Origin of the sequence: Nostoc sp. JL31 (assembly GCF_017114965.1) — a bacterium.
GTDB classification, from domain to species: domain Bacteria; phylum Cyanobacteriota; class Cyanobacteriia; order Cyanobacteriales; family Nostocaceae; genus Nostoc; species Nostoc punctiforme_A.
In genome coordinates this window covers 59,357-174,699 of the sequence record NZ_JABXKO010000106.1, presented here as the reverse complement: position 1 = coordinate 174,699, position 115,343 = coordinate 59,357, and the positions used below count along the sequence as shown (strand labels likewise).

82 protein-coding genes and 4 pseudogenes are annotated in these 115,343 nt (G+C 39.9%); 47 read left to right on the top strand and 39 right to left on the bottom strand.

Translation table 11 applies throughout. The features are described from left to right. Positions 1-69: 69 nt before the first annotated feature. The 3 genes and pseudogenes from HWQ43_RS26590 to nrdJ (HWQ43_RS26580) form a co-directional block, all read right to left on the bottom strand. Entirely contained in the window at positions 70-288 is a 219-nt protein-coding gene (locus HWQ43_RS26590) for a hypothetical protein (RefSeq protein ID WP_292739235.1), read from the bottom strand. 195 nt (positions 289-483) lie between these two features. Then, positions 484-1,557, bottom strand: a pseudogene (gene nrdJ / locus HWQ43_RS26585) (ribonucleoside-triphosphate reductase, adenosylcobalamin-dependent); the annotation flags it as partial. Positions 1,558-1,842: 285 nt separating this feature from the next. Continuing rightward, positions 1,843-3,072: pseudogene (gene nrdJ, locus HWQ43_RS26580) on the bottom strand (ribonucleoside-triphosphate reductase, adenosylcobalamin-dependent); the annotation flags it as partial. Between the two features lie 409 nt (positions 3,073-3,481). On the opposite strand from nrdJ (HWQ43_RS26580), the gene HWQ43_RS26575 reads away from it, so the two are divergent. The 4 genes from HWQ43_RS26575 to HWQ43_RS26560 all read left to right on the top strand — a co-directional run bounded on the left by HWQ43_RS26575 (position 3,482) and on the right by HWQ43_RS26560 (position 5,352). After that, positions 3,482-3,823 (top strand): KGK domain-containing protein, encoded by a 342-nt coding sequence (locus HWQ43_RS26575; protein WP_292739233.1) that lies wholly within the window; start codon positions 3,482-3,484, stop codon positions 3,821-3,823. A gap of 67 nt (positions 3,824-3,890) precedes the next feature. Further along, entirely contained in the window at positions 3,891-4,907 is a 1,017-nt protein-coding gene (gene tilS / locus HWQ43_RS26570) for a tRNA lysidine(34) synthetase TilS (RefSeq protein WP_292739231.1), read from the top strand. A gap of 43 nt (positions 4,908-4,950) precedes the next feature. After that, complete coding sequence (locus tag HWQ43_RS26565; protein ID WP_292739228.1) at positions 4,951-5,088, top strand: hypothetical protein; 138 nt, start codon at positions 4,951-4,953, stop codon at positions 5,086-5,088. Positions 5,089-5,178: 90 nt separating this feature from the next. After that, positions 5,179-5,352, top strand: coding sequence for a hypothetical protein (locus HWQ43_RS26560; RefSeq protein ID WP_292739226.1), 174 nt, complete (start codon positions 5,179-5,181; stop codon positions 5,350-5,352). 56 nt (positions 5,353-5,408) lie between these two features. Here the strand turns inward: HWQ43_RS26560 and hmpF are convergent, their stop codons facing one another. Next, on the bottom strand, positions 5,409-7,169 hold the full coding sequence (hmpF, locus tag HWQ43_RS26555) for a pilus motility taxis protein HmpF (protein ID WP_292739224.1): 1,761 nt from the start codon (positions 7,167-7,169) through the stop codon (positions 5,409-5,411). 384 nt (positions 7,170-7,553) lie between these two features. Here hmpF and HWQ43_RS26550 point away from each other — a divergent pair, with 384 nt between their 5' ends. The 6 genes from HWQ43_RS26550 to HWQ43_RS26525 all read left to right on the top strand — a co-directional run bounded on the left by HWQ43_RS26550 (position 7,554) and on the right by HWQ43_RS26525 (position 20,918). Beyond that, a complete protein-coding gene (locus HWQ43_RS26550) occupies positions 7,554-8,732 on the top strand; it encodes a response regulator (protein ID WP_292739222.1) in 1,179 nt (392 codons plus the stop codon). Positions 8,733-9,107: 375 nt separating this feature from the next. Next, the gene (locus HWQ43_RS26545) at positions 9,108-9,473 is read left to right on the top strand and encodes a response regulator (RefSeq protein WP_069073698.1); all 366 of its coding nucleotides are present in this window, start codon (positions 9,108-9,110) and stop codon (positions 9,471-9,473) included. A 13-nt stretch (positions 9,474-9,486) separates the two neighbouring features. After that, entirely contained in the window at positions 9,487-10,017 is a 531-nt protein-coding gene (locus HWQ43_RS26540) for a chemotaxis protein CheW (protein ID WP_292739221.1), read from the top strand. Between the two features lie 14 nt (positions 10,018-10,031). Further along, positions 10,032-12,971 carry a methyl-accepting chemotaxis protein gene (locus HWQ43_RS26535; protein WP_292739303.1) on the top strand — a complete coding sequence of 980 codons (2,940 nt, stop codon included), beginning with the start codon at positions 10,032-10,034 and terminating at the stop codon, positions 12,969-12,971. A 98-nt stretch (positions 12,972-13,069) separates the two neighbouring features. Further along, complete coding sequence (locus HWQ43_RS26530; RefSeq protein ID WP_292739219.1) at positions 13,070-18,439, top strand: response regulator; 5,370 nt, start codon at positions 13,070-13,072, stop codon at positions 18,437-18,439. 385 nt (positions 18,440-18,824) lie between these two features. Beyond that, positions 18,825-20,918 carry a prolyl oligopeptidase family serine peptidase gene (locus tag HWQ43_RS26525; RefSeq protein WP_292739217.1) on the top strand — a complete coding sequence of 698 codons (2,094 nt, stop codon included), beginning with the start codon at positions 18,825-18,827 and terminating at the stop codon, positions 20,916-20,918. A 32-nt stretch (positions 20,919-20,950) separates the two neighbouring features. On the opposite strand, the gene HWQ43_RS26520 is transcribed toward HWQ43_RS26525, so the two are convergent. Beyond that, complete coding sequence (locus tag HWQ43_RS26520) at positions 20,951-24,499, bottom strand: YlcI/YnfO family protein (RefSeq protein ID WP_292739215.1); 3,549 nt, start codon at positions 24,497-24,499, stop codon at positions 20,951-20,953. Between the two features lie 166 nt (positions 24,500-24,665). Between HWQ43_RS26520 and HWQ43_RS26515 the strand changes: the two genes are divergently transcribed. After that, positions 24,666-25,142 carry a Uma2 family endonuclease gene (locus HWQ43_RS26515; protein ID WP_292739213.1) on the top strand — a complete coding sequence of 159 codons (477 nt, stop codon included), beginning with the start codon at positions 24,666-24,668 and terminating at the stop codon, positions 25,140-25,142. A 411-nt stretch (positions 25,143-25,553) separates the two neighbouring features. Here HWQ43_RS26515 and HWQ43_RS26510 read toward each other — a convergent pair whose 3' ends face one another. Continuing rightward, positions 25,554-26,021 carry a hypothetical protein gene (locus HWQ43_RS26510; protein ID WP_223265442.1) on the bottom strand — a complete coding sequence of 156 codons (468 nt, stop codon included), beginning with the start codon at positions 26,019-26,021 and terminating at the stop codon, positions 25,554-25,556. Positions 26,022-26,376: 355 nt separating this feature from the next. Here HWQ43_RS26510 and HWQ43_RS26505 point away from each other — a divergent pair, with 355 nt between their 5' ends. Then, positions 26,377-29,193: a pitrilysin family protein gene (locus tag HWQ43_RS26505; protein ID WP_292739209.1), complete on the top strand. Its 2,817-nt coding sequence runs from the start codon at positions 26,377-26,379 to the stop codon at positions 29,191-29,193. 288 nt (positions 29,194-29,481) lie between these two features. Here the strand turns inward: HWQ43_RS26505 and HWQ43_RS26500 are convergent, their stop codons facing one another. Together HWQ43_RS26500 and yidD are read right to left on the bottom strand one after the other, a co-directional pair. Next, positions 29,482-30,498 (bottom strand): sulfate/molybdate ABC transporter ATP-binding protein, encoded by a 1,017-nt coding sequence (locus tag HWQ43_RS26500; RefSeq protein ID WP_292739208.1) that lies wholly within the window; start codon positions 30,496-30,498, stop codon positions 29,482-29,484. A gap of 94 nt (positions 30,499-30,592) precedes the next feature. After that, on the bottom strand, positions 30,593-31,099 hold the full coding sequence (gene yidD, locus HWQ43_RS26495; RefSeq protein ID WP_292739206.1) for a membrane protein insertion efficiency factor YidD: 507 nt from the start codon (positions 31,097-31,099) through the stop codon (positions 30,593-30,595). Between the two features lie 187 nt (positions 31,100-31,286). Between yidD and chlP the strand changes: the two genes are divergently transcribed. Together chlP and HWQ43_RS26485 are read left to right on the top strand one after the other, a co-directional pair. Further along, on the top strand, positions 31,287-32,507 hold the full coding sequence (gene chlP, locus HWQ43_RS26490) for a geranylgeranyl reductase (RefSeq protein ID WP_292739204.1): 1,221 nt from the start codon (positions 31,287-31,289) through the stop codon (positions 32,505-32,507). Between the two features lie 649 nt (positions 32,508-33,156). Next, on the top strand, positions 33,157-34,509 hold the full coding sequence (locus HWQ43_RS26485) for a pentapeptide repeat-containing protein (RefSeq protein WP_292739202.1): 1,353 nt from the start codon (positions 33,157-33,159) through the stop codon (positions 34,507-34,509). A 20-nt stretch (positions 34,510-34,529) separates the two neighbouring features. Here HWQ43_RS26485 and HWQ43_RS26480 read toward each other — a convergent pair whose 3' ends face one another. The 4 genes from HWQ43_RS26480 to HWQ43_RS26465 form a co-directional block, all read right to left on the bottom strand. Further along, the gene (locus HWQ43_RS26480; RefSeq protein WP_292739200.1) at positions 34,530-35,144 is read right to left on the bottom strand and encodes a Uma2 family endonuclease; all 615 of its coding nucleotides are present in this window, start codon (positions 35,142-35,144) and stop codon (positions 34,530-34,532) included. A gap of 346 nt (positions 35,145-35,490) precedes the next feature. Further along, entirely contained in the window at positions 35,491-35,754 is a 264-nt protein-coding gene (locus HWQ43_RS26475; RefSeq protein WP_292739198.1) for a hypothetical protein, read from the bottom strand. A 359-nt stretch (positions 35,755-36,113) separates the two neighbouring features. Continuing rightward, positions 36,114-36,899, bottom strand: coding sequence for a type I methionyl aminopeptidase (gene map / locus HWQ43_RS26470; RefSeq protein WP_292739196.1), 786 nt, complete (start codon positions 36,897-36,899; stop codon positions 36,114-36,116). After that, positions 36,899-37,915, bottom strand: coding sequence for a Gfo/Idh/MocA family oxidoreductase (locus tag HWQ43_RS26465; protein ID WP_292739194.1), 1,017 nt, complete (start codon positions 37,913-37,915; stop codon positions 36,899-36,901). The genes map and HWQ43_RS26465 overlap by 1 nt, the downstream gene beginning before the upstream one ends. 647 nt (positions 37,916-38,562) lie before the next feature. Between HWQ43_RS26465 and HWQ43_RS26460 the strand changes: the two genes are divergently transcribed. Beyond that, the gene (locus HWQ43_RS26460) at positions 38,563-38,862 is read left to right on the top strand and encodes a ferredoxin (RefSeq protein ID WP_094352333.1); all 300 of its coding nucleotides are present in this window, start codon (positions 38,563-38,565) and stop codon (positions 38,860-38,862) included. Between the two features lie 268 nt (positions 38,863-39,130). Here the strand turns inward: HWQ43_RS26460 and HWQ43_RS26455 are convergent, their stop codons facing one another. Continuing rightward, the gene (locus HWQ43_RS26455) at positions 39,131-40,720 is read right to left on the bottom strand and encodes a SpoIID/LytB domain-containing protein (RefSeq protein WP_292739301.1); all 1,590 of its coding nucleotides are present in this window, start codon (positions 40,718-40,720) and stop codon (positions 39,131-39,133) included. A gap of 253 nt (positions 40,721-40,973) precedes the next feature. Between HWQ43_RS26455 and HWQ43_RS26450 the strand changes: the two genes are divergently transcribed. The 4 genes from HWQ43_RS26450 (at position 40,974) to HWQ43_RS26435 (ending at position 43,787) form a co-directional block, all read left to right on the top strand. Further along, a complete protein-coding gene (locus HWQ43_RS26450) occupies positions 40,974-41,237 on the top strand; it encodes a ParB N-terminal domain-containing protein (protein WP_094352334.1) in 264 nt (87 codons plus the stop codon). A gap of 141 nt (positions 41,238-41,378) precedes the next feature. After that, positions 41,379-41,870, top strand: coding sequence for a Dps family protein (locus HWQ43_RS26445; RefSeq protein WP_292739190.1), 492 nt, complete (start codon positions 41,379-41,381; stop codon positions 41,868-41,870). Positions 41,871-41,938: 68 nt separating this feature from the next. Continuing rightward, complete coding sequence (gene grpE, locus HWQ43_RS26440; protein ID WP_292739188.1) at positions 41,939-42,625, top strand: nucleotide exchange factor GrpE; 687 nt, start codon at positions 41,939-41,941, stop codon at positions 42,623-42,625. A gap of 835 nt (positions 42,626-43,460) precedes the next feature. Continuing rightward, positions 43,461-43,787, top strand: a complete 327-nt coding sequence (locus HWQ43_RS26435; RefSeq protein ID WP_289799397.1) for an STAS domain-containing protein — start codon at positions 43,461-43,463, stop codon at positions 43,785-43,787. Here the strand turns inward: HWQ43_RS26435 and HWQ43_RS26430 are convergent, their stop codons facing one another. The 7 genes from HWQ43_RS26430 to psaK all read right to left on the bottom strand — a co-directional run bounded on the left by HWQ43_RS26430 (position 43,788) and on the right by psaK (position 48,749). Beyond that, complete coding sequence (locus tag HWQ43_RS26430) at positions 43,788-44,924, bottom strand: SpoIIE family protein phosphatase (RefSeq protein ID WP_292739186.1); 1,137 nt, start codon at positions 44,922-44,924, stop codon at positions 43,788-43,790. A gap of 296 nt (positions 44,925-45,220) precedes the next feature. Next, a complete protein-coding gene (locus HWQ43_RS26425; protein WP_292739184.1) occupies positions 45,221-45,988 on the bottom strand; it encodes a DUF1350 family protein in 768 nt (255 codons plus the stop codon). After that, entirely contained in the window at positions 45,969-46,106 is a 138-nt protein-coding gene (locus HWQ43_RS26420; RefSeq protein WP_292739182.1) for a hypothetical protein, read from the bottom strand. The genes HWQ43_RS26425 and HWQ43_RS26420 overlap by 20 nt, the downstream gene beginning before the upstream one ends. Positions 46,107-46,306: 200 nt before the next feature. Beyond that, a complete protein-coding gene (locus HWQ43_RS26415; protein WP_292739180.1) occupies positions 46,307-47,026 on the bottom strand; it encodes a hypothetical protein in 720 nt (239 codons plus the stop codon). 530 nt (positions 47,027-47,556) lie between these two features. After that, on the bottom strand, positions 47,557-48,036 hold the full coding sequence (locus tag HWQ43_RS26410) for a hypothetical protein (RefSeq protein ID WP_292739178.1): 480 nt from the start codon (positions 48,034-48,036) through the stop codon (positions 47,557-47,559). A gap of 84 nt (positions 48,037-48,120) precedes the next feature. Continuing rightward, positions 48,121-48,372, bottom strand: a complete 252-nt coding sequence (locus tag HWQ43_RS26405) for a hypothetical protein (protein ID WP_292739176.1) — start codon at positions 48,370-48,372, stop codon at positions 48,121-48,123. 116 nt (positions 48,373-48,488) lie between these two features. Next, a complete protein-coding gene (gene psaK, locus HWQ43_RS26400; protein ID WP_292739174.1) occupies positions 48,489-48,749 on the bottom strand; it encodes a photosystem I reaction center subunit PsaK in 261 nt (86 codons plus the stop codon). 613 nt (positions 48,750-49,362) lie between these two features. Here psaK and HWQ43_RS26395 point away from each other — a divergent pair. Then, positions 49,363-50,670 carry an efflux RND transporter periplasmic adaptor subunit gene (locus HWQ43_RS26395; protein ID WP_292739172.1) on the top strand — a complete coding sequence of 436 codons (1,308 nt, stop codon included), beginning with the start codon at positions 49,363-49,365 and terminating at the stop codon, positions 50,668-50,670. 49 nt (positions 50,671-50,719) lie between these two features. Here HWQ43_RS26395 and HWQ43_RS26390 read toward each other — a convergent pair whose 3' ends face one another. Further along, positions 50,720-50,854 carry a hypothetical protein gene (locus HWQ43_RS26390; protein ID WP_292739170.1) on the bottom strand — a complete coding sequence of 45 codons (135 nt, stop codon included), beginning with the start codon at positions 50,852-50,854 and terminating at the stop codon, positions 50,720-50,722. Positions 50,855-51,171: 317 nt separating this feature from the next. On the opposite strand from HWQ43_RS26390, the gene HWQ43_RS26385 reads away from it, so the two are divergent. The 3 genes and pseudogenes from HWQ43_RS26385 (at position 51,172) to HWQ43_RS26375 (ending at position 54,004) form a co-directional block, all read left to right on the top strand. Next, entirely contained in the window at positions 51,172-51,627 is a 456-nt protein-coding gene (locus HWQ43_RS26385) for a hypothetical protein (RefSeq protein WP_292739168.1), read from the top strand. Positions 51,628-52,080: 453 nt separating this feature from the next. Then, positions 52,081-52,821: an SDR family oxidoreductase gene (locus HWQ43_RS26380; RefSeq protein ID WP_292739166.1), complete on the top strand. Its 741-nt coding sequence runs from the start codon at positions 52,081-52,083 to the stop codon at positions 52,819-52,821. 449 nt (positions 52,822-53,270) lie between these two features. Next, positions 53,271-54,004, top strand: a pseudogene (locus HWQ43_RS26375) (rubrerythrin family protein). A gap of 209 nt (positions 54,005-54,213) precedes the next feature. On the opposite strand, the gene HWQ43_RS26370 reads toward HWQ43_RS26375, so the two are convergent. The 7 genes from HWQ43_RS26370 to HWQ43_RS26340 form a co-directional block, all read right to left on the bottom strand. After that, a complete protein-coding gene (locus HWQ43_RS26370) occupies positions 54,214-54,789 on the bottom strand; it encodes a TMEM175 family protein (protein ID WP_292739164.1) in 576 nt (191 codons plus the stop codon). Positions 54,790-54,957: 168 nt separating this feature from the next. Continuing rightward, positions 54,958-55,596, bottom strand: coding sequence for a Uma2 family endonuclease (locus HWQ43_RS26365; protein WP_292739162.1), 639 nt, complete (start codon positions 55,594-55,596; stop codon positions 54,958-54,960). A gap of 291 nt (positions 55,597-55,887) precedes the next feature. Further along, positions 55,888-57,276, bottom strand: a complete 1,389-nt coding sequence (gene hisS, locus HWQ43_RS26360) for a histidine--tRNA ligase (protein WP_292739160.1) — start codon at positions 57,274-57,276, stop codon at positions 55,888-55,890. 124 nt (positions 57,277-57,400) lie between these two features. Continuing rightward, positions 57,401-57,847 carry a DUF3598 family protein gene (locus HWQ43_RS26355; RefSeq protein ID WP_292739157.1) on the bottom strand — a complete coding sequence of 149 codons (447 nt, stop codon included), beginning with the start codon at positions 57,845-57,847 and terminating at the stop codon, positions 57,401-57,403. A 269-nt stretch (positions 57,848-58,116) separates the two neighbouring features. Next, positions 58,117-59,535 (bottom strand): aldehyde dehydrogenase family protein, encoded by a 1,419-nt coding sequence (locus HWQ43_RS26350; RefSeq protein ID WP_292739156.1) that lies wholly within the window; start codon positions 59,533-59,535, stop codon positions 58,117-58,119. Between the two features lie 76 nt (positions 59,536-59,611). Next, positions 59,612-60,646: a nitrilase-related carbon-nitrogen hydrolase gene (locus HWQ43_RS26345; RefSeq protein WP_292739155.1), complete on the bottom strand. Its 1,035-nt coding sequence runs from the start codon at positions 60,644-60,646 to the stop codon at positions 59,612-59,614. A gap of 32 nt (positions 60,647-60,678) precedes the next feature. Beyond that, entirely contained in the window at positions 60,679-61,452 is a 774-nt protein-coding gene (locus HWQ43_RS26340) for a red chlorophyll catabolite reductase (protein WP_292739154.1), read from the bottom strand. Positions 61,453-61,682: 230 nt separating this feature from the next. On the opposite strand from HWQ43_RS26340, the gene HWQ43_RS26335 reads away from it, so the two are divergent. From HWQ43_RS26335 to HWQ43_RS26325, 3 genes are all read left to right on the top strand, one after another. Further along, on the top strand, positions 61,683-62,612 hold the full coding sequence (locus HWQ43_RS26335; RefSeq protein WP_292739153.1) for an NmrA family NAD(P)-binding protein: 930 nt from the start codon (positions 61,683-61,685) through the stop codon (positions 62,610-62,612). Between the two features lie 665 nt (positions 62,613-63,277). After that, positions 63,278-63,799, top strand: coding sequence for a hypothetical protein (locus HWQ43_RS26330; protein WP_292739152.1), 522 nt, complete (start codon positions 63,278-63,280; stop codon positions 63,797-63,799). Between the two features lie 34 nt (positions 63,800-63,833). Beyond that, positions 63,834-65,438: an ATP-binding protein gene (locus HWQ43_RS26325; RefSeq protein WP_292739151.1), complete on the top strand. Its 1,605-nt coding sequence runs from the start codon at positions 63,834-63,836 to the stop codon at positions 65,436-65,438. A 71-nt stretch (positions 65,439-65,509) separates the two neighbouring features. Here HWQ43_RS26325 and pbpC read toward each other — a convergent pair whose 3' ends face one another. After that, positions 65,510-67,897 carry a penicillin-binding protein 1C gene (gene pbpC, locus HWQ43_RS26320; protein ID WP_292739149.1) on the bottom strand — a complete coding sequence of 796 codons (2,388 nt, stop codon included), beginning with the start codon at positions 67,895-67,897 and terminating at the stop codon, positions 65,510-65,512. Positions 67,898-68,393: 496 nt separating this feature from the next. Between pbpC and HWQ43_RS26315 the strand changes: the two genes are divergently transcribed. From HWQ43_RS26315 to HWQ43_RS26300, 4 genes are all read left to right on the top strand, one after another. Next, on the top strand, positions 68,394-74,063 hold the full coding sequence (locus HWQ43_RS26315) for an alpha-2-macroglobulin (RefSeq protein WP_292739147.1): 5,670 nt from the start codon (positions 68,394-68,396) through the stop codon (positions 74,061-74,063). Positions 74,064-74,585: 522 nt separating this feature from the next. Continuing rightward, positions 74,586-75,299 carry a hypothetical protein gene (locus HWQ43_RS26310; RefSeq protein WP_292739145.1) on the top strand — a complete coding sequence of 238 codons (714 nt, stop codon included), beginning with the start codon at positions 74,586-74,588 and terminating at the stop codon, positions 75,297-75,299. Between the two features lie 71 nt (positions 75,300-75,370). Further along, positions 75,371-77,008 (top strand): tryptophan halogenase family protein, encoded by a 1,638-nt coding sequence (locus HWQ43_RS26305; RefSeq protein ID WP_292739143.1) that lies wholly within the window; start codon positions 75,371-75,373, stop codon positions 77,006-77,008. 16 nt (positions 77,009-77,024) lie between these two features. Further along, positions 77,025-78,578, top strand: a complete 1,554-nt coding sequence (locus HWQ43_RS26300) for an NAD(P)/FAD-dependent oxidoreductase (protein WP_292739142.1) — start codon at positions 77,025-77,027, stop codon at positions 78,576-78,578. A 106-nt stretch (positions 78,579-78,684) separates the two neighbouring features. Here the strand turns inward: HWQ43_RS26300 and HWQ43_RS26295 are convergent, their stop codons facing one another. The 7 genes from HWQ43_RS26295 to HWQ43_RS26265 all read right to left on the bottom strand — a co-directional run bounded on the left by HWQ43_RS26295 (position 78,685) and on the right by HWQ43_RS26265 (position 92,345). Next, positions 78,685-84,303 carry an ATP-binding sensor histidine kinase gene (locus HWQ43_RS26295; protein ID WP_292739140.1) on the bottom strand — a complete coding sequence of 1,873 codons (5,619 nt, stop codon included), beginning with the start codon at positions 84,301-84,303 and terminating at the stop codon, positions 78,685-78,687. A 308-nt stretch (positions 84,304-84,611) separates the two neighbouring features. Then, positions 84,612-85,823 (bottom strand): precorrin-6y C5,15-methyltransferase (decarboxylating) subunit CbiE, encoded by a 1,212-nt coding sequence (cbiE, locus tag HWQ43_RS26290; protein WP_292739138.1) that lies wholly within the window; start codon positions 85,821-85,823, stop codon positions 84,612-84,614. A 50-nt stretch (positions 85,824-85,873) separates the two neighbouring features. Further along, positions 85,874-86,278: a VOC family protein gene (locus HWQ43_RS26285; RefSeq protein WP_292739137.1), complete on the bottom strand. Its 405-nt coding sequence runs from the start codon at positions 86,276-86,278 to the stop codon at positions 85,874-85,876. 18 nt (positions 86,279-86,296) lie between these two features. Beyond that, on the bottom strand, positions 86,297-86,893 hold the full coding sequence (miaE, locus tag HWQ43_RS26280; protein ID WP_292739135.1) for a tRNA isopentenyl-2-thiomethyl-A-37 hydroxylase MiaE: 597 nt from the start codon (positions 86,891-86,893) through the stop codon (positions 86,297-86,299). A 54-nt stretch (positions 86,894-86,947) separates the two neighbouring features. Next, positions 86,948-89,032 (bottom strand): PAS domain-containing sensor histidine kinase, encoded by a 2,085-nt coding sequence (locus HWQ43_RS26275; protein ID WP_292739133.1) that lies wholly within the window; start codon positions 89,030-89,032, stop codon positions 86,948-86,950. Positions 89,033-89,227: 195 nt separating this feature from the next. After that, positions 89,228-91,081 carry a CheR family methyltransferase gene (locus HWQ43_RS26270; protein WP_292739131.1) on the bottom strand — a complete coding sequence of 618 codons (1,854 nt, stop codon included), beginning with the start codon at positions 91,079-91,081 and terminating at the stop codon, positions 89,228-89,230. Between the two features lie 997 nt (positions 91,082-92,078). Beyond that, a complete protein-coding gene (locus HWQ43_RS26265; protein ID WP_292739129.1) occupies positions 92,079-92,345 on the bottom strand; it encodes a hypothetical protein in 267 nt (88 codons plus the stop codon). A 447-nt stretch (positions 92,346-92,792) separates the two neighbouring features. Between HWQ43_RS26265 and gvpA the strand changes: the two genes are divergently transcribed. The 4 genes from gvpA to HWQ43_RS26245 all read left to right on the top strand — a co-directional run bounded on the left by gvpA (position 92,793) and on the right by HWQ43_RS26245 (position 95,657). After that, the gene (gene gvpA / locus HWQ43_RS26260; protein ID WP_015080752.1) at positions 92,793-93,008 is read left to right on the top strand and encodes a gas vesicle structural protein GvpA; all 216 of its coding nucleotides are present in this window, start codon (positions 92,793-92,795) and stop codon (positions 93,006-93,008) included. A 342-nt stretch (positions 93,009-93,350) separates the two neighbouring features. Next, positions 93,351-93,821 carry a gas vesicle protein GvpC gene (gene gvpC, locus HWQ43_RS26255; protein ID WP_292739127.1) on the top strand — a complete coding sequence of 157 codons (471 nt, stop codon included), beginning with the start codon at positions 93,351-93,353 and terminating at the stop codon, positions 93,819-93,821. Positions 93,822-94,385: 564 nt separating this feature from the next. Beyond that, a complete protein-coding gene (locus tag HWQ43_RS26250; protein ID WP_292739125.1) occupies positions 94,386-94,631 on the top strand; it encodes a hypothetical protein in 246 nt (81 codons plus the stop codon). A gap of 201 nt (positions 94,632-94,832) precedes the next feature. Further along, positions 94,833-95,657, top strand: a complete 825-nt coding sequence (locus HWQ43_RS26245) for a glycosyltransferase family 2 protein (protein WP_292739123.1) — start codon at positions 94,833-94,835, stop codon at positions 95,655-95,657. Between the two features lie 158 nt (positions 95,658-95,815). Here the strand turns inward: HWQ43_RS26245 and galE are convergent, their stop codons facing one another. Together galE and HWQ43_RS26235 are read right to left on the bottom strand one after the other, a co-directional pair. Then, positions 95,816-96,826: a UDP-glucose 4-epimerase GalE gene (gene galE, locus HWQ43_RS26240; RefSeq protein ID WP_292739121.1), complete on the bottom strand. Its 1,011-nt coding sequence runs from the start codon at positions 96,824-96,826 to the stop codon at positions 95,816-95,818. Then, positions 96,823-98,232 (bottom strand): sugar transferase, encoded by a 1,410-nt coding sequence (locus tag HWQ43_RS26235; protein WP_292739119.1) that lies wholly within the window; start codon positions 98,230-98,232, stop codon positions 96,823-96,825. The genes galE and HWQ43_RS26235 overlap by 4 nt, the downstream gene beginning before the upstream one ends. A gap of 838 nt (positions 98,233-99,070) precedes the next feature. Between HWQ43_RS26235 and HWQ43_RS26230 the strand changes: the two genes are divergently transcribed. The 13 genes from HWQ43_RS26230 to HWQ43_RS26170 all read left to right on the top strand — a co-directional run bounded on the left by HWQ43_RS26230 (position 99,071) and on the right by HWQ43_RS26170 (position 115,070). Then, positions 99,071-101,320, top strand: coding sequence for a polysaccharide biosynthesis tyrosine autokinase (locus tag HWQ43_RS26230; RefSeq protein ID WP_292739116.1), 2,250 nt, complete (start codon positions 99,071-99,073; stop codon positions 101,318-101,320). A gap of 768 nt (positions 101,321-102,088) precedes the next feature. After that, positions 102,089-103,549: an MOP flippase family protein gene (locus HWQ43_RS26225; protein ID WP_292739113.1), complete on the top strand. Its 1,461-nt coding sequence runs from the start codon at positions 102,089-102,091 to the stop codon at positions 103,547-103,549. Positions 103,550-103,613: 64 nt separating this feature from the next. Then, positions 103,614-104,474, top strand: a complete 861-nt coding sequence (locus HWQ43_RS26220) for a class I SAM-dependent methyltransferase (protein WP_292739111.1) — start codon at positions 103,614-103,616, stop codon at positions 104,472-104,474. Between the two features lie 33 nt (positions 104,475-104,507). After that, positions 104,508-105,233: a class I SAM-dependent methyltransferase gene (locus HWQ43_RS26215; protein WP_292739108.1), complete on the top strand. Its 726-nt coding sequence runs from the start codon at positions 104,508-104,510 to the stop codon at positions 105,231-105,233. A 95-nt stretch (positions 105,234-105,328) separates the two neighbouring features. Further along, on the top strand, positions 105,329-106,453 hold the full coding sequence (locus tag HWQ43_RS26210) for a glycosyltransferase family 4 protein (RefSeq protein ID WP_292739105.1): 1,125 nt from the start codon (positions 105,329-105,331) through the stop codon (positions 106,451-106,453). Further along, entirely contained in the window at positions 106,453-107,823 is a 1,371-nt protein-coding gene (locus HWQ43_RS26205; protein WP_292739103.1) for a hypothetical protein, read from the top strand. The genes HWQ43_RS26210 and HWQ43_RS26205 overlap by 1 nt, the downstream gene beginning before the upstream one ends. 83 nt (positions 107,824-107,906) lie before the next feature. Beyond that, complete coding sequence (locus HWQ43_RS26200) at positions 107,907-109,094, top strand: glycosyltransferase (protein ID WP_292739100.1); 1,188 nt, start codon at positions 107,907-107,909, stop codon at positions 109,092-109,094. A gap of 156 nt (positions 109,095-109,250) precedes the next feature. Beyond that, entirely contained in the window at positions 109,251-110,015 is a 765-nt protein-coding gene (locus HWQ43_RS26195) for a glycosyltransferase family 2 protein (protein WP_292739098.1), read from the top strand. After that, positions 110,012-111,181 carry a glycosyltransferase family 2 protein gene (locus HWQ43_RS26190; RefSeq protein ID WP_292739096.1) on the top strand — a complete coding sequence of 390 codons (1,170 nt, stop codon included), beginning with the start codon at positions 110,012-110,014 and terminating at the stop codon, positions 111,179-111,181. Before HWQ43_RS26195 ends, HWQ43_RS26190 begins: the two co-directional genes overlap by 4 nt. Before the next feature lie 142 nt (positions 111,182-111,323). Continuing rightward, complete coding sequence (locus HWQ43_RS26185) at positions 111,324-112,091, top strand: class I SAM-dependent methyltransferase (RefSeq protein ID WP_292739094.1); 768 nt, start codon at positions 111,324-111,326, stop codon at positions 112,089-112,091. A gap of 159 nt (positions 112,092-112,250) precedes the next feature. Next, the gene (locus HWQ43_RS26180; protein ID WP_292739092.1) at positions 112,251-113,243 is read left to right on the top strand and encodes a glycosyltransferase family 2 protein; all 993 of its coding nucleotides are present in this window, start codon (positions 112,251-112,253) and stop codon (positions 113,241-113,243) included. Positions 113,244-113,277: 34 nt separating this feature from the next. Further along, positions 113,278-114,060: a class I SAM-dependent methyltransferase gene (locus tag HWQ43_RS26175; RefSeq protein WP_292739090.1), complete on the top strand. Its 783-nt coding sequence runs from the start codon at positions 113,278-113,280 to the stop codon at positions 114,058-114,060. A 257-nt stretch (positions 114,061-114,317) separates the two neighbouring features. Continuing rightward, positions 114,318-115,070, top strand: coding sequence for a trans-aconitate 2-methyltransferase (locus tag HWQ43_RS26170; protein ID WP_292739088.1), 753 nt, complete (start codon positions 114,318-114,320; stop codon positions 115,068-115,070). Here the strand turns inward: HWQ43_RS26170 and HWQ43_RS26165 are convergent. Further along, positions 114,988-115,343: pseudogene (locus HWQ43_RS26165) on the bottom strand (hypothetical protein); the annotation flags it as partial. The gene HWQ43_RS26170 and the pseudogene HWQ43_RS26165 overlap by 83 nt on opposite strands.

The following is a 115,343-nucleotide window of genomic DNA, read 5'->3' as shown; positions in this document are numbered from 1 at the left end:
GTCAGTGCTGCCGACGGCGGCACTGACTCCCTATTTTGTAGTAAATTTAACTAGATATCGTTGGTGTTTTTAGTCAATAGAAATCTGCTGAGGACCAGTGGCTTTGCCGTTATGTGCATCCGTTGTGTTACTAATGTAACTATTTGAGCGGATCTGTTTATCCAGCCAGCTTTTAACCGGATCATCAGCAAGATTAAGCCGAAGCACACCAGAGAAAAACCCACCCACAAATGAGACTGGATGCCGAGTAAATTCTCTGAATATAGGTGACAATTCATCAATGAACATAAAAAGACTCCTGGCACTGCCGTAAAAAATTATTACTTCTTAATTGATCGTAACGTGTTACGGCATTGGATATGGGGAAGAGGACAAGGGGACAAGGAGAATTGGGAACAAGGGGAAAGACTTGTTGCAAGTTCTCACCTCTTGTCTCACCTTATCTCCCCTGCTACCCATTCCCTACTCCCCAGCCACTTCACCTTATGAGGTTGGTTGTTGATCGGGAAACATACACTTATCAGAATCACAACCACTAGGGCCAGCCTCTGTCATTTCGCCTAAATCGTAGCGGCTTAGTACTGCACAGAAATCATCTGTTTTGCGTCGTGCTTTCACCTCTTGATTCAAGCGGTTATAGGTTGATTTGTCTATTGGTTCAAACGGCAAACGTGGGAATGATTGCAAATCGTCAAAACGGGCTAAAAGAGCAGCTGAAATATATCCTTCATCATTCTGGATAGTTTCGTAGATCCGTTGTCCTAAAGGTTCGATTTCATCAGAGCGAAGTTCTAAAGTTGCTGATGTGTTGTGAGTAACGTACCAACGTTGAACCTGGAGGACAAAATCAAATTGGGCTAAGACTGAAAACTTAGAAACATCAATTTCATCAGCCCCAGGTAAATCAGCCCAAGTTACAGAAACAGGGATTTCCACTAGCCATTCACTCACCCGTGGATCAAAGGGATCGTTAAGCAAATTGCCTTGCTCGTCTTTGTCTGATTGAGAGGGAATGACGTTGTAACCATAGTCAATACAAGCTAAAGCTACTGGGTCATTTTTACCGAAGGTGATCCGACGAATGAATCTTTGGGCTTTCGGGGGATGCCATCCTGAACTAGCATTAGTTAATAAAGCCTTAGTACCACTGGGTTGGACTGTGGTACAACGATTTGGACGCTTAAGATTGTGGCGATCGCAATAATCCCAAACTACACGATGTACAATATCTCTCCAGGAACTTAGATATTTTTCTTCCTCACGCTTGAAAGCTAATCCTTGTGGAGTTGCTGGTCTTCCTGCTTCCCACCAGCGTAGCCAATTAACACCAAAAGCATGGACAAAGAAATCAAATAAACCTGTAAAAGAAACTCCCACAATTGGGTCTAATTCACGGCTGTATTGATAGCGTGGTTCAAGGAATTTGTGATTTAAAAGTGCTGCTACAGATAACGCCCCAGCAGTGAAAGCTTCCTCCTGTTCTTTGTAATTATGTGGGTCGATTTGATTAAGGTGAACCTCAGACAAATTGCAGTGGAAGTTACTACCGATGATTTCCATATTTGTTACCCTAGAGGCTTTTTATCCCCTAGTTCTACTGCTTGATTATTTGCAGTAGCTCCGCGTACATTTTGCAGATGTGACTTCAGATAATAAAAGAGTTTTTCACATCCGCCCCCGCACTCTTGGAGAGATTATATTCTAGACACAAATTTCTGATGTCATCTAGTTTCACTCTCTACGCTGTACGGTGTCAAAGACTTTTTAATTTCTTTGATTACCACGGGATTAGCATCTCAGCTTTCCCCGTTTTTGCGAGGTTTTTAACGTGAGGCAAAATCACTTACCACACGGATTTAGCCCATAGCGAGCTAAACGATGTTCTAACTCATTAGCATCAAGATTTGAATAACGTTCTTCTAACCACTGTTTTGCTGTTCCTTGTTCATAAGCTTGTAAAAACTCAACTTTCAAAGCCTGTGTTGGCAGCAAATCAATGTTTGATCGCGCTACGGCTTCACCAGCCCATTGAATCGCTCCCTCGCCGCTATAATACTGTTTGCGAACAGCATCAAGACATTCTTCTAAGGTTGGCTTGCGGTGAAAAACTCTCGTATGGTTTGCCATCCTGAGTGCATCACGCTCTGGATCAATTCGCCAGTTGCCATTTTCATCTTGCTGCCATAAATTATCTTTGGCGGTGGCTGCTAGGTTATCGCCAGAATCAAACTGACGCATCCCCGCACTTCTGCGTATATTTCCAGCAACAATTGTTACCGCACCTTGATCGATTAACAGACAGCATTCAACTGAATTTAATTGTCGTCCTACAGCTTTACTCAGGATGAAAGCACAACGCTGATAAAGTCCGGGCAATTTCACAGGATTTGCAACTCCTCCAAAGCCGTTGAGAGTTTCTCCTGCTTTTCGGACATCGCTGATATCAACTAATACTTCAACTTCTGCTGAAAATTGTTCATCAGTAGAGAGTTCTAATAAGGCTTGATATGATTCAACCCAACCTTCACGGCTATCTCCAACGTGAATAGTGACGTTATTGCCTTCTATATGAGTTTCAGTATATTCACGTCGCTGTTGGACAGGAGTGCTGCCAATTTCACCTTGGACAGTGACATTCAGTTGATTACGAATCGGAGGCAACTGGTTAATAAATTGTGGTTCTAGGACAGCTCCAGTACCACAGCCCATCATTGCCAAATCCATCATTAAGCCGAAGGCACTCCAGTCTTCGAGATTGGTAGAGGTGCAATTATATGCCCCGGAAAAGTTCTTTGGCTTGGTTATCCAGTCTGTGCCACCAACCCATAGCCAGCGCCCACTAGGCATAGCTTTCAAGTTACGCTGCATCTTATCCAATGTGGCAGCTTCTTCTTGAGTTAGCTTTCCCAACTCGACTAAGCCGAGTATAGTGCGATCGCATACCTCATCCCATGTTTCCCTAAGTCCCGCCTTTGTACGGCGGCTATAAGTTCTAAAAAATACGGGATTAGCAGCCGGTGCAGTTTCTGGAAACCTTGCACTCTGGCGTGTTCTTTCGAGATTCTGAACCATATATTAAGTATCTTGCGTTCTTCTTGCGTGCGGACAGATTATGACTATACGCCAAGTAGTTTGAGTATTAAAGATTGTCAAATTGTCCACTTTACGCTAGCTCTACTCGGCACTAATTACAACAGAAATTTATGATGTATAATGTCCCCTACCCTTGGGTAAGAGATAGATACTAAGTTTTAATTAGCACTATCTCCTTTAAGTAAATTATTTCTGTTACACCATCTTCATAGTGATGATCGCTACTCAGCAATGGCTCAACGCTCCGCTACCGCTAACTGTACTCAGGACTCTTCATTAGTTTCCCGCAACTAGCAGTGATAGTTAAATAAGTTGCGGCTGTCAGTCAAATCCAAACAATTAACTTCAATCTCTTGGGAACTATAAATTTAGTTACAGGAAATTGATTATGAATGATGAATGGGAACCTTTAAATCCTGATGATGATGTTGTGCATTTTCATCAAGAAGCATTTGAAAATTTACCCCGCACTCAAATAGTGTTTCAGTTATTCAAGGAAATCAAAAAAATTTGGGCAGAACACTGTACATCATCAGGATCAAGAGTATTTGGAGAAGGATTTGAATGTTGTGTTTTAATACCCAGTCAACAATGGCGGACAGGTAAAATTAGAGTACGCCTAGAATTCTGCCCTGACGAAACTGAAATCGAAGATAATCGATTAGACATCAAACACGAAAACTCTCCCCTTGACGACCTTCGGCAGCAACTAAAGGAAGGTAAAAACTAATACCCAAGTTGATATACACAGATATAATATAAAATTATCTGTGTCTGTGTGTGCTGAAAAAAATAAAATGGTATGGACTCCCCTACATGCAAAAATTCATCGCACCATCCGATCGCGCCACTTATTTGAGCGCAACCAGCGGCTATTAATCGCTGTTTCCGGCGGACAAGATTCTCTGTGTTTAATAAAATTACTTTTAGATTTACAATCCAAATGGGAATGGTATTTAGGTATTGCTCACTGCGATCATCGCTGGCGTTCTGACTCCGAAGCTAATGCTAACCACGTCGAAAACTTAGCGAAAACTTGGGATATATCTTTTTATTTAGAGACAGCGAACAAACCGATAAATAGTGAAGCTGCTGCACGCGATTGGCGCTATCAAGCTTTAAGTGCGATCGCACAAGCAAATAATTATCAATATATAGTTACAGGACACACCGCCAGCGATCGCGCCGAAACTCTCCTCTACAATTTAATTCGCGGTACTGGTGCTGATGGTTTACAAGCCTTGACTTGGCAACGGCCTCTAACTACAGGCATTGTGTTAGTGCGTCCACTTTTAGAAATTACTCGAATACAAACAGCGCAATTTTGTCAAGAACTTAAATTACCTATGTGGGAAGATTCCACCAATCAAGATTTGCAATATGCCCGCAATCGTATTCGCCAAGAATTAATACCATATTTGCAAAATAATTTCAACCCCCAAGTAGAATCAGCCTTAGCCCAAACAGCAGAACTTTTACAAGCAGAAGTGGAATATTTAGAAAAAGCTGCCCAGGAGTTGCGGGATGAGGCATTGGGCATGGGGCATTGGGCATGGGGCATTGGGCATGAAGAAGATTCTCTTACTTCTCTTCTTCCTTTACGGTTAAATCGTCGGGTATTGCAGAAAGCACCACTGGCGTTGCAACGTCGCGTGATGCGTCAGGTATTGCAGCAAATACTGACTGATGCCCCTAGTTTTGAACATATTGAAAAATTAACGGCTTTAATTATAGCGCCCAACCGATCGCAAACCGATCCATTTCCTGGTGGTGCGATCGCTCAAGTAGAAGGCGACTGGATCTGTTTGAAATAGTTATTTAAAGGCTTTACAGAATATGATAAAAAGAATTGGAAAAATGACCCTTACTTTTAATCCAGACAAATACAAGGAATTATTAACAGCGTATCTTCCCAAACTTATAAAAAGTCAAGCTGAAAACGAGCAAGCGTTAGGGATAGTAGGAGATTTAATGCACCGGGAACGCACCCCATAGGAAGAGGAATTTTATCAGTTATTAATTACTTTAATTGAAAAGTTTGAACAAGAATATTATCAGCCAAGCCAGCAAAATAATCTTACGTCTATGTTGTTATTTCTTTTAGAAGAATCTGAGAGAAGTAGAGATGATTTAGTATCAGTTTTAGGGACAGAAAATTTGGTTGATAATATTTTAAATGAACAAGAGAAGATAAATACAGAACAAGCTCGGAAACTGGGAGAGTTTTTTCATGTAGAATCTAGTTTATTTATAGAGTAATAACTAAACTAGTAGTTCGTACTTGGGCTTTAGCCTAGCTAAAGCCCCAAAACTTGTTAAGACGTTAGTAATACTGGCTGAGGCATTAAACTCTGGAGAGTATGACGCAACTGAGCGATCGCTTGGACTTGATAATCACCAGTTTCCTCAAATTGATCCAAAGATTCTGCAATTCCTTGCAGCTTTTGCCGTAATCCATCTAGAGAATCTTGAATTGGTTGTAGTGCTTCTTGATAAAGATTCACTTGACCAGATAATTCAGCAGTTGTTCTTCGTAAAGATAGCAAATTTTTCTCGATCGCTTTCAGTTCTTGGCGCTTTTCATCTAGATCGTGAGTTTGATTGTCAATCATTCCCTGATTTAGCTCAACACCAGAACGAATCTGCTCAATTTCACGTTCCAGCTTTTGGATTTCCTGTGAATATTGTTGTCGCTGGGTTTCAATTTGTAACAGAATCGGTTCTAAATTAATTTTGTTGTTACTTTCTTCTTCAGTAACATTATGTCCTTGCCGCCGTAGCAGTACAGCTTGATGTTGTTTGAGAAACTTCTGGTGCTGTAGCATATTGCGGCGTTGTCCCACCAGACTGGAATTTAGCATCTGATAAAGGTCTTTTTCATCAGTTAGTTCTAGTTCCAAATTGATGTGGTCATGGTCAGATGCTTGATTTAATTTAGTTTGGAGTTCTTCTATAGCTTCTTGTTTATATTTCAGTTCTTGTTCTTGATCGTGAACAAAGCTAGCATCAATTTCTAACTTATGCTGCAAGTCTTGGACTATCTTTTGTAGTTCTTCTAAAGGCATTTTATCCAAAGCCTCAACATCAGCTTGCTTGCCGAGAACTACGTCACTAGATGTTGCAGCTAAAGAGTGAATCTGTTGATATAACTCTTCGGCATTTCGTAACTGCTCTTTGACGAGCCGAGAATACTCTTGCTTACTGGTAAGGTCTGCTGTATTTATTTGCAATTGTGCTGTTTGCTGAACTAGAGAATTTTGCGCTTCTTGACACGCATTTTGGCGATCGCTAAAAGTTTGTGATAAACGCTCAACTTCTTCTTGCTGTTGTGCGATCGCACTTTTATGCTCCTCCAGTTTTTGCCAGTGTGGGGTAAGAGTCGCTTGCTGCTTTTCGACTAATTCAAAGGCTAGATGCAGGTGTTCTCTAACTTTTTCCGTAGGAGTAACACGACTAGACAAGCGATCGAGTAACTCACTCATTACTCGACTTTGCTCCTCATCCAAAACCGTCCCTTGTTGAAAATCCGCTTGGCGTTCTTCCAGGCGACGCTGCTCACCCCGTAAATGCTCCCAAGCGCCTTCCAACTCTTGGCGGTTGCGCTCAATTTCTCCTTGTAATCGTTCAATTTCCTGGCGGGAGGTGTCAACTTCCTGTTTTTGCTCCTCTAGATGTTGTACCTCATCCTCCAATTGCTGCAACTGTTCTGCTCGTACCTCCATGTCCATTTCACGGCGATTCAACTCTTGCGCCTGAAATGTGAGTGACTGTTTCCACTGATCGATCTCATCTTCCTTGAGCTTAAATTTCTCCAACTGGCGGGAAAAATTCTGCAAAATGTTGACAAGTGGACGCCCTGCTTCTTGAATCCGCTGCACTTGACGATTGGGATTGAGTTCAACCAATACCAAAGCGCCATCATTTAATTTGCTTGCGTCCTCAGCGGCAATCACCTCTTCCGACACAGTACTCCAATTCTGGTCAGTTCGCTGACAAGCTAGCAGTTTCAGTTCGGTTTTGCCACCGCCACTGAGTAAACCACCTTTCTGTTTTTGTACTTCTGCTAAATACAGCACACCGTTAGTCCTTTATTGATGCACTTAAAGTTCGTGTTTTGAGATATACCTTAAATAATTCTGTTAACTTGTCTCACTAAACCTTGGTTTAGCAGAACAAGACAGACAAAACTATAGACGCAAGATGTTACGTCTTGATACTTATACAAGCGATCTGATCGCGCCTTTATATTCTGTACTGATGACAGTGATGATGACTTCCGTGTTAACACTAGCTTTGTCAAAGTGTATTACGAAAGATGAAGGTTTATAGCTTAATGTATTCCCTAATGACAATCAGAATAGAGTAAAAATCTTTTCAATACTCCATAATCAATACTTAAAGAATAAGTCATAATTCACGATTCACAATTCAGCAATACTTAAGGAGTACTTTTTAGCTAAATGCAGGGAAATTTAAATGAAATTGATATTTGCAGTATCCTGCAATTGATTGAATTGGGACAGCGAACTGGGCAACTATGGGTGGAAGCTTATAGCTCTCACCATAACAACAAACTGGGTGGAGATGGAGTAAACATTTATCGCCCTAAACAACAGTCTTGGTTCGTTTTTTTCCTTAATGGACAAATTATCTATTGCCAAGAAGGCGAGAGTAGTTTATCCAGAATTAGCGATTATTTACGTCATTATCGAGTTGAGATGCGACTCACCGACAAACAAATTGCCTCCCTACCACCAACCGATGCACCAGAATATGCCTATCTTTGGGCACTCTTGGAGCGGAATATTATCAACCCAAAGATAGCTGGTAGTATCATTTACGGTTTGGTGCATGAAACTCTCTTTGATTTGCTGAGTTTACGCCAAGGTAACTTCATTTTCCATCAGGGTGCAGCACTTGCCCCGCAATTAAACACTTATGAGATTGCTCCATTGGTGACAAAAATCACCAAGCAGCTGCAACAGTGGAAGCAATTCTATCCACACATTCAGTCTCCAGAGCAATTGCCAGTGTTATCTGACAAAGTTCAGCTACAATCTTCTTTACCAGAAGCAACCGTGAATAAGCTACAACATTGGGCTGATGGTAAAACATCCTTGCGACAACTAGCTCGCCATCTCAACCGAGACATTTTGACAGTCGCTAAGGCAATATACCCTTATGTGCAACAAAGTTGGCTACAACTAGTATATTCAGAGACTAATCACCCAGATACACACACGGATAGCTGGGAATTGAAAGAAAAACCGATGGGGCGGATAGTATGTATTGACGATGCGATCGCCATCGGTGAGACTATAAATTCCATCTTACAACCACAAGGTTATGAAGCGATCGCTCTCACCAATCCTTTAGAGGCACTGAGTCTGGTTTTTCAACTCAAACCGGATTTAATTTTATGCGACATTGCTATGTCGGAATTGGAAGGATACGAGGTTTGTGCCATGCTGCGACATTCAACAGCATTTCGGCTCACGCCGATTATTATGCTTACTGGGAAAGATGGGTTTATGGATAGAGTCAAAGCTAGGATGGTCGGGGCAACAGATTATTTGACAAAACCGTTTACAGACACTGAATTACTGATGCTCGTAGAAAAATATATCAACAACCAATGAAAATTGGGCATTGGGCATTGGACATTGGGCATGGAGAAGAGGCAGGAGACAGGAGTTCTTTAATTTTGAATTTTGTTAGCGCAGCGTTAGCGAGTCCGCGTTCGCTTTTAGCGTCTCGTAGAGAGCGTCATTTTGAATTTTGAATTGATTTCTCCCTCATCCCTCTCATCATGGGGCATATAAAGAGATCAAAGATTTGTTGATCTACTAAAAGATGAGTTAAAAGATGTTATCACAGAGTCAGTTAACTGAGTGAAACGTCAATCTCCGGGAAAATAGTGAAGACATAAAATTAATTTATACAGTTAATACTTGCGGAGGAATCAGGGAATGTTCCAATTAGGAACGTCTAAATCAGGAGGTAAATAGACACTTATGAGCACAGTTCTAATTGTGGAAGACAGTATAGCGCAAAGGGAGATGATTACAGACCTCCTGAAAGCAACTGGCCTAACAGTTACCCATGCTAGTGATGGATTAGAAGCGTTAGAGGCAATTCAAATAGCACCTCCAGATTTAGTGGTATTAGATATTGTCATGCCCAGAATGAACGGCTACGAAGTTTGTCGGCGGTTAAAATCCGATCCAAAAACCCAAAATGTCCCAGTGGTTATGTGTTCTTCCAAAGGCGAAGAATTTGATCGCTATTGGGGTATGAAGCAGGGTGCAGACGCTTACATAGCCAAACCGTTTCAACCAACCGAGTTGGTAGGAACAGTCAAACAACTGCTGCGAGGATAAGGATAAAAACAACATGGTCAGCAAACCGGACTTTTTAAGTGGCAGCGGTCAAGACCACTTTCGACCAGAATTACAAGTAGAAAGTCCTGAAGGTGAGTTACATTTGAGGTTTTACATTCCCTCGCATCAGGAGTTTGCACTACAAGCAACTGGCATCCGAGAGGTAATTGAACTAAGTCCTGATAGAATCACCCCGATTCCTAATGCTTCTCCTTTACTTTTGGGTACTCTAAATTTACGAGGTCGAGTTATTTGGGTGGCCGACTTGGGTCAATTTCTGGGGGAAGCAGGTGCATTAAACACGGATAGAGCTGAAATTTCGGTGATTGCCATTGAAGAGCAAGACACAATAGTGGGTTTAGCAGTAGAGGAAATCGGTGGTATGGACTGGTTGGATGTCCAAAATCTTATGCCACCAACTAGTGTTCCAGATACTATGGCTCCCTTTTTACGTGGAGAGTGGTCATTAGGTGCTAAAAAGAATCAGTGTCTACGACTGCTCGATCAAATGGCAATTGTACGAAGTGCTAGGTGGGCAGGATGAAATTGGAGGAGGAAATGGCAGCAAGTATTGATAATTACGAGCCAACATATCAACAGGCGATGACCGCCTATGTTCAAAGAAATTATGAGGTTGCGGCCACTTTAGTTGATCAAGTGGTGCAAAATTTACCAGATGACCCCAATACCCATTTATTGCGGGGTCACATCTACTATGTTTTACAGCAGTACGATGTAGCAAAAGAAGAATATCAACAGGTGTTAGGCTTGACTAACGATCAAGAAATTATTGCTTTTGCCAATAATGGAATTGAAAATATCAATCAATATTTACAGTCATTCGGTGGGCAGATTGATACATCAGAAAGTCAAGAACAAATAAATTCCTCAGAGATATCTGACGTACTTGCATATAGCGAACCAGAATTAGAAAATTTGGTTGCTAATGAGGACTTTGACAGCGATAACCTTGATTTAAACTTTTTTGTAGAGCAGCAAGAAAGTATGAATGGCGTTGAAGATACATCTTCAAAAAGTCCATTTGATCTGCCCACAGAAGATAGTATTGGAACAGAAAAAATATCAGATTATTCTATGGCTTTTGGTGATGATCCTTTTGCCATGAATGAAGAATCGCAGGAAGAAGAGTCAAATAAAAGCTGGGAGGAGAACACAGAATTAGAGTTGCCTGCTTTTTGGCAGGAAGGTATCTCAGAAGATATTTCCGAAGAATCATTAGCAAATAGTCAATTCTCAGATAATGGGATAAATTCTCCTCACGGAAATTCAGCTATTGACAATAATAACTCTTCATCTTCTCATTCACAAACTGGTAATAACGAGAATAATTTCCCTGATTCGTTCAGTGAGCCAAAGTCTCCAGAGCAGAGTATGGGAAGTTTAGAATATAAAAAATCTAGTTTTGAAGACGAAACTTTACTGATTGTTGCAGAAGAACTGAGAAATGATTCGCCAACAACAAATAAATTGGAATATGGCAGTAAAGATAACTTTTCTGAAACCGAATCACATAACTGGTTAACACCAGAACAAGTGGAGGCAGAATCAAATTCCCAGACGAGTTTACCTAATAATAGCTCATCTTTTAATAGTAATTTGCCTCGGAAAGAAAAGCAGTTTAAATCAGGTGAATTCATCGGTAAAAATAGCTTCGATGACGATGAAAATTTTGATATGGAAGCATTTGAGTCTGCCTTCGGCTCAGAGGGTTTAAACTCTTATGAAAACTCAAGCACTATACTAAATGGAGAAAATTCTAAGAGTAATATCGAATTTTTAGATGACTTTGAGGAATTTGACGATTTAGGCAATATTCCGGGGTTTGACCTGCTCGAAGGAGATTCTAACTTTGGTAATGCAGCAATGCCTTCTGCTCCATCAGCAACTAGTGACACTGGACGCCCTCAAGTAGCGGAGGCTTTTGCAAGTAATTCAGCCGATCGCGAAGAGGAACTATTCTCAATGACTGGTTCCCATGAAGCCGTTCCAGTCTTTAGCCAAACAGATATCTCGAAACTAGAACCCAACGTCAGCATCGAGCAGGGATGGTTAGCACCATTAGAAAATGCCTCCATCGAACGCAAACAATGGCTAATTGCTGGAAGTGTGGGCATTGTCTCAGCGCTGGTTGTAGCTACAGTTAGCTTTGTCGCCACCACATTTTCGCCACCCCAACAACGAGAATCAGTAAGAAACACAGGTTGGGCAATGTCACTAGCAGCAGGGATTGCAGGTTTTGCTACCGCAGGCTTCATGGGGAATCTGGCGCTTAAACAAATTCGGCGCACAACTGATGACCTCCAAGCCCAGTTTGAGGCTGTACGTCAAGGAAATCTGAATGCTCAAGCCACAGTATATTCCGAAGATGAATTGGGGCATTTATCCACTGGCTTTAATGAAATGGCGCGGGTAATTTTCACAACCACAAGTGAAGCCCAACGCAAAGCCGATGAACAAGAGGAAGCCAAAGAAAACCTACAACGTCAGGTGATTCGTCTCTTGGATGATGTGGAAGGAGCTGCTAGAGGCGATTTAACAGTTCAAGCGGAAGTGACAGCTGACGTACTGGGAGCCGTAGCTGACGCCTTTAACCTGACAATTCAAAACCTGCGGGATATCGTTCAACAGGTAAAAGTCGCCGCGAAAGATGTAACAAAAGGTGCAACCAACTCTGAAACCTTTGCGAGAGCCTTATCTAGTGACGCTTTGCGCCAAGCAGAAGAGTTAGCGGTAACGCTGAATTCTGTACAGGTGATGACCGACTCGATTCATCGGGTAGCAGAGGCGGCGCGAGAAGCCGAAACCGTCGCCCGCGATGCTAGTACGATCGCTATCAAGGGTGGAGAAGCAGTAGAAAATACCGTAGCAGGGATTTTAGAAATTCGAGAAACCGTTGCCGAAACCACTCGCAAAGTGAAGCGGTTGGCGGAATCTTCCCAAGAAATTTCTAAAATTGTGGCGTTGATTTCTCAAATTGCTTCCAGAACAAACTTACTGGCACTCAATGCTAGTATTGAGGCGGCAAGAGCCGGAGAAGCTGGACGCGGGTTTGCGATCGTTGCAGATGAAGTGCGCCAGTTAGCAGATAAATCTGCTAAATCCCTCAAGGAAATTGAACAAATTGTGATGCAAATCCAAAGCGAAACAGGCTCAGTAATGACCGCGATGGAAGAAGGCACACAACAAGTAATTAAAGGGACAAAATTGGCAGAAGAAGCCAAGCGATCGCTCGAAAATATTATTCAAGTGGCGAATCGCATTGATATTCTTGTGCGCTCCATTACCAGCGACACTGTGGAACAAACGGAAACCTCCCGCGCCGTCGCTCATGTAATGCAATCAGTAGAACTGACCGCGCAAGAAACTTCCCAAGAAGCACAGCGAGTCTCAGGAGCTCTACAACACTTAGTAGGTGTATCCCGTGACTTGATCGCCTCCGTTGAACGTTTCCGAGTAGAAACTATGGAAACCAGATAAATTGTCATTTGTCCTTTGTTCTTTGTTATTTGCTAATGACCAATGACCAATGACTAATGACTAATAACTAATGACTAATGACTCTTGACTAAAAAACTATGCTGCCGGAACAACAACAGCGGATTTTGGGTTACTTTATCGAAGAAGCCAGGGATCACCTGAATACCATTGAGCAAGGCTTGCTGAATTTAGAGGGTACTCTGAACGACCCGGAAATGATCAGTGAGGTCTTCCGGGCTGCTCACTCCATCAAAGGAGGAGCGGCGATGCTTGGATTGACTAGCATCCAGCATACCTCCCACCGTCTGGAAGATTGTTTCAAAATTCTCAAAGATAATCCGGTTCAGATTGACCAAAAGCTAGAGTCTTTATTTCTTGGTGTCTCTGATACCCTAAAATCCCTGTTAGAGCATTTGAGTGGGCCTTATGGTCTTTCTGAAGATGCAGCTAATACTTTGATGTCAGAAACTGAGCCAGTCTTTCAATGGCTGTATCAGCATCTGGCACTACTTGTAGAACAAGCAAAGAGTGGAGTAGGCAGCAGTTCTGACGCAACAGAACTTACAACCTCTATAGAGAATGTCTCCACACTTACAGAAATTTTCATGCGGCGAGATATTCCCGATCTGGTAGAAGACACCCATCAGGAATCTCCAAACTCGGTAGCACCCCAAGAGGCACTAGACGCTCGCGGACTCGCTAACGCTGCGCTATCCCCAGTCACCGCTAAAGAAAATAATAACTGGAGCGAGTTTCAAGCCCAAGTGCTGCAAACACTGCGGGAAATGTTGCAATTATTTAAGCAAACTACAACATCTTCAACTCGGCAAAACCTCCAGCAATGCTGTCACCAGTTAGTCAAACTTGGTGAAACTTGGAATTTGTGCAAATGGTGTGGTTTATGTCAAGCAGCAGCCAGTGCGATCGGCAATCCCGAAAATACTTATCTGACTTTAGCTAAAATTGTCATTACCGAAATCAAACAAGCTCAAGAATTAGTCCTGAAAGGTAGAGAAGCCGAAATTACAATTAGTCAGCAACTAGAAGCACTTTTGAGCTTTGCAGAACTTGAGTTATTAGAAGTTACCCCTGGTTTGTTTGATGAACAGTCTGCGGCTTTCACAGAATCAGAGTCAATTCTATCTGGTAACACCGAGCCGTTAGCCCAGACAACTGAAGAACTGAATCTAGACAAAGATAGCAGCGATCGCGCAGCGTTAGCGAGTCCACAAGCGTCTGGCTACGCCAACGTCAAAGGCGATCGCCCCTCCCTTCAGTTACAAGGAACACCACTAAATGAAAGTAGAAATACTAGTCTGACTTTCATCACACATGACGAAGCACATCCAATCAGTAACAATCTTGACTCCAGTGGGCCAGAAGTAGGAATAGCTGAGTTAAATACCCTTGCCGATTTATTTGACGGTGAGACTCCCGAACTAGATGAAAGCTGGCATCAAGAAGAAACCTTAGATATTGTTACTACTGATGATTTTGGAATTGATTTGAGCAGCACTGAGGCTGAAGACATTCATAACGATTTATCTGACTTACTCTCCTTTAATGAAGATATAAGCAACGCGCTACACCCAACAACCACAGCGACAACAGAAGATTTATCCCTGTTATTTGGCGACCATTTCCTAGAAAAAGATAATTCAGAACCGCAAAATCAACAAACATCTGCTACGCCTCTAGAGTTGAGCGAAATTAACGAATTTGATATAAATTTAGACTCATCCTCTTCCGAAATTTTACAAGAATTTATTGATATTCCTAGTGATACAAACCAGACTCCTGGCGAGATTATCGAAAATAGTTTAGTTGAAGATTTATTGACACTGGGGTTAGATGATAAACTATTGCCAACAGGCGAAATCACTCAACCAGAAACTGAGCCGTTCACCAGTGTAGAACTATCTACCAACCAACAAAATAATTTTGATAACTTATTCTTAGAAACTAAAAATGCAAATTGGGTAGAAGAAATTACCCCTAGTGACTACATGGAATTACCCCAGCCAACAGACTTGTCTTTAGACAACCTGTTTGCTGAAATGGAAGAACAGCCACAACTATCGACAAGTGAACTAGAAATCAATGATTTATTTGATACGCCTCCAGTAACAGAACCTGAGTTTTCTGAATCAGAAAATGATCTGAGCAACTTCTGGAACCAGGAAACCACAAAGGAAAAGGACGAATTCGATTCCTTAATTGAGCAGAATGTGGAGAGGGCGTTAGATGAAAGTCTGTTTACTGCGGCGGCTGATGACATTTTTGCTGATAATCAGCAGTCCATATCTTCTCCTATAGCCAGTTTTGATATAGAAGAAGATTTTGATATTAATTTCCAGAATCAAGAACAGCTAGATTTAATATTATCATCAGATTCTGGAGATAATTTATTTGATGAATTAACATCAAGTAGCTCAACTATTTCTCCTGTAATCAACGATACCTCCACAAGTGAAACGCTTTTGTTCGCACAGCATCCTGGGGAAGAAAGTCTCAGACCGCAACAACCAGAATCTTTAGATTTTGTTCCAGAATTTGCTAATCAGACTCCAGAGATATCTGCTGTTGATCTGGAAGTTAATTTATTAGGCTCTTTCGATGAGAATCCGCAACCGCTGTTTGAAGATGTCGCTACAAATGACTTGACCTATATTCAGATGGACACCACAGAGAATAATGTGGATGAACTATCAGAAACCATCAGCTTTGGAGAAAGTTTAGATTCAGCATCATCTGAAGCACAGCCAAGTGATTTATTCGGCTCTTTCGATGAGAATCCGCAACTGCTGTTTGAAGATGTCGCTACAAATGACTTGACCTATATTCAGATGGACACCACAGAGAATAATGTGGATGAACTATCAGAAACCATCAGCTTTGGAGAAAGTTTAGATTCAGCATCATCTGAAGCACAGCCAAGTGATTTATTCGGCTCTTTCGATGAGAATCCGCAACTGCTGTTTGAAGATGTCGCTACAAATGACTTGACCTATATTCAGATGGACACCACAGAGAATAATGTGGATGAACTATCAGAAACCATCAGCTTTGGGGAAACTTCAGATTCAGCCTACACAAGCCCAGAACTTTTAGAGACAGAGGAAAATAATAATTTAGAAACTACCTTTGAGTTAACAGAAAATACAGTTGTTGAAAATAATTTATTGTTTACAGAAACCACTGAAATAGTTGCTCAAGAAGATGAATTTGCAGACTTGGCAGCATTATTAGGAGAGGACGTAGCGCCCATCCCTAAAGTTAAGAAGATACCAGAAGTAGATTTTGCTGCCCTGGAAGACTTGCTAAGTACAGATAACAACAGCGATGTCTACGACGGGCTACGCCAACGCCAGCCCTTCAACACTCAACCAGTCTCAGCTAAAAATGCTATTCCATCACCAGCCATAAAAGATGAATTTGGTGACTTAGAGAAGTTGCTGGCAGAAGCGAATCAAACAATATCCCATTCTACTGTAGTAAAATCGAACACCAACAAAACTAATGGTCCCTCTACTCGTCGGGCTGCGAGATTTGAAGAAACGATGAAGGTTCCAGTGAAGCAACTGGACGATATGAGTAATTTAGTTGGGGAGTTGGTGGTAAATCGTAATACCTTAGAGCAGGATCATGAACGACTGCGACAGTCATTAGATAACTTGCTGATTCAGGTACAACAACTCTCGGATGTAGGGGCAAGGATGCAGGAGTTGTACGAGCGATCGCTACTGGAAGCGTCTCTGTTAGCTGGACGCAAAAAGAAAGACACCGGCGGCTTCCAAGCGCCTGATTCCAATGCCGATCGGGGTTTTAGCGAGCTAGAAATGGATCGTTTTACTCCCTTCCACACACTCTCACAGCAGATGATTGAGCGCATTGTACGAGTGCGTGAGTCGGCTAGTGACATTGATTTTGTTACCGAAGAAACCGAACGAGTCGCCAGGCAGTTCCGCCAAGTAACCACCCAGCTACAAGAGGGATTAACTAGAGCGCGAATGGTGCCTTTTGCTCAAACTATCGATCGCTGGCGGCGAGGAGTACGCGACAACGCCATCAAGTGTGGCAAACAAGTAGAGTTGGTGATCGAAGGTGGCGATACCTTAATTGACAAGATGATTTTGGATCATCTGACCGATCCACTGACTCACATGTTGAATAATGCGATCGCTCACGGTATTGAAACGCCAGAAGAGAGACATGCTACTGGTAAACCACCTGTAGGAATCATTACTATCCGTGCCTTCCACCAAGGCAACCAAACGATCATATCTGTAGGCGATGATGGTGCAGGTATCGATTCCGCCAGGGTTAAGGCTAAGGCGGTGAAGATTGGCATGATTACAGAAGCGCAGGCAAAAGCGATGTCTCGTCTGGAAGTCTACGATCTACTGTTCCAGTCTGGTTTTACGATTAAAGACCAAGCCGATGAAATTTCTGGTCGTGGCGTGGGTATGGACGTAGTGCGCTCCGAGATTAGCGAAATTCGGGGAACAGTTAACACCGATTCTGCGATCGGTAAGGGAACCACCTTCACGATTCGTTTACCACTGACTCTAAGTATTTGTAAAGCTCTCTGCTGCGTCTCCGATCGCGCCAGAATCGCCTTCCCGATGGATGGTGTAGAAGATACGCTGGATATTCCAGTCAAAAATATTCAGCATGATGCCAATGGGCAATCATTTATTTCCTGGCGCGATACGGTGCTACCATTCCGACCTCTGAAGGAACTTTTAACCTTCAATCGCCAAATCAGTCGCGGTAATGTCTATGGCGGTACCAGAGATGATGATATGGTTTCTGTGGTTGTGGTGCGATCGGCAAATACCCTGATTGCTCTACAGATTGACCTGGTGTTAAGCGAACAAGAAATTGTAATTAAGCAATTTGAAGGCCCAGCACCTAAACCCATTGGTGTAGCTGGTGCTACAGTCCTGGGTGATGGTCGGATTATGCCCATTGCTGACGTACTGGAAATAATTGACATCTTCCAGGGACGAATTTCTACACAAACTGGTGGCAATTCTTGGCAACAGAAACTCACTCCTCCAGATACCTCTCCGGCGAAGATTGACCCGACAGTGTTGATTGTCGATGACTCAATCACAGTCCGAGAATTACTATCACTGACATTTAACAAAGCCGGTTATCGCGTAGAACAAGCGCGTGACGGTCAGGAAGCTTGGGATAAACTCCGCTCCGGTCTACCTTGCGATATCGTATTTTGTGATATTGAAATGCCCCGTTGCGATGGTCTGGAATTACTCTCTCGTATCCAGAAGGACTCTAACCTTAACCATTTACCGATCGCAATGCTCACCTCGCGTGGTGCAGACAAGCACAGACAAATTGCCGCTCAACTCGGTGCTAGTGGCTACTTTACCAAGCCCTATCTCGAAGAAGCTCTACTTGAAGCCGCGGCGCGGATGCTGAAAGGAGAGAAACTCGTTAACTAAATCAACCAAAAGATTTAGATTTTAGGGAAAACTCTACACGCTTCTACCTTAGTTAAAGCTGATACTAACTTTCAGTAGTACAATTGTTCTATGAAGAAAAATAGCACGTATTTGCCCCGGCTTCTGACGGGGCTTTCTTTTTGAGAAAATTAGAATGTAGGACTTACGCAAGAGTTAGGGAATAACGAACCACAGAGGCACAGAGAAGCCAGTGCGTTGGGCGGGTTCCCCGACTTGTTCGCGCAGCGTCTCCCCTTGGGAGAAGCAACTGGCGCGACACGGAGAAATAGGAGTTTGAGAGATATTTTGCGTAAGTCCTAGAATGTATACTCCAAGTCTTAGGTCTATCTTTGTAGTATGTAAAGAAGCACTTTGACCTAAGACTATGCCTTCTTCTGAAAAATCTCTCACTTACCCAACCAGCCATAAAAGCAATCAAGCTGATAATTACCACGGTACTTTAGTCGCAGACCCTTACCGTTGGTTAGAAGATCCTGACTCTGAAGAAACAAGAACTTGGATTGAGGCACAAAATCAAGTTACTTTTGGCTACCTGAGTGAAATTCCTGCTAGGGAAAAAATTAAACAGCGCCTCACCAAACTTTGGGATTATGAAAAATACGGTATTCCTTTTAAAGAAGGCGAATCTCTACGAGACGGTTCCATCGAACGCTACTTTTATTTCAAAAATGACGGACTGCAAAATCAAAGTGTCCTTTACACCTTGAAAACCCTCGACGACCAACCCAAAGTTTTACTCGATCCCAATAAATTTTCAAAAGATGGCACTGTTGCTCTTTCGGGATTGTCCATTAGCGAGGATGGTAAACTTTTAGCTTATGGTCTATCCTCCTCCGGTTCTGATTGGCAAGAGTGGAAAGTACGCAATGTTGAAACTGGTGAAGACCTTCAAGACCACCTAAAGTGGATTAAATTCTCTGGTGCATCTTGGACACACGATCATCAAGGTTTTTTCTATAGTCGCTACGATGAACCAAATGAAAAAACTCGATTAGAAGATGTCAACTATTATCAAAAGCTCTACTATCATCAACTAGGGAAACCCCAATCAGAAGACGTACTAATTTATCATCGTCCTGACCAAAAAGAATGGGGTTTTAGTGGCGGCGTTACTGAAAATGGACGCTATCTAATAATTTCAATTTGGCTAGGGACTGACTCTAAAAATTTGGTTTTTTCCAAAGATTTAACTAACCCTAATGCAGAAGTTGTAGAACTAATTAACCAATTTGAGGCAGATTATAGCTTTATCGACAATGATGATAGCGTCTTTTATTTTCGCACAGATTTAAATGCACCACGTGGAAGGGTTATTGCGATTGATACCAAAAACCCCGCACCAGAAAATTGGCAAGAAATCATTCCCCAATCAGCAGAAACTTTGGAAAGTGTCGGTATACTTAATAATCAGTTCGTTGCAGATTACCTCAAAGATGCTCACAGTCAAATCAAAATTTTTGACCTCAAAGGTGCATTTATTCGAGAGGTAGAACTACCCGGACTCGGTTCAGCCGGAGGCTTTGGTGGTAAGCGTTATGATACTGAAACTTTTTATAGTTTTACCAGCTTTACCATACCAGGCACTATTTATCGCTACGACATGGTGACAGGAAAAAGTGAGATTTTCCGTCAACCAGTGGTCGATTTTAATCCTGATGATTATGAGACAAAACAAGTCTTTTATCACAGCAAAGATGGTACTAGAGTACCAATGTTTATTACGCACAAAAAGGGTATTAAATTAGATGGAAATAACCCTACTTATCTCTATGCTTATGGCGGTTTTAATGCTTCAATGACACCTGGTTTTTCTGTGAGTTTGTTGGTGTGGATGGAGATGGGTGGTGTCTATGCGATGCCTAATATCCGCGGCGGTGGAGAATACGGCGAAGAATGGCATCAAGCAGGAATAAAGGATCAAAAGCAGAATGTCTTTGATGACTTTATTGGGGCTGCTGAGTGGTTGATTGCTAACAAGTATACTAAGACTGAGAAGCTAGCGATCGCAGGTGGTAGTAACGGCGGTTTATTAGTGGGTGCTTGTATAACGCAACGTCCCGATTTGTTTGGTGCAGCAATACCCGCCGTCGGCGTTATGGATATGTTGCGATTCCACAAATTTACCATTGGTTGGGCTTGGACTTCTGAATATGGTTCTGCGGATAATCCAGAAGAGTTTCCGGCGCTGTATGCTTATTCGCCATTACATAACATCAAACCAAATACAGCTTACCCAGCAACCTTAATTACCACAGCCGATCATGACGATCGCGTTGTCCCTGCTCATAGTTTCAAATTTGCCGCCGCTTTGCAAGAGGCTCACACAGGTGATGCGCCAACGCTAATTAGAATTGAGACTAAAGCAGGACATGGTGCGGGTAAACCCACGGCTAAAATTATCGAGGAAGCCGCAGACAAATGGGCTTTTTTGGTACGTGTTTTGGATGTGAAATTTTAGCAATCAATTTTGTAGGGTGGGCATTGCCTACCCTACGCGACTAAACTAACTATTGCCCTTACTAACTTTTCTGGCTCTACAGGTTTTGTAATGTGAGTTTGAAATCCTACCTGAAGTGCTCTTTTTTGGTCAATTTCTGCGGCATAAGCAGTCAGTGCGATCGCCCGAATGTTTCCTCCTTGATTCGGTGAGCGAGATCGAATCTGCTGCATCAGCATATAGCCGTCCATCTCAGGCATACCTATGTCACTTACTAACACGTCAGGAGTGAACTGCTCTAGAGCTTGCAAAGCTTCTAAGCCAGAAGCGACGGCTGTCACATTTGCCCCGCTTTGTGACAGCACAAATGCCTGAAACTCGCGGGTATCTGGCTCATCATCCACGAGCAAAATTTGAACACCGTCTAAAGGCACTTCTGCTTCTGTCTGGGTGGGGATTGGCTCAGATGCGATCGCTCTTGCCTGCTGCATGAGGGGCAATTGGATGATGAAAGTTGCGCCTTGATTCTCACCCTGACTTTCTGCTGTCACCCTGCCCCCGTGCATTTCGACAATTTGCCGCACGATCGCTAGCCCCAATCCCAACCCGCCAAATTTGCGTGTCGTTGAGCCGTCTTCTTGCCGAAAATACTCAAAGACATGGGGCAAAAACCGTGGATTGATGCCCTTGCCAGTATCGATTACCTGAATCTGAGCTAGCCCATCGAATTGCCGCAGTTCAATCGTCACTTGTCCGCCGTTGGGTGTGAACTTAACCGCATTGGTAAGCAAATTCCACACCACTTGCTGCAATCGGGCTACATCGCCAGAAATCAGAGCGATCTCAGGGTCAAGATCGAGAGCAATCGCAATATTTTTTGCTTCTGCTGCTAAACGCACCGTTTCAATGGCGGCAGAAATCACAAAAGTCAAACTTACCGGAGCCGCTGTTAAGCTTAGTTTGCCCTGCATGATGCGTGAGATGTCGAGCAAGTCTTCGATTAGTTGCTTCTGTAGATTGGCATTGCGCTCGATCGTTTTCAAGGCTTCGGCTCTACGGGCTTCGCTCAGTTTGCCGTTTTGTAGTAAGCGTGTCCAGCCTAAAATTGGGTTGAGAGGCGATCGCAATTCATGGGACAGCACCGCCAAAAACTCATCTTTGATCCGGTTGGCGCGATCGGCTGCTTCTCTAGCAACCTGCTCTTGTGTCAGCAGTCGTTCCCGTTCAGTTTCAGCTTGCTTACGGTCAGTGATATCTGCCAGTGCCCCAGGAAAAGCCAGCGGTCTGCCATCAGCCGCATATTCAACGCGACCGCGTGCTGCTAGCCAGCGTTCCTCACCTGCCGCTGTATAAACGCGGTACTCAGCGGTATATTCTTCACCAGTTTCGATCGCCTGGTTAATAGCTGCAACCACTCGTGGACAGTCTTCTTCGTGCATTGCTTGTACAAACAGTTCGATCGGCAAGCCAGTCGCCGCCGTCTCTGGGTCAACACCAAACAGAAGGGCAAAGGCTTTATTCACAATCACGCGATCCTCAGGAATCTGCCACCGCCATGTGTAAATGGCTCCTGCTGCTAAAGCAGACTCTAATTGCACTTGCGCTTCCCGCAGGTCTTGTTCTGCCTGTTTGCGATCGCTAATATCTTTAAAGACAATGGCAACTTTTCGCGCTTGCGGCTCATCCGTGCAACAGGCATAGACATCAAACCAACGGTTCAGGGTTTTGGAGCTATTTTCAAACCGAATGGATTCACCCGTCAGAGCGACTTGACCGTAAATTTCAATCCAGTGATCTTCTAAATTTAACTGACGCGCTGTTTTACCAACAGCTTGTTGAATTCCTGTTTGTTGCTCAAAGGTGGGATTGATCTCTAAGAAGCGGTAGTCGATCGGCGTATCATTTTCGTCAAGTAGTACTTCAACAATGCAGAAGCCTTCATCAATCGACTCAAACAGCGTCCGGTAGCGTTCTTCTGATTGACGCAGGGCGGCTTCGGCTTGAATTTGCTCGGTAACATTCCTGAAATAAACGGTGATGCCATTTGGGGCAGGGTAGGTGCGAACTTCGTACCAGCGATCGTGATCTGGGTAAAACGCAGTCATTGACGCAGCCACACGATCGCGCATGGTGCTCAAGTAGACCTGCGCCAACTCATTGCCAATCAGTCCTAGATACTCTGACCACAAATTCTTGCCAACTAAATCGTCTGGAGTGCGATCGAGTAGTGTTTCGGCAGATGGATTCAGATAGGTAAAGTGCCAGTTCTCATCCAGTGCAAAGAAAGCTTCAGCGATGCTCTCCAGAATATTTCGAGTCTGCTCCTCGCTTTGGCGCAAGGCTTGCTCTACTTTTTTGCGATTGGTGATATCTCGCGTTACACCTGCCACTGCTTCTACTGCGCCGTTTATGCCCAAAAGTGGCACGAAAATGTATTCATAGGCGCGCGTGCCGATTGCGCTAGTGTAGGGTGTTTCATCATTTATCGGCTGGCGCGTGGCGATCGCCTGTTGAATCTGTTGCTGAAGTCGGGTCGCTAAATCGGTTGGATAATCCAGCTCAAAAAAGTTCTTTCCCAAAGCTTCATCCGAAGTTTTCTGCCAAAGATTGAGTAACGCCGGGCTGATATACGTGAACCGTCCCGCCAAATCAAAGGTGTAAATAAAATCGGGAATTGCAGCGGCGATCGCGTCGAACTTCCGCAGTTGCCTTTCGAGTTCGGTGCGGTTCTCGCGTAATGCTGCTTCAGCACGGGCACGCTCGACGGCTGCCCACGTTTGCGCTGCTGTTTCCTCGACTAGTCTCACGTCATCTTCCGTCCACTGGCGAGGGTTTGCCTGATGCACCGCCAGCAACGCGACAAATTGATCGTTCTTGATCAACGGCACATCAATATGCGCGGCAATATCAATCGTTTGATATCTTGCCTTCTCGCTAGCTGTGTATTTAGAGTAGTTGGTCACATCGGGAACGATCGCCGTTCGTCCCGCTCGATGGTCATCTGTCAGGTTGCGCCCAAAGTCTTCTAGATGGTACAGTCCGTTCAGTTCGGCAATGCCGTTCGTGTAGTTTTTATGAACGATGACCTCTTTGCCGTCCGGTAACACTTCAATGTAAATAACGCGGCTTGCCCCTAGAGACTCGCCCAGAACAAAGGCAGCGATCGCCTGAATCTCATTAGCGTCAGTCAGCGGGCGTAGCGCATTGGTGAGCTTGACTCGAAACGCATCAGCTTGGGCAGCTTGACGCAAGGCATCTGTTGATGTGCGCTCCGGCAGCAGATCGGATTCTAGCTGCTGGACTCGATCTAATTCTGTTAATAGGATCTGCACAGCCCTTTTTAGGCTGTCCGACCAGGTTTCGACGGTCCCTAGTGGCGTTTGCGACCAATCGTGCGATCTCAACAATGCACCTATCTCGCCGCCACCAACAAAGAGGTTTTCAGCCTTGGTGCGATCGCCAGCCCATCCCTGGCGGTGTCGCATTTCCCGTTCTAAAGCCTTAACTATTAAATCATTAAATGATTCGCTACCTTCCTTGAGTTTCCTGGCTTTTGCAAGCAAGTCAGGCGGAAAACAGATTGTTAAGGCTTCGCGTTCCATAGCAATGAGTGTAACTAGAATATGGATACCATTTATTGTATTGTGCCCATAAAATAGTAAGATTAGGTTTGCTTCCACTCTCCTTATCTGCAATCAGAGAGTGAGTTTTAATATTGATAGATGAGTTAAAATTCAATCAATCCCTCACTCTAGGCAAATATTAATTATGAAATGGGAAGAAGTTTGCGAACACAAACAATTACAAGATTTACCCTTCAAAATTGAATTAAATAAATGGGGTCAAATCGTTATGAGTCCAGTCAAAATTAAACATTCTTTTTATCAAGGAAGAATCCAACGGTTATTGGAATCTTTATTGAATACAGGAGAAGTAATGCCAGAATGTGCTATCAGCACATCAGACGGTGTGAAAGTTGCTGATGTTGTCTGGTGTTCAGAAGAAAGATTTTCTCAAATTGAAGATGAAGTATCAGCTTCTATTGCACCAGAAATTTCTGTAGAAGTCAAATCAACTGGTAACACTTTGGAAGAAATGGAATTTAAAAGAAATTTATATTTAGAAGCTCAAGCTGTGGAGGTGTGGTTATGTAATGAACAAGGTCAAATGACATTCTATAATGAGCAAGGTGAGTTAGAGCAATCTTTGTTAGTTCCTAAGTTTCCTAAGCAAATTAAACGCTAATTGTAGAGAACATCGAAAAGAGCGTAGTTTACCGCCGTAGGCATCGCCTAAATTACTTATTTTTAAAATGCATCTTAAAAGTAGTGATAATCTTTAATTAAAAATTGCATAAAAATAAACATGACTTAATTTAAATTATCATCTATTTTATAAATAACGCGATATTAACCTTCACAAAAAGTTAAGTGATAATGGTGAAGGCAAACAATTATTTACCTTCACCCTGAATACGGTTCGATTAAGGTTTTTTGATGAAAATTCTAGATAGCTAAAGATGCGATAAATCACTGTTTCTACCAAGGAATGATTATTGTAGAGACGGCGATTCATCGCGTCTTGCCTTAACCGAACAGTATTACCGCTTTTCGCGATGCGAGCAAGAAGTTTAATATCTTTATCCTGCTTGTGTAGTTAAAACGCGACAGCTTGGGCTGTACCAGTCAAATGGATTGTCGTATAAGTTTGTCTTTGCCCCTGGTTGAATTTAGGAATCACAGAAAAGAGATTTGTTGTTGTGATTCCCTTAGTTTCTACTGCGGCTGAGTTGCTTTTTCCAAGGTTTACACGGGGTAAGATCAAAGTAAATATGGTATTGCCAGTATCTACTGTCTTACGGATAGTTACAGTTACTAGTGTACCAATCTCTGTTTCTACACTACGGATCTGCTCAGTACCTTGAAAGTTTAATGTCTGTTGCTTATCTTTATAGGTAAAAAGGGGCTTGCCAATAAAGCTTGTCGTTGAGTAACTAATGCTGACATTCTTACCTTGAAACTGGTATAAATTTGGTACTACTTCTGAGGCATTAGCTGATAATACAGGTATTGCTGTTAACAGCATACCTAATGTGAACGATCCAATTAAGTTTCTTGTTTGCATATCTAAAAAAGTTTTTGCTAGTTTGACAAAGATGCTTACCCGAATAGGATGACAATAGGTATCAAACCAATTTTAAAAGTAGATATTACTACAATCGTGTAAAGTGAAACACATTGCAATGCTTGTTAATCTATTTGCAATAATTTCTAATGTAAAAATTTTAGCTACGAACTTGATAACTCTTGGGTAGTTTTAACAAATGCACCCAGGTATGGTATAGGCAAAAAAGTAGTGCCGCAATAAGTTTTTGATTGCATTTTTGTCTTATCCCTCCATAACTAGCAACTTGAGTTAGATTTAGATTTTGAAATACCCTTTGGGGTTTTATTTTAAAATTGGAAATTTTGTATTGCTTATGAAACGGCGACCATACATGATTCTAGGATTTTTCCTCAGCCTTCTTTTAACTATTGTGCCCTTGTCAGGCAATTTCAGTAATGCTGCAACGCCAACAGCCGTTGCACCTGTATCTACTGTCTCATTCACCCAAGGAGTGCAAAAAACTGTATTAGACAACGGCTTAACGGTACTAACCAAAGAAGTTCATACTGCTCCTGTGGTGAGTGTGCAAGTTTGGTATAAAGTTGGCTCACGCAACGAGGTTAAGGGAGAGAATGGTATTTCTCACCAGCTAGAACATTTGATGTTCAAAGGCACCAATGACCGTCCTGTACAGTTTGGACGGTTGTTTAGTGCTTTGGGTAGCCAGTTCAATGCTTTTACTAGTTATGACGAAACAGCTTACTTTGGCACAGTGCAGCGAGACAAATTGGAAGCACTGCTGACACTGGAAGCCGATCGCATGGAAAACTCTTTAATAGGACCTGAACAACTTACAAGTGAAAAGCGGGTGGTGATCTCGGAGTTACAGGGATACGAAAATTCACCAGGCTATCGCCTAGAGCGGGCAGTGATGCGGGCTGCTTTCCCTAATCGACCTTATGGTTTATCGGTGGGAGGCACAAAAGCCGATGTAGAGCAATTCACGGTGGAGCAGGTACGGAATTATTACCAGACCTACTACAGCCCAGAAAATGCCACGTTGGTGATTACCGGAGATTTTGCCACAAAACCCGCACTCAAAGTTGTCCAAAAAACTTTTGGGAAGTTATCGCAACGAGCAAAAAAGAATACGGTAGTCAATAATGCCAGGAGAGCAATTGATAATTCCTCGGCATCTTCTTCCATTGCTGACGCTTCCCCGTCTACGCCTGCTGCGAAAAAAGCACCGATTGTCCTCAAGCAACCTGGAAGTACAGCACTATTGCAAGTGGTATATCCTCTGCCAGATATCAAACATCCTGATGTTCCAGCAATTGATTTGATGGATGCCATTCTTACAGGTGGACGTAGTTCTCGGCTTTATCAGGCTTTGGTGGAATCTGGACTCGCTAGTTCAGTGAGTGGTGGTGCTGCCGAACTCATCGAACCGGGTTGGTATGAAATTGATGCTACGGCGGCTCCCGGTCAAGAGTTGGGGAAAATTGCCCAGGTACTCCAAGAATCTTTAATAAAATTGCAAGAGCAGCCTGTTACCTCAGAAGAGTTGAAGCGGGCGAAAACGCAACTGCAAGCCTCGTATATTTTGGGTAATCAAGATATCACTAGTCAGGCTAATCAACTGGGTTATAACCAAACGATCGCAGGGGATTATCGTTTTATTGAAAGGTATCTGGCTGCGATCGCGAAAGTGACTCCTGCTCAAGTCCAGAAAGCTGCAAAAACTTACCTCAATCCGGCTCAACAAACCATCGGCTTCTTTGAGCCGACTCAACCAGATGGTAAACCAGGAACTTCTAGCGCTGGTTCTGGACGCACGGTGGAAAATTTCAGCCCTGGTAAGCCTGTAGATCCAGCAGAACTGGCGAAATATCTACCACCAGCTACATCAGAAACAGATTCAACTAAACAATCACTACCAGAAGAGTTTACCTTAAAGAATGGTGTGAAGGTTCTGCTGTTGAGCGATCGCAATCTTCCCACTATTAACTTAAGTGGACAAATTGACGCTGGTGCTGAATTTGATGGCAATCAAAAAGCTGGATTAGCGAATCTAACTGCAAGTAACTTAATGAATGGGACGCAGACTAAAAATGCTCTGACTCTAGCAAAAACCTTAGAAGACCTGGGAGCAGGTTTGAGCTTCAGTGCTAGCCGAGAGGGAGTTAACGTCAGCGGTGAGGGACTTTCAGCAAATCTGCCAATATTGATTCAAACTCTGGCAGATGTGTTAGAAAACGCCACTTTCCCCGCCGATCAGTTAGAACTGAGCCGCCAAAGGGCACTGACAAGTCTGAAAGTCCAGCTAGATGACCCTAGAGGTTTGGGAAGGCAAGTCTTTCAGCAGGCAATTTACCCTGAAAATCATCCATTCCACAGCTTTCCCACAGCCGAGAGTTTAAAGACTATTACTCGTGATGATTTGCTTGGTTTCTACCAGACACACTACCGACCGGATACCACGACGATCGCAATAGTTGGAGATTTTGATTCAGTTAAGGTAAAAGCTTTGCTAAATCAGGTATTTGGTAAATGGCAAGCCACAGGTAAGCCACCTGTTCTCAAAATACCAACAGTACCATTTCCGAAAACTTTGACACAACTAAACAAAGTAATTCCCGGTAAAGCTGAGGCTGTTACTTACATCGGCTACAGTGGCATCTCTCGGAAAGACCCACGTTATTATGCGGCACTAGTGCTAAATCAAATTTTGGGTGGTGATACCTTAGCCAGCCGCCTGGGTACAGAAGTGCGCGATCGCCAAGGTCTAACCTACGGTATATATAGTGGTTTTGCTGCTGGGATCAATCCTGGGCCGTTCTTGATTCAAATGCAAACTGCTCCTGGAGATGCCCAAAAAGCGATCGCCAGTACTCTCGCTTTACTAAAACAGTTACGCGAACAAGGAGTAACTGAGGCTGAATTCAATACAGCAAAACGCTCAATTACCAATAGCTACCCCGTGGATTTAGCTAATCCCAGCAGTGTATCAAGTATCATTTTGGATAATGCTGTTTTAGGGCTTTCACGGTCTGAAATCCGAGAGTTTCCTCAGCGGATTCAAGCAGTTACTATGACTGATATGCAACAGGCAATTGAAGATTTAATTAAGCCAGAAAATCTGGTGATTGTCACCGCCGGGTCTGGAGATGCTGTAACGAAGGGCAACTAATCACCTCAAATACATCGCAATGCGATTTGATTTGTAAAAATCGCAATCACAAGATCCTCGATTTCTCTAAGAATTCGGGGATTTCATTGTTCACTAATTATTTAGCTCCTTCCCCCTGACTTGAAAGTGCTGAATGCTGAAGGCTGAGGGTTGAGGGCTGAGTTTTGAGGGCTGAGGGCTGAGTGCTGAGTAAAAATAACAGTCTCCAGTTATTCTTTCATCCAAGGCTTTTGAAACTTGTTTCATAGGGACTGTCTTCTGCCTTCTGCCCCCTGCCTCCTGCCTCCTTCAAATTGAATAAGACACTGGGAAAGACTTTGCATCCTTTGGCTTTACATACACCCGCTGTAGCGGTTCTAACTCTAAGTCATTAAAGCGATCGCGTGTTAAATGCGCCATCACTACTTGCCCGTCATCGAAAGTTAATTCCACCTGAATTTCCCAACCCAAATGTATCAATCGGCTCACTGTTGCAGGTGTAGTAGCACCGTTAGCAACCTTTTCAAAAATCACATCTTGCGGACGCAAAAACACTTGTGGGTGTGGCGTATCAAAGCCGCTACTTTGAAAAATCTTCGAGTTGCTGGGTAACACATTCACCGGGCCGATGAAGCTCATTACAAATGCCGTAGCAGGATTATCGTAAATTTCGGCTGGTGTCCCCACCTGTTCCACACGTCCTTTATTCATCACCACAACCTCATCGGAAACTTCCATTGCTTCCTCTTGGTCGTGGGTGACGAAAACCGTGGTAACATGAACCTCATCATGGAGGCGGCGTAACCATGCTCGTAAATCTTTGCGGACTTTAGCATCAAGTGCGCCAAAGGGTTCATCTAGCAATAAAACTTCCGGTTCTACTGCCAAAGCCCTGGCTAAAGCTACCCGTTGTCTTTGACCACCAGAAAGTTGTGATGGATAGCGATCGCCTAATCCACTCAATTGCACCAATTCGAGTAACTGTTCCACCCGCCCCTTAATCCTCTTTGGCTGTGCCTTACGAATTTCTAAGCCAAAGGCAATATTTTGCTTGACAGTCAAATGCTTGAATAAGGCATAGTGTTGAAACACAAAACCAATATTTCGCTGTTGCACACTTTGGTATGTAGCGTCCTTACCGGTAAGCAGGATTTTGCCGCTATCTGGCATTTCTAAACCTGAAATTAACCGTAGTAGCGTGGATTTACCCGATCCCGATGGCCCTAGCAACGCAACTAGCGAACCACTCTTAATTTCTAGGCTGACTTGATCGACTGCCTTGAAACTCCCGAATTGTTTGGAGACGTTCTCAACTACTATGCCCACTGCTGCTATCCCTCTGCAACTAAATCTACAGATCCTTGCTAGGATTACTGTGTCTTATATATACCATATATCGTTATTGAGAGATGAACAATATTTAGCTACCGCAACTGCCACAGTCAAGGAAGCTACAGTCAGCACCACTACAATCTAGGGAACTGCAATTAGCAGCACCACAATCTAGAGAACCACAATCAGGAGTCATGCTAACGATCTCGGCACAATTGCAGCCCAAATCGGCACAATCAAAACAGTTAGTATTGTCGTTACTAATAAATGAGGATTTTTGAGTAACTTTACCAGATGCTTGTCGTTGCTGCCTGTCTGCTTTCTCCTCTGAGGATTCTTCTGAGTTGTCGCTATGCATTCGCAAAATTTGGTTGGCTTGCTTGCAAGCTTGAAATCGTTCACGGGAATTAACAAAAGCTGCTTTTAACCCTTCCTTGGCAACTACCTGCTTGATGTATTGAGAGCAAGATTCGCCGCCATATAGTATTCTGTGGGCACAAGCAAAACCTTTGTGTGCGGAAATATGCTTTTGATATCCAGTAATTGCGGCAGTACTAACTTGTCTAGTAAAAGAATCGAATAAGGAAATCTGCATATTGAGGACTGGAGACTAGGTAGGCAATATTCTTCATTCTTCCCAATGCCCAATGCCCAACCCTTAATTCGTATCGAAACATTAAGGAATATTGCATTTGTGCAGAAACCTGGAGGAAAAGCGCCAAATCACTAGAAAGACCGTGGTAGTATGCTCTCGGTAAATGTGAAGATTGGGAGAAAGACCTTTGACACTACGGGTTGCTGTTATTGGGTCAGGCCCTGCTGGTTCATCTGCCGCTGAAACACTGGCAGCCTCTGGGATTGAAACCTACCTATTTGAGCGGAAGCTAGACAATGCAAAGCCTTGTGGGGGCGCAATTCCCCTATGTATGGTGAGTGAATTTGACTTACCACCAGAGATTATCGATCGCCGGGTACGGAAGATGAAAATGATTTCACCTTCTAATCGGGAAGTTGATATTAATCTGGTAAATGAAGATGAATATATAGGAATGTGCCGCCGGGAAGTGCTAGATGGTTTTTTGCGCGATCGCGCGGCCAAACTAGGCGCAAATTTAATTAATGCAACTGTTCATAAACTTGATATCCCAGGAAACAATACTGATCCCTATACCATCCATTACATTGACCACACAGATGGTATATCACAGGGTATTGCCAAAACTCTGAAAGTGGATCTAATTATTGGGGCAGATGGGGCTAATTCTCGCGTTGCTAAAGAAATGGACGCTGGGGATTACAATTATGCGATCGCTTTCCAAGAGCGAATTCGCTTACCCGAAGACAAAATGGCCTACTATAACGACCTCGCCGAAATGTATGTCGGTGATGACGTTTCGACCGATTTCTACGCTTGGGTTTTCCCCAAATATGACCACGTAGCTGTCGGTACTGGGACAATGCACATCAATAAAGCCAGCATCAAACAGTTACAAGCTGGTATCCGCGCCCGTGCTTCCGAAAAATTGGCAGGCGGTAAAATCATCAAAGTCGAAGCGCACCCCATTCCTGAACATCCCCGTCCCCGTCGTGTCGTTGGTCGCATCGCCTTGGTGGGAGATGCTGCTGGTTATGTTACCAAGTCCTCTGGTGAAGGTATTTATTTTGCCGCTAAATCTGGGCGGATGTGTGCCGAAACCATTGTAGAAACATCTAACAGTGGTAGCCGTATTCCTACAGAAGGCGACCTCAAGGTTTACCTGAAGCGTTGGGATAAAAGATACGGACTCACTTATAAGGTGTTGGACATTCTGCAAAGTGTGTTCTATCGTTCCGACGCTACCCGCGAAGCGTTTGTGGAAATGTGTGATGACCTCGATGTACAACGGCTAACATTCGATAGCTATCTGTATAAAACGGTTGTCCCAGCTAATCCCATCACCCAATTGAAGATTACTGCCAAAACCATTGGTAGTCTAATTCGGGGTAATGCCCTTGCACCTTAACTGAGGGCAAAGGGCTGGAAATTATAAATTACCAATTTTGTGGGGTGGACATCTTGAACGCTTATTAATCAGGGCGTGCAAGATGCTCACCCCACAATATATATTTTTATCATTTGATAGTAAATAGACCCATGTTATAGGGGCAATTCGTGTAGACGCAAAGCGGCTTCCCACAGAATATTGCCTCTAAGACCAAGTTCTTCAAAGACTGTATATCTAGTATTTTTTTGTCAATGCGTAAGTTTTTGAAGTAGCCCTTTCTTTCAAGGTGGTGAAATTATTGTCCAAAAATTTCTCTTTTCTCTGTGTTCTCTGTGCCTCTGTGGTTAGATAAATCACTTTAAAACCGCAGAGGCACAGAGAAACCAGTGCGTTGGGTGGGTTCCTCGACTTGTTAGCTCTTAGCGTTCCGGAAAGAATTAACGGCAGTGCAAAGAGTCTCAATGTCCAGAGGATATCTCAGACTCGCAACTGAAGGCGATCGCTCCAGGCTGTTAAAGTCAGGTGAGTAAGAGGTCTAGCGATGACTGTTAGGGCAATAGTCGTAGTTGCCAAAAGGACAAGCAAAAATAATCTTCAGCCTGTTTTTTAAGAATTTACTACGCTAGAAACGCTGCATAACGTGGATTGAGGGGGCAAAATAGAAAACATGACAATTGAATCCGATTCCTCTAATCTACCAACCCCAGAACCTATCCCCGAAAACGATTTGCAGCCTGATGACTTTGACGGAAGTGCAACTGAGAAAAACCTAAGCTCAGAAGTACTGGCGACACAACAAGCACTAGCGGCGATCGCGTCTTTAAAATCTCCGCAATATACAAATGCTTTACAACAAGCCCGTTCTGAGGTCAAGCAACCCACTCCCAAACAACTCACAGTTAAGCCGAGGGCATTGCTGATTACTCTAATAGCGATCGCTATCACCTTTATTGGAATTATCCTCAATAACTGGATCGTTGGCATTATCGGAACACTGATAACTTTGCTGTTATCCCTGGCGATATTATTGCCTTGGTTCCAAGAAGTTTTAGACGAGTGGTTTTCACCCCAAGAACGCACCCTGTTTGTAGCCTTTTTGGGACTATTAGTAGCCATCATCGGCACGATCAGATTCACAGGTGTAGGCGATCGTTTACTGCTTTGGGGACGCCAGATTGACTGGGACATTGCTGGAACCCTAGCAGATTGGTTTGGTGCTTTGGGGCAAATTCTGATTGCCGTCATCGCCGTTTACGTGGCGTGGCGACAATATGTTATTTCCAAAGACTTGACAATTCAGCAAAACCTGCTAACGGTTCAGCAAAACATCATCACCCAGCAACAGACAATTGATTCCTATTTCCAAGGCGTTTCAGACTTAGTATTAGATCAAGAAGGATTATTAGAAGATTGGCCCCAAGAGAGAGCGATCGCCGAAGGACGCACTGCGGCAATTTTAAGTAGCGTAGATGGCAGTGGTAAAGCGAAAATTCTCCGCTTTCTCTCACGTTCCAAGTTGCTCTCACCCTTACAACGCGATCGGCTATTAGGTCGAGCCATTCTCGACGGGTGTGGCGGATATGCAGAAGACCGCCTAGAAGGTGTGCGTGTCATCGATTTAGGCGTAACGCTAGCCGCAGCAGACCTTTCTGGTACTGATTTGCGTTGGACTGACCTGAGCGAAGCTAATCTTGTCCGCGCTAACCTGAGTGGTTGTGATTTAGTAAAAGCCAACCTCTCCCGCACAATTTTATATAATGCTAATCTCACTGGTGCTGACATCAACGGCATTCGCCTATTCTACGGTGTAGTAGATAAAGCATCACCCCGCAGTCGGACTGAACCGCCAGATTATGAAACCGGCGAACAAACTGGCGCTGTAGTGGAAAATGCCGATTTCAGTAATGTGCAACGGATGTCTGAGTCTGCACGTTGCTACTGTTGTACTTGGGGTGGCGAAAAAACTAGAGCTACTATTCCTGGTGGTTGTGAAGGTATTCCTAATAAGTTGGGAAGATAATTATAAGACTAGATAAAAAATTAGTTAGCCGCATTAAAAATCTGCTGTGCAGTTAAATTTAATTGGGGAAAGGTAGGTGATGAAATCGCGGTGTTACCTTGAAACACTGTCATTTGATATTCACCATCAACTAATTCGCATACAAAAATAGTTGGTTGTTTGGGATTGCCGATGAACTTTCTTGCACCCAATGCAGCATAATCAGCAATCCAATATTCAGGAATGCCCATTTCTTCATAATCCCTAAATTTATTGTAGTAATCATCTCGCCAGTTGGTTGAAACAACTTCGATGACTATTGGAACCGATGCTGCTTGGCTTACTGTTGACTGTTTTTGAAAAAGCGGTTCATTGTCGAGATTATCAAGATTTAGCAGCAACAGATCAGGCGAATAAGCGGATTCGGCAGAAGGAGTTTTGACTAATGCAGTTTTGGGGATTCCATAGGGTAAATTAAGACGATCAAACTCCACGGTTAATTTCCGCGACAAAAACGCAATAACTTTTTCATGTGTTCCAGTTGGAGGCGGCATTTCAATAATTACTCTTTTGTGCAACTCATAGCGTTTTCCATCGTTGGGATACCATTCGATAAATTCATTGAAGGTTAGTAATTTGGGCAACGCTTGGGTCATAATCTTACCTCCATGTTTTACTTTATCATGCAATAAATGTTGATTAGGATTACAAATATATTAAATGGCTTTATGTAAATTCTTGGGGGTTGCCTAAATTCAATCAACGACTGCCCGAATTCAATCAACGACTGTCCGAATTTAATCAACGACTGTCCAAATTCAATATAGGAACTTAGTACACGTCATCCTAAAAAAGGGTCGAAATTTAATTTTTTGTAGGTTGGGTTGAGGAACAAAACCCAACAAGCGCGGAAACATTGGGTGAGGCTCTGCTTAACCCAACCTACAGTTAGTATTTCTAACGCTGCCTGTAGAGACAGGGGACTTAAACCCCCAAAGTTCGTTAAACGATAATATCGCTTGCCACTAGTAGTGGTGATCCTTCAAGCTTAATCTCGAAATTAGCCGCTAGATTACTATCAGTATTACCTTGGAGAATACCTCCAGAATAACGGATCTCACCTGCTGCGGTGAATGCGCGAGTTCCAATGTAAGTGAAAGCTTGGTCGCCTTTTATGGTGGAGTTAGCATCTATGTTAGATATATCGATTATGTCACCGGGTAAGTTACCGTTTCCAACAAAGTCTTTGATAATATCTCGTGACAAACCAGGTTGACTATCTGAAACTGAATAAAACAGGAAAATATCGTTGCCAGCGCCCCCAATGAGCTGATCAGTGCCAACATCCCCAATGAGTTTATCAGGGCCAGCACCCCCATCGAGATTAGTTCTCCGTCGATTAACTCGTAGCGTACATCATCCAGATAGCCAGCAACGAATGTTTCAGAGCTAAGAGCACCCGTCTTAAGAGTGGCTGACACCATAAAGATTTGTCCTTTCAGGTTCAGAACTAGAGCAGATATTGCTGCTTTTAATTATTCTAGCTAGCTCTACTGATGGGCTATCGCCTCAGACTACTGGCTTTGCTTCATCCCAAGCGAAAGAGATTTTTTCGTTAGGTGTTATTATACAGCCCAGTAATTGTTGCCTTCAGGTAGGGTGAGGATTTCAACACCATCTTCAGTTACAGCTAAGGTATGCTCACATTGAGCAGAAAGCTTGCGATCGCGCGTTACCGCAGTCCACTTGTCGCTGAGAACTTCGACTTCGTAAGTACCTTCATTAATCATTGGCTCAATAGTAAAAACCATCCCCGGTCTCAGGCGCTTGCCTTTACCGCGAGTACCATAATGAGGAACATCCGGTGCAGTGTGAAAAATGTTACTGATGCCGTGTCCAACAAAATCTCGCACTACAGAAAAGCCTTGCCCTTCAGCATACTCTTGAATAGCTGCACCAATATCGCCAATGCGTGCCCCAGGTTTCACTTCAGCAATACCCAGACGCAAACACTCCTCTGTCACCTCTACCAGCTTTCTCGTTTTTGGGGAAGGAGTGCCAACAAAAAATGTCTTGGATGTATCGCCGTGATAACCCTCAACAATGGGCGTTACATCAATATTAATAATGTCACCGTCTTTGAGAATCTGCTTGGCGTTAGGAATACCATGACAGATTACCTCATTGACACTGGTACAAATCGATTTTGGATAACCCTTATAGCCAAGAGGTGCGCTTTTTGCTCCATGCGCTTGCGTCCAACGTTCGGCTTCATCATTTAGTTCAAGAGTGCTAACCCCTGGTTTCACAAACGGTTCCAGATGCTGAAGGAGTTTAGCAGCTAAACGCCCAGCTTGACGCATTTTCTCTATTTCTCGTTGGGATAATATAACAATTAGTTCAGTTTTCATTAACTTTTATCTAAAGTATCTTTCATAAACATAGTTAACCCTGTCTGTGCAGCTCTTTGTGCAGTATCAGCAACCTTTAGGGTATACAAGCTCTCCTCTGGGGTAACGTACAAAGGAGTCCCGTCAAAAAGATGGTCTAACACCATAGCTGTATCTTTGGCGAACAAACCCCGGCGAGGCCCAACCTTTATAGGTGTTGTTTCTCCTGGCTGGACGAATATTCCGGTGTCGCCATCAAAAATTAAACCACCTTTTTCACCGTGAACTTCAAACTTGCGTTCTGATTGCCAAATACTTTCGCCTTTGCCATACACTACTTGGGCTAAAAGTCCACTGTTAAAGGACAGTTCACTAGTGCAAAAACAAGTTCGGTAATATTCCGGTTCTATTTCCCAATATCGCTGATGACAGTTAACAGTAAATACTGTACCAAATAAATCGATGAGGCGATGTAGGCGAGACAGGGCCCCAATTAAGGGAAAACCGAACAACTCATGGTTATAAGTCCATTTGCGGGGTGCAGGATTTTGAGGATTGATGGTGCTGTAGCGAACATAAAACACCTCACCAATTTTGTCTAAGTTTTGCTTCAAAGCTTGATGCAAACCACCCAAAAGTTCCAGATGTTCAACGTGCAGGAGTTTTTGTTGTGCTTTGGCTAAAGCAATTAGTTCCTCAGCTTCAAATACATCCAACGAAAGAGGATACTCTATAATTACATGTTTGCCGTTGGTAAGTGCTGCACGAGCGATCGCACCATGATCTCGATTAATAGTGGAGATCGCTACTAGGTCTATATCTTCACGTTCTACCAGATCTTGCCAAGTATTCAAGACTTCAATCTGGTACTCTCTGGCAAAGTTTTCGGTTTTTTCTCTTGTATGACCAACAACTGCGACTATGTGCGATCGCTCATCATGGAACAACGCCTCAGCCCGAAACTTTGCCGCATACCCAGTACCTACCAAACCTACACGCACTCTTGCTTTTTCCAAAGCTGCTTCTGAATTATACATGATCCTCATTAGTTCTGTTTTTGATCTTCCCACGCTTCTAGTGGTGAGATTCTCTCTTCATGGGGTTTACCAGTCTAGACTCTACAACATTCGTCCTACCCCCTCAAGGACAAATAAGACTTTATTGGAAGCTAGATAGAATTACGTATACTCAAAAAGGCAGACTTCAAAATAAACCCCCCCTTTTTAATCATAATGTCAGAAATTTGTCAATATAATGAACTAAAAAATGGCAAAAGAAAAATTACATCTTTACTGTACTGTTATGTTTCTTTCATTTAGAACGGGCGCGTTTAAATCAGATTAGAAAATGAAACAGCCCTACTTTTTAAAGGAGTTAGGGAATCTCTTCTACGTAAGTCCTACAAAATATCGGTAACATTAATCTTGCTCATGTTTCCTTTTCGGAAATATAACTTTTTCTAATCACAACCTGACTAGGGTAGAAAATAATATAAAGAAAACTTATCGGGATTAAGTAACTAAATTTCATTACTAATCGGGTTCAATTTCCAGTTACATCGTTTAATTTTTCTCGTAGTATCAGAATTGAAGCAAATTTAAACCAGCGGCTAATTCCACAGAACAGCCGTGACCTTTGCCTTAAGATAACTTATACTGCCGTTTTCAAAAGAGAGGATTACTCAATGCCAACTTATAAAGTGACACTACTCAACGAAGCCGAAGGTCTGAACCAAACACTTGACGTTGATGATGATGTCTATATTCTAGATGCTGCCGAAGAAGCTGGTCTTGACTTGCCCTACTCTTGCCGCGCTGGTGCTTGCTCGACCTGTGCAGGTAAAATCACCAAGGGTACTGTCGATCAGGGCGATCAGTCATTCTTAGATGATGAACAAATAGAAAAGGGATATGTACTGACTTGTGTTGCTTACCCAACCTCTGACGTAACAATCGAAACTCACAAAGAAGAAGACCTTTACTAAGAGTTAAGCGACTCAAACATAAACCTCTTGCAAGAGTTACTAATGTCGACGAAATAGAAGCAGAATATCCAGAGTTAACACCTTTGCAATGCAATACCGTGTGTACCTCTGAAAGCGACTTTGACAAAAAGTCTAATTTTATGGTGAGCAGGAACACAAGATTGACTGTGTTCCTGCTTAATTTTTTCAGTATGGAGTTTCCTCTCTATTTTTTGCCTCTTCTTAACTCCCGACTCCTAGCTCAAGATGCAACTTGAATGCCAATAGCTCAAAGCTTAATCTCTTTGTTGAGAATTTGAATCTGAGTACCAGGATAGTAAAATTGGAGAATTTTTGGGCTTGACCAACCTAGTTTCGCTAAATTCTGAGCGCCAGTTTGACTCAAGCCGACTCCATGTCCTAATCCACCACCAATAAAAGCGTATCCCCAGAGTTCCGGTTTGCCTTTGTTTAGGGGTTGGATGTAAAAAAGCGTACTTGTAGGGGCTGCAAAAGCACTGCGAACTTCGTCTTTGTGCAAAATAAAGGTGCTGCGATCGGTTTTAACTGCAAGTTCCAGGATACGTCCACTCTGGCTTCGCTCCACTACTGCCATAGCCTGAATTGTTTTAAATTTGGCATGGGGACTGTTTTTCACCTGTAAAAATTTCTGCAAGTCCTTGATAATATCCTTTAAAGGGGTTTCCTTATGCCAACGAAACATATCCCACTTGCTTTCATTAAATCCTTGTTGCGTATTAATAAATTTCTGGAAATTCTTTTCATCTGCTAAATTCTGCTTAGACAAGTCCCAAAAATTATTTGGAGCATCCAGTACAGGGCGCAGATAGGGACGATCGTCGCCATTCCAGACATCGCTAAAGGAAGCAGTGACGCCACCAGTGGTAGAAGAATACAGGGCGTCTACTAGTTCATTTTTATAAGTTAGTACTTTACCCCTGGTTGAGGCGATCGCTTGGTCTGTTTTGGCAGCTGCTCCCTTCAACCCATAATAAACTTGGCAGTGAGTATCAGCACACAACTGATAGTTATCTGCTGCAAACCTGCGTAAATTTCTCAAGGCATAAGTCCGGGCGAGAATTGCCTGGGCTTCCAGCGCTGCTGTTGGTGCATCCGTGCCTATTTCGTAAGGCACAACCCCACGCAAATAAGTTTCTAAAGGTACTTGATTAACTAGAGTGTATGTGCCGTATGCATTTGGCTGCAAATTCAGTCGCCCGGCATAAAGACGAGCATTTTCTGGTTTTTCGCTTTTATTCACCCGAATCAAGTTTTTCTCAGTGCTAATTTCCAAATCATTCGGGCTGTAGCGATTGCCATCCACCACCCAACTGACTCGCGGCACTTGTTTTAAATTTTTAGTATCAAGATATACTTTTTCTTTGGTAGAAGCTTGGATGTTTTGTAATAACAAGCGTCGCAGTAAAGGAGTGCTGTAAACATCTCGTTTTGCCCAAACTTGCCAGCGTTCTGGCTGGGCTATTTCCACTTCCATTCCCTGAGAACGCCATTTATTCGCACTATCTTCTGCGGTTTCAAAAGTGCGGTATGTGCCCAAAATTACCACTTCTTCGACTGCTGGCTGGGGTAAAGCTTGCATGACTGTTTCCAGCTTTACAGGGTTCTTGGTAACTAGGGTTTGCTGCTTATTGCCCGCTTTAAATTTTAGCTTTAAGCGATCGCCTTTTATGGGTTCTAGTTGCAGCTTGGCTGTGGCTTCGGCGCCAAATCGCTGCACAATCCCAATTTTCAGTTCTATATCCTGGATGTTGCTCTCAGGCCCTGATGCAGCCGTCAGTCCCAATAGACAAAATGTTGTCAGCACAGTGTGGGGAAAACGCCAAAACGAAAATTTCATGGCCACCTGATAGCGTTCGCGTAGCGTCTCCAAGAGTTGCGATCGTGAGTAATCTCTCGTAGAGAGGGTCTTCTGCCCCTTAATGAGTCGTTGGAGCTGATTTTCCAATTGCTTTGTAGCGCGGTTTTTTTGTCGCATGAATGCTCCAATGATACCATTACCAATTTTGCCCTAAATACTAGTTGCAAAACGAAGTCATAATGACTATGATTTATTTAGAGACAAAAAACAGAACTAGTTGGATAAACTCTTTATGGTTAAAGTCCAAGAAATTCCATTAAATCAGATAAAACGGCCATTGCCCCGTACAAACGATCCAAATAAAGTCCAAGCCTTAATGGAATCGATTGCGGCGATTGGGCAGCAAGAACCTATTGATGTTCTAGAAGTAGATGGACAATATTATGGCTTTTCTGGTTGCCATCGGTATGAAGCTTGCCAGCGTTTAGGCAAAGAAACCGTTTTAGCCAGAGTCCGTAAAGCACCCCGTAGTGTTTTGAAGATGCACTTGGCATAGAGAATGAGAGTAGGGAGGCAGGGGGAGCAGGGGAAGAGGAGAGAATAATTGCTATGCTAGCTTCTGACTAATGTCCAATGCCCAATGCCCAATCCCCAATTTCCAATCCCCAATTACATATAACCTAATTAGGAGAAAATTATGTCATCGAAAGTAACAGTCAAAAATGTAAATATCGGTATTGACGAGGCGAGTAGGGCTAAAATTGCCGACGGTTTATCTCACCTGTTGGCTGACACTTATACACTGTATCTGAAAACTCATAACTTCCATTGGAATGTAACGGGGCCGATGTTCCAAACGTTACATTTGATGTTTGAGACTCAGTATACAGAATTAGCCTTAGCAGTTGATTTAATAGCCGAAAGAATTAGAGCGCTTGGCTATCCCGCACCAGGAACCTACAGCGAATATGCCAAACTGAGTTCGATTCCAGAAACTCCCGGAGTTCCTAAAGCTGTGGAGATGATCCGCTTATTAGTGGAAGGACAAGAAGCCGTAGTCAGAACTGCACGGTCTATTTTCCCCGTGATAGAAGAAGTTAACGACGAACCTACCGCCGATTTATTGACTCAACGGATGCAAGTACACGAAAAGACCGCTTGGATGTTGAGAAGTTTACTGGAAGAATAGGAATTAGGGAATAGGGAATGGGGCATAGGGCACAGGGAATAGCGGATAGAGAAAAAACTTAATCGCCAATGCCCAATACCCAATCCCCAATGCCCAATACCCAATCCCCAATGCCCCATACTCAAAAGTTGCAAGATTTAATGCAACAGGTAGGTATTTCTAGTTTTAAAGGGCTGAGTCGCGCTGCTGGTGTCTCAGAGCGTCAACTTTTGCGCTTACGCCAAGGAAAGTTAGAGCAGATGCGGGTAGATGTGCTGCTCAAGCTGTCGTCAGTGCTACAGATGTCATTGAATGAATTAATCGCAACTTTTTCAACCGTAGAGTTGTTACAAGATAAAACAGCGCCTACTCAGGAATTGTTACAAGAAATTACAGATTTAAGAAGAGAGTACGATCGCTCTCAACTTCAATTAGAACAACAGCGAGAAATATTACTACAAGAACTCCAGCAGTCTAGCTTGCAACTGCTGGAGTCTTTATTATTGCAATGGCCAACAGCAGCACAGAAAGCGCAGGAAAATCCCCAGCTAGCAGCAGTCAAAATAGTACCGTTGGTGCAGAAACCCCTGGAAAAGCTTTTACAGGCGTGGGCAGTGGAAGCGATCGCACCTGTGGGAGTAGAATTACCTTACGATCCCCAACTGCACCAATTGCTGGAGGGAACCGCACAACCTGGAGAAACAGTCAAAGTCCGCTACACTGGCTACCTTCAAGGTGAGAAGCTGCTTTACAGAGCCAAAGTAAGTCCTGTTTGAGGCAGTGAGGAGTTAGGAGTAAGAAATTTACAACTCTTTACTCTTTGTATTGTCTGTCGAGAAATGAGAGATATTGGGAATACTTAAGATAGCAGAGGCGATCGCCTTTTTAAAGCCTTGGTTTCGGTTCTAGCTTGCTTGGCGCTCTTGAAACCTAAATTTTTGGCTCTAGGGCGGTAGTCCAGAGATAAATTCTTTCAATTATGTAAGTAATTGGACATAAATAAAGGTAGATCCTAGTTACTATCATAAGCACTCAGGGAGAAAAAGCTACTGCTAGACTCGGTTAAGCTATGCGTAGCCCGCCCCAGGCATCGCTACGACTAGTTGAATTTTGAATTGCTCAATGACAGCTATTATCATGAGATTGATTGGAGAATCTCCGTTTTGCAAAAATTTTTGGTAAATAATCTGAAAAGCAGTAAATTCAGCTTGTATACAAGTAAGTATATATCTAAATCTATGAGATGCAATTAAGCTGGCGCTAAAAAATTAATATACATGATAAAACATCAAATCAAGGAACGGCTTATAAATTGGTCATTTCAATATTTTTGCAAAACTAAATATACCAGCTTTTTATCATGCCAAGTTACTTAGCGTGTTTATTTATAATTGGTCTATTTCTAGTAAGAAAACTATACTTAATTAAGCTAATAATTTTTTAGAATTACAAAAAACTAGAGTCAAAATTTTATAATTAATCTTTATCTTTACTGATTAATTATCAATGATTGCTCAACATTTAATCTTGAAATTTATTTTACAAGCATTTTCAAATGTTCTATAATAGCGAAATCAGAGTATTATTTACATAACGCAGAGTGACATAATTATGAGAGAACAAGTAAAAGTTATTAAGCTCAGTGGTAATTTGAATGCCACAACTTCACAAGACTTTCGACAAAATATCACTGATATTCTAGAAACGGGTGCGAAAATTGTGTTAGTTGATTTTAAAGATGTAACGTTTATGGATAGTTCAGGTTTAGGAGCTTTAGTATTAGCTTTCAAAACCTTGCGAGCAGCCGATACTAAGCTTGTTCTCTGCTCAATTAATGAGCAAGTCAGGATATTATTTGAACTGACTAATATGGATAAAGTATTTGAAATATTTCCCAGTCAAGATGCATTTAATCAGGTTTTAGTCTCTAATACGTAATTAATCAAACTTCATTTGCAAAATAGATAAATCATCATCAAAAGCATCTTTGGAGTTCAGAGCGATTAAATAACTTAGTACGCGATCGAGTTGGTTATCAACAGTATCTTGTAAGCTAACCAGGAGCTGAATAAAAGCATCCAAACTCCAAAGTGTGCCGTCTGATTTAGTTATTTCATAAGCGCCATCACTAAAAATATAAAGGGTACTGAATTTTTCAATATTGCAAAACCCATCAAGATATTTTGCCTCTGGAAACATGCCAACTGGCATACCAGGGGTTTTCAATAGTTGAACTTCAGATTTTCTTGGAGATGGGCCGGTTACTAAAACTGCTGGTGGATGACCTGCACTAGCATAAATTAACTGGCGGTTGATTCGGTTGTAAACTCCGTACCAAATCGTAAAATATTTGTCATTTTGATAATTCATCTGGAAGGTATCATTCAAAGCCCTCAATACATCACTAGGTTGATAATAATTTAAACCTTTGAGGGCACGGGAACGCAGCAGATTTAGCACTGAAACAGAAGGAAGAGTAGCTTTGAGTCCATGTCCGGCAGTATCGAGCAAGTAAATTGCCAAATAGTCATCATCGAGCCAATAGTAATCGAAACAGTCACCGCCGAGTTGTCGCGAGGGAATAAATCGAAAATTTATATTGAAGGGTTCAGTCATAGAAAGAGGTAGCAGCGATCGCACATATTCTGCTGCTTCTGACATTTCTGATTCTAGAAGCAACTTTTGAGCCTGCAAATCTCTACTCAACTGATGCAGGCGTAATCCTGCTCTTACTCGTGCTTGTAATTCATTATGCTCAATAGGTTTAGATATAAAATCATCAGCACCAGCATCTAGACCTTTGACGCAATCAGCAACGGAATCTAAGGATGTTAATAAAATAAAGAATGTGGTGAAAAATTTGGGGTCTGTCTTAATGCGGTGGCAAACTTCCAGACCAGTCAACCCCGGCATAATCCAATCACAAATAATTAATGCTGGACTATAAGCTAGTGCCTTTTCTATTCCTTCCTCGCCGCTACTGGCAGTAACTACTTCATAACCCTGTTTTTCTAACATCCTTTTCAGGAGTGTTTTTATTGAATAGTCGTCATCAATTATTAGTATTTGAAACATAGAAAGTCGTTGAAAACACTCATTAATAATTTTTTGTCAAAATAGGAAATAAAGTAGTATCAATACAGAAATGCTGCTATAGCGCTTATCGTACCCCGGAGGAAGACGTTACGCGTCTATCTATGCAATAGATGACATTACTTCGATTCCTCTCTCCTAAAAATAGAGAGTTCCCTCAGTTGTAGCAACTAGTGCAAGGATTTGAGGGTTTGGTCTCTATTAGACTCAAATGAGAAGCGCTATAACTCATTTCTATTTACCCATCGAATTTACGACTGTTTAACAGTCATAAAATATTATGGTGCTGCCAGAGGATTTAGCCATAAAAGGATATTGCTTTTTAACTGATTCAAGTCACGATATGCTTCTTGCTTAAACCATTGCCCTAAAGCGTCAAAGGGAGTAAAAGATGTTCCCGTTTGCCATTTAATATCTTGACCTAAAGGTGTTGTATGATTTCCTGGTAACGTTTGCGCTGTTACCATCTCATCAAAACGTTCTTGTAAGATTTTGGTTAAAGCTGCGGATTGATCGATGGTGTCATTACTAAATTTTATTAATAAATTGCGTCGGATATTGTAACATTCTTGGACAAGTTTGTTAGTTTCCAACGGCGAGGGGGTAAACTCGATTTTCAAAGTAGAATTGAATTGTTCTACTAGAGGGATAGCTTCTTTCGCGGCGTAGTTGTTGAAGGATATTAAAATATTGCCTGCACGTTCTACTTTAAAAAGGCTACCAATCAGCAAGTGGAGTTTACAGCCCATACTGTGTCCAACGCCGTAGATGGGGAAGTAAAGCTTGCGTAATGCCCCAGAATCATGCAATCGTTCGAGGGTGCGGTCAAAGTTTAACAGCACGGATTTTGCGATCGCAGTATGATCCAATGTATTGACGAAAGGCGTAGCAATTACAACATAGCCTTTACTTGCCAGTTGTTCGAGTAACCAGCGATAAGTGATGTGCGGTGCAGTGGCGACAAATGCACCTCCTAAAAAATGAACGATACCTATGGGATTTCGGGGAATGATTACCCAGTTCCCTCTAATTTCTTTCCAGTCCATGCCGATAAGCGATCGCTTGACGAATATTCTTTATGTTAGACCGGGGATTGCAACCGTGGGAAAGATTATGGAAAAAGCCATCGATAATCTTTGGTGCGTAGGTTGGAAACCAATCCACCCAGCAGCATCTATGGACTAACGAAAAGCAGGCACCTACGCTTCCAACTGCTTACTTCGTGCTGTTGACCGTAGCGGGGCGTTTAGGCGATGCTGAGTGAACTCAGGAGTGCTTTTTAAATTCCTTTTACAAAACTTAATTACGTTAGCGAGTCTGCGATCGCTTTTAGCGTCTCGTAGAAAGCTTCATTACGAATTATCTTAACGCTGAGTCTGTAATCTTTTCATCTCGTATTGTACATCTAATGCAATTTGTAATGCTTCATTGAGTAACCTTCCATGCTCAGTAGCCTCCTCAGTTACTTGCATAGCTGTTAAAGTTGCTAAATTGTTGACAAATAGTTCTGTATTACTCAGGATAAAATTCTTATTCTCTCTCAAAATCCTTTCTGTCTTTAAAGCGCGAACTAAATCATCTTTAGTGAGTTTAAGTGCTTCGATTACATCCTCTCTTTCCTTTATAATCACTTCTGGATTACCAGCTTCTTCTATTTGGTCATTGATATCTATAACTCTAATAACAGTATTATATCTATTAACCTCATTTAACAGGATTTGTAGAGATTTTGTCATATTAGCTTTCACAAGCTTACTTCTACTTTTCCAGATAAAATATAAGATGCTTTGTGTCAGACCACCAATCCAAAGACCTAAGAAAATTAATAATATCCATGATGGAATTGTTATCCACGTAACAAACATTTTAATAATTATATCAAATAAAATATAGACGAAGACAAATGTAGAAAATCCAATAAAAACTACAGTTGCTCCTTCAGAGCTTTTAATTTTTTGTAAATATATATTGGCTAATCTCTTGAGAGGATTTGTAATGATGAAAAGTTCCCCACTGACAGGTAAATTAGTCAGCTTTTGCAGATCATCCTGACTAATTTCCAAGCCCTGTAAATCATCCCGCACAGCTTTTAAACCCTTGCCAGAATAGTTCTTTAATCTAATATAGCAATCAAATTTCTAGAATGCTGGCATTTTGTCTAAACTTTTTCAGGTAAATTAATACTTATAGGCAATGTCAAGATTTTTGTACAATACGATACTACTTTGCCAAGATAATTATTTACAGCAGAATTCTGAATGGGCTACGCCCCGCTGCGCTAACAGGAGTAAAACACGCTTTATACCTGTGTAACAGACTTAGCTTGTGTACCTCAGCAACTTGAAATCTTCTTTAGACTATAGCAATCCTAACTTATTCATGAGAAACAAGATCCCCAACTTATTTAAGAAATCGGGAATTTGCGGGTTACAATTCTCACAAATCAAATAGGATTGCTATGTAATAGTCAGGATAAAAAACAAATTAATTATCTGTAAATAAAATCAAAAGGCAATAGGTTATTGTTCTGGCAAACGGTGATTTAATAATGGAAAAATCCGCAAAAACGGACTTTATTTGTTGAGTTAGAACTAATCATGTCTTATTCGTTACATTAACTTCGCTTTGGATAAGGTTGTTTCTGTTTTGAAACACCAGGCTGAGGGTTTAAAAATGGGGGGATGGGACAGTCTAGTGTCATAGCGATCGCTCTAAGTAAATCTCCTTCTGAAGGGGTAACTTTGTTATCTAATAATACAGTGTGGGCACAAGCATCAACAATAGCCTGTTTGAGTTTAGGAGTGGCAAGACGCAGGCGCTCAATACTTTTCTTGAGTTCAGTAAAATTACAGCTTAATGGTATTTCTGGTTTTTCTTGCTCTCCGGCTTTGGGAAGTCGAAAAACTCCAGAACGAAAAGCATAGGCGATGTCTTCAGTAGACGCATCAGGTTGAGAGTGTCCGACACGGGCAATTACGGACAATACTAATAGACTATCTGGCCAAATCTGTTCGATGGAGGTGAATTCTACCGTTGTAGTAGATGTGGGATTTATACTAGGTTGCAGACGATGCCATAGTATTAACTGCAACACAACAATTCCAAACTATTTCTATCTCTTTTTTCTGTGTACTCTGTGCCTCTGTCTGCGGTTGACTAAAAATTGTAGCCAGATATGTCACCCATGAATCTGCATAAATAGGGAATAACCACTGACAGCAAAAATAAAAAGGATGGCGGCAGGAAAAATTACTACATCCCTGACAATAAATAAAATCCAATCTTTTCTTAGTTCTTGTTTAAACTTGAGTTCTCGCAGTTTTTGCTCAAGTTCTACGTCTTCTTGTGACTGCAAGTTGACAGGTGACAAACTTAGCGGATTATCGCCTTTGCTGGCAATTCTTTTTGATAAATCTGTTATATCTGTCATGCTGTTGAGATACTGATATTACTTAGTATCTCATAAAAAAGAGCCAGAGAGTTAGTTCTCTGGCTCAAAGCTGGAGACAAAAGAATCATCAAATAAAGGCTAACTTGGGTAAGAACCTAGATTCTTCCCAGGTTATGCAACCCTAAGATAGCTCCCACTCCTAAGATATGACCAAAAGCGGTAGTTGCTAAAAGGGCTGGCAAACCAAAATTACCAAAGAAATTGGCTGAGGGTAGTTTTGGTTCTGCGTTGGGATACTTGATGCTAGATTTGCCAAAGGCAATGGCAACGATATTAGCAATAATCATAATCAGTCCAACTGTAGGACTCCATTGCAGAGGTGTAGTTGCAGCAGCGAGTAAGGTTGAAGTCAACACCTAGATTTGCTCCTGAAATTTATTAATGGTTGAAAACATAATCTGAAACTTTCCGAAGCAAATTCAAGAAATTACCCGATTTTGCATCAATATTTAACAGTTATTCTTACTACTTAATACAATATGAGTTCAATGCAGTGAGCTGATTGTGCTAGCTAGTTTGTATTTCAATGTCTGAAACAAGCAACCAGTTAGTCTTGATTTATACTTACAGCAGAATTCTGAATACAGAATGGGCTACGCCCCGCTGCGCTAACAGGAGTAAAATACGCTTGATACCTGGGTAACAGACTTAACTTGCGTACCTCCCGAACTTAAAATCTGCTGTAGATAAAAGTGATTCCGATAAAATTATGTCAATCTATCTATAGAAATCTGTGCAGGAGTTACGAACAAAATGATCCCCGAATTTTTGAAGGATACAGTTGAAGTCAGAAATTTAAGCAGCGGATTCACCTTTCGGTAGATTTAGACAGAATCATCAAAATTGTATATTTGGATGTGTTAACACATAATCTGCCACAAAACCTCATGCTAAATCAGTAATTTCAAGATCAACAGATGAAATTTTGATTGAATTTAGTTAATTTGTTCCTTAAGTTCCTCAAAAGCCATGACATCCCCTGAGCCTCAAACTGATTTTGGAGAAAAAGCTCCACAAACGTCATTTGAGCCACCTTCTGGAAAACGGCGGTGGCTTTGGTTGAGTTTAGCCGCACTTCTATTGTTAGGGGGCGGAGCAACTCTATGGCGTTTACTCACTCCGCAAAATTCAGCACCTTCAACTGCTAACGCTCAACCTCAAGGGGTAAGAGTCAAAATATCAACAGTACAAAGCGGCATAATTGAGGAAAGTTCAGATTTTATTGCTAGTCTAAAATCCCTGCGTTCAGTCACGCTCCAGCCGAGGATTCAGGGTCAAGTTAGCCAGATACTTGTCAAATCAGGAGATCCAATCGTCGAAGGAGCAGCAATTCTCCAAGTAGATCCTACATCACAGGCAGCGATCGCTAGGAATAATCCTGTGCCTCAAGCATTTTTAATGCAACTGGCAAATGCCCGCGCCACACTCAAATCTTTAGAAGCAGAACGACCATCCTACGTTGCGAATCTGCAATTGTACCAGCAGAACTACGATAAGTTTGTCAACCTAGCTGAACAAGGAGCCGTGTCTCGACAGGCTAGCAATCAGTTTGCTAATCGGCTCGTCAATGCTAAGACTAGTCTGGATGCAATTGATTCCAGGATTCAAGCACAACGAGCCACGATCTTAGAGGCTGAAAAATCTTTGCAGCAATCTAATGTAAATACTCAAACACAACAGCCCCAGTCTGACAAAATTACCGCTCCTTTTAGTGGCACAGTTGGCAACATCCCTGTAAAAGTCGGTGATTTAGTTAATACTTCTACACCATTAGTTAATATCACGCAAAATCGACCTTTAGAAGTGAATATCTCTGTACCACTACAGCAAGGGCCCCAATTGCGTAAGGGTATGCCAGTAGAGGTGATGAACACACAAGGTCAAAAGCTTGGTAGAAGTAGGATATTTTTTATTGCACCTAATGCCAGCAATGAAACACAAACAATACTGATCAAAGCACTTTTTGACAACAAAAACGGTCAGCTACGTGCAGATCAATTGGTCAGGACTAGAGTGTTCTGGAATCAGCGCCCCGGAGTTTTAATTCCCACAACAGCAATGACTCGTGTAGGTGGGGACACTTTTGTTTATGTAGTTGAAACAGAGACATCCCCCCAAGGTGTATCTCAACAAGTAGCTCGACAAAGACGAGTGAGGCTAGGCGAGATCAAAGGTAATAATTACCAAGTTATTGAAGGATTACAGCCAAAAGATAAAGTTATTATTTCAGGGTTGCTCAATCTCAGGGATGGTGTTGCGATCGTTCCAGAATTTTAATTAAGGGGAGTAGAGAGGAGGAGCAGGGGAGAAGTCTCAATCTTGTCTCCTACCAATCTTCACCCAAGAGCGTTACTATAGCGATCGCTCTTTGTTGGAGAACTTGTAGAGTAGTCTCTAGGTGTCTATCTATGCAATACACTCTGAACTCACTTCCATTCTTTTCTCCTAATAAAGAAAGCATTGGTGAAATTTTAAGATATAACTCGTTTTGTCAATAGTGATTACGCTGTAAATTATCTATGCTATCGAGTATCTAATTAAGCTTTATAGTAAGTTTTATGGGAAGGATAAACGATGCTTTTAAATATGCGTAGGCGTAGCTAGTCTTGTCTATAAAACGCTATGTGAAGGCATCACAGGCTGGAAATTTACGTTTGTAACCTCGATTTTGATTAAATTTGATCACCACTACTTATCGGCAAATGGTTAATGACCTTAACCTGTCACCAATGAGTAAAAGTAAGCAATTACTTGATTACGTAACAGAGGTAAACAATTATGTCAGTGAAAATCATCCAATCTAAGTGCGGTTTAGTTTTAACTTGTTTACTTGGACAGATAATGTTGTTGGCTGCGCCAGTACAAGCTGGAGTGGAGGGCAAAAGCTACGATGTCAATGTTAATTCGAGTCAGGGAGATAATTTTACTGCTTGTTTTGAATTTAACGCCAATGGTAGCAGCCTTCGTTTTGTTGGACTAGATGCTACTTATAGCCGTACAAATCTAGGTCGGGATCAGAGAAATTGGCAAGCAGTAACAAATCCAAATTCAGAAGAAAGTATCGCACTTAGCGGTCAAGTAAGAGGAGACTTTGTTCCAGATCGGAGGATAAGTGGTAATGCTATCAATTCCAAAGGCACTACTTATACATTTAATGGAACACTCTTATCTGAGCCAACATGTCCGATTGAGATTGAATCCGAGATAGGTCCAGAAAATCCCTTCTTCAAATAATTTAATCCACGCAGATATGATAAACCAGATGAGCTTTTGGTTAACGAAAACAGACAATTTATAAAAGATGTTTGTAGACTATGGTCAAGACAATACCTGTGTCATCAGCACTTAAATTCTGTCAAGTTCGGTAGGGCGTAGTTTACTGCCGTAGGCATTGTGTTTAGCTCAATGAAGACTCAGAAATTCGATTTAGCTCAACATATTCAACAATATTCGCCAAGCCGTAGCAAATCTTAATCTGCTGTGAAAATGCCGCCAAGAGGGTACGTATCCTCACCTTTTGCAAAGTATTTTCATTTCTCCCGCCTGAGAGTTACTTGAATTCGCTGGCGCGATTTTGGCTGGAATGAAGTCGGCAGTTTTAGCAGCGATCGCTAAATTTAACCTTGCTACAGTACCTTTAACAATAGATAATCACTTTAGTTAACCAAAATTAAACTCGATTAATCTATGACATCTTTGACAGGGAAGGTTGCAATTATCACTGGTGCATCGCGGGGAATTGGACGAGCAATCGCACTCAAGTTAGCTGGTAACGGCGCATCTATTGTCGTCAACTATGCGGGGAATGCAGGCAAAGCACAAGAAGTTGTAGCAGAAATTGAAAAGTTGGGAGTAGAAGCGATCGCCATCCAAGCTGATATTAGCAAAGTACCCGACATCAAAAGGTTATTTGAACAAACACTTGAACGTTTTGCTAAAGTCGATATTTTGGTCAACAATGCCGGAATTGCCTTCTATAAACCAATTGCTGAGGTGACAGAAGAAGATTTCGACGCGATTTTTGCCATTAATGTCAAAGGCACTTATTTTACTTGCCAACAAGCCACGCAACACATGTCAGAAGGAGGACGGATTATCAACTTTTCCTCATCTACTACGGCGATGATGCTGCCAACTTATAGTGCTTATGTAGGAACAAAGGGTGCTGTTGAACAAATCACGCGGGTACTAGCTAAAGAACTAGGTGCAAAAGCGATCGCAGTTAATGTTATTTCTCCTGGCCCCACGGATACAGAACTGTTTCGAGAAGGCAAAACACAAGAACAGATAGACCGTTTAGCCCAAATGGCGGCTTTTGGCAAACTGGGAGATGTGCAAGAAATCGCCGATGTAGTAGCGTTTCTCGCCAGCGATGAAGCCAGGTGGATCACTGGGCAAAATATTCGTGTCAACGGTGGAATCGCGTGAGGCGATCAAAGCTCTCCTGATAAAAGCGATATTCCCCGTTTTAAAACCTCAGTCAGTAATGTGCAATGCCGTAATCGAAATTTCAGCTATGAATTTACCAAAACGCTTAGAACTTAACGCACATTTGAACGCTCCAGATCCAAAAACATTTTATGCCCCTGACGCTACAGGATACACCGACTATCCATTTTTAAAACTTCATACAAATTAAAGCAATCACAGTCATCTCTAAATCAAAAATATAATTTGTTAGTTGTACAATTTTTCGGTTTTATAATTGTCCAAGTAGGAGAACACAGCCGTGCTAGCTTCCGATTAAAACGGATTGCTAAATATGGGATGACAAAGTTTGTATAAAGCATTTATAACTTATACAAATAACGGCTGATTATCCAGTTCTAGAGTCTGTGCTTTTGCAATAAATATCACTTATCAGGCATTAAAAAATTATGGATTTGTCCAACTTCACTACACTCCAAAACTTAGAAGCAGCCTTCGGTGGTGAATCGATGGCAAATCGTAAGTATCTGTTTTTTGCAGATGTAGCGCGTCAACTTGGATTTACAGACTTGGCAAAACTTTTTAAAGAAACAGCTGACCAAGAAACTGAACACGCTTTTGCACATTTTAAATTGCTGCATCCAGAACTAGTGGTAGAAGATGCAGCTGCTTTAACTGATGAACAAAAGCGGGAAATTGTATCTCGCTGTTTATCTTTGGCAATTGAAGGCGAGACTTATGAATATACCACAATGTATCCAGAGTTTGCCGCCGATGCCAACGCGATGCCTATGGCGGGCAGAGCCAACGCGACAATCCGGCGGCTGAAGAATTTCTCAAACAAGTTCAAGAATCTACCGATCATGCCAACACATTTCGGGAAGCTGCACACCGTTTTGGCTTGTTAAAATTCATCGAAAATTACCACGCCGATCGCTACACTGAAGCCTTAGAAGTATTAAACGGAGGACAAGCAGCAACCAGAATTGCTGGTGAAGAACCTCAAACTCGTAAATGGATTTGTAGACAATGCAGCATGATTTACGATCCCGTCGCTGGCGATCCTGATTCGGGAATTGCACCTGGTACACCTTTTGAAGAAATTCCTGAAGACTGGGAATGTCCGATTTGCGGTGCTAGCAAAAAAACCTTTAAACCATTTGAGGAGAAAGTTGCAGCTTAAGAAGACAATCAATTAGGCACTTTTTTAGCAACTAAACGCGAAGCGTCTTAAGAGATGCTTCGCGTTCATAATTATTTATACACAGAGTCTTATGATCGATTTACCAGAAGATAACAGCCAATTTGAACGACAGAAACCAGTTTATCTAGAGCTAAATTTTCAGATTTTTTGTGTTTAGGTATTGCACTTGTAGGTAATTTGTAATTCGTTTAGGAAGTGAGAGTCTTCTCAATGCGACGATCGGGGATCAGCCAGATGACTGCAACTAAAGCGTATAATGCACAGGCAAACCATGAGTTCATGAAGGCAAGTGGAATTGCTACAGCATAGACAACTACTGATACTTTCCCTTTGAAATCTTCACCAACTGCGATCGCTAGAGTCGAATCCTTGCCGTGGTAATAAATCAGGGTGCGGGTAAGGATGAAGTAAGCGATCGCAGCCAACAACAATACCGTACCGTAAAGGGCTACTGGCATAGCGGCAAAGTGATTCTCGCCCATCCAACCAGTGACGAAGGGGATTAGCGACAACCAAAACAGCAGATGCAGATTCGCCCAAAGGATACGCCCATTAACATGTCGGACTGCTTGTAGTAGGTGATGGTGATTGTTCCAATAAATGCCGATATAAATAAAACTCAGCACATAGCTCAGAAATACCGGGATTAATGGACGTAGCGCAGCTAAATCGTACCCATGCGGTACTTTGATTTCTAGCACCATGATAGTGATGATGATGGCAATCACCCCATCGCTGAATGCTTCTAATCTCCCTTTTCCCATGTACGCATTCCTTTTATTTGAGAATTAAGTTGTGAGACTCTGTACTTTATCGTACCAAGTAGCCGCCATTGATGAAGATTGTCTGCGTTGGCGTAGCCTGCCGTACTCCTTTGGAGAAGCAAGCTATGCAAAGCGTCTCGTAGAGAGGGCATCGCAAAATCAAAATCTTTAATTCTTATTCACCAATTTCCGCCGTAATTCTCGAATAGCAGCGCTAGTATTGCGCTCGTAGGCAATTTTAAAACACTCTGTAACTACTTCTGACACATTGATGTTAGGGAAATAACGGCTACTGGTTTCAACAGTGTAGACATCGCCTTGCAACCTGTAAATTACAAGCTGGTTCTTCCTGAACAACCAAACTTCTGGTACTTGATAAGGTAGATAGTCATTTACATCGGTGTAGCTGGTGATGTCTATCTCCACGACTAAATCAGGTGATGGATCGACACCCCAATTAATCCGATCTTTACCTGCGATCGCCTCCCAGTTTTCAATATAAAAACAATAGTCTGGTTCTATACCACTTTTCTGTGGTAGTTCCATTGTGATTGGGGTAAATGCCTCGTATTCTCGTCCCAGATAATCGAGCAAAACTTTGACTACATCTGCAATTACACTTACTTTTCGCCCATGTTCTGGTAGTGGTGCCATCAACAGAATTTCTCCATCTCGATACTTGATACGAGGCGAAGAGCGATCGCCTAGTTGTTCATTGAGTGCTTGATAATCTTGCCAACTTCCAGGTAGGCGTACTACTGCGCCTGGGGGCAAATGGATTGTATCGGGTGTGACAACAGCGAACATACAAATGAGCCTCCACCTCAACTGTAATGCTTTACAGTAGAATTCAGAATTTAGGAGTAAAACACGCTTTATATCTGGATAACAGACTTAGCTTGTATACCTCACAACTTGAAATCTGCTGTAAATATTAATTGCTGCGGCTGAAAAATACAGCAGCTATAACAATTAAACCTAAAAGTGCTAAAGGAACCCAGAGATTAGGGACATCCGACAAACTCATAAAAGACTTCCAAATAAGTATGATATATGAGGCAGATTTCAATCGATAGTTGCTACTTGATAAATCAACTTTTAAGTAAGTCTTCTTCTAACTTCTTCAGCCAAATTTTCTAGCAGTACTTCTACTTGTTCGCCTGTTTTCAAATCTTTGAGCGATGACTTTTGCGCTGCTGCTTCTTCAGAACCAATAATTACGCAAAATTGAATTCCTTGTTTGTCTGCTAATTGAAATTGTTTACCCAAGGGACGCTTATCAAAGTTAGTTATCACATTAATTCCCGCCTGACGCAGATTTTGAGAAACTTTTAAATAAGTAGGCATTAAATCTTCTTGCATATTCACTACCATCACTTGGGCTGGTGTAGGAGCTAAGGTACTAAGAATCCCAGCTTTTAACAAGCGACTAATTAAACGAGTTAAGCCGATAGAAATGCCGACACCAGGCATCTTTTCGCCCAAAAACACCCCAACTAATTCTTCATATCTACCGCCAGAACAAATGCTACCTAAAGCTTCATGTCCTAATAAGGTTGTTTCGTAAACTGTGCCGGTATAGTAATCAAGACCACGGGCAATGGATAAATCAATACAGAAACGCTTTTCGGCAACTCCGAGATTACGCACCCCAGCAATTACCGTTTCTAATTCGGTAATACCTAAGCTCAATTGCTCGGTTTCTGGCAGATTTTGAGCGAGATGCTTCAGCTTATCTAATACGTCATCAACGGAACTGTCTATTTTAATAAACTCAATAATTTTTTGCGACTGCTCGGCTGAAATTCCTTCTTTTTCTAAATCTTGTTTTACTTTACTCTCACCAATTTTTTCTAGAGCATCAACAATGCCAATACACGATTTAATTTGATTTTCGGCAATACCTAATGATTTAAAGAAACCAGTAAGAACTTTTCGGTTGTTGATGCGAATCAGAAAATCACCAATATTAATTGCTTCAAATATCTCAGCGATAATTGCAGGCATTTGAGCATCATAGAGCAAGCTGAGTTCACGACGCGCAACTACATCAATATCGCATTGGCGGAACTGACGAAAACGCCCATCTTTCGCCCGCTCTCCCCGAAAAACTACATCTGTTTGGTAGCGGGCAAAGGGAAAAGTTAATTCATTCAGGTGACGGGCAATATACGCCGCTAAAGGAACTGTTTGATCGAACTTTAAAGCTCTTGCTTCCGAACCTGTTTCGCCCGATCTATCTCTCTCGGCTTGTCGATTTGGTGGCAATATGGGGTCAATTCCATAAATGATATTGTCGCCTTGATTACCTTTAGCTTGCAGCACTTCTAAACGTTCTACAGCAGGTGTTTCGATGGGCGTAAATCCATAGCTTTCAAAAACTCTACGGATGATATCTAGCAAGTGCAATTCTAAACGTTTTTCGCTAGGAAGGAATTCTGGAAATCCGCTAGGAGTAGAAAAGTTTATTTTGTCACCTTTGGCCATGCGTGTACCTTACTAAGTTGAGATTGGAGATGAAAGCTTAACGACTGGAAGCCGTGGCTACACAAACAAAGTCCGCCTGCGCGGACTAGAGAATAATGAGATTTATCTTTGAGGGGAGAAATTACTATCTTACCCGTTCTTCTTGAATTAGGGTGCGTTGAAAGATTTGATTGTTTTTAAACCAATGCCAAGTGCGGGCACGATTGTTATTGTCAGGACTAATGTAAATCATTTCATATAAGCTCATTTCTGGGTTTGTCTTATAACTAAACCACAAAATAACAATCGAATCATCGGCTTCCCAGGCTTTTCCGTCTATGCGATCGGTGTCAAACCAAAGTTTATTATCTTTATAGATTCCTGGAAATTCATATTCTTCTCGTTTCCCATCAGACCATTTGTAGCGATTGATTTGGTAGTAGGGATGAGGGCCATTTTCTGGAAATTGACAAGTTAAGTGAGATTCATACTTGTCGATGATTTTTCCTGTTGTATCAATTAATGTATAAGTTCCTACCCAATCTCCTTCATGACGGGCAAGCACGGGCATTCCTTCTCGAATATTTGACATTGTAATTCACCTCTCAACAACCTTAGGTAAAAACAACTGTTTGAGCAGGTAAGCAGTGCTTACTCTACAAAAACTGTTGAATGTTAGCATTAACATTGTAAGTCGAGACAATGGTATTGTGAGCTGAGACAATGGTATTGTAAGTCAAAACAATCGCATTGTGAGCCGAAACAATTGCATTGTGAGCCAATGCATTACACTGCTCTTAAAAGCATTACCTTCTGTTTGTCGAGCGTAGTCGAAACCCTGTCTCCTGCCTCTTGACTCCTTCAAACTTCATTATTAAACCACCAAGGGTCATTAGTAGCGTTAGTTTTGATCAAAATAGCTTTTTTTCGCATGAACCGTTTCAGCGCCGCCGCACCCATACGTGAACCTCCCAAACCAGAGAATTTAAAGGCGTTTTTCTCTCCTTCGTGCATGATGGCGGTGAGTCCAGCATCGTTGATACTAATAGCACCTGCATCTATTTGGTGGGCAACTTCTAAGGCTTCTGTTTCCAAGGCAAATACAGCAGCACTTAATCCATAAATTGAATCATTGGCTAAAGACACCGCTTCCTCAACTGTGGAAAAAGGCATTATTGGCATAATGGGGCCAAAAGTCTCTTCGGTCATCACTTTCATGGAATGATTGACCTGGGTAAGTACTGTGGGACGACACCACCAACCGCCACCTAAGTCTTCAATGACACCACCGCAGTGAATGACTGCTCCCTTTTCCACTGCATCTAGGAGATGATCGCTAATAATTGCTGCTTGTTTTTCGGCGATGATGGGGCCAATTTCTCCACTTTCGACTGTGGGATAGGCTAGTTGAAGGCGATGTGCTTTGGTTACTAGTTGATGGTAAAACTTTTCAAATATCGAGTCTGCAACGTAAATTCGCTCAATTGAGAGGCATGACTGTCCGGTGTTGACGACAGAACCCCACAATATTGCTGAGGTTGCTAATTCTAAGTTGGCTGATTCTAAAACGATCGCAGGATCTTTTCCTCCTAATTCCAAAAAAGCTGGAATAAACTGTTTTGCAGCCGCTTGTGCAACTTTTCTCCCCGTGGCTACACTGCCTGTAAAGCATACTAAATCTACATTTTCAATCAAAACAGATCCAGTTTCGCCTGCTCCTTCCACAAAAGTTAAAACATCGCGCAATTCGGGAACGGCGTTGAGTGCTGTTTTGAGTGGTGCTACGAAGCGGGGAGCGATTTCACTGGGTTTGACAATGACAGCACAACCCGCCAATAATGCCGGGATGGTATCAATGGTAGACAGTAACAGCGGAAAATTCCACGGGCTAATTACCCCGACTAGAGGATAAGGAACGGATGTTTGTTGTAAAGCAATAAACGGAATGGCTGTATTTTTTGCCGATTCTTGCAGCAATTCCGGTGCTAGCCGACACCAGCGATCGATGCTGGAGAGGAAGGAGTCTATTTCTAATACCGAGGTTGACAATCTTCCTGTATCATTTACCAAAGCTTCTGTGAGGCGATCGCGTTCAGATAATATCGCCTGTTTCCATTGCTGTAAAGCTTCAATTCTTCCCTCTAAGCCCAACTGCTGCCAGCGAACTTGTGCCCGGCGCGTCCGCTTACATTGCTGTACCACCAGCCTTGGAGGCGGCGGGATAATTACGTAGTCAAATTTGCCAGTTCGGGGATTGCGGACTTCTATTGTTTTTGTCATTTGTCATTGGTCATTAGTCATTTGTCAAAAGTTATCTATTCCTTATTTCCCCATGCCTAATGCCCCATTTCCAAATTCAAATTATGCCCAATTGGGTTAAACGCTCAATGGTGGCTTGCTGTGTTTGCAGGAAATGTTTGCGGTCTACTTCTCCTTCCAGCATAGTATTAGCGGGGTAAAAGTGTGATTGGCGATAACTTTCGGCGTATAGTTCAAATCGCTGGCGGGAAAGTAAATTATTTAACCCCGGTCGGCGGCGATCGCGGCGTAATGCTGCTAAATCAATCTCTGCAAATGCTGCCATGCTCTCGCCTGCACCTGTTTCTGCTAATACGATTCCGCGATGGTCAATGATTTTAGAGCCACCATCAGCTGAAGCAATGGGGATGGCAATATTAGCGATGCCTGCGGTATTAGCTGAAACTACATAAGCCAGATTTTCCACGGCACGAGTGATTTTTGCCGCGTCTTTGGGCGTGAGGTTTTTGTTGTATACTTCCGAAGTGGAATGGACAAAAATCTCTGCTCCTCGCATCGCCAAGCACCGCGCTACTTCTGGATACAAAATTTCTTCTGATGCTAAAGCAGCCAAATTACCGATCTCCGTTTTGGCAACGGGGAAAACTCCTTCTAAGCCATAGCAGTCAAGATATTTATCCCAAACATCATGGGGGGTGGGAGCAAATAAGGAATTTAGCCGCCGATACCGCAAGATGATTGAGCCAGAGGGGTCAATAATAAAGCAGGTTTGAAAGTACAATCCGGGAAAGTTGGGGTCAACTTCGTAGGCGTTACCTGCTAAAAAGATTTTATGCTTTTGGGCAATTTTACCCAGCGCCTCATACTCAGCACCAGCCATTTCTATACAGGCTTTTTCTGCCCACCCTGATAGAGTATCTCCCATTGGGAAACCAGTCAGGAAATATTCTGGCAGTACAATTAAACGACAATCAAAGCCAATGAAAGCGAGACTGGCAGCAATTTGTTGAGCTAGGCGGTTGATGGAGTTTTGCATGAGCGATCGTGCTTCGTGGCGATCGCTAGTTTGGTTGACTGCATGACAGGTAACTTGCAGTGCTAAAGCGCGGTATGATTCTGGATTAATGGGCATGGGACTAAGGACAAATGACCAATCACAAATAACTAATGACTAATGCGATCACCACCCCAGAGCGATCGCACAAGTTTATCTGTCAATTCCGAGCCAAATATCTGCGCGGCAAATTTATTACCTGGATCGCGTTCCGCACTGATGCGGCGGAGCGCTAAATCACGAGCAGCTAGAGCTTCCCGTGCATCTTCTGGCACAGGTTCAGCTGCATCTACCCAAGTAAGCCAGCGATCGAGTGTTTCGTGTGCAAGTGCGCGAGTTAGTTCGAGGGTTTCAAAAGTTGGTGCGCCTGTGTAGCACAAGCTAACAGGCGATTGAAATAGACGGATATATGTACTTTTGCTGGTAAATACCTTGAGCCGCGAATCTTCCTGTAACTTTAAGAATGTTGGGTTAACTGGCTCATAGTAGCGATCGAGATATGCCAAATCGGTTAAAAGCTCAGTTCGGGCAATGTAATCTACATAAAATAAAATATTTCCATTTGGAAGTGTGCCAAACTCAAAGGCCAAATGAGGAACCTGAATATGCGACTTCAACCAAGTCGTGAGACGCATGGTGCTAAAGTTTGATTTTTCAGAGTTTCCTAGCCGCGAATGTACTAGCCAGTCAATATCTTTCCCGGAAAAAGCAGTCAGCGAACCCTTCATATTGCCATCAAGAGTGCTGTATTGCTGTAAATTTTCTACAGAAGGATCTGGATGTAATTCAAAACGAGCGTCTATTTTCTGACGAAGTTCGTTTGTCAAACCCCATAACTGTTCAGATAAGGTTGTACTGTTTACATTAGGTTGCTGCTCAAGCACTGTTTGTATGTACCCTTGTGAGATAACGAATACAAACAAAGCATAATGTCAAAACAAAACAAAATACAAGTATCTAGCTTCTGTCAGAGTTGTTCTGAGGTTAACTTACATCTTGCACCGTGATTCAGACGGATGTATTCTGAATTCTGAATTTTTCTTCAATTATTGTTTGCTTCTCCTGTCTTTGTATAAACTTAATTTAAATAAAAGAACTCCAGGTAGAAGAGAGAATGTCAAATTTCCCCGATCGCACAGAGTCAAACACCGATAAAATTTTACTCATCGGAGTTACTGGCGGCACAGGTGGAAATGTCGTCAAGGGATTTCTCGAACAGGGAGTAACCAACCTGCGAGTCATCACTAGAGAAATTGACCTTAATCGTCCAACTCTTGCAAAACTCAACGATGCCGGAGTTGAACTGGTAAAAGCCAACCTCGATGATGAAACCTCCCTTATAGCAGCCTTTGCAGGGATTTCGGCTGTTTACTGCCACGCTACTTCTGCGGATTCTACTAAAATTGACCCGCTAGAAGTGGAGAGGGCAAGGCGAGTTGCACAAGCTGCCAAGCAAGCTGACATTAAGCACTTTGTCTACAATTCCGCAGGTGGAGCGGATAGGAATTCAGGAATCCCCCGCATAGAGCAAAAGTACCAGGTAGAAAAAATTCTCAAAGAAGCTGGCTTACCGACTACTATGTTGCGAGCCTGCTTGTTTATGGAGGAGTTTTGGAAGAAGTACACGCGACCTTCCATCCTCAAAGGTAGTTTCCCATTTTCCATTCAGCCAAACAAGCCCCTTCATCTAATTACAACGAAAGACATGGGCCGCGTTGCTGCCTACGTCATTAAACATCCCACCAAGTATATCGGTCAAGAAATTGAGCTAGCTGGCGATATGCTGACTCCTCTTCAAATGACAGAGGCATTTTCTCAAGCGCAAAAGATGAAAGTTGTCTACAAAGAGACACCCGCCTGGATTTTCTTACTCTTGCTGCAAAAGGAACTGTTCGATTTGATTCAGTGGTATCGCAAACAAGGTTATCAAGCCGATGTCCAGCGTTTACGAGAAGAGGAGTTTCCTGGACTTCTGACCACGTTTAGGGAATTTCTGACAGAAACCAACTGGGCAAATGCAGAACTCACCTACGAAAGTCTGTGATTGGACTATAGCAATCTGATTTAATTTCTGAAGTTATTTGCGTAGAAAGGCAACAGCAAAGAAGCCTCTTTGAGCTATATTGAATGTTTTCAAAAATCAAATATGAGTCCTATAGAATCCATTTGACATCTATTCATTCGCTAGCCTTTTGAGGATGAGTCTGATGAAACAGAGATTGAGTTTGGCTGTGGCAGGCTTTTCTATAAACTTTAATGTTTATTTTGACACCTTCTAGTGTCTAGCTCGTTGCCCATATCAAGCAACGCATTCAGCGACTTTAGAACTGTGGAAAACAGCCCATTAACTAAACCATGATAAAGCTATTGCAGCAACATCCTTAAGTACACGGGCATAAGAAAATATCATACTGTCATTTCGAGTAGGATATGGACGTCGAAACTGGCTTTTCATAGGGTAGTGAAAGAAAACATTTGCAGGGTTTTGAAGTTCTTTTGCAACTGTACAAGACGCTCTGTGAGCAATCTATGATTCCTCATTAGATGTCTTTATACTTACTTCAATTTAAGTAATAATACTGAAGCTTTATACAAAATAGTTCTTGCTATAATTAATTGTAAAAATAAAAATAATTTTCTTAGTAAACATAGACAAATCAGAACAAAAACAAATACTAATAAGTTAGTTCTTTTGTTACAAGTATAAATATGGCTTTTGATTTAGATGAAACTTTTCAGCTAGACATAGCTAAAATGAATTTAAACGAAGTATATTCAATAGTATTTAATTTTCATCAACCCAAAATTCCTTTTGTAATTTGGTTACTAGAGAATCCTAATAGTCTATTGGCGTTACCTGGAAAAATTAGTCTGCGCCATCATGATTATATTCATATACTTTTAGGTAGAGGTCTTTCTTCTGAAGATGAAGCTTTCGTAATTGGATTTACAATGGGTAATGACTTAAAAACTAATAAGCTACATTTATTCATCTATAAACTTTTTACTAAATTTATATATCCATATCCTTATAAATTTTCAACATTAGATTTAATAAAATTTTACTTAGGCTTTATTTATGGCAGAAGAATCAAAATGAAAAACATAAATGAGATTAATTTTGAACTTTATCAATATCAAAACATAGGATATTTAAGAAATATTTTCGATATCAATACTGATGAAATAAAATTTATACTCACACATGAATTAAATTTTATTAATATATAAATTAACATATATCTAAAAAATACTATATATAAAAATGCAATTGCCTAACAAACTGAGATTAGTTCCCTCTCAAATAGTAACTTTAACAGTACTGCTGACGTTACTCTTGTTTATTCCTCAAATTTTGCTCAACTGGCAAGTATATGAGAATTTTAATAGTATTACTAAATATGAATTTAAACTCCAATGGCTGAGTGATGAAATTACTTATCTTGATGAAGTATTAACAATGTCAGCACGCATGAATGCTGCTACAGGAAAGTTGATTTGGGAAGAACGATATCGCCAATTTGAACCTAAGCTGGATATTGCTATTAAAGAATCTATTAAACTGGCTCCTAAAGTATATGAAAATGAGGACGCTAAAAAAATTGATGCTGCTAATCAGCAATTAGTTGCAATGGAATATCAATCTTTTGAATTAGTTAAAAAAAATCAGAAAGAGACAGCGCAATTACTACTTTTTAACCACGAGTATGAAAATCAAAAACAAATTTATGCTGATGGTGTTGCGAAAAGAAAGTGTAATATCTCACTTCAGTTACAGCAGAAAATTAATGATTATTACAAACGAATATTTTGGGCAATTTTAGAATCTATTATAAGTTTATTAATGCTGATTCCGGCATGGCTTTTAGTATTGCGTTTATTACAGCAATATTTAAAAGCTAAAAAAATTGCTCAAGCCGCTTTAGAAGAAACGAATTATAGGTTGGAAATGCAAGTTACAGAGAGAACGGCAAAATTAAAGCACAAAAATCTTGAATTACAACATACACTGCAAGACTTGCAAAACGCTCAAGTACAACTTATTCAAACTGAAAAAATGTCTTCATTAGGTCAGCTAGTTGCTGGTGTTGCTCATGAAATAAATAATCCAGTTAATTTCATTTATGGGAACGTGATACATATTAAAGAATATAGTCAGCACTTACTAACTTTAATTAACCTATATCAGCAAGAAAATTTTAATCACAATCCAGAAATAACTAGTTTGATTAATAAGATAGATTTAGAGTTTATTATTGATGATATGCCGAAAGTTTTATCCTCAATGGCAGTTGGTACTGAGCGCATCCGCGAGATTGTGCTAACTTTGCGGAACTTCTCGCGTCTTGATGAAGCAGAAATGAAACCTGTTGATATTCATGAAGGGATTGATAGCTCGTTATTAATTTTACAGTATCGTCTGAAGGAAAAGCATAAACAGCAGGAAATTGCAATAATTAAAGATTATGGTGATTTGCCTCTTGTTGAATGTTATGCAGGAGGGCTAAATCAGGTGTTTATGAATATCTTAACTAACGCTATTGATGCTTTATATGAATGGGAAACAGAGTGTTTAAAAGGAAAGGTTAAAAAAGACCTTAGCTCTATTATTATCCATACTCAAGTTAAGAATAAAGAGTGCGTGATTATTAGTATTAAAGATAATGGGCCAGGAATGACTGAGGAAGTCAAGACTAGATTGTTTGACCCCTTCTTTACTACTAAACCTGTAGGTAAAGGTACTGGCTTAGGATTATCTATTAGTTACCAAATCATAGTAGATAAGCATAACGGAAAAATCAAGTGTATTTCTTCACCTGGTAAGGGTACAGAGTTTGTGATTGAGATTCCTATCAAGCAAGTACAGTAAGCAAATATATTAACAAAGCTATATAGCATATCCAAATGATGCCGACAAATTTGGGTGTCTACGCTATCTTCCTAAAAATTACTAATAGAAAATCCTCGACGTGTGGGTTTAATATTGGCTAACTCCACCTGAAAACTTACCTTATCGCTCATTTCTCCACTTCTCGCTTCCAAAGTCCATTTTCCAGGACGCAAATTCCAAAATAAAGAATTAGCTGAGTTGGTATCTAACTTTTCCCCATTTAACCACCATTCAACTGGTGCAGATTTATTTCCTGCTAACTTAAATTCGAGTTTTTGCTTACCTTCTTCACCTGGATAGAGTAAAAATAAATCGTCATGATGCGGAGATAAAATTCTCAAACTGGTAGAAATAAAATTTGATTGCTGTTGTTTTGCCAACCATTCATCATACTCTGATGGCAAATTAAATTGATTTTCACCTTCGTAATTATTTTTATCTTCTGGATAGAAATATTCCTGTACTACTGAGGTACAATCTGGTGTTGGTCGTAACCCTGAAATTGCACAAACAGGTAATTGCACTAAACCTTCTGGAGATGGAAAACCTGCTGGTTCCTGATGTTCGTGCAGATGTAACATAATTCGATTCCATAAGGGTGCAGCCCCAGTCACACCTGAAACCTGTCGCATCGGTTCACCGTTGAAGTTACCTACCCAAGTAGCGACAGTGTAATCTGTGGTGAAGCCAACAGTCCAAGTATCACGAAAATTGGAAGAAGTGCCAGTTTTAACAGCAGAGGGAAAGGGTAAATTTAATACAGAGTTTACACCAAAAGCTGTTGCACGAGCATGATTGTCACTGAGTATGTTGGTGATTAATTGCCATATTGTTGTCGAATTTGGGATTTTAGGTCGCACCTTTGGTACGCTTCCAGCGTAACTTGGATTTGAGATTGGAGAATTGAAAAATGTGCTTACTAAAGGTGTAGCATCTCCAAGTCGTGCTATGGTCAGGTAGGCATGAGCTAATTCCCAGAGGCTGACTTCACCACTACCTAAAGTTAAACCCAAACCATAATGTTCTGGAGTTTGATTGAGGTGTTCAAACCCCAGTTGATGTAGTCGTTCTAAGAAAGGTTCCACACCTACTTTTTCTAACACGCGCACGGCGGGGACATTTAGGGAATTTGCTAAAGCGATTCGCACCCGCACTGGCCCAAGAAACCTTTCAGTATAATCTGTAGGGCTATAAAGTTTTGCACCGGGAATTGCATAACGGGCGGGTACATCTGCCAAAATGGTATTTGGACGAATTAAACCTTTTTCTAAAGCTAATTCATAGACAAAAGGCTTGAGCGTAGAACCTGGTTGACGTAGCGCTTGCACTCCATCATTGCGTCCCAGTTTGGCTTCATTAAAGTAATCAGGCGAACCGACATAAGCCAAAACTTCACCAGTGTGGTTATCAATCACTAACGCCGCTGCATCATGAACATTGTTAGCGGCGAGGGAAGAAATTACCTGCTGTACCTGTGCTTCGACAAACTGCTGCAAAGGGCGATTTATAGTCGTGCGAATCACGGATTGATCCCCCCTAACCCCCCTTAAAAAGGGGGGGATTAAGCCTCCTTTATCAAGGGGTGTTGGGGAGATTTGATTGGCTAACCAAAATAAAAAGTGTGGTGCGGCGATAATTCCCCGTTGGCGAGATTGAAACACAACTTTTTCGCTGTGTGTTCGGGTGGCGTTCGTCGAAGACGTTGGCGCAGCTATCGCACCACTGATGTACTTTTCCTCTACCATCCGATTAAGGACGTATTTTTGCCGTTGCTTCAGCCGTTCCCAATGTTCATAAGGGTTAAAGTATGTGGGATTATTAGGAATAGCAGCCAACAAACTAGCTTGAGCAAGATTCAACTCACTAGCTGGGATGGAAAAATAAATCTGCGCGGCTGCTTCCACACCATATATATTCCCGCCCATTGGCAGCCGATTGATATATGCAGAGAGAATTTCATCTTTATTCATCCCTGCTGCTAACCGCCAAGATAGCCAAATTTCACTCAGTTTACCAGAGAAGCTGCGCGGCACTGGATCTAACATCCGCGCCAACTGCATAGTAATTGTGGAAGCACCGGAAAAAATTCGTTTGGCGTGGATGGCTTCTTTGCTGGCGCGGATAACAGCTTTCATATCCAACGCCCCATGATGATAAAAGCTGCCATCTTCGGCGGCTAAAATAGCATGGATAAACTGGGGCGAAACCTGATTTAGGGGTACTACCGATGTATGCTCTTGGTCGCGGGTGAGCAATGTTCCTAATGGTAAACCATTGCGATCGCTAAATTGCATTGCCAATTGATTTTGGGCAATATCTGCGGCACGAATGGGCGCAAAATAAGGGAGTAGGCGTACCACGAGACAGATTACCAGCACAGCTAGGATAACCTGACTAGTGCGCTTAAGTTTGAGTAGCGATCGTAAAATTAGTTTCATCAGGGAATCCCCTGTCCAAGAAAACCTACCTTAATCTTGACGCAGCGATTACATCTACATCAGTAAATATTTCAAATCCTTAATAATTAATTTTTACTAACTCAACAGATGTAAATTAATGTTTGCGAAATTTAAATGCTTCTTTATGGTTAAGAATTGTAGTTATTTTTGGAACAATAACACTAGATTAGTTATCTATGTAAATAAACATACGTTACATCTAGAACTTGTGTAAAAATAACTAATTATCTTGCGTCCTTTATTAGCCTTGGCATTTCCGACTCCATAAGGGAATGCAAGTTTTTATTTGCGATAATTTGTAAATTTTTTATTTTTAATTACTAGAAAAATGATTATCAGAGTTTTACTGCGTTTCCAGCATAAAATAACCTATCGCCTTCTTCGCGTTCTTAGCGGTTCGTTAAAAAAAATTAGACGTTCTTCAAGCCGGAAGAGAACAATACAGTTTTTTCTTATCTTTACATTTATACTGGGGATGGCAGGGTGTAATTTTTTTGGTATCAATTCAAGTAAAGAACAACTTCCAGCAGTTTCGTCAATCACACCACCAAAATTACCAGACTGGATTGAACAAATTAGTCCCATTGGAGATGCAAAAGCTCTCAATCAAATCCGCATCCGTTTTAAAGAAGCTTTAATCCCAGTTGAAAGTCTTGATAGTCCAGAACAGCAAAAAATATTACAAAAATTTGCCCTTTGGCCGCCTTTACCCGGTCAATTTCGCTTTTTAACACCGCGTATGGTGGGATTTCAAGCTGATAAAGCCTTGCCAATAGCGACACGATTTCAAGTCACTCTTAAAGCAGGTTTAGCTGATTTAAAAAATCATCGCCTAGACAAAGATTTACCTTGGACTTTCAATACCGAATCTATCAATCTGACTAATTTACCCGGTGTTAATCCTATTGAAAAGGCTGATATCGAGCCAATTGATTTACAACAGAAGTTACAGTTTACTTCCAATGTTGAATTGGATTTAGCTTCTGTACAAGAACATTTACAATTAAGTCCCGAAGGTAAAAATAAAGGTATAAGTTTTAAACTTGAATTAAACAAAGAAGAAAAAGCATTAAAAAATGAAGAAGACCCTTTAGAAAAGTTTGACCCTTCAGCACGCAATTGGATTTATAATCTTATCCCACAGCAAAATCTGAAAAAAGCAACCAGTTATCGCCTGGTATTTTCTCCCGGAATCCGTCCTGCTTATGGCAATCTACCTACAGCGAAAGAATTTGCCACTAAGTTAGCAACTTATTCGCCTTTGGCATTTCAGAAAATTAACTTTTATGGACAGCCAGATTCAGGGGGAACTTTTGGAAGATTTGTTAAAGGTAGTCCACAGCTAGAATTTAATAATGTCTTATTGCCAGATTCAGCTAAAGAAAATATTACTATTAATCCAGCACCAAAAGAGATTTCGAGAATTCTACAAGTTAATGATGAAGATAAAATTGTCGGCATAAATCCTTATGCGCTAGAACCTGCCAAGACTTATACAATTACTATCGGTGAAAATCTCAAAGATAAGTTTGGGCAAACTTTGGGTAAACCCGTCACACTTAAATATGATACTGGAGATTTAGCTGGCGATATCTGGGTACCATCAGATTTGAATATTTTCCCCACAAGCAAAGATTTACAGCTAAATATTAGTACCGGAAATCTGCCAGAATCTAAATATAAAGCCGCTTATCGAGTAGTTCAACCAACAGATTTAGTTTATTTTAATAATAGTAGTGATTTATTACCACAACCTGCTGATTGGCAAAGCTTCAAGGTATCGGGTAATAAAAATCAATCAGTTGATATTGCTGTTCCTTTGCGAGAAAAAATAAACTCGACTACGGGAATGTTAGCTTATGGAGTTCAAGCCCGCACTAATAAATATCAGGATAATGGTAAGGAACTGTGGCGCGAACCTACGACTTATGGCTTAGTTGAATTGACAAATTTGGGCGTATTTACTCAGTGGTTTCCTGAGTCAGGCTTAATTCGCGTCAATCATCTTACAGATGGTTCGCCAGCGAAAGCGGCTGCTGTTGAAATTTATCAATCAAAATTACAAGCAAAATCTCGCCCCAAACCTTTACCTTGTGCAATAGGTAAAACTGATGAAAATGGAATTTTTAGAATTGCTCGTGAAGGATTACAGCAATGTTATTCTGGGAATGAAAGCTCTAGTAAATCACCACAGTTATTAGTAATTGCGCGTGAAAATCAAGATTGGGCATTCGCTAGAACTGAAGAATATAGCGGTGTTTATGGCTACGGTATTGATGCGGGTTGGCAAGATAGTAAGCCAGAATCACGCGGGGTAATTTTCTCGGATAGACAGTTGTATCAACCAGGTGAAAAAGCTTGGTTGACTGGTTTTGCAGACTATTTACAAAATGGTGCGATTCAGCAAGATAAAAATGCTGCTTACCAATTAACTTTGGTAAATCCCGATGGGCAAAAAATCAGCTTAGGTACGCAAACTACAAATGAATTTGGCAGTTTTTCTCTGGAACTGCCAATCAAAACTACTCAGCGCTTAGGCTACTATACAATCCAGGCGAAAGGTAAAAATGGACAAGAAATTTCTGGAGAATTTCGGGTAGCTGAGTTTAAGCCACCCAACTTTAAAGTCGACCTCAACTTAGATAAAGAATTTGCTCTCATTGATGAGAAAGTTAATATTAATGCTACAAGCAATTATTTGTTTGGTGCGCCTGTAGAAGGTGGAGAAGCAAAATACTTTATCACTCGCCAACAGGCTGATTTTGTGCCTAAAGGTTGGGAGGAATTTACTTTTGGTAGGCAATGGTTATGGCCAGAGGAAACGCCTACTATATCTAGTGATGTATTGCAAACTAATGCCCAACTAGATGCTAATGGTAAAAGTAGTCAAACTGTGAATGTGGCAAATGATTTACCATATCCGATGACTTACCAGGTGGATGTGCAAGTTGCAGATGTTTCTAATCTTTCTGTAGCGAATTCCAAAACATTTACAGCCTTACCGAGTAATCGCCTCATCGGGTTAAAAAGTAATTTTATCGCTGATGCTGGTAAGCCTTTCCCTATTGAAGTGATTGTTACTGACCCTACAGGAAAACCAATCACAGGTCAACGGGTGCGCCTGGAATTACAACAGATTAAATACAGTAGCGTCACGCAGCTGGTAGAAGGTAGCCGAACTCCCAAAAATCAAGTTGAATATAAAACAGTGGGACAAGCAGAAATTACATCTGCAAGTAATCCGCAATCAGTAAGTTTAACGGCACCGGAATCCGCTTCATATCGGATTAGAGTTAATTTTAGCGATGCCAAAAGCGAGTTAAGTGCCACAGATTTACAAATTTGGGCAACTGGAGAAAATCCGGTATTTTGGGGTTCTAAAGAAGAAGATGTTTTAGAAGTTAAATTAGATAAAAAAGAGTTTAAACCTGGTGAAACTGCTACTGTATTAATTCAATCTCCCTATCCAGATGCAGAATTATACTTTGCTGTGATTAAAGATAAACCTCTTTATCAGCAAATTGTCAAAGTTCAGGGAGGCGCACCACAAATTCAGTTTCAAGTTACACCAGAAATGTTGCCAAATGCAGCCATTGAAGCTGTCTTAGTAAGACAAGGTAAACCCATCAATCAAGTGGAAGCGGGAAGTTTAGATAACTTGGTGAAGATTGGTTTTGCACCTTTTAAAGTTAATTTAGAAGAGAAGTATTTAAAACTGCAAGTTAAGCCAGTGCAAGCATCATTAGAACCTGGTGCAGAAGAAACAGTACAACTAGAATTGAAGGACAATCAAGGAAACCCCACCAAAGGACAGTTTACAGTCATGGTGGTAAACGAGGCGGTGTTACAACTTTCTGGTTATCGTCCGCCAGATTTGGTAGATACAGTTTATGCAGAACAGCCAATTTCTACCCGCTTTAACGATAATCGCGCAGATGTCATATTACAAGCACAAGATGTAGCTAAACCTAAAGGTTGGGGTTATGGCGGTGGTTTCTCAACTGGTGCAGCCAATACTCGCACTCGCACCGATTTTCAAGCCTTAGCTTACTACAACGGTTCTGTTGTCACCGATGCAAATGGGAATGCACAGATAACCTTTAAATTACCAGATGACTTAACTACATGGCGAGTGATGGCTGTGGCCACCGATGGAAATCTGCGTTTCGGGAATGGGGAGGCGACCTTTATCAGCACCAAGCCACTGCTAACTAATGCCATCTTGCCACAATTTGCCCGTCCAGGCGATCGCATCCTCGCTGGTTTATCTGTAACTAACAACACTGGGAATACAGGAAATCTTTCAATTAATGGCGAACTTAGCGGTACTGTGAAGTTTGCTGACAAAAACTCCACAGCGACTTCTTTGCAAACCAAAGCTGAATCTGCAACTCATGCTTATCGCTTTCCAATGGTGGCGGATAGAGTGGGAACTGGTAAAGTTCGCTTTACGACTCAGCTAAATGGTACAGCCGCAGATGCTTTTGAAGTACCTTTGGAAATTAAGCCAATTGAAATTACAGAACAAGTCGTTGAATCTGGTGTCACTGAAAAACAGGTGAAGATTCCCCTAAATGTTGATAAAAATACCTTCCCTGATGCGGGAGGTTTAGATATTCAGTTGGCGAGTACTTTGATTCCAGAAATTAAAGCACCAGCAAAACAAGTTTTAGAAGATGATGATTTACCATTCACAGAACCGGCAGCCAGTCAGTTAATAATTGCAGCAAATCTGCAAATTCTTGCCCAAAAATATGGTCAGAACTTTGTAGAATTTAATCCTAGCCAACAAGCAAGTCAAGCAATTGAAAAATTACAAAAACTCCAAATAGCCGACGGTGGTTTTGCTACTTTTCCCGGACAAGAAAAATCCGACCCTTGGGTTTCTTCCTATACGGCTGAATCTTTGGCTAAAACAAGTCAGGTGTTCCCTAATTTAGTTGATTCTGCAATGCTGTCTCGCCTGAAAGCTTATTTACAAAAAGTTCTGGCGAACCCTGGAGAATATGAGTTTTGCAAACAACTACTCTGTAAAAGGCAACTGCAACTTAATGCTTTAATCTCTTTAGCAGAATTGGAAGACAAACGCAATACTTTCCTCGCAGATATTTATGAACAACGCAATAACTTTGATGTAGCAACTCAAATTAAACTAGCGCGATACTTATCTCAATTCCCAGAATGGCAAGATGAATCTCAACAATTAGTAAACAAACTGCAACAGAATATCTATGAAACTGGTCGCACAGCAGTTGTAAGTTTACCCAGCAGTTGGGGATGGATGAGTTCATCTACCACGACGCAAGCGCAAGCTTTACGATTATTTATTGTCAAACAAAGTAAACCCGAAGTTATAGATAAGTTATTTCAAAGTCTGCTAGCATTGCGACGGGATGGTACATGGCAAACCAACTATAATAATGCTCAAGCTTTAACAGCTTTGGTAGATTATAGTCAACTGCAACCCACACCACCTAATTTTATTGCCACAGTGGATTTAGCTGGTAATAAGTTAGGAGAAAATCGCTTTGAAGGCTACAAAAATCCCAGTTTACAGCTAAATGTGCCGATAAATAAATTACCTCGTGGGCGTAATGATTTAACCCTGCAAAAATCAGGTAATGGCACTTTGCACTATTTGGTTGCTTATAATTATCGCTTGCAAGGTAATCAAGCAGGCAGGTTTAATGGGTTACGCATAATACGAGAAATTAGTCAAGTAAATAAAGAGAAAGTTTTGCAAAAAACAGGTCTTTATGCTTTCGATAAACCCTTGACTTTAGCCTCTGGACAGGTTTTTGATATTGGTTTAGAAATCATCGCCGATCATCCGGTGGATCATTTGGTGATTAAAGATCCGCTACCATCAGGATTTGAGGCGGTAGATGCAAGTTTTCAAACTGCTACAGCTGCATTACAAGCAAAAGCCGATAGCTGGGAACTTGGGTTTAAGAATGTGTACCGCGATCGCATTATCGCCTATGCCGACCACCTAGAACCAGGTGTTTATAGCCTGCATTACTTAGTCCGTTCTGTTACTCCTGGTACATTTTCTTGGCCTGGTGCCCAAGTTCACTTGCAATATGCACCAGAAGAATTTGGGCGCACTGCTGAATCTATATTAATACTTGAGGATGGGAAGTAATTATTGATACCATATTTAGATACAACAAATCTAAAAATCTTTCCAAGTATATACTCAAATTTTAGCTAGGGTAGAACGCTTAACTAGCCGATTTGGTTTTTTTGAGCGCAGGAAAGGCTCATATAAGACCCTTTCTTAACAAGCGTACTTAAGTAAAGTCTACGTTTATTACATAGATATGTTGAAGTTAAAGTAAAAACAATAACAGTAAATTAGCTGGTTACAATTTAGCGTTAGCCTCAATACGATATAACACAATACACCTAAAACCCTGATGTAGAGGCGAGATTTCTCGTGTCTTCAAAGACCAATTATCTACACACTCTTAACTAAACCTGCAACATCACAAATTAGACATTATTTGCTATTCAAATAGTGGGTTTTGAGCTAATGACTATCAAAAAAACTTTGGTAATTGAACAACCAAAGCTTGAGCAGATTATACTTCCCACAACAAAGTCGGAAAGTTACTTCTGCTTGAATATTAAACATTGAAATTCGTGAAAATCAGCACAATTCAAAATGCAACAAGTACTAGCACTGATTGAACAAAAAAAACAAGAATTTGCTCAAGTGCCATTGTTTAAATTTATGCAAGATCAAAGTATAAATCCCAGACAAAGGTTAGCTTGGGCACCATGTGCTGCTCATTTTATTATGAATTTTGGAGAACTGAATAAGTATTTTTTGCGGGTAGAACCAACAAACGATCCAATTCAGACATTAATTAACAAGCATACTTATGAAGATGACCATCATTGGCTGTGGTTTCTGGAAGATTTGAAGAACCTAGGATTTGACAAATCAGTGAATTTTAGTGAAGCATTAAAATTTCTTTGGAGTGAAGAAACTAAGAATGCTCGCTGTTTAAATTATCAACTCTATCGATATACTTCACAAGCTACTCCTATTCAGAAAATCATAGTTATTGAAGTTACTGAATCAACGGGTAACATCATGTTTTCAACGGCATCAGAGATTGGCAAAGAAATTAAAGTAATTACCCAAAAACCATGCCGATACTTTGCAGATTTCCATCTGAATGTTGAAACTGGTCACATGACAAGTCTATCTGGAATAGAGCAACTTTTACAAGATATTCAACTATCAGAAGAAAGTCGGCAAGAAGCTTTTGAATTAGTTGAGAACTTATTTACAGCTTTCACGCAATTTACAAATGAGCTTTTGGTATATGCTAAAACACATCAAATTGAGCAAGAATTGAAAGCTGCATAAATTCTTGAGAAAGCTTTTTTAACTTGACCTCCCTGCCTACTTAATTTTAGACTCAAAGAGGAACTTTAACTATGTCGCAAAATCTACAAAATATTGTAATTGTTGGTGGTGGAACCGCAGGTTGGATGACAGCAGCTTATTTGAGCAAAGCACTAGATAAAAATATTAATATTACTCTAGTGGAATCATCTAACATCACCAAAATTGGAGTTGGAGAAGCAACTTTTAGTACCATCAAAGTATTCTTTGATTTTCTTGGGCTACAAGAACATGAATGGATGCCAAAGTGTAATGCTACATATAAAATGGCAATTAAATTTGTCAACTGGAATGCGAAGGGCCAACACTTCTACCATCCTTTCCAGAGATATGAGGTAATTGACGGCTTTGATATCTCTGAATGGTGGCTGAAAATGAAGAAAGACCAAGAAGCATTTGATTATGCCTGCTTTCTAACTCCCTGGCTGTGCGACCATCAACTATCTCCGAGATATTTAGATGGTAAAGTCTTCGATCGCAAAGTTCAAAATGAATTTTCTCAAGAGGATATCGTCAAGAAAAATATACTGGATAAGTTAAACATTCAGTACCCCTATGCCTATCATTTTGATGCGAATCTACTCGCAAGATTCATGAAAGATTATGCAATGGAAAGGGGAGTGAAGCAAATTGTTGATGATGTGGTGGATATTAAGTTAACTGAGGATGGGAGCATAGATAGTCTCATAACCAAAGAGTATGGCATTCTCAGTGGCGACCTTTTCATTGACTGTACTGGTTTCCGTGGTCTTTTGATTAACAAAGCGCTTGGTGAGCCATTCATTTCTTATTCAGATTCACTGTTGTGCGATCGCGCGATCGCAATGCAGATACCAACTGATATAAAAAAAGATGGCATCAAACCTTACACTACAGCGACTGCGCTTTCGTCTGGTTGGGTCTGGAATATACCTTTGTATGGCAGAGATGGTACAGGGTATGTTTATTCGAGTGCATTCATTTCTGCTGAGGACGCAGAACAGGAATTTCGTCAGCATTTGGGAGCCGCTGCTGATAATCGTCAGGTCTCTCATATCAAGATGCGGATTGGACGTAACAGAAACTCATGGGTGAAAAACTGTGTAGCAATTGGGCTTTCCAGTGGATTTGTGGAACCACTAGAATCTACTGGCATCTTCTTCATTCAACATGGAATTGAAGAGTTAGTTAGCCACTTTCCCAGCAAATCTTTCAATCAAGAGCTAATTCACAGCTATAACAAAGTTATTGCTGACTGCATAGATGGTGTGCGAGAATTTCTGACACTTCATTACTATGCTAGCGATCGCACCGACACAGAGTTCTGGAAAGCAACCAAGAACAATATCAAAGTTCCAGAAGAACTACAGGAAAAATTAAGATTATGGAAAAAGAGACTGCCAAGCAATAAGACTATCAACCTGAAATACCACGGCTTCGAGTCTTACTCTTATTCGGTAATGTTGCTGGGGCTAAATTACATACCCGAAAGCAGTCTTCCGATTTTTGAACATATCGGAAATCACAATGCTGAGGCTGCATTTGTGGAAATTAGGGAAAGAGCCAACTACCTAACTTCAACCTTGCCATCTCAATATGAATACTTAACTCATGTAATTAAGTCACAAGAACAGTCGGAGTATCTGAGCGTTAGCGATCGGGCATATCAGATTCCTACACTAGTTTCATAATTTAGGAGAACCCAAGATGACGGTGAAACAAGTATGCGTGATTGGGGCTGGAGTCAGCGGATTAGTCTCAGCAAAGACGTTTCTTGAGGAAGGTTACGAAGTTACATTGTTCGAGAAACGGCAGGGACTTGGTGGTGTGTGGGAAAGATCGAGAACTTACCCAGGACTGTCAATCCAAAATCCCAGAGACACCTATGCTTTCTCAGACTATCCTATGCCTGGGTCCTATCCAGAATGGCCTTCAGGAGAGCAAATATGCGCTTACCTTGAATCCTATGCCCGACACTTTGGTGTAGTAGAAAAAATTCAGTTCGGTGCGAAAGTAACTAAAGTGGAGCACAAATCAGAAAATACTCCTGGATGGATGGTTAGTGTTAACTTTCAAGAAGATGGTAAAGAGATCAGAAAACAAAATTACGAGTTCGACTTTGTAATTGTGTGCAATGGCACTTATGATATTCCCTACATTCCTAACTTGCCGGGGATGGAAGAGTTCATTGCCGCCGGAGGTCAGGTAATACATACTAACAACTTTAATGACGGCTCTGTCATTGAGGGCAAGCGAGTGGTTGTTGTCGGTTTTGGCAAGTCAGCCACCGATCTGGCGAATCTTGCAGCTAGCAAGGCCAAAGAATGTACCCTTGTGTTCCGTCAAGCACTGTGGAAAGTTCCCAACTTCTTTCTCGGTCTGTTGAACATCAAGTATATTTTCCTGACTCGGTTTGCAGAAACTTGGATGCCCTATCATAAACTTCAAGGATGGGAAAAGTGGCTGCATAGTTTTGGGAAGCCACTGGTGTGGGCATTCTGGCGCCTAAATGAGACTATACTGCGCTTACAGTTTCCCCTTGATGCTTGTGGAATGGTGCCCAAACAACCGATGAACAAATTAATTGGTTGTAGTATCGGCTTAGTGCCTAAAGGCTTTTTTGAGCATGTACGCGCGGGTAAAATTCGTGCTGTGAAGACAAAGATCAACAAGTTTTTTCCTAGTGGCGTCGAATTGGATAACGGCGAGCAAATACAGGCAGATGTTGTTGTCTTTGGCACAGGTTTTCTTCAGGATATCCCCTTTTTAGAAGAGAAGTACCGCAGACACGTATTTGATGAGGAAGGCACTATCCATCTTTACCGCCATCTTATTCACCCTCATGTTCCACAGATGGGTTTTGTTGGTTATAACTATACTTTCTGTGCCCAGTTATCAGCAGAGATTGGTGCTAGGTGGTTATCAGAGTATGTCAAAGGAAATATACTTTTACCATCCCCGCAACAGATGTTAGAGGATGTAACAGCAGAGTTGGAATGGAGGAAGAAAGATAGACCTTATGCTTTTGTCAGTGGAGCATGTGTAACTCCTTTTACATTCCATTACATTGATGAGTTGCTTCAGGATATGGGTTTGAGTAGCCGCCGTCAACCAGGAAACTTGGTTGGGGAGTTCCTGATGCCAATAGATCCATCTGCTTACAAGCATCTGGGTAAGGAATTACAGGTAAAACAAAAACAACATCCATCTCTTAATGATTTTGCGATCGCACCAAGTGTAGAGGTGACAAGAGTTCGTTGATATCTTCTTAATACGGTTCGCTGAATTTCTCAAACAAATCCTATGCTAAATTTACGTGAGTCTCCGTTGGAGACTCACGTAAATTTTCCAGTATCGGTAGCTTGTCTCACTGTTGCATGGGAATCTCAATCACAAACTCAGTTCCCTTTCCCGGAGTCGATTCACAGCTTAACTGACCTTTATGTTTGTCCACTACCACTTGATAACTAATTGACAACCCCAACCCCGTACCACTTCCTACTGCCTTAGTGGTAAAAAATGGATCAAATATTTTCTGCATCACCTGTGCAGTCATACCATAACCGTTATCAGCAATCCGAATCTTCAACGTGTTTACTTCTCCTAGTTCAGTACGAATACGAATTTGAGGATTTTTGCTGGGAGAATCTTCTTTATTCTTGTAGTCCTCTAAAGCATCGATCGCATTACTTAAAATATTCATAAACACTTGGTTGAGTTGACCAGCATAGCAAATAACATCCGGCAGTTGCGCGTATTCTTTAAAGACTTGAATTTCCGGGCAATCGCTCTTTTCCTTGAGTCGGTGCTGCAAAATCATTAGGGTACTGTCGATGCCTTCATGAATATTTACAGGCTTCATTTCTGATTCATCTAGACGAGAGAAGTTACGTAAGCTCAGAATAATAGTTCGGATACGGGAACTTCCCACCTTCATCGAATCAAGAACTCTTGGGAGGTCTTCTCTCAGGAATTCTATATCCATTTCCCCAATTTTTTGCTCCACTATTGCTGAGGGATGGGGATATTGTTGCTGATAAATATTAATCAAATCTAGCAATTGTTGAACATAGTCACTGGCGTGGCTGATATTACCATGAATAAAATTGATAGGGTTATTAATTTCATGGGCAATTCCCGCCACCATTTGCCCTAATGAAGACATTTTCTCACTTTGAATTAATTTACTTTGTGTACTTTGTAATTCTTCTAGAGCTTCTTGCAGATGCTGATTTTTTTCATTAAGTTCTGCTGTTCTTACTACCACCTTTTCCTCTAGTATATGACTGTAGTCCTCCAATTGTTCATTCGCTTCAGCCAAATTATTGTAGAGAATGGCATTTTCTAAAGAGATTGAAGCTTGGATAGTTAAGAGCTTGAGAACTTCTAAGCGATCGCGTGTAAATGCTCCTGTAGTTAAATTATTTTCTAGATAAATCAGCCCCAGCAATTTACCTTGATTAAGCATTGGAATACATAATATGCTTTTTGGCTCCTCACGCTTAATATAACTATCTACTGCAAAATAAGCTTTCTCTTTAATGTCATCAATTACTAATATTTCTTGGGTTCGTTTGACATAATTAATCAAAGAAATAGGAACAAGATCGCTAGACTCGAAAGGAATAGATAAAAACTCTGTGTGAGTATCTCTAAAAGTGGAAGCAGAACTAATTGCAGCAATAGTTAAGTCTAAGTTATTAGCTTCACTCAATATCAGCACACATTTAGAAGCTCCTGCATTCTCCATCACAACTTCCATTAAAGTAGAAAGAAGTGCCTCCAATTTAATCTCTCCAGACACTGCTTGAGAAGCTTTAATCACAGTTCCCAAATCTAACATATCTGAAATACTAGTGTTGGAGCCTATGACAGTTTCATTAGTCACCAGAGTAGATTTATTACTAAGTGTAGATAGGTGTAAACTCAGTTCAGGTAGATTATTTTCACTGTAAGAATAGCTAAGTCCTTCTTTCTGAATTATGGGGAGAAGTAATTGAGGATAGCGCTTTTGTAAGTCATAAACTTTGGCTAATGCTCCCCAGCGAACATAGGAATAGTAGGCATCAGTGAGGTAGAGTTGGGCGATCTTTTGTTTACCCCATTTGAGATAAAATGTAGCCGCTAATTCACAAGCTAGAGCTTCTTCGTTAATGTACTCATTTTCTTTGCTAAGGGAAATAGCACATTCATAATTATCTATCGCTTCAAGATATTGACCAAGAACTCGATGCCGCTCTGCTTCTACTAAATAAAATTTATGCAGATGATTCATGGGAGCCTGTTCTGCCCAGTTTTGCATTTTTTTCTGATTTTCGGTTACTCTATGAAGGACTTCTTTTTGTTCACATTCATCGAAATCAGAATATGCTGCTAGATGCGTCAATGAATCATAAAAATAAAATTGAGCAGTCACAAACATGCCGACACCAGCAGATAAGTACTTTTCTGCCATGACTGTATTTTTAAGAGCTTGAGGGTAATCAGCCAGCAGATAAGATATGTGAAGTTTGCAGAAATATAAGAAAAAAAGCGCTACTCCATCTTTAGCTTTAAGATGAAGTGGTAACATTTTATCTTCATCATAGACTTCACCGATTAAACTGTGCGGATTTTGAACATCTCCTATAAGATTCAAGATTGTCTGACGGAATATTTCATTCCAATAAAATACTCTTTCTTGCTTTATTTGCTTAATAGTCTTGCTATATATTTCTATATCTTGCTCAAGTTTTATTAGTTCTTGTCCTGTAAAGTATGCATGTTGAGAGTAACCATAAAGAGCATAAGCTGCAAATTCCATATCTCCTACTTCAAGATTAGTAGTATAAGCCTCAAGTAAAGGTTTCAATGTTTCCTTTAAATGCTCTTTCCAATGTCTGACAAGATGATTAAATGTTTCCATAACCTTGCCAGTTACTTCTTTTGTTTGGAAATTAGGCAACAAACTATCAGCTAGTTTGCCAAATTTATATCCAGAATCAATGTCTCCTATTACCCCACACAACATTACTCCATACATGACATACGCAAAAGCAGACAAAGGAGAATTACCATATTTGATTGATAAATTGATCTGTTTCAGAATAATAAACAGTAATAATTCTGGTGCAACTGTATAAGCAAGACCAATTGTACTTGATAGAATACGCATGATTATCAGTGGTTGCGCTTCTGTAATTTCCGGCAGTTCAATTAAGTCTTGAATCGATCTATTAACCAATTTTGCAGATGTTGCCTCTATTGCTAACTGAATATCTGATTGGCTGGGATTTGTAGGAAACTCTACTCCCAAAATTTTAAAAAATGTTTTTGCAATATGGACAGCTTCCAGTTCTTTTCCTTGTGCACCATAAGACTGTATTTCAACTTCATAAGCTTTGACTCGATCTAGTGGAGTTTTTGCTTTCACCAACACAACCTGGGCACATTTTTCTGTATATTCAAAGTCACCACTGAGATATGCTGCTTCTGCTGCTGTATTATACAAAGCTAAGGTGATATTATATTTAGTTTCCCAACTATCATCTGCTAGTAGCTCAATTCCAGTAGTTAAATACTTAAGTGCCGATGAATAAGCTGTTGATACTAAAGCTTTACGTCCAGCAATTAGATTCATTTCAGCTAACTCATAACGTTTAGCTTGATGGCTGATAAATTCAGCTGCAATATTGAAATGATTGACAAGCTCAAAAATATTTTCTTCCCGTTCAGCAACTGGGGTATTCTTCAAGAGAAGTAGCCCGATTCTTAAGTGCATTTGCTTGATTTGGTCTTTGAAAATTAGAGAATAAGCTGCTTGCTGAACTCTATCATGTACGAATTTATATCTGGTTAGTTGGGAATTATTTGTTGAGAAATTTTCTGATTCTCTAGTCGAAAAGCTGAAAAGGTTTCTATCATTTTCTAGTGCAAAATTATAACCATCTTTCTGAGGAATAATCAATCCTTCAAGTAATGCTTGCCATAAATCAGATGCAGTATCTATTACAGATTTTTCATTAACAAGTGATAATGTTTTTAAGTCAAACTCATTACCAATACAAGCAGCTATTTTCAATACATTTTGTACATTTTGGGGCAATTTTTCTATTTGTATACCCATAAACTCTACTACATCATCTGTAAGAGATAAAGTTTTAATTTTGGTAATATCGTACTTCCAATGACCAGCATCAAAATTTAATTCAATTAATCCATCATCATATAATAACTTGAGAAATTGAGATGCAAAGAAGGGATTTCCTTTAGTTTTGAGAAATACCATTTGAGTCAGAGGTATAGCAATTGTTTCTGAACAACGCAGCGTATCAGAAATTAGATGATTTAAATCAATCTGACTTAAAGGTAAGAGCTTAATTGTATTAATTACTCTTCCTGTATTGACAATTTCTTGTAGTGTTAAATGTAGCGGATGTAGATTTGAAACTTCATTATCTCTATAAGCACCAATTAGTAGTAAACTACTTTTCTTTTCAGATAGATTCTCTGTATCCTTAGCAAACCGAGAAGAAGTTCCATCCATTAATAATTGAATAAACTTCAAGGAAGCCGTATCAGCCCATTGCAAATCATCTAGAAAGATGACTAGAGGATGATCTTTAGTAGAGAATACTTGGATAAATCTCTGGAATAATAAATTGAAGCGATTTTGAGCAGCGCTACCAGTAAGTTCCGCAGATGCAGGTTGTTTGCCAATAATTATTTCAAGTTCAGGAATTACATTAATGATTACCTGAGATTGCGTACTCAATGCCGATAAGATTTTGGTTTTCCACTGTTGAATTTGGGCATCTGTTTCGGATAGGATTTGCTCAATTAAATCCCGCAAAGCTTGCACCAATCCTGACAAGGGGATGTCACGTTGGAATTGGTCAAATTTTCCTTTGATGAAGTAACTACGCTGTCTAGCAATAGGTTTTTGGACTTCGTTGACCACAGCCGTTTTACCAATCCCTGAGTAACCAGAGACTAAAATCATTTCCGTGCTTCCCTTTGTTACCCGGTCAAAAGTAGCAAGTAGAATTTCAATCTCTCTTTGACGACCATAAAGTTTTTCAGGAATGGCAAAATGATTTGAGATATCCCGACTACCTAATTCAAAGACTGTAATATTTTGTTTCTCTGTCCATTGGTTTTGGCATCTCTCCAAGTCATACCTAAGTCCATGAGCACTCTGATATCGGTCTTCGGCATTTTTTGCCATCAGCTTGCTGATAATATCAGATAAAATTGTGGGAATATTGGAGTTGATATAGCTGGCTTTTGGCGGTTCTTTGGCAATGTGAGAGTAGACTAACTCCATCGGGTCAGTTGTACTGAAGGGTAACTGCCCTGTTAGGAGTTCAAAGAAGGTAACACCCAAGGAATAAAAGTCAGTACGGTAGTCTATACCTCGATTCATGCGTCCTGTTTGTTCAGGGGAAATATAAGCTAGAGTACCTTCTAGGACGTTGGGATTTGTGAGAAATTGAATTTCTTTTGGTAATAGAGTAGCAATACTAAAGTCGATGATCCTAGTTTTACCTGTTATCGGATGAATCAAAATATTAGCAGGTTTAATATCTTTGTGAATGATGCGATGGTGATGTAGCTGTTCCAAAGTTGCACTAATTTCAATGGCAATATTTAAAAACTCGCTCAATGAAACAGAATTATTTCCTTTTTTATTCTCTTCTTGCTGCCAGAGATTAAGGGCTATACTTCCATAATCTTTCATTACTATAATATATCTATTGTCATGTTTTTCTAGGCTTATTGGTTTGACTATGCCTGGAATTTCAATATTTTTGGTAATAGCATATTGATTATGAAACTGATTAATTTCAGCAAAACTAGGCTCGGCACTACGCATCAATTTTAAAATAACTAATTGCTGATCTTTTTCTCTTATAGCTCGATAAACTAAGGTTTTCTTACCTGAATACAATTGCTTAATAATGCGATAGCCAAGTATAAGAAATAGTTTGTCTGATTCTATTAACATTGTATCTAGTTATGATAATTTTCTTTCTATTGTTTAGTATACCCAGGAGATAGTTACTGCTATCAGTGAACAGGGCGATTTTGTGATATAGTAAAAATTAAGTCTCTTAATCACCAACTAACAGCAGATTTTAGGTATAGCGGATATTTATTTTGCTGTATGTAGAGCTAGAGAATATACTTGCAATTATTCATGCTCTTAGCAAAATACATTTTGCGAACTATACCGCGTATAACAAGGCAAGAATTTACGTAAGTTATAACAAAATTACCAAAGCGATCGCACTTATAACTTTAACTATTCAATTTTTAAGACTTCACTACTACCCATTGCGTCACAGCCGCCATTGCTCGCCAACCTAAAAATTTACCAATAGGTTCCGCCCGCTGAATGGCAATACGAGTTAAATTGCCACCGACTCGCTCATGCCATTGAAATAAAGTTTGCTCACCCTCTACCGTGACAACATTTGCTACTAAACGTCCACCCGGCCGCAGTGCTTCCCAGCAAATATCAAAAAGTCCCGTTGCTGTCACCCCACCACCAATAAAAATTGCATCTGGTGCTGGCAAATCTTTCAGAGTATGGGGCGCTTTACCTTCAATGATTTGCAGATTTGGAGTACCGAGAGTGGTGGCGTTGTCAGCAATATATAGTAGTCTAGAGGAATTTTGTTCAATCGCGATCGCTCGACACCGAGGATGACTCCGCATCCATTCAATTGAAATTGAGCCGCAACCCGCGCCCACATCCCATAATAATTCTCCCGGTGTGGGTGCTAAAGCTGCTAGGGTGATTGCCCTAACTTCACGCTTCGTTAACTGTCCATCGTGGTGGTAGGCGTTATCTGGTAATCCTGGTAATCTTGGTAATGGGATAACCCCAGCATCAGCAATACAATTAACTGCGATCGCATTCAACACTGCAACTTCAGTTTCATTCCAGGATGCAGCCATACCTTCCACAATTCTTTCATTAGTACCGCCCATACGCTCCAATACAGTGATTTTACTGCTACTATAGCCGCGATTTGTTAAAATTTGAGCAACGAGCGCTGGTGTGTCTTTGCCCTCACTCAAAATCAACAGCCGCGCTCCCGGATAAATGTAAGACTGGAGTAGGGAGGATGGACGACTATTCAAACTCAAGGTTTCCACCTCAGTTAAAGACCATCCCACCCTGGCACAGGCGAGGCTGAAGGCTGAAGGTGCAGGGATAATTGTCATTTCAGAGACGGGAATTCGCCGCATCAAGGTGACACCAATGCCGTAACACATCGGATCGCCGCTTGCGAGTACGCAGATTGACTGACCCCGGCGTTGGATAATTTCCTCTACTGAAGCACTAATGGGAGATGTCCAGACGAGTTTCTCACGTTGGTCATCTGGAGGAAGCATCGATAAATGGCGATCGCCTCCGACAATTACTTTAGCTCGAGCGATTAGAGAACGAGCGATCGCGCTTAACCCCTCTAATCCATCTTCCCCAATGCCAACAATAGAAAGCCATTTCTGTATCATGCTAATTCATGATTAATTAATTACTTTATAATCTTGTTGACAGCGAACTTTTAAGTCACAATTCCTAGATTGTTGTAGATTTCGATCAGATTGCCATCAGGATCGCGCAAATGAGCTGTGCGGATTCCCCAGCTTGGGCGATCTTGTGGTTGAGTCACAACTAGCGCATTTTGATCCTTTACTTGCTCATAGACCTCATCCACGTTATCGACTGCCAAAATCAGAATAACTTTATCTCGATTGACAATGTATGAAGGCTGTTCAATTCTGGGGACTACTTCGGCCATTAATTCTTGTTTGAGTAAACCCAGTTTGAGATATCCGGTATTAAACTCAGCATATCCGCTATCTTCATCGCCCCAATCGACATCAAATTTCAGCAGATCCCGATAGAACAGAAAAGAATCTTTGTAGTTGGAGACAAGCAGTCTCAGGTGTGTTAGCTGAAGCTTCATATCTGTTGGGTTAGTCTACTAACTGTGAATTCTAGGTTCTGGGTGCAAAGTCGCCAGCAACTCGCTTTCGACAATTGCTAATTCATCAAGCCGTTGCATGACAATTTCTTTGTCGAAATAAGTAGCAGCTAAAACCCAATATATACCGTAGTGACGCGCTTCGGATGCCATTAGCCCACGATAAAATTTTGCTAACTCTGGCTCTGGACAATGAGCAGCTAATAGTCCCAAGCGTTCGTGAGAGCGAGCTTCGATTAAACCAGTAACTAGCAAGGAATCCAGAAATCGCTCAGGTTCTTTGGGGCGTACTTGAGATTTTAAACCCGCGCCGTATGGAGGCGGCGGTAGGGGAGCCAGGGGAATATTCCGGCGTTCTAACCATTGGTTAACTAACTCAAAGTGTTCTAGTTCTTCGCGGGCGATCGCAGTTAGCTCCCGTACCATTTTAGTATTGGAAGGGTAGCGAAACATCATGTTCAAGGCCACGCCTGCTGCTTTGCGTTCACAGTGGGAGTGGTCGAGTAAGATGATATCTAAATTAGCGATCGCTTGTTCAACCCAAGCAGAACTAGTGGGCTGTTTTAGGGCGTTGATAGTCGATAACTGAGTAAGCACAGAGTCACAAAACTCCAGAATTTAAATTTGGCTGAGTATCGTAGCAAACTGATTTTAACGGAATATTCTTTGGACAAGATTCAATAATTGTTTGGGGGTGAAGGGTTTCGCTAAAAAGCCTTGGATAGCAATACCCGTACTTTGGACTAATGCCTCAGAGCTAGCTAATCCACTCATCGCAATAATTTGCACTTCTGGGTTGATGGTTTGCAAGGTGCTGATCACTGTTTCCCCACCCATTGACGGCATCATTATATCTATCAGCACTAGCCTAATTTCATCTTGATGCTCGGTGTACAGGGCAATGGCCTCAATTCCATTTTGGGCAGTCAATACCTTGTAGTTATGGATTTCCAGTGTGGCTTTACCGATCTGAGTGATGGCTAATTCATCATCAACAACTAAAATCAATTCTCCCTGACCTCTTGGCAGTTCTATCTCATCTATTATTTGAGAAATCCTACCTTCCTTGCTTGGCAGATATATTTGGAATTTAGTCCCAATTCCTACCTGACTGGCTACTTCCACAAAACCGCCGTGGCTTTTGACGATGCCCATCAAGATAGATAAACCCAGTCCCGTACCCTTACCCACTTCTTTGGTGGTGAAAAAGGGATCAAAAATCCGATCGATAATTTCTGAGTCAATGCCAACTCCAGTATCAGTAACTGTAATCTTCACGTAGGAATTAACTGTTGCCCCTATGTGCATCCTGGCATAGTTTTCATCGATGAATAGCTTGGTGGCAGAAATACAGAGTTTACCACCATTGGGCATGGCATCACGAGCATTGACTACTAGGTTCATTAACACCTGATGCAGTTCAGTACTGTCTCCGACAACCATCCCGATATCTGGCGCTATCTCTGTGTTGATGTCGATGAATTTGGGGAATGTCTGTTGGACTATCTGTTTGATGTCTTCAAGCAATTGCGATACTAATACGATTGTGAATTTTTTTTTAGAACCACGAGTAAATGACAAAATTTGCCTCACCAAATCACCGCCGCGCTTGGCATTGGTTTCTAGCATCTTCAGCATTTGCAGCGAACTGTCATCAAGATGGGGATATTTTAGGGGCAGCAGATGAGCAATTCCCATGATTGGAGTCAGAATATTGTTGAGGTCATGAGCAATACCGCTGGCGAGAGTGCCTAAGCTTTCTAAACGTTGACTATGCAATAGGTGAGTTTCGAGTTGTTTTTTCTCGGTAATATCGGTGTCAATAATCAGGATTGATTTAGGCAAGCCTACAGCATCGAACATCAATGTCCAGCGGCTAGCAATGATTATTTCTTTACCATTTTTTTTAAATTTATGTAACTCTCCCTGCCATGTTCCACACTCAATCACAGTTTTCTGAGCTGTTGAGAGTGGAGAAGAGGTTTCTTTAGATAAAAGTTCCCAGGCGTTTTTTCCTTGAGCTTCCTGAACTTGCCAGCCGTACATCTTCTCTGCGCCTTGGTTCCAGAATAAGATTTGGTTGTGCAAATCTTGTACAATAATTGCGTCTGTTGTGATGTCTAATAGGGCAGCCTGTTCGCGAATTTTATGTTCTTGCTGGTGGCGATCGCTAATGTCTCTGAATAGCCAGCGCAAGTTTCCTATTTTACTCTGACTATTACTATTTTCCACAGCGATCGCAGTTAGTTCTGCCGGAAAGTCTGTAATTCCTTCTTCATGAAAAAACCGTAACTCTTCTCTGCTGATTTGCCCCTGCTGTTGCAATTCCAGCATGATTTGACGAAATTTCTGCCGTTCTGTTTGATACACAAACACAGCCATTGGTTTACCAATTAGGTAAGACTGACGCACATTCAATAACTTAGCCGCAGCATAGTTAGCTTCCTGAATAATTCCAGTAGCATCTGTAAGCAAATAACCATCTGGGGCAAAGTTAAATAAATCGTAATAACGTTGACGTTCTGCTTCTACCAAATGGCGTGTAACGATAAGTTCCTCATTTTGTTGCTGTAACTCTTCCAGAGAAATAGATATTTCGGTAATCGCTTGTTGCAAAAGCTCTGCCGGATCATCCTGCTCTATAGATTTCTCTGCCGCCATACTTGCGAGCTGCAAAAGGTTTTCTAGTCGCTGATGCGCCTCGACAATCGCTTGTTGAAAATTTTCCTTAGTCATTTCTAGTCTTCTCATATAATTGCTTTTATCAAGAAACGCAGAAGGAAAACTGACCTCTGCTTCAGTAAAGCGACTATAGGGAACAATAGTTTAATATAATACATCTCAGATAAGTATTTTTATCATATAGCATCAGTTCTCCTGGTGAATCTTGCTACAGCCAGAGTTTAAATCCCTATTTTTAATTTTTAATTTTTATTTCTGCTGCCGCCGTTCCTCCATTTCTTGAGTAGAAATCATACTATTGACTCTCTCTACATCTACCATCATCAAAACTGCTCCTTGCATTTCAATGCCAAGTAGCGGAGTAATTGCCAGATAACATTTTATTTGCCTACCCCGACGATTGGTAGCATCGAGGAGCATTTCTTGAAACTGCTTTTTCCCAGATAGGGATTCGCGAAGAGGCGATCGCAACTGCTCGACGGGTAGCCCAATATCTAGGCTGAAGAGAGACTTTCCGAGAACTTCATCAGTCCGCAAGCCCCATAAGTCTTCGACCATGTAATTCCAAATAGAGATATTAAAGCTACTGTCAATTACCACTATTCCAGTTTGCAAACTCTTGAGAATAGAGACAATGAAAATATTTGTGCGATTAAGTTCTGTGGTGCGCTCGCTTAGTTCGTTATTAATTGTCTGCAATTCTTCATTAGTAGATTGAAGTTCTTCATTCATCGTCTCCAATTCTTCATTAGTAGATTGGAGTTCTTCGTTGGTAGTTTCTAATTCTTCATTAGTAGATTGTAATTCTTCGTTGGTAGTTTCTAATTCTTGTTGTGAACGTTGCAGGGCATCTTGAAGTTGAATATAACGGGTGACATCATGAAAAGAGATACTGACCCCTAAAAAACTGGTATCTGTTTCTTGTAAAGGCGTAATTTGCACATCCAGATATTGGGTTTCTGTATTAGACAAATAGCGCTCTACGTTGGTTAGGCTTACAGGACGGCGTTCAGTATAAGCCCGTTCAATTAGCGATCGCAATTCAACTGGTCGATAGGAAAGTTCTAGATCCTGGAAGGGACGAGCTAAATCTTTGGGGGAAAGGGCGAACAAAGTCCGCGCCTGCTCGTTCACCATTATCAGAGTGCCATTGATATCAATGATTATTTGGGCGATTGGGGCTGTGTCAAAACCCATCTCTCGCAGCCGGAGGTTTCGAGACAAACGGCTGCTAGATTCGTCATCTACTGAATTTGCCATAACTAAGAGGCGATCGCGTAAATTCACCATCGATACTTTCGTAAATATTCGGTTTTTCAAGTCAAGTGGCGTAAACAGATTAGAATGCATCAATAGCATCTCTGCTTTTCCCAAAAACAGATAGCCATTATCATTGAGTGCAAAATGAAACCGGGACAGAATCCGCCCTTGCGTCTCAGAATTAAAATACATTAATGTATTGCGGCTGACTAATAAATCTAAGCGTGAAATGGGCGCATCCTGAAGCAAATCGTGGCGACCAAAAATCACTGAGCGGCGCAAATCCTGGCGGAAGACATAGCGATTTCCGACAATCTCAAAGTATTTCTGCCGCAGTTCATCTGGTACTGCTTGGACATCTTTTGCTGAATACACTGCTTGTCGAGCCTGGTTGAGAGTATCTTCATCTACATCTGTAGCGTAGATTTTTACTCGTTGGCGAAATTCCTCTGCTCCCAATATTTGAGCCATCAACATTGCCAGCGTATAAGCTTCTTCCCCAGAAGCACAGCCAGCGCTCCAGATGCGGATTTGGTCAGAACTTTTTTTATTTTTAATCAGATTAGGCAGTATTTGATCTGCTATATATTCCCAAGCTGATGAATCTCGAAAAAAAGCGGTAACGTTAATTAGAATAGTGTTGAAAAGATAATTGAATTCATCTGGATAAACTTCTAGATAGTCTTGATACTCTTCAAAGTTTTCTATATTCAACGACTGCATTCGCTTGCATACCCGACGTATTAAAGTCGAGCGCTTATAGCCTGTAAAATCAAATCCTCGGCTTTGTCTGAGATAAATTAGTAGATTTTCAAATTTGGGATCTCTTTCTGCGGAAGTCATAAGGTAAAGAGGGGCAGGGGGAAAAGGAGCAGAGGAGTAGAGGGGTGGAGTTCCGCTCTACGTCCGCAAGTATCAAAGGCTCATTAAAACAGTTCTGAGCTTCATTCACGAATATCAAATACTCATGAAACTATGGTGACACCAAGTTGCATTCTAAAACAACGTGAGTTCGACGGTTATAAAAAGGCAAAAAGCTTGCTAGATATAAAGCATAAGAAACCGATACCAATTTATACCAATTCTCTGTGAGTAAACTTATAGGTTATTTTGACCCTTCCCAACTTCCCCAATACTTTGGGGAAGTACCGTAGGCGGTAGGGTTCTTTCTATACATCTTCATAAAAAATTGGTATAAGTCGAGGAGAAAATTTATCAGTATGTAACAAATAGTTAAGCAGAATAATTAGAGTTAAATCCAACACGTTGCTTACTGTAACTTACCTTTTCTCCTCTTGTTTGAATTTATCTTTTTAAGGGAGCGATCGCTTACATCGATTGTTCAAACCTTTTAGCTAAAATCCATACCATACCGAAACATCAGCATTTACCTTTGGTAATTTTAAGTTCTAAAAGCAAGCAAACTTTAGACCTGAAAGATTTAGCACCTTAGTTTACCGCTTTTTTACAAAAGCCCGTGCGGCACTATCAATTACATAATTGAACTTACTACAAAAAAGAGAGTTAGGGCAGCATAAAGCTATCCTAACTCCCCACCCCCTACAATAATTATCATTACTAATTATGAGGATTTTATTTTTTGGAAGTACCTGATCAATCAATACAGTTCAGAATGAGCAACAAAAGCCTGATGTAGAGACGCGATAAATCGCATCTTAAAAAACCAATTTTCTACACCAATAACCCTTAACTAAAGCGTATTGGCTTATCAATGAGGTGGCATAGAGGGCATTTTATTACTGGTAAGTGCTTTACAAGCGTGCCATTGACTTAGTACTTATTGTACATAGCTTAGAGCTTTACAAGGGTGCCATTCGACTCAACCCTCTTGAACTCGGTGTTCAAACTCCTCACGGGTTTCTTCAACTATAACTAGAGAAGATGCATAGATATCTTTATGTTCCTGTTTTAACCAGTTTAAAAGACGAGCCATCTGGGCATTTCTTAAATCTAGGTCTGTCTGAAAAATAATTGAAGTTGCCATCACTTGAGCATATTGAACTGGATGACCTTGATTTACTAAACTACCAATTAAACCTGCTAAGGCTTCCTGCCGTACTGGATCAGAACTAGCTTCTATAGACATGATTTTCGTTACCAAATAGTTGTTGAAAATATCCTATATTATTTACCAAAGGTTTTAGTAACTGTAATATCACGTAATTTGAAAAAGATAGATAAAAATAGCGGTGTATTTACTTAATTCAATACATTAAAGCAACAGTCAAACATCAAATAAATATATTTTTTAAAGTATTTAAAAGTCTAACAAAAATCCGAAAACTTACATCAAATATTACAAACTAAATATACTTTAAAGTTAAAGCTTACATTTAAATTTAAGTCATGCATAAAATCAACACAACTTTAACATTAAAGCTATCAACTGCTTTTGCTAGCTGTCTTATTTAGATTTTTTACACAAGTAAACTCTTTACATTCTTGAAAACGTATGTTTTATTTGATTCAGTAGAGAGCAAAGGCAAATGCCTAGCTAATACTAACAATCAACAATGAGTTAAGGTCTAAAATCATGGCAGTCGAAAAAACCAATTCTTCTTCAAGCTTGGCAGAAGTTATTGATCGGATCTTGGATAAAGGTATCGTTATAGATGCTTGGGTACGTGTTTCCCTAGTTGGTATTGAATTACTTGCAATCGAAGCTCGGATCGTCATTGCTTCTGTTGAAACCTACTTGAAATATGCAGAAGCTGTAGGCTTAACACAGTCAGCTGCTGTACCTGCTTAATTATTAAGTAGATGCAATCAAATTAGAATTACAAACTAATACCGTTTCTTCGTGAAGTCAGCTGCGCCAAGATATTTCGCTCTCCCGTCTTCCTGTGTTGTTCTTTGCGTTCTTTGCAGTTCCTTTTTAAGGACTTGCATCCCAGTATATCTTCATAGAGACTTGGTAGAAGTAATTCTAATTGTTCTTCTGTTTTTCGTCGATTATCTTGATACTTCTCAATCAAGATTTATCAAAGAATAAAATGTCAAGAGCAGATATTGTATGAGCTACATTATCTGGATATTAATTGTCCAGTTAATGTAGTTTATTTACGATTTTCATAATATTGCGGAGAATCTCATGACGGCTTTAATGGAAAAAATCCGGCAAGAGCATAAGTCGATAGCTGAGGAAGTATCTCAACTATTTAGAGAGACTCATGAATTCTTGTCTGCTACAACAGCAAACAGAGAAGAGCTAGCCAAAAAGCAAGCCCAATATCTGCATCAGTTCCACCAAAACCTGGAACAAACAACCCAGCAGTTTCTCACAGAAACTACTAAAGAAAGGTTTGCACAAGCTCAAGCTCTCCACCAAGAACTTGAGCAAACAAACCGCGAGTTTCTCACAGAAGCTACTAAAGAAAGGTTTGCTCAAGCTCAAGCTCAAGCAAAGTTTTTGCAGGAGTTCTACCAAGAACTTGAGCAAACAACCCACGAATTTCTAGCAGAAACAGCAAAGAACAGAACTGAGCAAGCCAAAGCACAAAAGCAATATCTGCATCAATTTCGTCAGGATTTGTTTGTAAGCATTTTTGGCACGCATATTTAGTCGTTAGTCAACGCTCTGACCAAGGGAGTTAATACCCTTTCTCTAAATTACAGTTCATTCTCCTTTCCTCCTTGCTCTAGATTTGTAGATTTATTTTAGAGAATTGGTAATCTGTTGGCGAACTAGATGAAATAGTAAAACCCCCTAATCTTGCAGTTAAATAACTGGTCAGAAAAGGGGGCAAATTTAACAATGAGTTTTAGTGTAAAAGTTTAGATATTCTATCTATTAATTTAGTGTTACTGAGTTATCAAGTCTTAAAGTTTTTCTTGAACTTGGTTTTTAGAATTAACAAGCGTTAACTTTTGGTTTGTTACTCTATATAAGTAGAATAGCATATCAAGTTACCAATTGCAACATTCTAAGTTTTTTGTCTCGAAAAGCTATTTTCCCTTATTGTAATCTATGGCGATCGCTACAAATAACAGCAAAAAAGCTGTTTCTTGTTTAATTGCGAATAACTAATGAATCCTAGCCTAACCTCCTAGCTCTCTATTTTCGTTGTGAATCTCATTCGTTAGCTCAAAGGTTGTCCATTTACTGAAATTTTAGTTACAAGTCAAAATGAAAAGTCAAATGTGCTGGCATTTGCCACATCCATTTAATCAGAAAATTCTTCACCTGCGTTTGTCTCCTCAAGACCCTTGGCAACCATATACAAGTTTTCCCCAATATTGCTTACCAGATTATGAAATTAAAGCTGGCTCAAAGGGGTATCACACTATGCAAGTCCTTTTAGCTCAAGGTTGGGAGTTAGTACCATCTAACTTTGGTACTTCCTTGTCTGATTACTGGCCGCTTGAAGCCTAGTACCGCAAGGCGGAATTAAAAATTAAAAATTAAAAATGAATACAGCATAAGGGTTTCGTTGATTTGGAATGATTGGTTTATTTCCGCCGTGTTGTACTAGTGATTAACAGCAAGACATTAAAGACTTTTTAATTTTTTCAGGTTTTAACATTACCTAACAATTGCATTCTTACATCAATGTTTTGTCTTTGAGGTAAAAAAATGTCTAAAACACAATCTGAAAACTTATTTTTAGATTCATACTTGAAGCAAGATATACCACTTCATAATTATTCAGTTACTATCGTTATTCCATGTCTTAATGAAGAAGGTAATCTGGAACGGCTTTTGCTTAATATAGAAGAAACATTTGAGCAGATTGGTTTTAGTTTACCAGTCTTAGTAGTTGATGATGGCAGCACAGATGATAGCTATAAAATCCTCAATCAAATGAGTGAAAAATGCGATTATTTGAGCATAATTCGTCATTCCGAAAGGCGTGGTGTAACTGGAGTATGGAAGACAGCATTAGATAATGTCCAAACTGATTGGATATTTTGGGGACAAGCAGACTTAGAGTCAGATCCCCGAACTGACTTACCATTACTGTTAGAAGCTTGTGTACTAGGAGTAGATGCAGTAGCTGGTTGGCGGCAGAAACGGTTTGATGGTAAGATTGTTGCTTCTAAATTAGCCAATACTACTTGTCGTTTACTCTTTGGTTTAAAGATCCACGATATGAACTGGATCAAACTAGTCCGTCGTGATTTATTATTAACTCTGCCTGTAAAAACAATTACCCATCGCTATTTATTGGCGGTATTAGCAGCACAAGGATATAAGGTTACAGAAGTTCCCACGCCTTGGCATCCTCGATACTCTGGAACAACCAAGTTTGGCAAAAAGCGTCTTCTGACTTCAGCTATTGATTTTGTCAAGTTATGGTGGTGGTTTCAAAGCGAAGGCCGTCTAGCTAATCGAGACCAAAAGAAAAGAATTGATTCAGTCATAAACTATGCTGGTGTTGTTTTACAGGAAAAAATCTAGTCAATTCAACTAGTCATAAATAAAAAACTGCCTCATCCACGCGATGAAAACATACGCAGGGTGCGTCAAGTTGAATCTAATCAATGGAAACAGGAGAGCGCTTATCACAGACGTTCTTTGTCTGACTGATAACTATTCTCACAATGAGAATTACTAGTTTACGCAACCGCAGCTAGTGATTTTAACATCAAATCTTTCTTCTGCATTTCCCAGGCTAGGGTAGTGTAGACAATTTGATCTAAGTCATTATATTTTGGTTGCCAGCCCAGTAATTTATGGATTTTATCAGCACTAGCTATTACACAAGCAGGATCGCCAGGGCGACGTTCTGTTTCAATGACCGGAAAATCTACCCCAGAAATAGCCTTAACCCGTTCGATAACTTGACGGACACTGTAACCTTGCCCATAACCACAATTGAGAATTTGGCTTTCGTTACCTCGCTCCAGATAAGCCAAAGCATCTAGATGTGCTGTTGCTAGGTCTTCAACATGAATATAGTCTCTAATTGCCGTTCCATCGGGTGTTGGAAAATCCGTACCAAAAATTTGTACTCCTAGCCTGCGTTTGAGTGCAGCATTACAGGTAACTCCAATTAAATGAGATACTTCTTTTGACACCTGCCCCAATCGCCCACCAGGTTCTGCTCCGGCAACATTAAAGTATCGTAAAATTACGTAACGGAAATCAGAAGCGTTTGCATAGTCACGAATCAGCCATTCACAAGAAAGTTTTGATCGCCCATAGGGGTTAATCGGTTCAGTTGGTGTAGATTCCCTCACAGGACTGGTTTCTGGTTGTCCATAGACAGCTGCTGTACTGGAAAAGATAATTTGCTTCACACCCATGTTGTTGCAACAACGGAGTAAATTTAGTGTGTTGCGAGTATTGTTAGCGTAATAGTCTAAAGGATGAGAAACAGATTCGGATACATTCAGACTGCCAGCAAAGTGTAACACTGCCGCAAATTGATGTTGAGAAAATACCTGCCAAAGACATTCTGAATCTTTTAAATCACCAATAATTAACTCACCATGCAATACTGCTTGGGGTGAACCTGTAGAACAGTTGTCATACACCACAACATCGTAACCAGCCTCGCCCAATTGACGAACTACATGAGAGCCAATGTATCCTGCTCCACCAGTGACTAAGACTTTTTTATTCATCTGCCTTTACCTAGTAATACGACTCGAATGGTTTTAAAGACGATCGCTAAATCCAAAGCTAGGGAATAGTTTTTGATGTAGTAGAGGTCGTAAGCTAATTTCTCGTAAGCATCCTCTACTGATGCACCGTAGGGATACATAACCTGTGCCCAGCCTGTGATTCCGGGTTTGACGACATAACGTAAGTCATAGTAGGGAATTTCTTGTCGCAACTTGATATCAAATTCTGGCCGTTCTGGACGGGGGCCAATAAGGCTCATTTCTCCCCAGAGAACGTTTAAAATCTGTGGTAGTTCATCAATTCTAGTCAGGCGTAACCAGCGTCCTACTCTGGTAATCCGAGCGTCTCGTTCGTTCGCCCACTGCGCTCCCCGTTTTTCGGCATCTTGATACATGGAACGGAATTTGTAAACTCTAAAGAGCTTTCCTTCCAAACCAGTCCGCATCTGTGTATACACCACTGGGCCTGGACTATCCAACTTAATTGCTAGTACTGTTAGCAACATCAGTGGAAATAAAAACAGAAATAATGACCATGCCAGAATAATGTCTAATAACCGCTTCAGCTTTTGATTAATGCTGTCAGCCGCTAAATTAAAACCAGCACCAAAAGCCAGCCAGTTATCCTGAAGCAGGGATGAGGGAAGTTTATACCACAAGATTTCACAAATATCGGGAATCCCGTAGATGGGGACACCAGATAAACGTAACTGCATCAACTGCTGTATCTGTGCATCAGATAATTCCATTGGAGTTGTTACTACTACCCCTGACCAAGGTTGTTGACTCCATTGGGATAAGTCATTGAGCCTCCCCACAGCAACTCGATTACTTTTTGCTAACTCATTAATGTTCTGCTCTGCTGTTACTAGAACAACTAAGCGCCCTAATGAAGTGCGTTCTAGAAAAGTTTTGCCAAATAGAATGGCTTTTTTCCCTGCACCCAAAATGAGCCAACGGCTGTGTTGAGCTTGCGATCGCGCCCAGTTTGCTACATATATTCTTGATACCATAGCCCAGGTGGTAAATATGCCTAAGCAGGGAAGCAAAATTCCTCGTTTCAAGACCGATTCTTTCCCCCAAGCACCAGTAAGGTAAATGAGAGACGCAATAATGATACCAACAACAACATTACTAACCAAAATGCGAGATGGAGCGCGCAATCCTGCTATTTGAGTATCTGGATGATAAGTATCTGCTAAATACAGCCCGGCGAGAATGAGGAAAATAAATAAATAAATAAAAGGGTCAAAACCATTCAGATATTGATGCGATCGCAACCATAAACAGAGAGATAAACTCAACCATAAACCCCCAATATCGCCTAATAGCAGTAATAGAGAGAAGGTATTGTGTGTCTGATATAACTTCTTAGTTTTTTTGACAAGAGTAATATTAGTAGTCATTTAGGTACATTACTAAAAATTAAAAAGATTACAGTATAGACATAAAAAAATTGGATATAAGCAATAATTCCCCCGAAACTTTTAGTATCAGATTTCAATAGATCAAAATAATTTAAAACTCATTAGCAAACTACAAGACCAGTAATCGAAAACAAAACCCTGGTTTCAACACCTAGAAAACAAAATTTTGTGAGATTACTCAAAAAAATCGCCTTGTTTGTTTGATCAGTATTTATGAAGCCTTCACCTTTATTATTAACCCTGATTTTAGCTATGAGCTACGGGGGAATTACGTAAACATTACAATTAATACATTTTATCTTTACAAAACTTATTAAATAAATGACCCAAAATAATTAGATTTTTAGGCTTAAGTGATTTGTATTCTATATACTAAGATGAATAATCAACTTTAAACAAAATTAACTCATAAAATAAATTTTGAGATGATAATTAAATTATGCAAAACCTTGCTGTAAAAGGCTTACAGATTTTTGTTAATTCATCACTGTATATTTATTGATTCACTTGGGCTGTAGTCAAACGATGCCTGGATTGGGCTACACCTACACTAAAATATTTTTTGAGTAAGTACAAAATCTAGTAATATTTATAGCAAATAATATGTCAAAAACCAGTAAATGGATAAAACCGTAAAAATACGTATGTATTTTTGGGGAAAGCTTGATAATCTTTGACTAAAGCTTTATAGATTATTCAGCCCCAGTTGCAATCAACGAGGAGCAATATCAGAGGATATTTGGACAAATTGATCTTTGTCCTCTTCTACTTCCTCACTCTAATATCAGTAAATAATGAATCAACTAAATCCTTATGAGTGTCAACATCTGGAGTATTAGCTAAACGTATGCCTTCCCATCAAGATGATCAAGACCTGATTAATTTTCAACAGTATTGGCGGATTCTAAAAAGACGTTGGTTTCTGATAGCAATCATTATGGGGTCTGTCTTTGGAGCCACAAGCTTGCTTACTTTTATTCAAAAACCAATTTATGAAGCCGAGGCTAAACTCCTTTTTAATAAGGAAAGTGGCCTTTCTTCCCTTACAGGTGCAAGTGAACAACTGGGACAACTGGGACAACTCACTGGGCTGACAAATCTCTCTAACCCTTTGGAAACTGAAGCAGAAATTATTCGCTCCAATCCCCTGATTCAAAAAACTATTACTGAGTTGCAACTGAAGGATAAACTGGGACAACCTTTAGAAATAGAGGATTTTCTGCTTAAATTGAAAATCAAACCTATCCGAGGGACGGATATTTTACAACTTTCTTACCGTAGTACTAATCCTCAAGAAGCCACAGCTATCATCAATAGATTGATGAGTGCTTATATAACAAACAATGTTCAGGTTAACCGTTCTCAAGCCAGAGCAGCACGGGAATTTTTAAACAAGCAATTACCCGTAGTTGAGGCAAAGGTTAAACAAGAGGAAGCAGTACTGCGTCAGTTTAAAGAAAAATACGAGGTTGTTTCTTTAGAAGTAGAAGCTGAAGAAGGCATTAAAAGTCTTAATGAATTATCCAATCAAATAACCCAACTTCGGGCGCAGTTGGTAGATGCTAGGAGTCGTTCTGGTGCTTTGCAAAATCAATTGGCATTGAACACAAAGCAAGCTATGGCACTTAGCAGCTTAAGTCAATCGAGAGCAGTACAAGAAGTGCTATCACAATATCAGAATGTTCAAGACCAGTTAGCTGTGGAGAGGTCACGATTTACCGATGGACACCCAGTTATTACTAGTTTATTAAGTAAAGAACAAGCTCTTAAAAAGCAGCTAGAAGGAAGAGTAAACCAAACTCTGGGTAGTTCGCAGCCTATCCCAGACCAAGATTTACAAATAGGAGAACTCAAGCAGACCCTAACCGCTAATTTGGTGCAAGTGGAAGTACAACGGTTGGGATTGGAGAAGCAAGTTGGTGTGTTGATGAAGGCATTGGTACTTTATCAAGCACGTCTGAGAACCTTACCCAAACTAGAACAACTGCAACGACAACGGCAACGACAGCTACAGGTTGCTCAAATAACCTACGAACAAATGCTCAAACGATTGCAAGAAGTTCAAGTGCTGGAAAATCAGAATGTAGGTAATGCCAGGGTTGTTTCTGAAGCTTTACTTCCGAAAAAAGCAGTTTCTCCTCGTATACTCTTAAATTTAGCACTAGGGGGATTTTTAGGATTTTTCTTAGCGATCGCAGCAGCTTTATTGCTAGAAGCTGGAGACAAGTCTGTGAAGACAACAGAAGAAGCTCAAGAGTTGTTGGACTATCCTTTGTTGGGTACAATCCCGGTTTTTGATCAAAAAGCTAGGTTGGCTGGTGGTGAGAGTTTAAGGGAGTTGCCGGTACTGAATAACCCTTATTCATCAGTCAATGCTGCCTTTGAAATGCTCCAGATTAACCTGGGTTTCACTTTTTCTGATAAGGAACTGAAGGTAATTGTGGTTAGCAGTTCTGTGATGAGTGAGGGTAAATCTTTTGTAGCAGCTAACTTGGCGATCGCAACTGCCCAAATGGGAAAGCGAGTGCTATTGATTGATGCAGATATGCGTCGCCCCCGTCAACACGAAATGTGGCAACAACCTAATTTGATGGGGTTAAGTAATGTTTTAGTGGGGCAAGCTACGTTAGCAGAAGCTGCCAAGGAAGTGATGATCAATGTAGAATTGCTTAGTTCTGGCATGATACCGCCTAACCCAGCTGCACTATTAGACTCACAAAGGATGAATGGGTTATTGCAACAAGCTACCCAAGATTATGACTTCGTAATTATTGACACTCCACCTTTAAGTATTTTGGCTGATGCGTCGATAGTAGGCAAAATGGCAGATGGAATGTTGTTAGTTGCACGTCCTGGTGTAGTTAATTCTGTTGCAGCTAAGACTACAAAGGCACTTATTCAGCATTCGCGTGTGCCTGTGTTGGGAATAGTAGTGAATGCTGTAACTACTGGCAATAATGACTACAGTTATCACTACTACAATACATATACTGGAGAGAATAATTCTGGTAGGAAGAATAAGATTAAGTCTAACTTAAGTAGAATCACTGGATTAAGACTCCTGTAACTGGTTATTAGTTTGGTGAGATCAGTGTTATTTCTGAGGTGTTCAAGATTTAGGTTGTGTAAAGTTATAGGCGAAACATAAAGCAATACGTTTCAGCTAAGAGAATATAGCAATCATATTGTATTTTTGAAAAAATCTAAGTATATCTAAGGTGTATTTCAAAAATAAAATATGATATGGGATTTATTCTGATACTGATTAATTGGGGCTTGTGATAAAAAATTGCTTTTTTCTTTCGTTAAGTTATTTTTAATCAGCACTAATAAGACTAAAGATCCAACTAAAAACAGCATCAATTTATCCAAACTGCATTTCATCATTATTTGGTGATATGCATCTACCATAAGCGGCTGATTTGCTAGTAACTGTCTATAGTATTTGTGACTGTAAGCATAAGCTTGCCGGGGTGGCACGTTTATAGTTTTAAATTGACTTATGTCACTTAAAGGATAAAGTGACCGTTTTTAAAGCAAAAAGTGGCCGCAGAACATAACCTAAAGCGGAAGGGTATTTGAAAGGATTGAGTGCGATCGCTTGCAAAGTATGGCAACGGGAAAATAAGCATTCCAGCTTGATTGGGGCGGCCACTTTATCCTTTAAAAGCGGCCATCTTATCCTTTAAGTGACATCCTGCGGCAAGGTTATGCTTTCAAAAGCGGCAAACTTATGGTTACAGTGACAGTATTCCGTTGTTGGTTCAAAATTTGATTCAGGATGAGTTGGGGTGATTGATTGGCAATGATAATACAAGAGTGACACAAAAAATCAATGTCTCTTAAACAATCTGCCGTATCTGGTATTAAATGGTCTTTAGCTTCGCAATTAGGAAGACAGATAATGCAGTTACTAACAACTGTTGTTCTAGCTAGGTTCCTCTCACCTAATGATTTTGGTTTAGTGAGTATGGCAACCATTACTACTGGATTTATGACCTTATTCAGTGACTTAGGCACATCAGCAGCTATTATCCAACGCAAGCAAGTTTCTGATTCCCTTGTAAGTACATTATTTTGGGTTAATGGAATCTTTGGAATATTAGCAAGCTTTATCCTTATAGTTTGCGCTCCTTTAGTGACTTACTTTTATCAAGAGCCTAGAGTAACAGAACTTTTAAGAGTTCTGGCATTAACTTTTATAATTTCTGGTTTTAGTATTGCTCATAAAGCAATTTTAGAAAAAAAATTAGACTTTAAAACTTTAGCTAAAATAGAAAATGCGGCTGTTTTTTTAGGAGCTATATTAGGTATTGTTTCTGCATTTACTGGCTTTGGTGTATGGAGTTTAGTAATACAAACACTAACGGTTGCCGCTATTACATCAATACTTCTATGGAGTACAAGTCAATGGAAACCTCAGTTTATTTTTTGCTTCAGCGATTTAAAAGAAGTTAGTAGCTTTACTTTAAATCTAACTGGCTTTACTATTTTTAATTATTTTGTCCGAAACAGTGACTATATTTTGATTGGTCGGTTTTTAAGTTCCCAAGATTTAGGCTATTATACTTTAGCATATCGTATTCTGGTTTACCCTATCCAAGGTATTTCTGCCGTTGTTGGTAGGGTTATGTTTCCTATTTTGTCTAAAATTCAAGATGATAATGCTAAATTTAGGAGCATTTATTTAAAAGCCATTACAAGAATTAGCTTAATTACTTTTCCTTTAATGACTGGAGTATTTGTATTATCTGAACCCTTAATACTGGCATTTTTTGGCCCGCAATGGCGACCAGTCATTATCCTTGTAATGATATTATCTCCTCTAGGACTTATACAATCTGTAGCGATGACTGTAGGTTATATCTATAATATTAAAGATCGTACAGACTTGTTGTTTGGCTGGGGCATAGCTACAGGATTTCCAGCTATTATTGCTTTTGGAATCGGTTTACACTGGGGGATTATTGGAGTTGCCACAGCCTATAATATCTATTATTTGTGTTTGGTAACTTATCCCTGTTTTGCTATTCCTTTCCGCCTCATTGAACTACCTATGGGCGATTTAGGTTTAGTGCTTTGGCGACCGTGGTTTACTAGTTTAATAATGTTGATAGTTATTTCAGCGCTAAAATTTATATTGCCTACCTCTCTAGCGAGTATTTGGATATTAGTAATTTTAGTTCCACTAGGAATTCTTAGCTACTTATTGGCAAGTTGGTGGATTAATCGACAAGAATTACTAGGATTTATAAATTTTATAACCCCTTGTAGCAAAGAACAATTAATTGATTAATTTCCTTACTGGGTTAAGTGAAACAAAAAATTAAGGTTTTAGCCATGTACTTAGATGCCTCACTATGCTAACTAACTATAAAAGCATAAATACCCTTTTAAAATATACTCTTACATTAATATCAAAAAAAATGATTAATAAGTTGATAATGAAGCTGAAACTTACGTCAATAAAAAGGGTGATTAATAATAAAGAAAGAGATTTTTTATCCCCAAAAATCGGAATTGGCAATATAGATAATTTTGGACATAGAAAAAGCATTTTTAAATCCTTAAAAAAAACTATCCCTAATTTTTCAGGAACTCTCTTAGATGTAGGTGCTGGTTATATGCCTTACAAATCTCTCTTATTAGAGCCACCAAGTCTAGTTGAGAAATATATTGGTTTAGATTTCCAGGATAACCTGTATACTAAACCTGATCTAATTTGGGATGGAAAACACATTCCTTTAGCAGATTCTTGTATCGACTGTGCTATCGCAACTGAAGTATTTGAACATTGCCCAGAACCAGAAATAGTAATTAAAGAAATTCTAAGAGTCTTGAAACCTGGAGGTATTTTATTTTTTACAGTTCCTTTTTTATGGCCACTCCACACTGTTCCCTATGATGAATATCGTTACACACCATTTTCTTTAGAACGCCATCTTAGGAACGCTGGATTCGACAACATTCAACTGCAAGCTTTAGGTGGATGGGATGCATCTCTAGCCCAAATGATAGGATTGTGGGGACGAAGAAGATTCGGATATTCAATAAATCATAAGCCACTTGGATTATTGATTTCAGTAATAATTTCAGTAATAGTTTTACCGATTGTCTGGATACTTTATAGATTTGATAAACCACCAGAGGAATTCCGCGAATTTTCAATGATAACTGGGATATCTGGTACGGTTAGAAAACCTTCTGCAATAACTGTGTAATTTCTGCTCTTCTGCTCTAGAGGTATAGATTAAATGATACATCAATTAAACAGAATAAAAATAAAATTATCATTTATTAGCCAATATACTACAAGTATTTTTAAGGATAAATATGAATGTCCGATGTGCGGGTATATTGGCGCATTCTTTGACGTGAATCCTCCAACAGGTTACAGAAAAAATTGTTTATGTCCTAGATGCAACTCTGCTGAAAGACATCGCCTGCAAAAGCTTGTTTGTGATCGCATTTTTGAAAACGTTGATCTTACTAATGCTAGTATTTTGCATTTTGCACCGGAACCTTTCTTTGCTAAATATTTCAGGGACAAGTTTCAAAATTATACAAGCGCAGATTTACTAATGAAAAATGTCGATATCAAATGCGATATGACTAAACTTCCATTTAGAGAAAAAACCTTTGACTTTATTTTTGCCTCTCATGTACTAGAACACATTAGCGATGACATGAAGGCACTCTCTGAGATTAAGAGAATTTTGAAACCCGGAAAATCCATTGCTATTCTCCCAGTACCTATAGTTTGCAAGGAAACTGTTGAATATTTAGAACCAAATCTCTTAGAAAACGGGCATATTAGAGCGCCTGGGAAGGATTATTTTGAGCGATATATGCAGTATTTTTCCAACGTCCAGATTTTTAGTTCCTCTGACTTTTCTGAAAAACACCAAACATTTATTTATGAAAAAGGCAATATACTTGGAGAAAAACGGGATGATTATGTCCCGGTTTGTTTCCTCTAATTTTACTGGGTTGCAGAGATAAAATATTACATTTGATTCTAGGAAACGCTAGAATCTTCTATTTAATTAGGTTCCTTTATTTGGGTGTTGAAATTATGTCTCTGGCTGTTATTGCACCACAGATTGGCGCTCTGTCTGAAACATTTATCCGACGACATATGGAAGATTTACTTCCAGGAAACACTGTTGTTGTAACATCTAGTAATAGCCTTCCTTATAGTGGGCACTGGGATGTTGACTGCCCCAAATTAATTTTCAATCGCTTCAGTTTGATTGAAAAAGGATTTGGGAAAATTGCCAAGACGTTTTTCCCTGGATATCCTACATTTTACTCGCCAGTAAAGCAGTTTTTGTGCAAGCAAAATGTCAATGTCATTCTCGGAGAATACTTAAATTATCCTATTTGCTGGCTTCCTTTGGCTCAAAAGTTAGGAATTCCTTTTTTTGCTCATGCTCACGGAATGGATGTTTCGACTCTTCTGCGTCAAAAGAAATGGCAAATTGAATATTTGCGTTATAACCAAGCGGATGCAATCATTACAGTCAATGAAATCCAGCGCCAGAGATTAACTGAGCTAGGTTTAAAGGCTGAGAAAATTCATGTTATCCCTTGTGGTGTCAAAGTTCCCTTTCAATCATTTGTTAGGAATAATCAACAAGAAATCATTCGCTGCATAGCAGTTGGGCGAATGGTAGCTAAAAAAGCTCCTCTCTTGATGTTAGATGCTTTTCGTCAAGCAACAGAGGTTTATCCTGATTTACACCTTGATTATATAGGAACTGGGTCTTTATTTAAGTCTGTACAAAAATTCATTCAGAGTTGGAATTTAGAGCAAAAGGTGACATTACATGGAGGTCAACCCAATCAAGTAGTCCTAAAACTAATGAAAGAGGCAGATATCTTTTTACAACATAGCATGACCGATCCCAAAACAGGAGATGAAGAAGGACTACCTGTAGGTATTTTAGAAGCAATGGCATACAGTTTGCCCGTTGTCTCGACCTATCATGCAGGAATTCCCGAAGCTGTCAAACATGGCGAGACAGGATTATTAGTAGAAGAGGGTAACAGTAAAAAGATGGCTGAATATCTGATTACTCTAGCTCATGACGCTCACTTGCGCGTTCAAATGGGAAAAGCTGGTTGGCAAAGAGCGCGACAGAATTTTTCATGCGAACTAGAAGCTGAACAACTTCGGCACCTCATGGGACTTAAATAATGAGAATACTAACTCAAAAGCGAACAGTACTCAAAAACAATATTCGCAATTTCAATTTATATAGTATTGGTTTCTTGTTTATTAGTTTAGCTATTTGGTTTTTGATGCCAATAGTTGGCATATTTCCATTACTTGTCTTTGTCCAGCTAAATTTATTAAAATCTGACAATTCAAGTAAAAATATAGGTTTTTTAAATAATTTAGTTTTAATATTAATAGTTATCACCGTCTGTATTTTCTTGACATCTTATACAATTTATTCTGATCTTGTATATTATGTTCAAACCTATGAGCAATTAGGTTATTTAAATCCTTTAGATGCAACACTATCATATGGAATAGGATCTGAGTTTGTTCCTTTTTTAATTGCATATATTGTTTATAATTTGACAAATGGCTCTGTTTATCATTATTTATTTATTAATGCACTTATTATTAATACATTAGTGGTTTTTGTAATTAGTAAGAGACTATCATCAAAATACTATCCGATTTTGCTAATAGTAGTTTTTTCAACACCATTTTACTACTTCCAGGTTCCAATAATAAGGCACTCTTTATCTAACACTTTTTTAATGGCAGCTATTGCTTTTATGGAATCCTCTGGGATTTCATTTTTTGCCTACTTATTACTCGCAGTATTTTCTCATTTTTCAAATATTATAAATATTGGCATCTTACTTTTTTTGAAAATATCTAAAAATAAATTTAAAAGTATTACTTTAAATAATAAAGCCAAAAAAGGCATACAAATAATAACAAAATTTGCAATTTTAATTATATTTATTTCGGCTGTTATTTTCGTATGTTTTAGTGGAGGAATATCTTTAACTATAATTTTACCTCTGATAAACTTATTTAATTTTAATGAATCTTATTCATTCATGCTAGAGAACAAATTAAGCAACTATGATACTTATGGTGATATGCTAGGTGGCAGTATTTTTGACAAAATAATTTTTTTATTCATGCAAATCACAATTTTTATATCTTTAATAAAAACAAAGGATATAATAATTTTTAAACATAAGAATTTGGCATTAATAATTATTTTTTCTATCCAAATTATTTCATATATCTCTGGAGCAATTAGTTTAGTAAACTGGAGAATTTATTATTTGTTGATTTCAATGCACGGACTTTTTTATATACCTATTATGAAAAATATAATTCCAAAAAATATTTTTTGGAATCGTCTAATCGTGATTTCAGTAGCAGTTCTCATCACTTACAATCTTAGCCTATTCTTTAGAGGTCTTATAGGAGGCTGGATAGTTGCTCCAGAACACATATTTTTTAATGGTAGACCTTTGGAAATGACTTTATTTGATTATATAGAATTTTTTATCAATGCTACTCCAAATAGATAGTTATTTACTCTTGCATTTACAAAAAAATGCCGCAATATCTGGTAGTAAACTCCAATCTAGGAAAGTAGAAAAGTGTATAAACCATGAGAGACTGTAGAATACAACCAACAATTGTTGTTGCTGCTTATAATCGACCTTTATCTTTGAAGAGATTGTTAGATTCCTTATCTAAGGCATCCTTTAAGGTTTACTCAAATATTAAGCTCATAATCAGTATTGATTATGGAGGTTCTTCTCATGTTGCAAAAATCGCACAGGAATTTATTTGGAAATATGGTGATAAAGAAGTAGTTTTGCATTCTAGAAATTTAGGTTTAAAGAAACATATAATTTATTGTGGGAGTATTTCACAGCAGTGCGAAGCTGTAATAGTTCTAGAAGATGATTTGTTTGTGTCACCTGAATTCTATAACTATTCCTGTCAAGCATTATCTTTCTACAAAGACGATAATCGTATAGCCGGAATATCTCTTTATTCGTATTTATATAACGAGTATGCTCAACAAAGGTTTATTCCGATTAACGATGAATTTGATAATTATTTTATTCAAAGTGCAACATCTTGGGGACAGATATGGACAAAACGTCAGTGGAAAGATTTTTTAGAATGGTTTGCAAATGAAAAATGTGAAAGTAAGCAATTGATGTCAGCTAAAAATCTTTTAATTCCTGATGAAGTACTAAGTTGGCCGGAAAAATCATGGAAGAAATACTTTATTAAATATATTGTTGATAAGGACAAGTTTTTTGTAGTACCTCGAAAGTCTCTAACAACTAATTTTTCTGATGCAGGAGAAAATTATGCCTACTCAACTTTTAGACTTCAGGTACCCTTGCAAGTGCTGCCTCAGCAGTATAAATTTTCTCTATTGAGCGAGTCTAAAGTTATCTATGATAGTCACTTTGAACTCACATCTGACTGTATAAAGGGGCTGAACAGTAACCTTGCTGGCATCAATTTTACAACAGACCTATATGGGACTAAAAACCTCGATAAGATATCCACTGAATATTTGCTAACAATACGTGACACCAGAAAAGCATCGTTATCTTATGGCTTCAGCTTAGTTCCACCTGAGCTTAATATTATTTTTGAGCAGCCTGGTTCATTCTATACTTTATGTAAAGTGGGTGATTGTCTCAAGGAGATAAAATTTAAAAAAATAAAACAATATGCCGCAACTACTTCGGATATAGGTACTAAAAAGCTAATTAGTTTAATTGTATATAATACAGCAAGGAGATTTATAGATTTATTAAAGACTAACTAGATTCATCTACTGATTTTACGATTGTAACTTCAATTCAAAAAGCTCTTGGACAAACGAAAGGTTTTTTAAGTCTTTAGGCTTTGGTAGACCAGTAGTTTCTTTTGATTCAACAAGATTAAAAATATATAGTTTTACTTTACTATAGGTAGAAACCAAATGATTATTTGCGATATAGTGACAATTAGCAAAAACGCTGAAAATATAATTGCTAGAACTATGACAAGTGTTAGTAATCAAGATTATAGTCATATAAATCACATCATTATTGATGGACAATCTACTGATTTAACTATCGATATTATTAACAATTTTCCGCATAGAAAAAATTGTTATGTCTATTTTCAAAAAGGTAGTGGTATCGCAGCAGCATTTAATGAGGGACTTAAATATGTAACAGATAATTTAATAATCTTTTTGAATGCCGGAGATACATTAGCAAATAGTCAAGTTATTACTAAAGTAGTGGAATCATATCAAAATAAAAAATGGCTTTGGGCTTTTGGAGAAACTATATCGTTTAGCCGCAAAGGATTCCTGAAAAGGCATATTAAACAATATAGCCAATGGAATCAAGAACTATTTTTATATAGTAATCCTATATGCCATCAGTCTACAATTTTTACTAAGGAAATTTTAGAAAAAGTAGGATTATATAATGAACAATTATTTTTAGGTATGGATTATGATTTTAATATTAGAGCTTCTTTGATAGAAACGCCATATCTTCTCAAATTTCCAGTTTCATGTTATGACACTACAGGTGTATCTTCTTTGAAGGTTTTTCAAAATTATAAAGCACATAGGAATATACGAAAGAAATACTTTATATATAACACGCAGCGTAATTTACAACTTGATACTATTGGCTATATCAAAGCAATTCAACGTTTTTGTATGATACCATTAAAGTTATATTTATGAGTATTTCAAATATAAAGTTTCCAACCTTAACATTGGCCATTCCCGCATACAACGAAGCAGGTAATATAGAACGCATCATTCAAGGTTTTTTAAAAACTGAATATCCAAAGTTAATTGAAGTAATTGTGGCTGATGGCGGTAGCACAGATGGCACACAAGATATTGTCAATAAATTGTCGTTAGAAGATTATAGAGTCAAACTGCTACACAATTCATTAAAAGTTCAATCGGCTGGTCTAAATCTGATACTTAAAGAATGCACAGGTGATATATTTCTCAGAGCTGATGCTCACTCTGATTACGCACCAGACTATATAGAACAATGTGTAGAAACATTATTAGAGTCCAAAGCCCTTAACGTTGGTGGCGCACAAAGATTTGTAGCTAAAACCGCGTTTCAGGCGGGGGTTGTGCTGGCCTCTAAAAGCATTTTGGGAAGTGGTGGTGCCAAATATCGAGATTCTAATTATGACGGTTACGCCGAAACAGTTTATTTAGGGTGTTTCTGGAAAGAGGACTTGCTAAAATTATCAGGATACAATATAGAATCGACTCCTAATGAAGACTATGAGCTAAATCTAAGATTGAAGGCATATTATTCTGATAATTCAAAAATTACTAATCTAGATGATAGGTTACATCACAAATCAACTGGCTTAGATGATAATGAAACTAATAAAGCTATTTACATCAGTTCCAAAATTCGGGTGTGGTACTATCCCAGAAAAACCTGGAAATCTATTTGTATTCAATACTTTAAATATGGCAGAGGACGTTACTTAACTAGTATTAAACACAAAAATCAATTGCAACTGAGAGGAAAACTACCGTTTTTATTTATATCGGCCACACTGTTGCTATCACTTATTGATTTGATCGTTCCTCAGTTATCTCTACATACAGAAGCATTGATTCTAAGTGGCTTACTTTTTCCATTTGGGGAAAGCTTACGCACAACTTTTAAATTCCGTAATAATTTTACTACAGAGTTATGGCGCGGGAAAGAAGACGAAATTCCTTCTTGTTTAAGTCTGTGCTTTTTTTGTGGAGTTACCTTACTAACTATTCCAATTGCTCACTTTTCTGGCTACGCATATCAGCTATTTAGACGTGGATTTCTGAGAGTTACGGGTTGGTACATAAAAGAGATTTCAAACGAGAGTTAAAACTGGCAGCACTCCGCCTAGTTACAATCCACAAAAACGATCGCCCACAATCTCGCAACACCCGTACTAATGATTCTGAGGGTTGATATTGAGAAGCTACAGCAATATTTACAAGCAAATTAACAAAACTGAATTGAGTATTATGGATTGGAAATACAAAGCTGGACTACAATATATCTTCTCGATAATTCCTTTTGGAGAGGATATAAACTATTTCTTTCAAAAGAATATAACTAAAAATTTGCCGCTTAAAGAACCAAAAATAAAAGAAAAATTATTGATTGCAGCGCAACATATTGAAAATTTTCATAAATATAGTTCAGATTCTCTTGAGCAAGCTACTTTTTATGAATTTGGAGCTGGATGGGATTTAGTACAACCTTTACTCTTTTATAGCTTAGGAGTTAATCATCAAGTTTTGATAGATATACGTAAATTAATTCGTATTGAGTTAATTAATAAAGCTATAGAAGAAATTCAGCACATAAGTAACTATTTAAAACTTCAACGTATACCAAAAAAATATTTAAAAAATAAACTTGAATGTATTGATGAATTAATACAATTCTATGGAGTACAATATCGAGCGCCATTCGATGCTAGGAAAACTAATCTGGAACAAGAAACTATTGATTATATTGTTTCAACTAATACTTTAGAACATATTCCCCTAGATGATATTATTGCTATTTTAAAAGAATGCTATCGCCTTTTAAAAAATGATGGAATTATGAGTTTTAAAATTGACTATCAAGATCATTATTCTTATTTTGATAGTAATATTTCTGTGTATAATTTCCTTCAATTTAATAATAAAATTTGGAATTTAATATTTAATCCTTCATTACATTATCAAAATAGACTACGACACCAGGACTATTTAAATATATTTTCAGATGTTGGATTTTAAGTTTTAGAAGATAAAATTATAGAAGGAACAGAATCAGATTTAGATAAAATAAACAAATTATCAATTAGTCAGGATTTTTGTCAGTATAATATATCTGCGTTATCGATTCGTGGCACAACAATTGTGTTAAAAAAGAAAACATATAAATAACTATGAATTTTGTTAAATCAATATAGCGTCAACAGTTTTCCCTTCGTAAGTTTAGTAATTCCTACTTATAATGAAGCTGCTAATATAGAAAAACTAATTAGAGGATTCATTTCAACTTTTTATCTCAATTTAGTTGAAATAATATACAATCCTTTAAAAATCCAATCAGCTGGACTAAATTTAAGTTTGCAAGAATGTATAGGTGATATTTTCCTGATATCTGAGGCTCACTCTGATTACGCACCAGACTATATAGAACGATGTATAGAAGCATTATTAGAGTCCAAAGCCCTTAACGTCGGTGGCGCACAACGATTTGTAGCTAAAACACCTTTTCAAGCAGGGGTTGTACTGGCTTCTAAAAGCTTTTTAGACAGTGGTGGGGCTAAATATAGAAATCCCAATTATAACGGATATACTGACACAGTGTATTTAGAATGTTTTTGGACAAAAGAGTTACGTAATGCTTCTGGGTTTGATGTTTCACAAATTACTAACCAAGATGCTGAATTAAATCAGAAATTACTAAACAGAAATCCCCAAGCTATCTATATTAGTTCAGGCATTCGAGTATGGTACTATCCCAGAAAAACCTGGAAATCTATTTGTATTCAATACTTTAAATATAACAGAGGACGTTATTTAACTAGTATTAAACACACAAAGCAACTGCAACTTAGAGGAAAGCTACCATTTTTATTTATATCAGCTACACTAGTGTTATCGCTGATTGATTTCATCGTTCCTCAGTTATCTCTACATACAGAAGCATTAATTTTGAGTGGCTTAGTTTTTCCATTTGGGGAAAGCTTACGTACAACTTTCAAATTCCGTAACGAATTTACTACAGAACTTTGGCGCGGTAGTGAAGATGAAATTCCTTCTACTTTAAGTCTGTGGTTTTTCTGTGGAGTTACCTTGCTAACCATGCCAATTGCTCACTTTTATGGCTACGGATATCAGCTAGTGAGGCATAAGATTTTCAAAGTAAATGCTTGGTGATATGTTTCAATTCAATTATAAATGGAAATAGAAAATGTTAGAACATCAAATAGAAACAGATATATCCAGAATTGAACGTGAGAAAAAATTTCATGATCAAAGATTTGCTAATGATTCTCAACGAAGCAAAAAAGTTGGTAAATTTTATAGGTTAGCTCAGTCTATTAAAAAAGAGTATAAGCAATTATTAATAAAAAATTGTGAAGGTTTAACAATTATTGAATATGGATGTGGAACTGGCAGTTATGCCTTTATTTTAGCTAAGAGTCAGTCTAAGAAAGTTATAGGTATTGATATATCTCCAGTAGCCATTGAAGTCGCTAAAGTACAGGCATTAAATGAAGAAATAGGAGAAAATATTTCATTTGAAGTCATGAATGCGGAGGAATTAACATTTAACCCTTCCTCAATAGACTTAATCTGTGGGTCTGGAATTCTGCATCACCTCGACCTGGAAAAAGCAATTAAATCAATAGCTGATGTTCTCCAACCAGAGGGTAAGGCTATTTTTATTGAACCGCTTGGGCATAATATACTTATTAACTTATTTCGTAGTTTAACACCATCAATTCGCTCTGAAGATGAACACCCTCTTCTAGAAAGTGATTTAAAATTAATAAAACAATATTTTAAAAATATAGAAATAAAGTATTTTTATTTGACTTCACTGCTGGCTATTCTAATTGTAGATTTTCCTGGTTTTAGAGTGATATTACGTATCCTAGAATTTTTAGATCAATTGCTCTTCAAATTGCCATTTTTACGTAATCAAGCATGGCAGGTATTAATTCAAATATCTGAACCTGTAAAAGAGTAATTTGATTAAGGTAGTTTTTCAAAAAATTAGTAGATAGATAAAAATTACGATGGGACTTAAGTCTAGAATTAAAACTGGCTCCAGTCCGCCCAGTCGCAATCCACAAAAACGATCGCCCACAATCTGGCAACACTCCCACCAATGATTCTGATGGTTGATTTTGAGACACTATCGCCACGAGCGTAACCACAATCCCCTGACTACCCAAAACAATAGTTTATAACCCTATTCCAAGTAAATCACTCACAAAAAAATATATGAATAATAAAGTAATTCGACGATTGAATAATCAACAATTACAACAATTTGATCGGGAATATGTTGGGGATTTAGAATGGAAAACACTTAAAAGTTTAATAGAGCATAATTTTAACGGGCAAACATTTTCTTTTCTTGATATTGGTGGTGGTAATGGAATATTCACAGATAGAATATTGAAAAATTATCCTGAATCAGTTGGTACTGTTATTGATAATGCTAGTACTCTCCTAGAATTAAATAAACCTGATATAAGAAAAACATTGTTATTAGCTTCTGTAGAAGAATTAAATAATATTTGTGCAGAGAATACGAAATTTAATTTAATTTTCTTTAATTGGTCACTTCATCATTTCGTACAAGATTCCTATCATGAAACGCGAAAAATTCAATATGAAGCACTAATTAACGCTTGTAATTTGTTATCTGAGAATGGTTATATTTCTATTTTTGAAAATATATATGATGGTATCGTTTTTACAAAATTACCTAGTTATCTTATATTTTACCTAACATCTAGTAAAATTTTAGCTTCTACTATGAAAAAAATGGGTGCGAATACAGCAGGTTGTGGGGTTTGTTTTTTATCAAAAGCACAATGGGAAGACACAATAACCAAGGCTGGATTAATTGTTTCCCAGTATACAGATTATGAAAAATGGAAGAATATCAATATTCTGCGGAGAATTTTTCTACATATTGGTCCCGTTCGTCATGGACATTTCTGGTTAAGCAAGAAACAGAACTGCTAACTGATTCAGTTTTAAAATAAAGTTGAGCAAAGGTAAATAATTTTAAACGTGGATTTAAACTAGCACCAGTACGCGTAGTTACAAGCCACAAAAACGATCGCCCACAATCACGCAACACCCGCACCAATGATTCTGATGGGTGATTTTGAGAAGCTACCGCCACAGGTGTAACCACAGTTCCCTGACTACCCAAAACTATGGTTGCGATCGCTCTTGCTCGCCTCAAATGATAATCTGACGTAATCAAATAAATATGCTGTAACCTCTGGTGAG

Bases quoted from the DNA above. Each gene is read 5' to 3' on its own strand.
- grpE (WP_292739188.1), top strand. From the start codon at position 41,939: ATGCCCAATACCCAATCCCCAATGCCCAATACCCAATCCCCAATGCCC.
- HWQ43_RS26450 (WP_094352334.1), top strand. From the start codon at position 40,974: ATGGTTAAAGTCCAAGAAATTCCATTAAATCAGATAAAACGGCCATTG.
- HWQ43_RS26380 (WP_292739166.1), top strand. From the start codon at position 52,081: ATGACATCTTTGACAGGGAAGGTTGCAATTATCACTGGTGCATCGCGG.
- HWQ43_RS26275 (WP_292739133.1), bottom strand. From the start codon at position 89,032: ATGACTAAGGAAAATTTTCAACAAGCGATTGTCGAGGCGCATCAGCGA.
- HWQ43_RS26365 (WP_292739162.1), bottom strand. From the start codon at position 55,596: ATGTTCGCTGTTGTCACACCCGATACAATCCATTTGCCCCCAGGCGCA.
- HWQ43_RS26430 (WP_292739186.1), bottom strand. From the start codon at position 44,924: ATGTTTCAAATACTAATAATTGATGACGACTATTCAATAAAAACACTC.
- cbiE (WP_292739138.1), bottom strand. From the start codon at position 85,823: ATGATACAGAAATGGCTTTCTATTGTTGGCATTGGGGAAGATGGATTA.
- gvpA (WP_015080752.1), top strand. From the start codon at position 92,793: ATGGCAGTCGAAAAAACCAATTCTTCTTCAAGCTTGGCAGAAGTTATT.
- HWQ43_RS26425 (WP_292739184.1), bottom strand. From the start codon at position 45,988: ATGGACTGGAAAGAAATTAGAGGGAACTGGGTAATCATTCCCCGAAAT.
- HWQ43_RS26270 (WP_292739131.1), bottom strand. From the start codon at position 91,081: ATGACTTCCGCAGAAAGAGATCCCAAATTTGAAAATCTACTAATTTAT.
- HWQ43_RS26445 (WP_292739190.1), top strand. From the start codon at position 41,379: ATGTCATCGAAAGTAACAGTCAAAAATGTAAATATCGGTATTGACGAG.
- gvpC (WP_292739127.1), top strand. From the start codon at position 93,351: ATGACGGCTTTAATGGAAAAAATCCGGCAAGAGCATAAGTCGATAGCT.
- HWQ43_RS26545 (WP_069073698.1), top strand. From the start codon at position 9,108: ATGAGCACAGTTCTAATTGTGGAAGACAGTATAGCGCAAAGGGAGATG.
- HWQ43_RS26565 (WP_292739228.1), top strand. From the start codon at position 4,951: ATGACCCTTACTTTTAATCCAGACAAATACAAGGAATTATTAACAGCG.
- HWQ43_RS26295 (WP_292739140.1), bottom strand. From the start codon at position 84,303: ATGTTAATAGAATCAGACAAACTATTTCTTATACTTGGCTATCGCATT.
- HWQ43_RS26460 (WP_094352333.1), top strand. From the start codon at position 38,563: ATGCCAACTTATAAAGTGACACTACTCAACGAAGCCGAAGGTCTGAAC.
- HWQ43_RS26185 (WP_292739094.1), top strand. From the start codon at position 111,324: ATGGATTGGAAATACAAAGCTGGACTACAATATATCTTCTCGATAATT.
- HWQ43_RS26510 (WP_223265442.1), bottom strand. From the start codon at position 26,021: ATGCAAACAAGAAACTTAATTGGATCGTTCACATTAGGTATGCTGTTA.
- HWQ43_RS26355 (WP_292739157.1), bottom strand. From the start codon at position 57,847: ATGTCAAATATTCGAGAAGGAATGCCCGTGCTTGCCCGTCATGAAGGA.
- HWQ43_RS26485 (WP_292739202.1), top strand. From the start codon at position 33,157: ATGACAATTGAATCCGATTCCTCTAATCTACCAACCCCAGAACCTATC.
- HWQ43_RS26250 (WP_292739125.1), top strand. From the start codon at position 94,386: ATGAAAAGTCAAATGTGCTGGCATTTGCCACATCCATTTAATCAGAAA.
- HWQ43_RS26315 (WP_292739147.1), top strand. From the start codon at position 68,394: ATGGCAGGGTGTAATTTTTTTGGTATCAATTCAAGTAAAGAACAACTT.
- HWQ43_RS26215 (WP_292739108.1), top strand. From the start codon at position 104,508: ATGATACATCAATTAAACAGAATAAAAATAAAATTATCATTTATTAGC.
- HWQ43_RS26455 (WP_292739301.1), bottom strand. From the start codon at position 40,720: ATGAAATTTTCGTTTTGGCGTTTTCCCCACACTGTGCTGACAACATTT.
- HWQ43_RS26305 (WP_292739143.1), top strand. From the start codon at position 75,371: ATGTCGCAAAATCTACAAAATATTGTAATTGTTGGTGGTGGAACCGCA.
- HWQ43_RS26220 (WP_292739111.1), top strand. From the start codon at position 103,614: ATGCTAACTAACTATAAAAGCATAAATACCCTTTTAAAATATACTCTT.
- HWQ43_RS26560 (WP_292739226.1), top strand. From the start codon at position 5,179: ATGTTGTTATTTCTTTTAGAAGAATCTGAGAGAAGTAGAGATGATTTA.
- HWQ43_RS26345 (WP_292739155.1), bottom strand. From the start codon at position 60,646: ATGCCCATTAATCCAGAATCATACCGCGCTTTAGCACTGCAAGTTACC.
- HWQ43_RS26265 (WP_292739129.1), bottom strand. From the start codon at position 92,345: ATGTCTATAGAAGCTAGTTCTGATCCAGTACGGCAGGAAGCCTTAGCA.
- HWQ43_RS26190 (WP_292739096.1), top strand. From the start codon at position 110,012: ATGAGTATTTCAAATATAAAGTTTCCAACCTTAACATTGGCCATTCCC.
- HWQ43_RS26525 (WP_292739217.1), top strand. From the start codon at position 18,825: ATGCCTTCTTCTGAAAAATCTCTCACTTACCCAACCAGCCATAAAAGC.
- HWQ43_RS26540 (WP_292739221.1), top strand. From the start codon at position 9,487: ATGGTCAGCAAACCGGACTTTTTAAGTGGCAGCGGTCAAGACCACTTT.
- tilS (WP_292739231.1), top strand. From the start codon at position 3,891: ATGGTATGGACTCCCCTACATGCAAAAATTCATCGCACCATCCGATCG.
- HWQ43_RS26285 (WP_292739137.1), bottom strand. From the start codon at position 86,278: ATGAAGCTTCAGCTAACACACCTGAGACTGCTTGTCTCCAACTACAAA.
- HWQ43_RS26210 (WP_292739105.1), top strand. From the start codon at position 105,329: ATGTCTCTGGCTGTTATTGCACCACAGATTGGCGCTCTGTCTGAAACA.
- HWQ43_RS26370 (WP_292739164.1), bottom strand. From the start codon at position 54,789: ATGGGAAAAGGGAGATTAGAAGCATTCAGCGATGGGGTGATTGCCATC.
- HWQ43_RS26390 (WP_292739170.1), bottom strand. From the start codon at position 50,854: ATGCTTTCTTTATTAGGAGAAAAGAATGGAAGTGAGTTCAGAGTGTAT.
- map (WP_292739196.1), bottom strand. From the start codon at position 36,899: ATGAAAACTGAACTAATTGTTATATTATCCCAACGAGAAATAGAGAAA.
- HWQ43_RS26590 (WP_292739235.1), bottom strand. From the start codon at position 288: ATGTTCATTGATGAATTGTCACCTATATTCAGAGAATTTACTCGGCAT.
- pbpC (WP_292739149.1), bottom strand. From the start codon at position 67,897: ATGAAACTAATTTTACGATCGCTACTCAAACTTAAGCGCACTAGTCAG.
- HWQ43_RS26300 (WP_292739142.1), top strand. From the start codon at position 77,025: ATGACGGTGAAACAAGTATGCGTGATTGGGGCTGGAGTCAGCGGATTA.
- HWQ43_RS26170 (WP_292739088.1), top strand. From the start codon at position 114,318: ATGAATAATAAAGTAATTCGACGATTGAATAATCAACAATTACAACAA.
- HWQ43_RS26325 (WP_292739151.1), top strand. From the start codon at position 63,834: ATGCAATTGCCTAACAAACTGAGATTAGTTCCCTCTCAAATAGTAACT.
- HWQ43_RS26350 (WP_292739156.1), bottom strand. From the start codon at position 59,535: ATGACAAAAACAATAGAAGTCCGCAATCCCCGAACTGGCAAATTTGAC.
- HWQ43_RS26550 (WP_292739222.1), top strand. From the start codon at position 7,554: ATGCAGGGAAATTTAAATGAAATTGATATTTGCAGTATCCTGCAATTG.
- HWQ43_RS26200 (WP_292739100.1), top strand. From the start codon at position 107,907: ATGAGAGACTGTAGAATACAACCAACAATTGTTGTTGCTGCTTATAAT.
- HWQ43_RS26205 (WP_292739103.1), top strand. From the start codon at position 106,453: ATGAGAATACTAACTCAAAAGCGAACAGTACTCAAAAACAATATTCGC.
- HWQ43_RS26515 (WP_292739213.1), top strand. From the start codon at position 24,666: ATGAAATGGGAAGAAGTTTGCGAACACAAACAATTACAAGATTTACCC.
- HWQ43_RS26480 (WP_292739200.1), bottom strand. From the start codon at position 35,144: ATGACCCAAGCGTTGCCCAAATTACTAACCTTCAATGAATTTATCGAA.
- HWQ43_RS26405 (WP_292739176.1), bottom strand. From the start codon at position 48,372: ATGACAGATATAACAGATTTATCAAAAAGAATTGCCAGCAAAGGCGAT.
- galE (WP_292739121.1), bottom strand. From the start codon at position 96,826: ATGAATAAAAAAGTCTTAGTCACTGGTGGAGCAGGATACATTGGCTCT.
- HWQ43_RS26575 (WP_292739233.1), top strand. From the start codon at position 3,482: ATGAATGATGAATGGGAACCTTTAAATCCTGATGATGATGTTGTGCAT.
- HWQ43_RS26520 (WP_292739215.1), bottom strand. From the start codon at position 24,499: ATGGAACGCGAAGCCTTAACAATCTGTTTTCCGCCTGACTTGCTTGCA.
- HWQ43_RS26175 (WP_292739090.1), top strand. From the start codon at position 113,278: ATGTTAGAACATCAAATAGAAACAGATATATCCAGAATTGAACGTGAG.
- HWQ43_RS26245 (WP_292739123.1), top strand. From the start codon at position 94,833: ATGTCTAAAACACAATCTGAAAACTTATTTTTAGATTCATACTTGAAG.
- HWQ43_RS26235 (WP_292739119.1), bottom strand. From the start codon at position 98,232: ATGACTACTAATATTACTCTTGTCAAAAAAACTAAGAAGTTATATCAG.
- HWQ43_RS26330 (WP_292739152.1), top strand. From the start codon at position 63,278: ATGGCTTTTGATTTAGATGAAACTTTTCAGCTAGACATAGCTAAAATG.
- HWQ43_RS26310 (WP_292739145.1), top strand. From the start codon at position 74,586: ATGCAACAAGTACTAGCACTGATTGAACAAAAAAAACAAGAATTTGCT.
- HWQ43_RS26395 (WP_292739172.1), top strand. From the start codon at position 49,363: ATGACATCCCCTGAGCCTCAAACTGATTTTGGAGAAAAAGCTCCACAA.
- HWQ43_RS26465 (WP_292739194.1), bottom strand. From the start codon at position 37,915: ATGTATAATTCAGAAGCAGCTTTGGAAAAAGCAAGAGTGCGTGTAGGT.
- HWQ43_RS26530 (WP_292739219.1), top strand. From the start codon at position 13,070: ATGCTGCCGGAACAACAACAGCGGATTTTGGGTTACTTTATCGAAGAA.
- HWQ43_RS26435 (WP_289799397.1), top strand. From the start codon at position 43,461: ATGAGAGAACAAGTAAAAGTTATTAAGCTCAGTGGTAATTTGAATGCC.
- yidD (WP_292739206.1), bottom strand. From the start codon at position 31,099: ATGCAGATTTCCTTATTCGATTCTTTTACTAGACAAGTTAGTACTGCC.
- HWQ43_RS26505 (WP_292739209.1), top strand. From the start codon at position 26,377: ATGAAACGGCGACCATACATGATTCTAGGATTTTTCCTCAGCCTTCTT.
- hisS (WP_292739160.1), bottom strand. From the start codon at position 57,276: ATGGCCAAAGGTGACAAAATAAACTTTTCTACTCCTAGCGGATTTCCA.
- HWQ43_RS26195 (WP_292739098.1), top strand. From the start codon at position 109,251: ATGATTATTTGCGATATAGTGACAATTAGCAAAAACGCTGAAAATATA.
- HWQ43_RS26385 (WP_292739168.1), top strand. From the start codon at position 51,172: ATGTCAGTGAAAATCATCCAATCTAAGTGCGGTTTAGTTTTAACTTGT.
- HWQ43_RS26225 (WP_292739113.1), top strand. From the start codon at position 102,089: ATGTCTCTTAAACAATCTGCCGTATCTGGTATTAAATGGTCTTTAGCT.
- HWQ43_RS26535 (WP_292739303.1), top strand. From the start codon at position 10,032: ATGGCAGCAAGTATTGATAATTACGAGCCAACATATCAACAGGCGATG.
- HWQ43_RS26335 (WP_292739153.1), top strand. From the start codon at position 61,683: ATGTCAAATTTCCCCGATCGCACAGAGTCAAACACCGATAAAATTTTA.